Consider the following 115,343-nt stretch of genomic DNA (forward strand, 5'->3'; position numbering starts at 1 on the left):
CCCTGACCCGCGAGGTGCTCGCCGAGGTGGCAGAGGCTTTTCCCAGCAATCCCGGCGATCTGCAGCAGTTCAACTACGCCTGCACGGCCACAGAGGCCCGTAGCGAGTTCGACTGGTTTTTGCGGCACGCGTTGCCCGATTTCGGTAGGTATCAGGATGGGCTGACAGAGGCGTCGCCCTGGCTGTTTCACAGCAAGATTTCCATGTACCTGAATATCGGCCTGCTGGAGCCGCTGGAGCTGTGTCGCGATGTGGAACAGGCATGGCACGACGGCCACTGCAGCCTCTCTGCTGCAGAGGGCTTCATCCGCCAGATTCTCGGATGGCGCGAATATGTGCGAGGCGTGTACTGGCTGCTGATGCCGGACTACGCCGAAGGTAATGGCCTGGACGCCCGGATGCCGTTGCCGGCGTTTTTCTGGAATGCTGAAACCGACCTGCGTTGTCTGCAGCGCGCCGTGAGCCAGAGCCTTGATCTCGGCTATGCCCACCACATCCAGCGCCTGATGGTCATTGGCAACTTCGCCCTGCTGGCGGGCCTGGATGTGAAGGCGGTGTGCGAATGGTATCTGGCCGTGTATGTGGATGCCTTTGAATGGGTGGAGCTGCCCAATACCCTGGGTATGGCCCTGCATGCCGACGGGGGTGTCATGGCCAGCAAGCCCTATGCGGCCAGCGGCAAATACATCCAGCGCCAGGGCGACCATTGCAGGGAGTGTCGCTACTCACCGTCACGCATGACCGGAGAAGGCGCCTGCCCCTACAACGCGCTGTACTGGCGTTTTATCGACCGGCACCTGGAGGCATTGTCGGAGAACCCGCGCATGGGCCTGATCACCGCAAACTGGCGCAAGCGCAGCGCCGCCGATCGCGAGGCTATCGTCGTCTGGGCCGACCAGGCTCTGCAGCAGCTGGTGGGTCCACCCGGCTGACGCTGTTGCGCCGGCTTGCGCAGCGTCGGGAGCAGTAGCGGACCTGTTCCCAATTGAGACGCCAGCGCGCCCGCCACTGGAACGGCCTCGCACACACCGGGCACAGTTTGCTGGGGCGTTCAGTCCGGCCCACGGTCGGCCTCCGGGGTGTCTGGCATCAGCGGCCAGTCCGCGGCATCGGTCACGTACAGTGGCTGCTTTGGCCGCTGTCCGCCCCATTTGGTCGTAAACAGCCCCTCCGGGTCGTGTTCCGCCGCCTGCTTGGCCTGATTGAAGCGGCGCCCGCCGCGCGGGTCGCAGCCAACGCCGGCGATGTACTGCCAGTTGCCATAGTTGCTGCCCACATCGTAGTCGATGAGGTGTTTCTCAAAAAACGCGGCGCCGTAGCGCCAGTCCAGCCCCAGCTCGTGGATCAGGCAGCTGGCACTGATCTGCCGACCGCGGTTGCTCATCCAGCCGGTCGCCAGCAGCTGGCGCTGCAATGCGTTGACCAGCGGGAAGTCGGTATCTCCCTGACACCAGCGGGCAAAGGCTCTTGGATCGAAGGTGCAGAAGCGGTTGTTGCGCCCGGTTCCAAGCCCCTCGAAGCGAAACAGCCGATGTCGGTCTTGCAGGGCGCGCCAGTGAAAAAACTCACGCCAGAGCAGCTCAAACACGAGCCAGTGCGTGGACGCGTTGGCCCCCAGCTCGGCCTCGAAACGGTACACGGTGTGCGCGACTTCCCGCGGAGAGAGCGCGCCGCCGGCCAGCCAGGGGGAGAGAGTACTGGAACCGGTCAGTGGATCCAGGCAGTTGCGGGTCTCCTTGTAGTGCGCAAGCGCCTGCTCTCCGAACGTGAACTGCTGCAATCTGCGCTGTCCGGCACGGCTGCCACCGCGCAGCGGCAGGGCGGTGTGCGGCGCAATGGGTGCAGCAGGCAGCGGTGCGAAGGTCAGGCCCGCCGGTGGGGGCGGCAGGTGTCCGGGGGCTTCCAGAGGGTGATCAATGGCCAGCGACTCGACCGCCCTGCGAAACGGCGTGAACTGCAGGGGCAGGTCTTCCAGGGCAAAGGGCAGCTGCTGGCGCCGAAACAGGGTGTTGCCACTGTGCACCTGCAACGGAATCGACAGGCGCTGGCGTAGGCGCTCCAGCTGCTGTTCCTCATACACGCCGGCGCAACGGCTGGTCCCGACCCGGTCAATGCGCCACTGACGCACCAGCTCAGGCAGTAGGGTCTCCGGCTGGCCGCGGAGTACCAGTAAGTCCTGTCCGAGCAGTCCGAGCTGTTCCCGAAGGTCCTGCAGGTGCTCAAGGGTGACGCGCTGGCGCTGTTTGCCAAGGCCGCGCAGATTGCACCACGGCCGGGGCTCCTGCCAGATGTAGACCAGCAGGAGCTCTGAGGCTGCGGTGTGGGCCATGAGCCCCGGGTTATCCTGCAGGCGCAGGTCGTTCTGTAGCCAGTAGAGTTCGCGCATTGTTCCGCCGTCTGGGTCTGTGTTCTGTGTACGCAGGCGGGCTCTGCGCAGATTGACAGTCCCCTCGACAGGTCTTTTCCATGGCTTGCCGTGGAGCTTCGGGTTGCCGCGAGGGCCGCCATATTTGCTTTTTCGCGGCTGGTGTTGGGCAATCGGCTGGTATACGCTGCCGCGCAGGTTTTAATCCCCTCCGGAGCCCGTATGCCTGCGACCAACCCCCTTCTGCAACCCGTCAACCTTGGTGGGCTCGCGCTGCGTAACCGGGTCGTGATGGCACCGATGACCCGCAATTTTTCCCCGGGAAATGTCCCGGGGGACGCGGTGGTGGAGTACTACCGTCGTCGTGCCGAGGGCGGTACCGGCCTGATTATTACCGAGGGTACCTGTGTGGGCCATCTCGCGGCCAACGGCTACCCGGATGTGCCGTATTTCCACGGTGAGGCGTCCCTGGCGGGCTGGCGGCGGGTTGCCGAGGCCGTACACGCCGAGGGTGGGAAAGTCGCGCCGCAACTGTGGCACGTGGGTGGCATGCGCAGTGCCGGGGTGATGCCCGAGGGCGATGTGCCGGGCTACACGCCTTCAGGCATGAATGTCCCGGGCAGGGTGAACCGGCATGCGATGACGCAGCAGGACATCGACGATGTGGTTGCCGCGTTCGCACGGGCTGCCGCGGACGCCAGGGCCTGCGGTTTCGATGCCGTGGAACTGCACGGTGCTCACGGGTACCTGATCGACCAGTTCTTCTGGGAGGGTACCAATCAGCGCCAGGATGCCTACGGTGGCAGCCTGGCCAAGCGCTCCCGCTTTGCGGTAGATGTCATTCAGGCGGTGCGCCGTGCTGTCGGGGCCGGCTTCCCGATCATTTTCCGCTTCTCACAGTGGAAACAGCAGGATTTCAGCGCACGGCTGGTCGATAGCCCCGCCGAGCTCGATGAGTTCCTGGCGCCGTTGACCGCGGCAGGCGTGGATATCTTTCACTGTTCCACGCGCCGCTTCTGGGAGCCGGAGTTCGCAGGCTCCGCGCTCAACCTGGCCGGCTGGACCCGCAAGCTCACCGGCAAGCCGACGATTACCGTGGGCAGTGTCGGCCTCAACGCGGATTTCATACCCAAACCCGGTGAAACCACGTTCCGGGAAGCGGAACCCGCCAGCCTGGACGAGTTGTTGCGGCGGCTGGATGCGGGTGAGTTCGATTTGGTGGCGGTAGGCCGGGCGCTGATCGCCAACCCCGACTGGGTGCAGCACGTCGCCGCGGACAACCTGGCGCAGCTGCGCGCCTTTCGTAAAGAAGATCTTGCAAGCCTCGCATGAGGGGGATGGGCTATGTATAAAACCATTATTGTCGTCGATGAAGACGATTTCGCCCTGGCCTCGGATGAGCTGGAAGTGGTCTCCTTTGAGCGCTATCTGGTCGACTTCCCCAAGCGCAACGAACCCAAGACCCGTCTCATCAACCTGTGCGACACCGAGTACTACCTGAGCCGGGGATATTATTGTTCCCTGCTGGCGGAAGCGCGCCAGCACAAGGTGCTACCCAGCGTCAGCGCGATCAACGATTTGCGCGACCTGACACTGGGGCCGGATGACGACGTCAACCTGACCGCATTTGACGCGGCCTCCCTGCAGGAAGGCGAGACGCGGGAGTTTCTCGCCTATTTTGGCTGGACCGAGGACGAGCGCTGGCGCAAGTCCGTGCGCAATCTGTTTGAGCGCTACCCGGCACCGATACTGCGGTTTCGTCTGGCGCTGGAGAACGGCAGTCCCCGCCTGACGGTGCGCCGCCACGGGTACACACATCTTACCGACGTCGAGCGCGGCCTGTTCCAGCAGCGCCTGAAGACCTTTACCGAGCAGGTGTGGCGTACCTCTTCGAATCGCAAGCCTCTGCGCTGGGATCTGGCAATTCTGGTCAACCCGGAGGAGGCCATTCCGCCCAGCGATGCAGAGGCGATCAAGCGCTTTATCAAGGCCGCGGCAAAGCTGGGCATGCACGCGGAAACCATCACCGCACAACAGGCCGGGCAGATCGCGCAGTACGATGCGCTGTTTATCCGCGAGACGACGGCAATTGACCACCATACCTATCGCCTGGCGCGCAAGGCCGAGCGTGAGGGCCTGGTGGTGATCGATGACTCGGCATCGATTCTACGCTGCTGTAACAAGGTGTTCCTGCACGACGCATTCAGCTATCACCGGGTGCCCTCCCTGAAAACGCGCACGGTCATTGGCACGTCGGAAGCTGAGCTCGATGAGATCGAAGCCCAGTTCAGCTATCCCTGCATTCTGAAGTTGCCCGAGGGCGCCTTCTCCAAGGGCATATACAAGGTCGCGAACCGGGAGGAACTGGCCCACCGACTGCGGGAATTACTCAGTAATACCGCGCTGGTGCTGGTACAGGAGTACATGTACACCGATTTCGACTGGCGTGTGGGAGTGCTGGCGGGACGGGCCATCTACGCCTGCCGTTACCACATGGCGCGGGACCACTGGCAGATCTACAACCACGGCGCGAAACGCTTTTCCTCAGGCGGATTCGAAACCCTGCCCACCTTCGAGGTGCCCAAAGTGGTGCTGGACGCGGCGCTGAAGGCATCGCGTGTGGTCGGCAAGGGGCTGTACGGCGTAGATATCAAACAGAAGGGACAGCAGGTCTACGTCATGGAAGTGAATGATAACCCCAGCATTGAGCACGACGTTGAGGATGCCTATCTGGGCAAGGAACTGTACATGTTGATCATGGCGGAGTTTCAGCAGCGTCTGGAGCAGCGCGGCCGTTGAGCGCCCTGGCCACCCACAGTGCTGAGGACGCACCGCTTGTCGACCCGCAACTGTTCGCGCGGATTGCCGGAGACCTGCGTGACCGCGGCTACAGCGTCTCCCCGGGCGCCTTGCCGCTGACGCTGGCCGGCGGCCTGCTGGACCACCTGCACACAATGAGCGCTGCACGGTTCACCGCAGCCGGTGTTGGCCGCGAGAACGACCACACATTGAACAGCTTCGTGCGCACCGATGCGATCTGCTGGATCACCGGCGAGTCATCTGTCGGGCGGGCGTGGTTGGCGTGGGCAGAGGCTCTGCGTGAATTCCTGAACCGGGAGCTGTTACTCGGCCTGTTCTCCTTTGAAAGTCATTTTGCGCATTACCGCCCCGGGGATTTCTACCGCAAGCACGTGGACGCGTTTCGCGGAGAGGCCAACCGGGTGTTGTCCGTGGTCGCCTATTTGAATCCGGGGTGGCAGGGCGACAATGGGGGGGAGCTACGCCTGTTTACCGGCACCGACGACGACGCCGCGCTGCTGGTACAGCCGCTGCATGGCACTGTGGTGGTGTTTCTCAGCGAGGAGTTTCCCCACGAAGTGCTGCCGGCCAACCGCGACCGATATTCCATTGCCGGGTGGTTTCGGGTGAACGGGTCCACTGCGGCCCGGGTCGACCCGCCGCGATAACCGCCCGTGCACCGCACACAGGAGCCAATACAGTGAACGCACAGCACGCAGACGCATTACAGAGTTTCATGGAGGAAATCGAGCGCCGTAATCCGGGAGAGCCGGAATTCGCGCAGGCCGTACACGAAGTGGCCATGGACATTGTGCCCTATATTGCGGACAAGCCCGTTTATCAGGAGCTGAAAATCCTGGAGCGGATGGCGGAGCCGGACCGCATTGTCACCTTCCGCGTTGTCTGGGAGAACGATCACGGCGAAATCTGCGTCAACCGCGGCTTTCGCGTTCAGCAAAACAATGCCATCGGCCCCTACAAGGGCGGCATTCGCTTCCACCCCTCGGTCAACCAGTCGGTACTGAAGTTTCTTGCGTTCGAGCAGGTGTTCAAGAACAGCCTGACCGGCCTGCCCATGGGCGGCGGCAAGGGAGGCGCCGACTTCGATCCCAAGGGCAAGAGCGAGCGCGAGATCATGCGTTTCTGTCAGGCATTCATGACCGAGCTCTACAAGCATATCGGTCCCAACACCGATGTGCCCGCCGGAGACATCGGCGTGGGAGGGCGTGAGGTGGGCTACATGTTCGGCCAGTACAAGCGCATTGTGAACCGCTTCGAGGGCGTGCTGACCGGAAAATCACTGGAGTTTGGCGGCAGCCGGATTCGTGCGGAAGCGACCGGTTACGGCGCCGTGTACATGATGGAGGAAATGCTCTCCCACCATAAGGAAAGTATCGAGGGTAAAACCTGCCTGCTGTCCGGTGCCGGTAACGTCGCCACCTACTGTGCAGAAAAGTTGATAGGCATGGGTGGCAAGGTGGTCACCATGTCGGATTCGGGTGGCTTCATCCACGACCCGGAGGGGCTGACCCACGAGAAACTGCAGTGGATCATGGAGCTGAAGAACCGGCGTCGCGGACGCATCGAGGAGTACGCCAGAGAGTTCTCCGGTGCGACCTTTCACGCGGATGAGCGCCCCTGGAAAGTGCCCTGTGATCTGGCGTTCCCCTGCGCCACGCAGAATGAAATCACTGCGGATGATGCCAAGCAGCTGGTGGAAAATGGCTGCCGGGGCATCTCCGAGGGCGCCAACATGCCGGCAACGACGGAGGCTATTCGGGTGATTCAGGCGGCCAAGAATGTGCTGCACGCTCCGGGCAAGGCGGCTAACGCCGGGGGAGTGGCGGTGTCCGGCCTGGAGATGAGCCAGAACAGCCTGCGGCTTCAATGGAGCCGGGCCGAGGTCGACCAGCATCTGCGCACCATCATCCGCGGCATCCACGACCAGTGCGTTGAGTTTGGCACTGCGGCGGACGGCCACGTGGACTACTTCAAGGGCGCCAATATCGCCGGGTTCAACAAAGTGGCGGCCGCCATGATTGCCTACGGCGTGATGTAGGGCGCTGCGCCGCGGCAGCCCCTCAGATCCTTGGCACTGCGGCCAGCAGCGCCCGGGTGTAGGGGTGCTCGGGGGCGGTGAGAATCTGCTCTGCGGTACCCTGTTCTACCAGTTTGCCTCGCTGCATCACACCCACCTTGTGGGCAAGACCGGGAACGATGGAGAGGTCGTGTGTGATGAACAGGTAAGAGACACCGAATTCCCGCTGCAGCTCTGCCAGCAGGTCCAGCACCTCGGCGCGAATTGACACGTCCAGCGCGCTGGTCGGCTCGTCGCAGATGATCAACTCCGGATTCACCGCAAGGGCGCGGGCGATCGCGATGCGTTGCAACTGGCCGCCGGAAAATTCATGCGGGTAGCGATGGGCGTGCTCCGCAGCGAGCTGCACCCGCTCCAGTAGCCGCTGAATGCGTGCCTTCCGCTCTTCCGGTGAGAGCGCCAGTCCCAGGCTGATCATGCCCTCGGCAATGATGTCGCCTACGGTCATGCGCGGATTCATGGACGAAAACGGATTCTGGAAAATCACCTGTATCTGCTTCCGGTAAGGCAGCATGGCGCCGCGCCCCAGGCCGCCGATGGTCTCGCCCTGGAAGCGGATTTCACCCCCCGCGATCGGCTCCAGGTTGAGCACCGCACGCCCCAGCGTGGACTTGCCGCTGCCGGATTCACCGACCAGGGCATAGGTTTCACCGCGCCCGATGGCAAGGGAGACCCCGTCCACGGCGCGGGTGTGGTCGACCACCCGCTGCAGCAGTCCGCGGCGAATGGGAAACCAGACCTTCACATCCTCAAGCTCCAGCAGCGGCGAATCGGTCGCCGCCTCACGGAAATGCGTGAGATCCGGCAGGGCGTCGATCAGCCGCCGGCTGTAAGCCTGCTTCGGGTTGTGGAAAAAATCCTCCACGCTGGCGCGTTCAATCAGCTCTCCGCGATACATGACCGCGACGTCGTCGGCGGTGTTCTTGACTACACCCATGTCGTGGGTGATCAGCAGAACTGCGAGTTGCCTTGAGCGTGTGAGCTCGCGTATCAGGTTCAGCACCTGCAGCTGGATGGTGACGTCCAGAGCGGTCGTGGGCTCGTCGGCGATCAGTACATCGGGCTCACAGGCCAGGGCCATGGCGATCATGACGCGCTGCTGCTGGCCACCGGACAGTTGGTGAGGGAAGAAGTCGAAACGCTGCTCGGGGTCGGGAATGCCGACTTCCTGGAACAGCGACACCACGCGCTCGCGCAGCGCCGCACCCCGCAGGCGCGTGTGCAGCCGCAGGGTTTCGGCAACCTGCCTGCCGACGGTCTGCACCGGGTTCAGGGCACTCATGGCGTTCTGGAAGATCATCGCTACACGGCGCCCGCGGACTTCCTGCATACGCGCTTCGGACAAGCCAAACAGGTCCTGCCCCGACACCTCCACGCTGCCGCCGCTGATGCGCAGCGCATCCGGCAGCAGGCGCATCGCGGCCAGGGACGTGACCGACTTGCCGCTGCCGGATTCGCCGACCAGCGCAAACACCTTGCCGGCCTGCAGCTCAAAGCTGATGCCCTTGACGATCGCCTCGCCGGTCTCGGCCAGGGTGACCGTGAGGTCCTGGACCCGCAGGCAGACGGTGCCCGCTGTAGGCTGCGTTTGGTGTTCCCTGCTCATGCGCTTGCCCTCCGCAGGCTGGTGCGCGGGTCGAAGGCATCGCGTACCAGGTCGGAAAACAGGTTGGCGGCCAGCACCAGGACAAACATGAAAAAGAACGCGCCGGTGAGCGTCCACCAGATGGTGGGCTCCCGCGACAGCTCAGACCGCGCCCCGTTGATCATGTTGCCCCAGCTGCCCATGGAAGGGTCGACGCCGACGCCGATATAGGACAGCACGGCCTCCGCGAGGACCAGTGCACTGAAGTCGAGTACGAACGTGATAAGGATGATATGCACGACGTTGGGTAGCACGTGCCGGCCCAGGATTCGGGTGTGGCTGACGCCGAAGGCGTGCGCTGCCTGCACGTAGCCGAGCTGGCTGATCTTGAGGGTTTCCGCACGAATCAGCCGGCACAGCGTCGACCAGCTCGTTACCCCCAGGATAAAGCACAGGGCGATGAACTTGGCATCCGCCTTTTCCATGCCCACGGCAAAGAAATCCGGGTTCAGGTCAATGTAGACCTGAAACAGCAGCACGGAGGCGGCAATGAGCAGAATCCCGGGAATGGAGCTCAGGGTGGTGTAGAGGTACTGCACGACATCGTCAACCCAACCCTTGAAGTAACCGGCCATGACCCCCAGCGTGACCGCGATCGGCAGCATGACCAGCGTGGCCAGGGTGCCCAGCAGCACACCGGTGCGAATACCCTTGAGTGACTGGAACAGCACGTCCGCGCCGCCCTGGTCTGTGCCGAGAATATGGTAGTGGCGACTCAGGCTCACCATCCACACGGCGCTGCACAGAATGACCGCCTGTGTCGTCCACGACGCCAGCCAGGGGAAGCGACTGCCACGCAGCAGCAGCCACTGTGGCGTGATCACCAGCGCGCAGAGCAGCAGGCCCCAGAGTAGCGCGCGGACACTCTTGCCCAGTATGTCGGCGGCGCGTTCGTCGGGGTGACTGAGGTGCTGTCCCGCATGACGCAGGGGCGGGAAATCACGGATGTCGCGCCCGTCCGCGTCCTTGATATTTTCCTTCTCAAAGGACAGCAGTGCAAAAGGCGCGGAATAGGTGCGCTCGAAACGTTCCCCCATGCCGCCAGTGAGCACATCGAAGACGCTGGTGACCTTGTTGTCGTAGAACACCTCTTCGGTGGCGAGGCTCTCCGGGTTCTCCAGCGCGCGCCGGAAATGCAGAGAGTCGAGCAGGGCGACCATGATGTAGGCGGCGATTACGGTGAACGCCACCATGCCGAGGCGCGAGCTGAAGACTTCAGCCCAGCGCTCCCGGGTCTGTGGGTCACGTCGCAGGCGCCAGAAAAACAGGGCCAGTGAGATCACCAGCAGGAAGATCAGCGCATCGGACCAGAGGATAACGGGTTTCATCGTTGCCGGGCCCTCAGGACAGCCGTACCCGGGGATCGGCCCAGGTATAGGAGATATCGGTCAGCAGCAGGCCGATGATGTACAGGATTGAGCCGATAAACACCATGCTGCGCACGATGGCAAAATCCTGCGAGTTGATGGCATCCAGCATGTAGCTGCCGAGGCCGGGTATGCCAAAGAACGATTCAATCAACAGGCTGCCCATGAAGAGTGAGGGAATCAGTACCACCACACCGGTGAGAATGGGGATCAGCGCGTTGGGCAGGATATGCCGGAAGAGGATAGACAGCTCGCTGCAACCCTTGGCACGGGCGGTGCGCACGTAATCCTGGTTCGCCTCCTCCAGGAACAGTGTGCGGTACCAGCGTGCGCCGGCGCCGATGCCGGCCACCACACCTACCAGCACGGGGAGGATGAGGAACTTCCATACCTGGCCCTCCGTGTGAAACCCGGATATCGGCACCAGTCGCCAGGTTTTGGCCACCAGGAACTGCCCGCCGATAATGTAGAACAGGTAGGAAATCGACATCAGCGCGACAAAAACAAATACGGCGCCGCGGTCCAGCCGGGTGCCGCGGAACATGACCACCATCAGGGCCACGCAGATGTTGACCCCAATGCCGACCAGAAAGGTGGGCAGGGCGACGGCGAGGCTGGGCCACATCCGAGTGGCGACATCCGTGGTGATGTCCCGGCCGCTTTCCGAACGGCCAAAGTCAAAGGCGAACAGCCGCACGGACTTGTCGAAGAAAATGGTATCGGTAATCTGCGCCACGCCCGCCGCGTCCGGGTTCAGGAACAGGGGTTTGTCGTAGCCATTTTTCTGCTTCCAGTTCTCGATAGCCTCGGGGGTGACGTATTTGTCGCCGAGTTGGGACGCTGCCATGTCATCGGGCGAGTTGACCACGAAGAACAGGGTGAAGGTGAGCAAATTGACGCCCACCAGAATCGGAATGGCATAGATCAGGCGGCGCACGATATAGGCAAACATGGTCGCTCCTGTTACTGGCGGGCCGTCGCGCGCAGGCGACGGCGGTAGGCGATAATGCCGGGAAGCAGCAATGCCACCAGCAGCGCGCTCATGGCATACAGCGGCCAGATCACGGGCTGGTTCCACTCCTCGCGCTTGCGCTCGCGCAGGTCATCGTCAATGCGCACGTACTTGAGGGTGTTCTTGGAAATGCCGTGGCGTTTGTTGTTGTGTACCCAGGGGTTATTCAGGTAGATGTCCTTCGGGTAAAAGCCGTACAGCCAGACGGCGTCCTCGCGGTAGAGGTCGACCATGCGCGCGACCAGCGCATCCCTCTCCTCGCCGGCAGGAAGCACGCGCATCTGGCGGAACAGGTCGTCGTATTCTGGGCGCTCGTAACTCGCATTGTTGGCCCCATCGCAATTGCAGATCAGCGGACTTTCCGGCCCGTAGAGGAGAAACAGGAAGTTCTCCGGGTCCGGGTAGTCGGCCAGCCAGCCGTGGGAGAAAATCTGTGTGTTGCCCGTCAGCAGTTTTTCGCGGGTGCGGTTCCAGTCAGCCGGACGGTATTCGACCTGCACACCAATGCGGCCGAAAGCGCGGTCCATCCAGTTCATGCTGGTGCTGGAGATGGCCTGGCTCTGCACGTCAATGAAGATCTTCAGCGGCTCCCCGGTGCGCGCATCGCGGCCGTTCGGGTAGCCGGCCTCGGTCAGCAGCTGTTTTGCGTGCTCAATTGACTTGCGCTTGGGTGCGCCGTCTACCCAATCGTACACGTAGGGGTTGATGCCGGCCTCGCCTTCGACAAAACCCGGTATGCCTGGCGGTATCGGTGACTGGGCCGGGATGCCGTTGCCCTTGTAGAAGATCTTGAGGTATTCCTCGGTATCGAAGGCAATCTGCAATGCACGGCGCAGTTTCCGGCGCTCCTCGGTGTAGCCGCCGAGCACCGGGTCGCGCATGTTGAAACCGTAATAATAGATCGCCGGTTTGACATCCGGCGATACCGTGATGCCATGGCTGGCCAGTTCCGCGCCCAGCTCCACCCCATTCGGGCCGACCACGAAGGCCTGGTCGAACACCCGGTTGGTGTTGCCGTGGCTTTCACCCGAGCGGTCGTAGTAGCCCTGCAGGAACTTGGTCCACAGAGACAGCACCTCCTTCTCCAAGCGGAACACCGCCCGGTCAATCAGCGGCAGACGCTTGCCCGCATCCTCCAGCAGCCCCTGCTCGGCGTCTCCCGGCGCGCCCTCGGTGGGGAAGTAGTCCTCGCGGAAGTTCGGGTTGCGCTCCAGGACGATTTCACTGTTCGGGTCATTCTTCACCATCATGAACGGGCCGCTGCCCACCGGCCACCAGTCCAGGGTCAGGTTGCGGTCCAAAAAGCCCGGGTTGTGGAAAAAGCGGTCCACCTCTGGCGCGATCGGCGAGAAAAAGTGCATTGCCAGCCAGTAGCTGAACTGGGGGTAACGTCCCTTGATGGTGATGCGGAAGGTGCGGTCGTCAACCACTTCGAGGCCGTCCATCCTGTAGTCGTCCAGGTTGACCCAGCCGTCCCTCGGCACGTCTTTCAGGCGCGCCGAGAAGTCCTCCATGCCGACAATGTACTGGGCCATGAAGCCGAGCATGGGTGAGGCATTGAACGGGTCCGCGAGGCGTTTGATGGCGTAGACGTAGTCGTTGGCGGCCACCGGCCGCGAACCCAGCTCCGGAAAATCGCTGATCTGGCGATACGGGCGGCTTTCGCTGGCGTCCTTGAACAGGTAGCGCGGCGCGCCGCGGTCGTCCAGCGCAAAGGCCGGGTGCGGCTGGTAGCGGGCATCGGCGCGCACGGTCAACTCATAAACCGAGTAGGCGACGTCCTCCGCCTGCGGGTCAATAATCTCGCCCTCGGCGTTGATATAGGTAATCTCGGGGAAATCCTCGACGCCCAGGGGCAGCAGTTCATAGGGCCGCTTGAGGTAATGGTAGCCCATGGGGGGTTCATAGATCTGCATCAGGAACAGCGACTCATCGGCCGCGTAGGACAGTGCAGGGTCCAGGTGCTTGGGCGGCAGCGGCGTCATCACCGACTGGTAGGTAACAAGGCCCGGGGGGCTGTCCGGGTTGGGGTTGTTCCAGGGGCCGTCGGTACAGCCGGCCAGAAGCGTGGCGCCGATCAGCAGCAGTGCGGCGCGCGTGCGCGGTGCGGCGAGTCTGGAGAGCATACGGGAGGATCCCTGTGACAGGCAGCGGCCTATGTTAACAGCAAACACACCGGCGGTTAACTACAGGTCGCCCTGGAGGGTAGAATGGTCGACTGGAGGTACCATGTCAAAATTCTGTTTCACCATCTTCCTGGTCTCGTTCATGATCGCCTGTAGCCGCACTGCGGCACCGCCGGACCCCGTTCCGGTCGAGCCGGGGGTCTCACTGGCACTGGCAGAGGAGCGCGCGCAGCGCGTGTCCGACGTCAGCTACCTCGTCCATCTGGCTGTCCCCGAGGCTGCCTCGGAGGCGATTGCGGGGCGTATGGAGATACGCTTCAACCTGGCTGCTGTAGAGCAGCCCCTGGCGCTGGATTTCCGCGCCGCCAGTGAGGCACTGCACAGTCTGCAGGTCAACGGTGCTGCCCTGCCCACGGCCGTCGAGGCTGAACATGTGCTGCTACCGACCAGTACCTTGCACATCGGCGAGAATCACGTGACGCTGCAGTTCACCGCAGGGGACAGCGCCCTGAACCGCAATCCGGATTACCTCTATACCCTGTTTGTGCCGGACCGGGCGCGCACAGCATTGCCGGTGTTTGACCAGCCTGACCTGAAGGCCAGTTGGGAACTCAGCCTTGACCTGCCCGCCGCCTGGGAGGCGATTGCCAACACGCCAAGGCTGTCGGTCAGCGAAGCGGACGGCAGGCGGGTGCACCGCTTCGCGGCAAGCGAGCCCATCAGCTCCTATCTGTTCGGCTTTGTTGCGGGCCGCTTCCAGTCGGTCACCCGGGAGTGGCGTGGGCAGGGCATGACGATGCTGCATCGTGAAACCGACCCGGAAAAGCTGACCCGCAATCTCGACGATATCTTTCGCCAGCACCGCGAGGCCGTGGCCTGGCTGGAGAATTACACCGGTGTGGCGTTTCCCTTCGAAAAACTGGATTTTGCGCTGATCCCGGCTTTTCAGTATGGCGGCATGGAGCATGTCGGCGCGGTTCCCTACCGCGCTGAACTGCTCTTGCTGGATGAAAACCCGACGGATGACGAGCGCCTGCGTCGCGCCAGCCTGATTGCGCACGAGGTTGCCCACATGTGGTTCGGTAATCTGGTGACCATGCGCTGGTTCAACGATGTGTGGACCAAAGAGGTCTTTGCCAACTTTATGGCGGCCAAAATGGTGAACCCGCTGTTCCCTGAGATCGACCACGAACTGAACTTTCTGCTGCGCCATTACCCGGCCGCCTACGCAGTAGACCGCACGGCAGGGGCCAACCCGATCCGGCAGCAGCTCGGCAACCTCAACGAGGCCGGGCAGATGTATGGGCCCATCATCTACCACAAGGCGCCCATCATGATGCGCCAGCTCGAATCACTGCTGGGTGCCGAGGCGCTGCGCGAGGGCCTGGCGGAGTATCTGGAGCGCTTTGCCTATGCCAATGCCACCTGGCCGGCGCTGGTGGCAATCCTCGACCACAAAACCCCGCTGGATCTTGCGGCCTGGAGCGATACCTGGGTGCACAGTGCCGGCTTCCCCTCCGCCAGCCGGCAAGCAGAGGATGCTGACCTGTTTTATGGCCCGCAAGCGGCGCAGCTTGAGGACATGGCGCGCTGGCCGCAGTTGTCTCCCGTGGCGCGCGGGCGCCTGCTGCTCAACCTGTTTGAGGCGATGCTGCAGGGTGGCGCGGTTGCGCCCGAGGCCTATGCACGCGAACTGCTCGCGCGCGTAGTCGCCGAGCCGAACCAGCTGCTGTTGAACCAGATGCTGGATCAGCTCGCTGTGCTGCAGCAGGTGTTGCTGACCGACGCGGCGCGCGAGCGGATTCAACCCGACCTCGAAGCGATACTGTGGCAGGCGCTGGCGCAGTCAACGGATGCGGGTCGCACACGCCTGCTGTTCGACAGCCTCACGCAGCTGGCGCGGCAGCCGGAGACCCTGCAGCGTCTGCACGCCGTCTGGCGCGGAGAGGACTCGATCAGCGGTCTGGTGCTGGCAGAGCGGGACAGGATACGCCTTGCCGAACGCCTTGCCGTGGCCATGCCCGAACGCGCCAGCGCGCTCATTACCCAGCAACTGGCGCAGGTCGAAAACCCCGACAACCGCCGTCGGCTGGCGTTTCTGGCGCCCGCGCTGTCCGCCGATGCCGCGGAGCGCGATGCGTTTTTTGCCAGCCTTGCCGACCCAGCCAACCGGGCGACAGAGAGCTGGGTGCTGGACGCGCTGGGCTACCTGCACCATCCCCTGCGGACTGCGCATGCCGAGCGCTATATCGAGCCGAGCCTGGAATGGTTGCAGGACATCCAGGTGACCGGCGACATCTTCTTTCCATCCGCCTGGTTGAACACGACACTGCAGTACCACCATACGCCTGAGGCGATTGCCACGGTACAGGGTTTTCTGCAGGCCCGGCCAGCGTATAACGCCCAGTTGCGGATGAAGATCCTGCAGGCACTGGATGTGCCACAGCGGGCGATGCAACTGCGCCAATGAAAAGGCCGCCGGAGTCACCTCCAGCGGCCGGAACGACAGTGGGTCAGGACCCGACGATGCCGCCGTCCTTGCGGGTGATGACCAGCGTACAGTCGCGGGGAATGGCGCCGCTGCCCTGTGCAGCAGGGAAGTTTGTCACGGCAGGGTCGCCGTTGCCGGGGTGCTGCAGGTTGACGAACAGCGTGCGTCGGTTGGGTGTGACGGTTATGCCGGTGACTTCACAGTCGGTGACTCCAGTGAGCAGGCGCTTGATCTCGATGTCATCGCCGGACTGATTGCCGTTGGCGACCAGTAACTGGTCGTTGAGGCCATCCTTCTGTGCACCATCGGTCTGGATGAAAACACGGTTTTCGGGGTCAACCCAGAGCCCATCGGGCGAGGCCAGGCTGCGCTCGCCACCGTGTGTTGATGAGGCAAGCAGGAATATCTCCCAGGTGAAACGGCGCCCGACGTGGCGGTTGCTGTCCCGCCAGCGAATGATGTGACCGTCCGGATTCGGCGCCTGCGGGTTGGCGGCATCCGCTTCCTCGCGACGGCTATTGTTGGTCAGTGTGCAGTACACAGTGCCATCCCGACCGACCGAGGTCCACTCCGGGCGATCCATCGGCGTGGCGCCGGCGAGGTCAGCGGCAATTCTGGCGTAGGTCAGTACTTCTGCCTCAGAGCTGAAGCGCGCTGCGATGGCGGGGTTGCGCAGGCTCAGCTCCAGCCACTCGCCGCTGCCGTCGTCGTTGAACCTGGCGGCGTACAGTGTACCGCTGTCCAGCGGGCTCAGGCCCTGCGAACGCATGAAGCGCCAGTTGCCGGCAGAAACGAACTTGTAGATATAGTCGAAGCGCTCATCGTCACCCATGTAACCGACAACGCGGCCGCCCCGGCCCTCGACCAGAGCCACCCCTTCATGCTTGAAGCGCCCCATCGCCGTCCGTTTGACCGGCAGTGCGTCGGGGTTGAAAGGGTCGACCTCAACGATCCAGCCAAAGCGGTTCTCTTCGTTCGGATGGCTGCCACCGGCCAGGTCGAAGCGTTCGTCGAAGAGGTGCCAGCCGTAGCCGAAACCGTTGGCACTCAGGCCATAGCGCGCCTGTTCTTCGCTCGGTGCCCAGTTCGGGTCACTGGTTCCGAAGTAGCCGTTGAAATTTTCCTCACAGGTCAGGTACGTACCCCAGGGCGTGTAGCCGTTGGCGCAGTTGTTGAGCGTGCCCATCGCACCGGCTTCGGGGCCGATGTACTCGCTGCCTGCCACGGGGCCACTGAATTCCACCGGGGTGCGGCCATGCACACGACGGTTGTACATGCTGTCCTTCACCAGTTCCCAGCCGCGGCCGGTTTTGCGTATCTCCGCGACGGAGATGCCATGGGCATGTTGCGAGGTCATGACGTCAGCCAGGCTCTCGGGAGCTGCTTTGCCGAGTACCGTGCTGTTGGTGCCGAACTCGTGATTAATCGCCAACAGGCCACGCGTGCTGCTGCGGCGGAAGGGGAAGAACCACATGCCATCGTGGCCGATGCCGATTTGCTGAGCCTGTTCCGCGGCGCCGGGTCTTGCATCCGGAGCGCCGCTGTAGTCCGGCACGTTATGGGTCAGTGATGTGCCCCAGGGGATCAGCACCTGGTAGTCATAGTCGGCAGAAATAGCCGGCAGGGGGCCGTTGCCCTGGGCCAGCGGCACGGGCTGGAAGTCGATCAGCCGGCTGCCGATTTTACGGCTTGGCGCGGCCGGGGCACTGCTGGCGGCCGCCGACAGGGGCCCCGCCAGAAAGCTGCCTGCGGCCAGCGTAAGGCCGCCGCGCAGGACCTGCCGACGCGAGGCGTAGTCCTTGAGTACATCGCGAAAGGGACGGTTGTTTGACGGGTTGCTGGTGCCTTCATCGTGTTCCATGTTTGTCTCTACCTGCGCTGTGGGAAGTGAGCGGCACTCCGGCGACAACCGCCGGGGGCCTGTTGCCGGTGCAGGGGTGCATCGGCTATCCAGGCAGGAGGGTAGAGAGGCTGTGTTGCAGTGATGTGGCGCTTGCGTGGCGAAACCAAGAACTTTTTATTGCGGCATAAAAAAGGGCCGGTAGCGAATCGCTGCCGGCCCTCGGGAGGAAGAGAAACCGTTTAGAAGGAGTACACCGCGTCAAAACCGAAGGTGCGTGGCTGGCCCCAGGTGTTGCCGGCCCATCCCAGTGTACCGAAGTCGATGCCCCACTCCCGGTATTCCTCATCCGTCAGGTTGCGCACCCAGGCCGAAAGACGCAGGTCGCCGCTCTCGCCCATCGTCAGCTCGTCCAGCGTGACACGCGCATTCAGCAGCGTGCGGGCGTCCGAGGAATCAAACTGATTCTGGAAGGGGTGGAATACCATGCTGTCGGTGTAGGACACATCCAGGCGTGCGCTCAGCCGCCCCATCCCCGTGTTGGCGGTGGAGTACTGCAGGCCAAGCGATGCGGTGTTCTCCGGTGCTCGGGTGACAGTGACAACATCCTTTATGTTTTCGATCTGGTTGGTCACCGGATTGCGTGCGTTGTATTCATCGAATTCGGCATCCAGATACCCGTAGTTCAGGTCAACGGACACGTTCTCGCTGAGCAGCGCAATCACCTCCAGTTCAAGACCCATGTAGGTCGCCTCACCCGCGTTGGTGATGCGGCTGGATGCACCGCCGCTGCCCGCTTCGAATACGGCAATCTGCATGTCCTTGTAGTTGTTGTAGAACACCGCGCCGTTGACCCGCAGGCGGCGATCCAGCCAGTCGGACTTCATCCCCAACTCGTAGGAGTCGAGGGTTTCTTCCTCGTAGGGCTCTTCCCAGGCCGTGGCGCTGGACGCGCGGCTGTTGAAGCCTCCCCCGTTGTAACCGGTGGAGTACGTGGCATAGACATTCATGTCCGGGCTGAACGAGTAGTTGGCTGTCAGCAGGTAGCTGATGTTGTCCCAGGTGTCCTCGTTGGTAAACCGGTCGTCGAAGCTGACGTGGTTCAGGCCTTCATTGAACAGGAACGCCTCGCGATCATCCTCGGTGTAGCGCAGGCCAGCGGTGATATCCAGCTGCTCGGTGAGGGAGTAGGTCGCCTGGCCGTAAACCGCGGTCGACTCCGACTCCTGCCCGTAGATGAAATCCTGGAAGCCGTTCAGGTTCGGATCGGCGCCCGGGAACGGGAAAGGCAGGGGTAGCCGCTGGCTGCCCTGGCAGACCGGTCCGGTGCCGAAGTCGTTACAGAAGCCGGCGCCGATAAAGGCCGGCCCGATTGCGCTGTCTACCAGGAACTGGATGGGCAGCACAAAGCTCTGCGGGTTGTCCTGATACACTTCTTCGTCAAACAGGAATACGCCTACCGTGTACTGCAGGCGGTCGTTGAAGGCATCGCCGATCAGCTGGAATTCATGGCTTTCCATTTTGATCCAGCCTTCGGGAATGCCGGCCTGGAAGCCCTGAGTGGGAATCTCTGCGCCGCCGCCGTACAGCAGGTCGCGCATCGTGTAGGCCCCGCCGTCGAGGTCGGTGGAGTCATAGCCGGAGTCGGTGTCGCGGTTGGCGTAGATATATTTGAGGGTGAAGGGATCAAGTTCCCAGGCAACCGTCAGGTTGTGGCCCTGCACTTCCAGCCATTCTTCGCTGGACCCCTCGAGCATGAAGGTTTCCCGGCGCTTGGTGGGGTCGCCTACCGTGGCCGCCATCTGCTGGAAGATCTCACCGCCGAGGAAGGTGTAGGGGAAGGGGGTGGTGGTGAAACCGTCGTAGATGGAGTCCTTTACCTTGGTCACCTGGAACGGCGTGGGTACCCCGGTGTTGTCGGTGTCGTCGTAGGCGTAATCGATGGTCAACCCGTCGGTGGGTTCCAGGCGCAGCGCCACGCGGTAGGAGGAGTTGTCCTCACTCGCCAGGTCGGGGTTAACGCCGGGAAACTCGTTGGTCGCCCAGCCGTCGTATTCCATCTTGCTGCCGGAGATCTTGACCGACAGCATGTCGGCCATCTGCGGCAGGTCAACGGAACCCGTGAGGCGGCGATAACCATCGTTGCCGACACTCACTTCCACGCGCCCACCCAGTTCGCCGGTGGGTTTGCGTGTCGTGACGTTGACGGCGCCGCCGGTGCTGTTGCGACCGAAGAGCGTGCCCTGTGGGCCGCGCAGTACTTCGATGGACTGCAAGTCAACGATGTCGAAGATCGCGCCGACGGTCTTGCTCATGTACACGCCGTCGAGGTAGAAACTCGTTTTCGGGTCGGTCATCAGCGAGGTTTCACCGCTGCCCACACCCCGGATGTAAATCGACATGTTGGAGTTGGAGGAGGGCTGCTTCTGGACGTTGGTGTTCGGCACCAGTCCGTTCAGGTCCGTGACATTGTAAATACCGAGGTCGGCTATCTGCTCGGCATTGAAGGCGGTCACCGCGATGGGGGTTTCCTGCAGCAGCGTTTCCCGACGCTGTGCGGTGACCACGACTTCCTCCAGTGCCAGACCCTGAGCCTGAACTGCGGAAACAAAGGGGATCGACGTGGCCGCGATCAACGCGGCGGCGATGGGTGTGTGCATATATCTCGGCATGGTGAGGCTCCGTAATCGTTATTATCAGCGCTCCGGAGGGGCGCCGGGGTAACCTGCCAACACGGTGTGTTGGATTGCGCAGTGATTGTGTGTTTTCGAAAACCTGCAACCGCAGTTTAACGTTGTCGGTGCCTGCTGCGTCAAGTGCCGCGAGGAGAAATATTCACGCGTGTGTAGGGACTTGACCCGATTTTGCCCACCACCGACAACAGGCTACCGGTGACCGGCGAGGGAAATGCATGAATAACACCAAGAGTGATTGCGAGCCCATTTTCGTCATGCTTACATGGGCGGTATGAAGGTCGATACCGAGAGTCACGCTGCATTGCGGCAAAACACATGAGAGTTGCCAGAAAATACCGCTTTGCCAACCTGGTGCCAGCACTGCTATCCGTCTTCGTGTTGTTTCTGGGTATTGCGCTGACGATCGCCACCTGGCAACAGCACCAGCAGCGAGAGCAGGCGCTGCTGAATGCAGCCTTCAGTGCCGAGGCCCAACGCCTGATTGCCGTGGCCGAAAAGCAGCTGCACAGCTATTCGGTGGTAATGCGTGGACTGCAGGGCTTTTTCCAGGGTTCGGAGAGCGTTGAGTACCCCGAGTTCCTGGCTTACACGCGGGCCCTGAATGCCACCTCCGAGCTGGCCGGCCTGCAGGGAATCGCCTGGGTGCAACTGGTGCGGCGCAGCAATCTGGATAAACACCTGGAGGAGATGGCGGCTCAGCTGCCCGTCGACTACGCCATCCGACCGGAGGGCCCGGGTGAGGTGCTGGCGCCGATCATCTATATAGAGCCATTGGCGGGTGCCAACCTGCGCGCCATCGGCCTTGATATCTACCAGCTTCCGGTGGCCCGCGCCGCCGCAGAGAAAGCCCGGGACCTGGGCGATATCGTCATCACCCGCCCGCTGCAGCTGGTGCAGGACCAGGGTGATGCCCCGGCGACGGCCAGCCCCGAGTCCCCATCCTTTGTGATGTACCTGCCGGTGTACGGTGCCTCGGCCGTGCCGGATACGCTGGCTGAGCGCAGGGCGAGACTTACCGGGTATATCGACGTGCCCTTTCGCGTCAGGGACCTGATCGAGGGGATGGCGAGGGAAATCGACGCCGACCTGGATTTTGACATCTTCGACGGCGACCCGCGCGATCCGGCGAATCGGCTCTACGTGTCAGACACCGTGTCCCATACAGCGCGGGCTGCCGCGGGTGAAGCGCAGGCTGAGCACAGCGTGACGGTGGGTACCCGCAGCTGGACCTTCTACATCAGCTCCACCCCTGCCTTCCGCGCCGCATCGCTGGCGCCGGGAGGGTCCTCGGCGATGTTCGTGGCGGGGGGGGCGGCCAGCCTTGCCCTGGCGCTGCTGGTGCTGGTGATTGCCCGCGGTCGCGACCGCAGCGATCGGCGCGCGGAACGCCTGGCCAGCCTTTACCACGCACTCAGCGAGGTCAACCAGGCCATTGTCCGTATGGACAGCGAAGCGGAGCTGATGCCTCTGGTCTGCAAGGTGGCGGTCCGGTTTGGCGGCTTTACCCTGGCCTGGGTGGGTCGTATTGATACTGCAAGCGGTGCGATTGTCGGTGTGGCCGGAGCAGGGGAGGGGCGGGAATACTTCGACAGCAAGTCGCTCTCCATTGATGCCAACCATCCCGGCGGAGGCGGGTCCATGGCCACTGCCGCGCGAGAGAACCGGCCGGTAATCATCAACGACTACCTCGACTCGTCCTTGACCGAGCCCTGGCACGATCGGGCGCGCGAGTTCGGTTGGCGCTCATCGGCCGCATTTCCGATTCCCCGGGGCGGCAAGCCCTTCGCCGTGTTCAGTGTCTATCATGCCCACTGCGACGTGTTCGACGAGGAGGCAACGGCCCTGCTGCGTGAGATGAGCGCAGATATCAGTTTCGCCCTGGACAACTTTGACCGGGAGGAACAGCGCACGCGCTACGAGAAGGCGGTGCGGGAAAGCGAGTCGCTGCTGTCCACCATTCTTGAGAACGTGGGTGCCTGCATCTACCTGAAGGATCTCGAGGGCAAGTACCTGTTCGTGAATCGGCAGGTGCTTGCCACCTGGGGGGTGGAGCGCGAGGACATTATCGGTCAGGGTGACGAGCGCCTGTTTGAAGGCGACAGCGTCGCGCGGATTCGCGAGAACGACCGCAAGGTGCTCTCGACGGGTATCGTCGAGGAGCGTGAAGAGGTGGAGACCATCCGCAGCAGCGGCAAGACCTCTGTGTTCTGGTCGGTGAAAATCCCGCTGTACGATGCCGAAGGCAAGGTTTACGCCCTCTGTGGGATTTCCACCGATATCACAGAGCATCGCGACAATCGGGACCGGATCCGTTTCCTCAGCCATTACGACACGCTCACCGGCCTGCCCAACCGGGAGTTGCTGCACGAGCGGACGCGCCTGGCGGTGACTGCCGCAGCCGCGAGTGGTACGCCGCTGGCACTGCTCTATATCGATCTGGACCGTTTCCAGCTGATCAACGAATCGCTGGGGCTCGCGGTGGGGGATGCCGTGCTCACCGCGCTGTCCAGCCGCCTGAGCGCCGAGCTGAACCTGGAGTCCACCCTGAGCCGCATGGGGGGAGACGAGTTTTTCCTGCTGCTTCCCGGCGTTGGAGAGGCAGGCGCGGCCGAGGTGGCGGAACGCCTGCTCAGTCGTATCGCCGAGCCCCTGCAGCTGGAGGCGCAACGGCTCAGCGTTACGGCGAGCATTGGCATCGCCTGCTTCCCGGAGCACGGCCGTGACCTCGACCAGCTGACGCAGGCGGCAGACGCCGCGCTCTCGCGGGCCAAGCTCGCCGGGCGCAATGTGTTCTGCGTCTTCGAAGACGAGATGCGCGTGCATGCCAATGAAACGCTGCAGATCGAGAACCAGCTCAGGGAAGCCCTCGTCAGGGGCGACCTGAGCCTGCACTACCAGCCGCAGGTCAGCCTGTCGACCGGGGAGATCACCGGTGTTGAGGCCCTGATCCGCTGGCAGCACCCGGAGCTGGGTTTCGTGCCGCCGTCACGGTTTATTCCCATTGCCGAAGAGAGCGGGCTGATTCTGGATATCGGCAGCTGGGTGTTGCGTACCGCCATAGCCCAGCAGGCGCTGTGGCAGGCAGCGGGTTTGCCCGTTGGACCCGTCGCTGTGAACCTGTCCGCGATGCAGATCTACCGCGAGGACTTCGCGGAGATGGTGAGCCAGATGCTCGCCGACGCCGGCGTGCCGGCGCAACTGCTGGACCTCGAGCTCACCGAGCGTATTGCCATGGAAAGTTCCGGCAAGACACTGGCAACCCTGGGCGATCTGCATCGACGCGGCGTTGTGCTGTCGATCGATGATTTCGGCACCGGCTATTCCTCATTGAGTTATCTCAAGCGCTATCCGGTGCAGAAGCTGAAAATCGACAAGAGTTTTGTCGACGGGGTGGCCGAGGATGCCGAAGACCAGGCTATCGCGCTGGCCATTATCGGCGTAGCTCGCGGACTGGGATTTCGCACCATCGCCGAGGGCGTGGAAACGGAAGCGCAGTGGCAGTTCCTCAAGGACAACGGCTGTGACGAGTTTCAGGGCTATTACTTCAGCAAGCCGCTGCCGGCTGCGGATTTCGAGGCCCTGCTGCGCGAGCTCACCTCATGAGCCGCTGGTGACCAGCACCCAACTGGTATAGCCGACGAAGCACAGGATAAGCAGTGCGCCCTCCAGCCGGTTGATGCGGCCGGGTCCGCGGCGTCGATACCCCATCACACATAACAGCAGCGCCAGGGCCCCCATGCTCAGTACGTCCCGGCCCAGCACCTCCGGGGGCACGTCGATCTCGGCAATGCCGCCCGCGATGCCCACCACCGCCAGCGTGTTGAACAGGTTGGAACCGATCACGTTGCCCAGCGCGATGTCGCTCTCACCCTTGCGCGCGGCAATCACCGAGGACGCCAGCTCGGGAAGCGAGGTGCCGACCGCCACGATGGTGAGTCCGATGACCAGATCGCTGACCCCCAGGCCCTCCGCAATCAGCACCGCGCCCCACACCAGCAGGCGCGAGGCGGCAACCAGGAGCAGCAGGCCGGCGAGCAGCCAGAACAGCGCACGGCCCAGCGGCATGTGCTGCTGGGTGGACGCGTGCTCCGCAGTGACCTCAATGGCCAGCGTGTCGCGGTCGCCCCGCAGGCCCTGTTGGATAGACCAGCCCATCAGCAGAAGGAACACGCCAAGCAGCAGAAATGCCTCGAGGTGGGTGATGACACCATCGACCACCTGCCAGGCGGCCAGCGCCGTGACCGCGAGCAGTATCGGCAGCTCCTTGCGCAGGATCTGCGAGTGCACGGCCAGGGGGCTGAGCACGGCGGTGACGCCGATGATCAGTGCAATGTTGGTGATGTTGGAACCGTAGGCATTGCCCAGTGCCAGGCCCGGGTTGCCCTGGCTGGATGCGATGGCGGAGACCACCATCTCGGGTGCCGAGGTCCCGAAACCTATGATGACCATGCCGATCAGCAGGGGCGGTACGTTGAAATGCCACGCCGTTGCGGCTGCGCCCGACACAAAACGGTCGGCGCTCCAGACCAGCAACACCAGGCCCACAAGTACGGCTCCCAACGCGATCATGAGTCAGCTCCTGCAAAAACGGTTGTACCGGGCTTGCGCCGGTGGTCGTGAGCAAGATACTGATCTGCCGGGCCCCTCGCCAGTGCGCCGCGGCACCACTATTACCGTTTCGCCCCTGTCGCGGGCCCTGCGGCAGGTTTTCAGTGCTGTCGGTTTACATCCCTGGCACAGCCGTTAAACTGGAGGACTCGCGAGTTACTGCGCCAGGCATTGCGTAGTTTCCCTTCCCCTACGCAATCAGGAGCACAGCATGAGCGCAGCCAAAGCAGGCGACAACGTCAGCATTCATTACACCGGTACGCTGGACGACGGCACCGTATTCGACAGCAGTGATGGCCGCGACCCACTGCAGTTCGAAGTGGGGTCCGGGCAGATCATCCCCGGCCTGGACCGGGCCATCGAGGGTATGGCCGTCGGTGATAAAAAGCAGGTCAACGTGCCGGCAGACGAGGCCTACGGCCAGCCCGCCGCCGAGGCCCGGCAGGAAGTCGCCCGGTCGCAGATCCCCGAGCATATTCCGTTGGAACCGGGCCTGCAGTTGCAGATGCAAACCCCCGATGGTCAGGCGATCCCGGTGCGTGTCGCCGAGGTCAGTGACGAGGTGGTCGTGCTGGATGCCAATCATCCGCTGGCCGGAAAAGACCTCACCTTTGACATCGAACTGGTGGCGATCGCCTGAGGCGGCTTTGTGATTTATCCCGCCTGTGGTAAATAAGCAGGCGGAACCCCTCTTCTAAGGATAATAAACCGGGAGCATCATGAAGACACTCGCCAGAAACTCTGTTCTGTCCGCTGTGCTGTTGTTCGGGTTGGCGTCACTGACAGCCTGCTCGGATGGCGGTGATTCCGCCGCGCCGCCTCCACCTGATGTGACACCCGAGGAAGTGCCGGACCCCGACCTGGTCGTCATCGAGCCCGGCGAAGATTTTCAGCGGCGGTTGATAGAAGCCTTTATCAACGTTGAACCCGGGCAGACCATCGAATTGCCTGCGGGAGAATTCGCGCTGGATGCGCAGCTGTCGCTGGATGTCGACAATGTCACGGTCCGCGGCCAGGGCCACGGTGAAACCCTGCTCGATTTCGGCAGCCAGGTGTCGGGTGGCGAGAGTATCCTGGTCACCAGCAACAATGTGGTGTTGGAAGATTTCGCGGTGATCGACGCACCGTCGGATGGCATCAAGTTCAAATTCTCCAACGGTGTGACACTGCGTTCGGTGCGCGTGGAGTGGACCTGCGGTGCCTGCGAGAGCAACGGTGCCTACGGACTGTACCCGGTACAGACCAAGAACGTGCTGATAGAAGACTGTGTGGTCATCGGCGCCAGTGACGCAGGAATCTATGTCGGCCAGTCAGACAAGATCATCGTGCGCCGCAACAACGTCTCCCTGAACGTGGCGGGCATTGAGATCGAGAACTCCACGGACTCGGATGTGTACGACAACGTCGCGGAGAACAATACCGGTGGCATTCTGGTATTCGACCTGCCGAACCTGTCCGTCGACGGTGCGCGCGCGCGGATTTTCGACAATACCATTCGCGACAACAACACCCCCAATTTTGCGCCAGCGGGCAATATCGTGGGTGTGGTGCCGGCGGGCACCGGCATACTCGCCATGGCGTTTGACGATGTGGAGATTTTTGGTAACCGCATTGAAAACAATCAGTCCATGGCGGTGGCCATCGTCAGCTACGACATCAGCGGCCTGACCACCAACGATGTCCGCTACGACCCGGACCCGCGCCGCATACACGTGCACGACAACCTGTACTCCAACAATGCCTACGCCCCTGCAGACCTGGCGGCGGATGTTGCCGGGCTGTTCGCAGCCTTTGATGGGCTACCCGAGGTGGTCTATGACGGGCTGGGTGAAGCGGAGGGTGCGTTCGCGGATGCCGACCGTATCTGTGTTTCCGAAAAAGCCTCGGTCCGTCTTGGCGTTGTGTTCCAGCCCGGCGGCGGTGGCCCCAGCGTGGATCCCGCCTTCTTTGATTGCGCGCATGCGTCACTGACCGCGGTAGTACTGGACACGCCGGAAGAGATTGCAGAGGGCGAGCGCCCACTCACCGAGGAAGAGATTGCGGCCCTGTGCACCCCCGAGGGTAGCGACCCCAATTTCGATGCGGCGGAGGTCAGCTGCCGGGAGCTTGCCGGTTACAACCTGTTTGCGGACGCGCTGGAACCACGCTCAGCCGCCAACGACGGTATCGGCTACGAGCTGACCAGCGCACTGTTTACCGACTATGCCAGCAAGTACCGCTTTATCTACGTGCCAGACGGCCTGCAAGCCGCCTACAACAGTCAGAACGTATTCGATTTTCCGGTGGGCACTATCATCGCCAAGACCTTCGCCATGCCCAACGACTTTCTGAATCCTGCGGCGGGGGAGGAGGTTATCGAAACCCGTCTGCTGATCCATCGTCGGGATGGCTGGGCAACACTGCCCTATATCTGGCGCGAGGATGGCAGTGGCGCAGACCTGGCGGTGGCAGGAGGCCGCCGTTCGCTGGAGTGGATTCACAGTGACGGCAGCACGCGCAGTACCGAGTACGTGATTCCCGATGCCAACAGCTGCAAGACCTGCCACGGCGTGACCCGGGCGGAGACCGGCAGTGGCGTGAATACGGAGACCGTCAACCTGCCTATCGGCCCCAAGGCACGGTTCCTCAACCGCGAGCGTCTGTACGATGGCGCACTGAAGAACCAGTTATCGCATATGGCGGATGCAGGGGTGCTGGTTGGTTTGCCAGCTGACCTGGCGACGATCGACACGGCGCCTGACTGGGAAGACGTCAGCAAGCCCCTGGAGTCGCGGGTGAAGGCCTATCTGGACATCAACTGCGCCCATTGCCACAGCCCCGGTGGTTTTGCCAGCAACTCTGGCATGTTCACCGAGTTCTGGCGTGAAGTGAATGCCACCTACGGTGTCTGCAAGCCACCCGTTGCTGCCGGGGCAGGCTCAGGTGGCCTGCAGTACGCGCTTGTGCCGGGCGATGCCGATGCGTCCATCACCGTGTTTCGCATGAATTCCAATGAGCCCAATGTGCGCATGCCGGAAATCGGCCGCAGCATCATCCATGACGAGGCCGTGGGACTGGTGCGTGACTGGCTGAACAGCCTGAGCGGCGGCTGCGACTGAGTGCGCAGCGCGCGGTAGCGCGGGCCCGCCCCAGAGAATGGGGCGGGCTTTTTCGTTCTAGATCATGGATTGCTGGTAGTTCTGTATGCCGACGCGCTCGATCAGCTCGAGTTGCGTCTCCAGCCAGTCGACGTGCTCCTCTTCGCTCCTCAGGATCTCCGAGAACAGGTCGCGGGTACCAAAATCGGAAACCGATTCACAGTGCACGATGGCCTCGCGCAACAGCGGAATGGCCAGTTCTTCCTGCTTCATGTCGCATTGCAGGATTTCTGCAACGTTTTCACCGATGTACAGTTTGCCAAGGTCCTGCAGGTTGGGCAGCCCCTCGAGGAACAGAATACGCTTGATCAGCAGATCCGCGTGCTTCATTTCATCGATGGATTCCTCGTATTCTTTCTCGTTGAGCTTGTTCAGCCCCCAGTTCTCGAACATTCTGGCGTGCAGGAAATACTGATTGATGGCCGTGAGTTCGTTTTTCAGTGCCTGGTTCAGGAAGGCAATGACCTGCTTGTCACCTTTCACGCTCTGCTCCTTGTGTGGTGGTGTTCTCCCACAGTGTAGTCAATTGGGCGCCGGGAGACCACGGATACCGGCCGTCAAGCGCGGTGAGCGATTTCTGTGTTCGAGACTGACAATTAATACCACACGCAATTGACAATGATTCGCATTCGTCTACACTGGGTGCAGTCAGGAGGTTATTGCATGTTTATTTGTCTCTGTCGCGGAGTGACCGACTCCGCCATCCGTGCCGAGGTCCAGCAGGGCGCTGTCCGCTATGAAGACATTCAGGCGCGCCTGGAGGTGGGTACATGCTGCGGCACCTGCAAAGACAGCGCTGAAGAAGTGATAGCCGAGACGGTCGCTGAATCCCTTTTCTTTGAACTCAAGCCCACATCGGAAACCGCCTGGGCCTGATCCTGGAGTAACCTATGAATACCATGCCCTCGCGCCCACCGAAACGGGTGCTCGCCCTTGCTGTTGCCGCCATTTTGCTGCCATCCAGCCTTGCCGCGCAGGAGGGGGGTGAGTTCCCCATGCCGGTGATCGAGGTTATCGGCAAAAGCGACGATGCCGTGTCGCGGCAGACGGGTTCGGTAGTGCTGATCGACCGGGAGGCTCTGGAACTGATCCAGCCATTGTCCACGGATGACGCATTGCGCCGTGTCGCCGGCATCAACACGGCAACAGAAGACGAAACGGCAATCGTTGCCAATCTGGGAATTCGCGGGTTGTCGGCCAGCGAGTCAAAATCGCTGATTCTTGAGGACGGCGTGCCTGTGGCCCCCGGTCTGTTTATCGGCAACGAGCGGTATTTCAACCCCCGTATCCAGCGTGTCGAGCGCATCGAAGTGCTGAAAGGGTCTGCGTCCCTGCGCTATGGCCCCTCCACCATCGGTGGCGTGGTGAACTACCAGACGAAGACGCCGGACGACGGTGTCCTGCTGTCGGGCCGACTTGGTTCCTTCGACACCCGCGAAGCCTCTCTGGAGGCGGGTGGCCGCAGCGCCTCTGGCGATGCCTTCGCCGGGCTTGTGGCGACCCGCGCAGAGAGCGACGGCTTCATGGACAAGGACTATGAAATGACGGACATTCTCGTCAAGTCCGGCATGGCGCTCAGCGACAGCCAGGAAGTGGGTGTGAAGTTCTCCTGGTACGAGAATGACGCCAACATCTCCTACCGCGGCCTGTTGCTCGGTGACTACGAGGCCGGTGCGACCTACAACCCGGCGCCGGATGACTACTTCCTGACCGATCGTGTGGCCTTCGACCTAAATCATGCCTGGCGCATCAACGATAACGCCAGGCTGCAAACCGTCGCCTACTGGAGCGAGGTGTCGCGGGATTACTGGCGCTACAACGTCGACGACGAGGCCTCCAACGAGGCGGGTCGCTGGGTTTATACCGACACCCTCACCGGCAACAACCGGTCCTTTGAACGGCTTGGGCTGGAAACACGCCTGCAGCTGGATCACCAGCTTTTCGGCCTGGAAAATGCCGCCGAAATCGGTTTCCGGGTGATGAGCGAGGAGTCGGACGACACGCGCATACGCGCCACTCGGGACGCCGACCGCACCGGCATCAATGACCGGCATCGTGTGGACAGCGCGGACAGCATCGCAGCGCATGTGCAGAATCGCATGGAGCTGACTGATCGGCTGGCGGTCACCCCGGGGCTGCGAATCGAGTCCTATGAGCAGAAGCGCCGGGTGCTCACCGAAAACAACGCCTCGGCAAAAACTTCCAACACTGAGCTCCTGCCCGGGATCGGCGCAACCTTCGAACTGACCCCCACGGCCCAGCTCTACGGTGGCCTCTACCGCGCGTTCTCACCGGCGGCAAATGGCGTGGCGCTGGACGGCCTCACGGACCAGAATCTGGACGGCGAACGCTCGAACAACTATGAGGTCGGCATTCGTGGCTTGCGGGGCAAGCTGAGCTATGAAGTCGCAGCGTTCTATATGGATTTCGACAACCAGGTGGTCACCGGCAACAGCGATCCCAACCTGTCCCAGTCCAATGCCGGCGAAACCTTGCATAAAGGCATGGAACTGATCCTCGGCTATGAGTTGGGCGCGGGCTTCAGCGTGGATGCCAACGCGACCTGGGTGCCTGAGTCGGATTTCCAGACCGGGGAATTTGAGGGCAACAGGCTGCCCTATGCGCCAGAGCACCTGGCCAATCTGGCGCTCAGCTACCACGAGGGCCAGTGGAACGCCGCGCTGACCGCCCACTACCGCGGCTCGCAGTTCGGTGATGCAAGCAACCAGGTTGCTATCCCCGACGACGCTGCCGGCGGTATCTGGGGTGGCAAGATGCCCTCCTATACGCTGCTGGATTTCTTGGCTGAGTATGAGTTCAGCAGCAGCCTGACGGTGTTCGGTGCGGTGAAAAACCTGACAGATGAACGCTATATCACCGGGCTGCGCCAGGGTATCTACGTGGGTCCAGAGCGCTCCTTTGAAATTGGCGCGCGCTTCCGCCTCTGATACCAGGTCCCCCGGCCGGGGTGCAGGCTCTGTCCGGTGGTACTTGCCACCTTCACTGTTGTAACCTCTCCGCTGTAGCATGGCCAGGCATGACACAGCGGGGAGGATGGCGTGGCGCGAACAACCGGGAAAGCCGTTGCACTCCTGCTCCTGCTGATGTCAGTGAGCCTGAGGCCATTGGCGCAGGAGCTTTCTCCCCGCGCCTACTGGCCCGCACCACAGGGCACGCAGATCGGTGCCCTCGGGTTTGCGCATACCCGGGGCGACACCATTCCCGATCCTTCGCTGCCGATTGCCGGCCTCAACTCGTCTATCACCACGGCACAGCTCAGTGTTCGCCAGACCTTCTCCCTCGCGGGGCGCACCGCGACCTTTGTGGTGGATGCGCCCTACGCCAGCGGCCGCTCCTCGGCAGATGTCGACGGGTTGGGCAAGGTGTCTCGCGACTATGATGGCCTCGGAGACGTCGCGGCAACGCTGTCGCTCAACTTTGTCGGTGCGCCCGCCATGGATCGTGAGGCCTTTGCCGAGATGCTGCGAGCGCCACGCCCCCTGCTGGGCGGCAGCCTGCGCATTGTGGCACCCACGGGCCGCTACGACCCCGAGCGGCTGCTGAATGTGGGCGCCAACCGCTGGGCAACCAAGCTGGAGCTGGGTTACATCCTGCCTCTCGGAAACCAGTGGATATGGGAGATTGAGGCGGGCGGCTGGTGGTTTCAGGACAACGACAACTTTCTGGGCTTGCGGCGGGAGCAGGCCGCGCTGTACTCGGTCGAGACGCATCTCGTGCGCCAGATCCATCCGGGACTTTGGGTATCGCTGGATGCGAACTTCTATCGCGGAGGACGTAGCACGCTGGGCGGCCGGCGCCTGGATAACCTGCAGCGCGACAGTAAAGCGGGATTTACCCTGGTGTTCCCCTTCAACCGGCGCAATGCGTTCAAACTGGCCTACGAGCAGGGCTCCCTCAACGACAGCGATGAAAGCTTTCGCGCCTACTCGCTCAGCTATCTGCGCACCTTCTAGCCGGTGCGCTCCGAAAGTCGGCCCGTATCAGATGGGGTAGGTGAATCCGGTACAGTCTTCCGTATACGCCCACAGCTTAGCCGCGGCCGCGTCGTCCCTGGCCCAGGGACGCGGACGCACCCGTTTGCAGTTGGCAAAATACTCACCGCTGGTGTCTGCGACGTCATCGCTTGTGCACAGATACACAGATGTCTCGGCACCCTTGTCCGGGGAGCGGAAAAATATCTTCATGATCGCGGGCGCAATGTTCTTCAGGAAGCCGTCGTTCTGCTGACCCAGTGAGGTGGCTACCGCGCCGGGGTGCAGGGCGTTGACCGTGATCGGCTGCCCCTCGAGACGCTGTGCCAGGGTTCGGGTGAACAGAATGTTCGCCAGCTTGGAGCGGCCATACTCGCGAAACGCCTTGTAGTTCTTCTCCGCCTGCATGTCATCGAAATTCATACCGCGGACAAACGCGTGCGCGGCAGACGCAACGTTGACGATGCGTGCGCTGGGCGCTTCCGCCAATGCGGGCAGCAGCAGGCCCGTGAGCAGGAAGGGCGCAAAGTGGTTCACCGCCAGCGTCTCTTCGTAGCCGTCCACCGTCGTCTTGCGGCTGGTATTCATCAGGCCCGCGTTGTTGAGCAGAATGTCTATTGGTCGCCCCTGGGACAGGCAGGTTTCGCTCGCGGCGCGCACGCTGGCCAGGCTTGCCATGTCAATCTGTACCACGCTGGGCTCAGCCCCGCCCGCTGCGACGATCTCCCGGCTGAGCGCCGCACCCTTTTCCAGATTGCGGCACAGCAGCGTAAGTACCGCTCCCTTGCCGGCGAGGGTGAGAGCGGCGCTGCGGCCTATGCCCGCCGTGGGGCCGGTGATGGCGATGTGCTTATTATTGATATCCATGGTGTGCTCTTCCCTCGTTGAGTGGCGTAGCCGGATGCAGCGCGCTGCTAGCTTTCTGCGGACCATACCAGGGCCAGCAGCTTGCCCTCGGCGAGCTCTCCCACGGGGGCGTCGTCGTTGATGACGCGCAGCTTGCCGTCAGTGGTCAGCGTGAACAGCGGGATCATGCTGGTGCCGTTCTTGTCTTTGTAAGCCGCCAGGTCAAACTCTTCATTGAGGTTGATGGCCCGTATCTCTGCGCCACGCGCCAGCAGGCTGGCCAGTTTCTGGTAGGTGACTTCGCTGCCAAAGAGACGCGGCGCGCGGAACTCATCCGCGGGGCGTTCTCGCTCGCTGACCTCACGCTCTTCCGCGTTGCGCAGGCTGAACACCTTCTTCGGGCCGAATTCACCGCGGTATTTCAGGCAGGCGAGCGTATTCCAGCGTGCGCGCCGCGACATGGCGAAGAGTCGCCCGATGCCCACGAGTTCCAGATACTGGTCGGCGTGCGAAGAAATCGGGTCGCCGTAATAGGTTTCCAGCCCTGCCATACGCGCGCTGCGGATCTCTTCATAGGAGGTATCTGCGAGTTTGACCCGGAAACCCTGCCGCACCAGCGCCTGAGCCACAGCCCGGGCCACGGCATTTGCGCCGACGATGAGCACGCCGTTCGGCTCCGCTTCGGCGAGGCCCAGCGCGCGGGTCGCGGCGCCGGCGGTGAGGCTCTGCAGCACCACCGTGGCGATGATCACCAGGAAGGTGTAGGCCACCAGATCCGAGGCGCCCGGGTAGTCGATACCCTCGAGCCGCAGCGCAAACAGTGAGGAGACAGCGGCGGCAACGATGCCGCGCGGTGCCACCCAGCTCAGCAACGCCTTCTGGCGCCAGCTGTAGTTGCCGCCGAGCGCGGACGCCCACACCACAACCGGCCGCGCCAGCAGCACTACCAGCAGGACGATCACGCCGTTCCAGCCGGTGGCGAGAATATCCTGGGGATCGACCCGCGCGCCCAGCACAATGAACAGCACCGAGATAATCAGCACCGACAGGCTTTCCTTGAAGCTGAGTATTTCACTCACGCCCACGTCTTTCATATTGCCCAGCCAGATGCCCATCACGGTCACTGTCAGCAGCCCGGATTCGTGGGCGATGAAGTCACTGCCGGCGAACATCATGATCACCCAGGCCAGGGTGACGACGTTGATGAGGTATTCCGGAACCCAGTGTTTCCGCAGCACGAAACCCAGGCTGAGGGCGCCGATCAAACCCGCCACCAGGCCGACACCGATGCTCTGGGCGAACACGACCCACGAATCCGCGCCGGTAAGGATGTACTGAAAGACCAGAACGGCAAGCAGCGCGCCCACCGGGTCAATCAGAATGCCCTCCCAGCGCAGCACCTGGCTCACCTCTGGTTTTGCGCGCATGGTGCGCAACAGCGGGTTGATCACAGTCGGGCCGGTGACCACGACGAGCGCCGCAAACAGCAGCGCAACAGGGAGGGAGAAGTCGGCCAGCATCCAGCAGCCGGCCGCCATCAGCCCCCAGTTCAACAGGGCACCCCAGCTCACCAGGTTGGTGACTACGCGTCCGTGGCCCCTGAGGTCACGGAACTTCAGCGTCATGCCACCTTCGAACAGCACCAGTGCGACCCCGAGGGACACCATGGGGAAGAGCAGGTCGCCGAACTGTTCATCGGGTCGCAGCAGGCCGGTGACGGGACCGGCGATGATGCCCAGCACCAGCAGGGCGAGGATCGAGGGCTGCTTCAGTCGCCAGGACAGCCACTGGGCCCCCACGCCCAGCACCAGCACGGCGGCGATGATATACAGCAGATTCTGATCCACGCGAGACTCCCTTCGGTATGCGATGTTGGCCCAGCATACCGCACTTGGTGGGGTCCGCGCGCTAGTCCATCACGCCGGGCTGGCTGTAGTCGCAGACGCCATCGGGGAAGATGGCCTGCAGCTTCGCAAACTCCTCGGTAGACGGTACCCAACTGCCGTAGAGCCCCGCCTCAATTGCGTCGTCCAGTGGTTGCAGTGCGCAGCGGAATACGTCGCCTGTGATCGGCGCACCAGCGACGATGCGCGATGTGCTGTACGGTGGAAAGCGCTCGGTGCAGCTACCGACGGGTCGGTCATTCAGGATTCCGTCCCAAACCGTCTCTCCGCTGGCGATCAGTTCACCATCGCTGGCAAAGCAACTGTCCACCGCAGCGGCCGGACGGTTGGCGCCCACCGGGCTATCCGGGTTGGCGCGTATGTTGGCCATCCACTCGTCGAGAACGGCAAAGGCCTGCATGGTGTTGTCGTGGTCGCTGCCGTCCGGGTTTCTGTCGATGAACCAGATCACCTGGTTGGAGGCGTCGCCGTCGTGGTTCAGGAGGCGTTGACGGGTGACGAAGGACTGGATGGTGTTGTGCATGTCCAGTTCGTCTTCCAGATAGTGGCGCAGGTCGATAAACGGAATTTCGGCTTCCCCGCGCTGCACCATGCCCGAGTCGAAAGCGGCCCGGATCGCGCCCGGGTCCGCGCGTTTGCGCGCCGCCGGTGTGTCATCGGTTGCGGTGGTGGCATTGCGCCAACTCCAGGGGTCGATCTGGTTCGGGTATAGCGGCTCATCGTCGTCCAAGGCAAAGCACAGGTCGATGATGAAGGGGCAGCCCTCCTGCACCATGTCCGGTTCATTCTTCCAGCTGCCGATGTTCCAGTTCAGATCGATGAATTCGTCAGGGGTGATGTTGCCGTCAAGCAGTGCCTGCAGACCGTATTGCACGCCGACGTTGTCCCAGGTGGTGGCGGCAAAGCCGTCTTCGGCGCGACCGTAGATGTTGATCACGTCAGCGAAGTGCGTCCACTCCACCTCGGCCTGCTGCTCGGGCGTAATGCCGGGAGCCTCGCCGAAGTGAGGGTTCAGCGCCAGCGGTGAGAGGCCACGCCAGGAGGCCGTGCACTCACTGGAACCCTGGGGCACCCAGGGCGTGAGCCCGAAACTGACGACGTCGTTCGGTACCTCGTTATTCGCGTTCAGGCCTATCAGCCAGCTGCGGTTGTTCCAGTCCGCCCACTTGCCGCCCGGGTCATCGCGCAGTTGCAGGTCGATCCAGCGTTCAATCAGCTCGCAGTCCCCGATGTGTATGGTTTGCGTCACCATGTCTGAATAGGAGTACTGGGGAACCCCGGCGTCTATCAGCCCGGGGTGATTCTGGGCATAGACGTATTGCTGGATGCCGCCGCCGGAGCCGCCGACGCCAACGGTGTAGTCGGGCGCGCCGTAGGCCGAAACGAAGCGGCTTTTGACCATGATGGCGGTCTCGCCGCCGAGTTCGAGGTTGTAGTGCGTTCCTGTTTTGGTGCCCGTGGAATAGGCCACCGCGTAGCCGGCGGCCAGGCCGTCCGTGTACAGAGCCCGGCTGCGGCTGGGGCTGCCCTGGTAATGGCCAATGGCGACGCCACCTTGAAAGTAGTAGATAAGCCGCTGGTTCCAGACGCTCAGGTCGGGTCCGTCTTCCTCCCCGGGCGCCGGGGAGAGCACCGCAATCGAGTAGAGGAAGCGATTCAGGCTGCCGCGTTCCCAGCGCACGATAAAGTCGACATCGCGGTCATCAATGGTGGTGGTTGTGGCGATGTCGGCGGGACGTTCACCGTTTTCCGGGTAGTCCATCCAGGCGCCACCCTCGCTCAGGTATTTGTAGCTGACCACCGTCTCCACGCTGCAGTTTTCATCGATCACCGGACCCAGTTCCAGATCCGCCAGATGGCGGTCAATGGCACAGAAAAAAGGCGTCTGTTGCGGCCCGGAGAATATCGGCCCGCTCGCGGGATGATTGACCAGGGTGACACTGGCAGCGGTGACATTGCCTGCGCTGCTGCTGACCTCCAGTGCGTTGTCACCCACCACCAGGCCGGCAACCCGGCCCTCCAGGCCGTGCCCGTTGCTGCGGGCTGAAAACTGCTCACTGATATCCTCGCCTTCCAGCATCACCACGACGCTCTCCAGTGGCAGTGCTTCAGGTACCTCGATACCGACCCGCGCCTCTCCGCCGCTGACCATCTCGGGTGGGCTGGACAGCACCGAGACGGCGAACGCGCCCAGCAGTTCAGGTTCTCCGCCGTTCCCGTGGTCGGTGCCATCGCTGCAGCCTGTCAGCAGCAATGCCAGCGTGAAAAAGAGGGTGTACAGAGCGCCGCGTTGGCGCGGCGCTGAAACCGGGAGCTGCATCATATTCTCCTTATTTTGCCTGTGCAGACTTAACAGACTAGCTGCTCCCGCTGCGGCTGCCAGCGGCTTGGTCCAACTATCTGGACGACCCCTTCGGAAATGCCGCAAGTCTGCTAGACTCCGCATTCACGAAAAAGCCTGCTGCCATGTGGCGCCAACTGACCGGGCCCCAACCCGCAACCACTCTGGGAGTGCCAGATACATGAAGCAGACAATCGCTCGCTGGTTATTGCGTGCAGCGGGCTGGAGCCTGGAGGGCGCTCGCCCGGCGCATGCGCGCTATGTCCTGATCGCGGCGCCCCACACCTCCAACTGGGACTTTCCGCTGATGCTGCTGTACGCCGCTGCATTCGACATCAAGGTGCGCTGGATGGGCAAGCACAGCCTCTTTGCCTGGCCCGTTGGGTGGCTCATGCGCCGCCTCGGCGGCATGCCCATTGTCAGGCATCGCGCCGGGAATCTGGTGGCTGCCATGGTTGCGGCCTTCGAACAGGCAGACCAGCTGGTGCTGGTGGTGCCGACGGAGGGCACGCGTGACCGCACCGACTACTGGAAATCGGGTTTCTACCACATCGCTCGCCAGGCCAAGGTACCCATCGTGCCCTCCTTTCTGGATTTCTCCCGCAAACGGGGAGGGTTTGGGGCCGGGCTGTCGACCACCGGCAGCGTGGTAGCCGACATGCAGTATTTCCGCGACTTCTATGCCGGTATGGCCGGCAAGTTCCCGGCCAATTCAGGGCCGATACGGCTGCGGGAAGAAGCAGGCGAATGACGCCGGCCATCGGGTCTTCTCCCTGGCGCTATGCGATCGGGGCGCGGCACTACGACATGCTGGCTGACGGTGTTAATGTCGCCCTTGAGCAGTTGGGCAAGGCCGTTGCCCTGAACCCGGAGCGGTCCTGCCTGTCAGGGCGACATCCCAATACGGGCGTGGAACCGCTGCCTGGCCCGCGGGTAGACACCGACTGCGTTGAGAGCATGATTCTGACGATAGAGGTCTCACAATGAGTTCACTGAAACTGGGTCTGCAACTGGGCTACTGGGGCGCGCAGCCGCCGCCGGATTTTGTCGGTATGGCACAGGAGGCGGAGCGCCTCGGTTTTGATTCCGTGTGGACGGCGGAGTCCTGGGGTAATGACTGCTTTACACCGCTGGCCTGGGTGGGCGCACACACCTCCCGCATCCGCCTCGGAACCGCGATCGCGCAGCTCTCTGCGCGTACGCCGGCGTCCTGCGCGATGGCGGCGCTGGCGCTGGATCACATGTCCGGTGGACGCATGATGCTTGGCCTCGGTGTGTCCGGGCCGCAGGTGGTTGAGGGGTGGTATGGGCAGCCTTATAGCAAGCCTTTGGCCCGCACCCGCGAATACGTCAGCATCATCCGCAAGATCCTGCGTCGCGAGGAGCCCGTGTCCAACGATGGCGAGCATTATCCGCTGCCCTATCACGGCCCCAATGCCTGGGGGCAGGGCAAGCCGCTGAAGTCGATCACCCACCCCCTGCGTGCCGACCTGCCTATTTTCATCGGCGCCGAGGGGCCCAAGAACGTGACGCAGACCGCGGAAATCGCCGATGGCTGGTTGCCGCTGTACTACTCACCCTGGCGCCATGAGGTCTACGAAAGCCAGCTGGTAGCGGCGAAGCCTGGCTTCGAAATTGCCCCCATGGTGATGGTCAATATCAACGATGACCTGCAAGCGGCCTTGCGCCCGGTCAAGGCGATGCTCGGTTTCTACGTGGGCGGCATGGGCTCCAAGACCAACAATTTCCACAAGGACCTGATGGCGCGACTCGGCTTTCCGGATGAGGCGGACCAGATTCAGGAGCTGTTCTTTGCCGGTGAGCGTGAGAAGGCGATCGATATGGTGCCGGACACCTTTGCCGACGAGATCGCGCTGTGCGGCCCGCTGGACCGCATACGTGAACGGCTGCAGGACTGGAAGCGCTCACCGGTAACCACCATGCTGGTCAATGGTGACCGCGAGTTCCTGCGCCAGATGGCTGAACTGGTGCTTTGATTGGGAGGCCAGAGAGGCACTGGCTGCAGGCTGGGTGGCCAGGGCGCCGCCTTACCTTCACAACACCATATAGCCGCCGTCAGTTACCAGAGTATGCCCGGTGGTGAAGCTCGACAGGTCGCTGGCGAGGTAGAGCACGGGCCCGACGATTTCCTCGGTTTCAGCCACCCGTTTCTGCAATGATGCCGCAATAGCCCCGTCCAGATAGCCGGGGATATTCGCTGCACTGTCGAACAGGTCGGAGTGGTAGCTGCCGGGCGCCAGGCTGTTGACCCGTATGCCCTTGCCGGCCCATTCCGCAGCCATCACTTTGGTCAGTGCGTCGAGCGCCGCCTTCGTGGCGGCGTAAAAGCCCTGCAATGCGGAGGGCTTCAGGCCGCCGACGGAGATCACGTTGATCACCGAGCCGCCGCCGTGCTCTGCCATTCTGGGAGCCATTCTTGATGCCAGGTACCAGGGTCCCTTGGTGTTGACATCAAACAGCTTCTGGAACAGGTCCGGCTGCAGGTCGGAAAGCTCGCCAATCATCGGGTTCATACCGGCGTTGTTGATCAGAATATCCACGCGACCGAAGGTTTCGTAGGCGGCCTCAATGACCCTGTCGAGGTCCTCAGTGCGACCCATGTGTGCCGACAGCGCCAGCGCCTTGCGCCCCTTGGCGCGCAGTTCATCGGCAACGGTCTCACAGTTTTCCAGTCGCCGGCTGACAACGATGATGTCGGCACCGGCGTCGGCGAGGCCATGGCACATGGCCTTGCCGAGGCCGCGACTGCCGCCGGTTACGAGTGCGACCTTGCCGGTCAGATCAATCTTCTGCATGGTTCGAAGTCCTCGTTGCAAACCAGGGGAGCAACTCCCTCGTTGAGCCGTATCGGTCCTGAGCGGTCTCGCAATGTTACCCGCCGGCACCCCAGCGCCAGTCGCGGATCTCGGGTTTGTCGACACCGTGTTCATAGGCGTAGGCCTGGCAGTCGAGCTGTAGCTCGCGCATCTTCTGCCGCACATGGGCGCCCGCCACCAGCAGGCCGGGCACGCGGTTGATCACGTCGATCACCAGGCTGAATCGATCAATTTCATTCTTGATGGCGAGGTCCAGCGGTGTGTTGATGCTGCCCTTTTCCTTGTAGCCGCGCACATGGAGGTGGGCGTGATTACTGCGCTTGTAGGCCAGCCGGTGGATCAGCCACGGGTAGCCGTGGAAATTGAAGATGATCGGCTTGTCCACCGTGAACAGGCTGTCGAAGTCGCGGTCCGAGAGGCCGTGGGGGTGTTCCTGGGGCGACGTCAGGGTGAACAGGTCCACCACATTGATGAAGCGGATTTTCAATGCGGGGAAATGTTCCCGCAACAGTTCAACGGCCGCCAGCGCCTCCTGCGTTGTCACATCCCCGCAACCGGCCAGCACCACATCGGGCTCCCCGCCCTGGTCGTTACTGGCCCAGTCCCAGATGCCAATGCCTTGGGTGCAGTGGCGAATTGCCGCAGGCATGTCCAGATACTGCAGGTGCTGCTGTTTGTCGGCCACAATCACGTTGATGTCGTTGCGGCTGCGCAGGCAGTGGTCGGCCACGCTGAGCAGGGTGTTGGCGTCCGGCGGCAGGTACACGCGCACAACGCTGGGGCTCTTGTTCACCACGAGATCGAGGAAGCCGGGGTCCTGGTGGGTGAAGCCATTGTGATCCTGGCGCCAGACGGTCGAGGTGATCAACAGGTTCAGGGATGAGATGGGCGCCCGCCAATCGATATCCTCCGCGCCGTCCAGCCACTTCGCGTGCTGGTTGAACATGGAGTCGATTACGTGCACGAAAGCCTCGTAGGTTGACAGGAAACCATGCCGTCCGGTCAACAGGTAGCCTTCCAGCCAGCCCTCCAGCGTGTGTTCGGACAGCAGTTCCATAACGCGGCCATCGGCGGCCAGCTCGCCGCCGTCCTCATCCCCGGGCAGACGGTCTGCCATCCAGGTTTTCTTGCTGGCTTCATACACCGCGTGCAGCTTGTTGGATGAGGTTTCATCCGGCCCGAACACGCGGAAATTCTCCGGGTTGGCGCGCAGGATATCGCGCAGCAGCTCGCCCAGCGGGAACGTGTTGCCGGCAACGTTTGCGCCGGGCTGCGGTACCGCAACGGCGTAGTCGCGGAAGTCGGGCAGCTGCAGGGCCTTGCGCAACAGCCCGCCGTTGGCGTGGGGGTTGGCGCTCATGCGGCGGTTCCCCTGCGGCGCGAGCGCCCGCAGCTCGCTGTTCAGCCGACCCTCGGCGTCAAACAGCTCATCGGGCCGGTAGCTGCGCAGCCAGTCTTCCAGCTTTTGTAGTTGCCCGGCATCCTCGCGCACTTTCGCCAGGGGTACCTGATGCGAGCGCCAGCTGCCTTCAATGGCGTGGCCATCGACGGTTTTCGGGCCGGTCCACCCTTTCGGGCTGCGCAGTACAATCATCGGCCAGCGCGGGCGTTCGGGGGCAGACGTTGTCGAGCCCCGCGCCTCCGCCTGAATGCGGTGTATGTCCATCACGCAGTGCTCCAGCGCCGCGGCCATCGCCCGGTGCATCAGCTCGGGGTCGTCGCCCTCCACAAACAGCGGGGACCAGCCATACCCCCGGAACAGTGCATCGAGTTCCTCGTGCGATATGCGCGCCAGCACGGTGGGGTTGTTGATCTTGTATCCATTCAGGTGCAGCACGGGAAGCACCGCGCCATCGCGGCGCGGGTTGAGAAACTTGTTGGAGTGCCAGGCGGCGGCCAGTGGGCCGGTTTCGGCCTCGCCGTCACCCACCATCACCGCAACCAGCAGGTCGGGGTTGTCGAAAGCCGCACCGAAGGCATGCGAGAGGCTGTAGCCCAGCTCGCCGCCCTCGTGAATCGATCCCGGGGTCTCTGGCGTGCAATGGCTGCCGATGCCGCCGGGGAAGGAGAAATCGCGGAAGAACTGCAGCAGGCCGGCGCTGTTTTCTCCCTTGTGCGGGTAGACTTCCGAGTAGGTGCCCTCCAGGTACACCGGTGCCAGCACACCGGGTGCGCCGTGGCCCGGCCCTGCCAGGTAAATGGCGTTGAGATCGTGTTTGCCGATGAGCCGGTTCAGGTGCACGTACAGGAAACTCAAGCCCGGGCTGCTACCCCAGTGCCCGAGCAGGCGCTCCTTGATGTGCTCAGGCTGGAGTGGCTCGCGCAGCAGCGGGTTATCGCGCAGGTAGATCATGCCTGCCGCGAGGTAGTTGCAGGCGCGCCAGTAGGCGTCTATCCGGCGCAGTTCGTCGGCCTCCAGAGGCGATGGGTTCGCGGGCCTGTCCATAAGTCGCATCTCCTGTCGGTGTTTGCTGGGTCGGTTGCCGCCGGTCAGTGCGTTGCCTGTGCTGCCAGCAGGGTGGCGGCCTGCCTGGCCATCAGCGCCTGCTCGTCTGCCTTCAGCACCCAGACGCTGACCGCGCTCTGCGCGGGGCTGATGCGGCGTTCATGACCCATCGCCGCGCTGTTCGCCGCCGGGTCGATGTGCACGCCTGCCCAGTGCATATCGTCGAGGATGCGCGCGCGTATCTCCGGGGCGTTTTCGCCTACACCGCCGCCGAACACGATGCTGTCTGCGCCACCGAGTACCGCGAGGTAGGCGCCAACGTATTTCCGCACGCGATAGCAGTATAGCCCCACCGCCAGTTTTGCCGCTGCACTGTCAGATGCCAGCAGCACGCGCATGTCGGCGCTCAGGCCCGATACACCCAGCAGTCCACTCTGGCGGTTGAGCAGGTCGTCCACTTCACCGGTGCTCCAGCCGTGCTGCTGTTGCAGGTACAGCAGCAGGCCCGGATCAATGTCGCCACTGCGGGTGGCCATCATCAGGCCCTCGAGCGGGGTGAACCCCATGGAGGTGTCCACCGGCCTGCCATCGCGGGTGGCGGTGATGGAGCAGCCCGAGCCCAGTTGCAGCGTCAGGATGCGCCCCGTGCTCGCCCCCCGCGCTGCGACCGCGGACCAGCGCCGCCACAGCGCCTCGTGGGCCAGCCCGTGGAAGCCGTAGCGCCGCAGACCAAGGCGCGTCGTCAGTTCTGCCGGCAAGGCGTAGTGGCGTGCGAACTGCGGCAGACCTGAGTAGAACGCGGTGTCAAAGCTGGCTATTTGCGCTGTGCCGGCGTTGAACAGCGCCCGGGCGGCGCGGATCAGTGACAGCGACCGCCCGGTGTGCAGGGGTGCCAGCGGTGCGAGCTGCGCCAGCTGCTGCTCCGCCGCTGTGTCAATCAGGCTGGGCCCCGAAAAATGTGGCCCGCCGTGGACGATGCGATGCACCACGGCGGTGATCTGCCCCGGTTGGTATTGCGCCAGGAAGTCGCTCAGGAGTTCGGCTACTGATTCACCCTCCAATTCGTAACGCGCGCTGGCAATCGCTTCCGGTTCGCCGCCGCTTACGCTGTACGCGGCGAGGCGCAGGGAGGAGCTGCCCGCATTGACGGTGAGTAGCATCATAGTGTCGAGTATGGCGTTTTCCTCGATGGCCGACCAGACCACGGCCCGCGCAACGTCGCCTGAGGCGCCCTCTGGCCTGCTGGCCAAGAGCAATCCGTGGTAGATTTGGCCCAATGCTTAGGCTAACAGTGAGTACACAGGATGAAACGTTTTCAAGGGAAAGTGGCGTTTGTGACGGGAGCAGCCTCGGGCATCGGCCTGGCAACCATGGCGCGTCTGGGCCGCGAGGGCGCGCAGGTGTACGCTGTCGACATCAACGCTGAACAGCTGGCGCGCGAAGCCGCGAGCCTCGCCGGGGAAGGGTTGGCTATTCGCAATCTCGCCCTCGACGTCACTGACGAGGCGGCCTGTCGCGCGGCCATTGCAGCGTGCGTGGCCGAGCTCGGCAAGCTGGATGTGCTGTGCAACATCGCGGGTATGGCGCTGACCAAAAACTTTGCCGACGTGAGCGCAGCGGACTGGGACCGCGTGATGACGGTAAACACCCGCTCCGTTTTTGTGCTGTGCCAGGCCGCCATGCCGCACCTGCTGGAAACCGGCGGCAACATTGTCAATATTTCCTCTGCGGCGGGCCTGCAGGGCCTGCCCTATAACAGTGCCTACTGCGCCAGTAAGGGCGCGGTGTTGCTGCTGTCGAAGTCCCTCGCTGCGGAGTTCGCGGGCCGCGGTGTGCGGGTCAATGCCGTATGTCCGGGTGCGGTGGATACACCGCTGGTCAAGGACATCCAGATACCCGAGGGTGCCGATATGTCGCTCTATGGCCGGATGTTCCCGCTGACCCCCTACTTCGCGCAGGCGGAGGAAATCGCCGGCGCTGTGGCTTACCTGGCCTCGGATGAGGCGAGGTTTATCACCGGGTCAGCGCTGGTGATTGATGGCGGGCAGACCGCCATTTGAGGAGGTGCTAGAAATACGCCGCCGGGCCAGCAGGTCGTTCTGGTTGTCAGTCCTCGCCCGCCCGGCCTTGGGAGGTAAATGCGCATGTCGAACGTAATAAAGGCTTCGCAAGACGACTGGCACAGCCGCGAATGCGCCGATGTCCTTGCCGACCTTCGTAGCGACGTTCAGGGTCTTTCCCGGCAAACGGCGGCGGAGCGATTGCGCGACCACGGCTTGAATACCCTGCCACAACCGCCCCGGCAGGGTTTGATGGTGCGTTTCCTGCTGCACTTCCACAATGTCCTGATCTATGTGCTGCTTGCATCGGCCGCCGTCACGGCGCTGCTGGGACATTGGGTGGATACCGTGGTGATCCTCGCGGTGGTGCTGCTGAATGCGGTGATTGGCCTGGTGCAGGAGGGGAAGGCCGAGAAGGCCATGGACGCGATCCGTCACATGTTGGCGCCGACGGCCGCGGTCATCCGCGACGGCAAGCGCCAGAGCGTGCCTGCGGAGTCCCTGGTGCCGGGCGATGTTGTTCTGCTGGAGTCTGGCGACAGGGTGCCCGCTGACCTGCGTTTGTTCAAGGCGCGTGGTCTCTCTATCCAGGAGGCGATTCTCACCGGCGAATCGGTGCCTGTGGAGAAAGGCGTGGCAGCTGTCGCGCCGGGCGCAGTGCTGGGAGACCGGTCCTGTATGGCTTTCAGTGGCACTCTGGTGACGGCGGGCCAGGGGCAGGGCGTGGTAGTTGTGAGCGGCGCCAATACCGAGATCGGCCGTATCAGCAGCATGCTCACCAGGGTGGAGGCGCTCACTACGCCGCTGGTCCGACAGATGTCGGTGTTTTCCCGTTGGCTTACGGTGTTCATTCTGACTCTCGCCGGCCTGATCCTCGCGTTTGGCCACTTTGTACAGGGTCAGGATTTCAGCCAGCTGTTCACGGCTGTGGTAGGACTATCCGTCGCCGCCATTCCCGAAGGCCTGCCCGCGGTGTTGACCGTAACCCTTGCCATCGGCGTCCAGGCCATGGCCCGCCAGCACGCTATTGTGCGTCGCCTCCCGGCCATCGAAACGCTGGGTTCGGTCTCGGTGATCTGCAGTGACAAGACCGGGACCCTGACGCGGAATGAAATGATGGTCGCGGCGGCGAGCGTTACCGGTGCAGATTTTATGGTGGAGGGCTCAGGCTATGAGCCGGCTGGTGAGATTCGCGGCGGCGCTGGCGGGGTGGATCGCGAACGCCTCGCAATACTCGCCAGGGTGGCCGCGCTATGCAACGATGCGGCGCTGCACCGGCGAGACGGTGTCTGGGAGGCTGAGGGTGACCCGATGGAGGCAGCGTTGCTCGCCTTTGCGGGTAAACTGGGCCTCAATCAGGACGAGGCTCATGTCAGTTGGGTCCGTGCAGACCTGATCCCCTTTGATACTCGCCACCGGTTCATGGCGACGCTTAACCACGACCATGAGCACCATGCCTGTGTGCACGTGAAGGGCGCCCCGGAAACCATTTTCGATTTCTGTCACGCGCAGCGCACTCCAGACGGAGCCACCGTGCGCTTTGACCGCAACGCCTGGCACGCCAAGGCCGAGGCGCTGGCGCAACAGGGCCAGCGCGTACTGGCTCTCGCGACGATGACCGTGGCGGAGGAGAAAAACGCACTGGACTTTGATGATGTTGAAAATGGCCTGGTATTGGAAGGTCTGGTGGGGCTTATCGATCCACCGCGGCCTGAGGCGATCGCAGCGGTCAGAGCCTGTGCCGGTGCCGGCATTAGTGTGAAGATGATTACTGGCGACCATGCTGGAACTGCCGCCGCCATTGGCCGCCAGATTGGCCTGGAGAAAGCGGACAGTGTGCTGACCGGTGCCGATCTCGACCAGTTGGATGACACCGAGCTGGCAGCGCGTGTGCTGAACACCGATATCTTCGCCCGCACCAGCCCGGAACACAAGCTGCGCCTGGTCAAGGCCCTGCAGAGCCACGGCAAGGTGGTGGCGATGACTGGTGATGGTGTCAACGACGCGCCGGCCCTGAAGCGCGCCGATGCTGGCATTGCCATGGGCAGGGGTGGCAGCGAGGCGGCGAAAGAAGCCGCGGAGCTGGTGCTTCTGGATGACAATTTCGCCACGATAGTTGGTGCGGTCCGTGCGGGCCGTACAGTGTATGACAATCTGAAAAAGGTGATTGCCTTCCTGCTGCCGGTAAATGGGGGCGAATCCCTTAGCCTGTTGCTGGCGATCCTGTTCGGCCTCACCCTGCCAATTACCGCGGCTCAGATCCTGTGGGTCAACATGGTCAGTTCGGTAGCGCTGGCCATGGCCCTCGCATTTGAACCCACCGAACCCAATACGCTCAGACGGCCGCCACGGAATCCCTCGAGTTCGATACTCTCCCGCGGTCTGGTGTTGCGGATTGTTCTGGTATCACTGCTGTTCTGTACCGGTGTTTTCGGTCAGTTCTGGTTGGCGCTGGGCCAGGGCCTGCCTTTGGAGACGGCCCGGACCATGGCCGTAAATACGCTGGTCGTCATGGAGATTTTCTACCTCTTCAGCGTCCGCTATGCCTATGGCAGCTCCCTCAGCCTCGAAGGGCTCAAGGGCACCAGGGCCGTATGGGTGGCGCTGTTGGTGGTGACCAGTTTGCAGCTTGCCTTCACTTATCTGCCGTGGCTGGCAACATGGTTTGAGGCACAACCGTTGAGACCGGCGCAGGCGATGCAGGTGCTCGCCATGGGAGTGCTCATGTTGCTGCTGATGGAGGCCGGCAAGTCGGTGCAGGCGCGGTTGGCCGGCGCGCAGTGAACACGTTTGTCGTTACCGGTTCGTGTTGCTGCAGTACCGTGCCAATCGAGGTTTGGCCTTTGGCCTTGCCGCTAAATGGTACGACAGGCCAATGGAGCCGGCTCGCACAGCGCGGATGTCAGGTTGCAGGCCCGGGCATGGGGGGACTGGTTGAGTGAAGGCACTTGACGCAGCTATTCGCACAGCGTGGTTGTTTGTGGCATGGTGGGCGCTGGCGGAAGGCGAAGCGGCCGCGGTGGCCTTCGGGTTGGGGGCGGTTCCCTTAATAGCGCTGTTGTCATGGCGTCTCTTTCCGCCGGGGGCACGTCGTCCTCGGGTGCTGGCCACGTTTGCGTTTGGCGGATATTTTCTTGTTGGCTCCGTAGCTGCGGGAGTGGATGTGGCTCGACGGCTTCTGTCACCACGGCTGCCGATTAGCCCGGGCTATATGTCCTACAAGACATCGCTGCCCGCCGGGAGCCCGCGCTGGTTGTTGGCCAATACTCTGTCGTTGCTGCCGGGAACACTCAGCGTGACTCTGCGGGGCCCCGAGATTGAACTGCACTGCCTGGATACGACCGCGGAGGTTCATGATGCTGTAGCCCGTGCGGAAGAGCACATCGCCCGGATGTTTCCACTATGACGATACTGATAGACACTGTGGCCCTTGTGCTGTTGCTCCTGTTGTCGGTGGGGCTGCTGCGTATCTGGCTGGGACCTGAGCCCGCAGATCGAATGTTGGCTTCACAGCTCTTTGGTACCACCGGCGTTGCGCTACTGCTGGTATTGGCGGAATCGCAGGGGGAGCCAGCGCTGCGCGATGTGGCGCTGGTGCTGGCATTGCTCGCGGTTCTGGCCACTGTGGCTTTTGTGACCCGGGTTATGCAGGTTGCCCGCGCTGACAGCGCAGGAGAGCGCCGAGATGCCTGACAGCCTCGTGACACTGTTGCAGGCCCTTCTGCTGACACTCGGTTGTCTGTTTTTTCTTGTGGGTACGCTAGGCCTGTTTCGGCTGCCGGACACCCTGGCCCGCATCCATGCTCTGACCAAGGCCGATAATCTCGGTCTCGGCCTGATAGTGCTGGGGTTGTTGCCGTCGGTGCCAGGGCCTGCTACTGCCGCAAAGATTCTTTTCATCTGGCTGGTGGCGCTGGCGGCGAGCGCGACCGCCGCCCATTTGGTGGCAAGAACTGTGCGCGCCTCGGATAGCAGGAGTGACCGTGAGGACGGCGCATGAGCTGGTGGCTGGATGGCCTGCTCCTGGTGTCCCTGCTGGTGACTGCAGTGGCCGTGCTGATGTCCCGTGACCTGTTTCGGGCGGTGGTGATGTTCATGGCTTTTGGTTTGCTGATGGCCCTGGCCTGGGTGCGTTTGCAGGCGCCGGACATTGCCCTGGCTGAGGTGGCCATTGGTGCCGGTCTCACCGGAGTTCTGTTGCTTGATGCGGTCAGTCATTTCCGGCGCGGCCGCTCTCAGCCAGCCTCCCGGATGAGGGAGTAAGCCTGTTGCGGCGCGTGCGATTGTTTGTGACCTTGCTGGCCTGCGCGGGCTTGATCGTTGCACTTGCCGCTGCGGTGCTGGATGTCGCCGGTGCCGCAGTGTCATCGGAACTGCCCGAGCAGTTGCGGGCCAGCCTGGAACGCAGTGGTGTGGAGCATCCGGTCACGGCGGTTTTGCTGAATTTTCGCAGCTACGATACGTTGCTTGAGATCGGTGTGCTGGTAATAGCCGGCATGGCGGGAATTTCCCTCGCCAGCACCAACTCTCTGGAGGACCCTGCTCTGCGCAGCGCGGACTCGCTGCTGTATGCACTGCAGCGCTGGTTTGTACCGGTGATGCTGTTGCTGGCCGCCTACCTCCTCTGGGCTGGTGCGTACCGGCCCGGCGGTGCGTTTCAGGCCGGTGCCGTACTTGCCGCGACGGGTGTGCTCATGCGCCTGGGCGGCTTGCCCATGGCGTTTATTCGTCCCGGGATACTGCTGCGGCTTGGTCTGGTGATCGGTTTTGCAGTGTTTCTCCTGGTGGCGGTTGTGGGCGCTCTGATGGGCGAAGCCTTTCTCGCCTATCCAGCTACCATGGCAGGCCTCCTGATCCTGACCATCGAGGTTGCGCTAACCCTGTCCATCGGAATGATTCTGCTGGCCCTGTTTGTAGCGGCTCCAGTGACCGATGAGCACGAACCGGAGGAGGGCGCCGGGTCGTGAGCTCCGCTCTGTTATATGCCCTTGCCGGTGTCGCCCTTTGTGGTATCGGCCTCGCGGGCTTCCTGCTTCTGAATCACCTCCTACGGCGCTTGCTGGCCTTCAACCTGATAGGCTCGGGGGTGTTCTTGGTGTTGGTAGGCCTGGCGCAACACCGCGGTGGCCCCGATCCGGTGCCCCAGGCGCTTGTGCTCACCGGCATTGTCGTCGCGATTGCCGCCACTGCCCTGGCTGTTGTTCTGATACGCCGTTACTTTCACCTGACCGGTCGCACCTCCTTCAAAGCTGAAAGCGAAGGGGATGGCGGCGGAGCCGGATCTTGAGCCAGTGGTTGATGGCAGGACTGCTGTTCACGCCCCTCGCGTGGGCCTCGCTGTCCCTGCTACTGGATTTCCGCAAGGGTCGCTGTGTGAGTTGGCTGGGCATGGTCATTCAAGTGCTGGTATCCCTCGCCCTCTGGTATGCGGTGATGGAACGCGGCGGTTTTTCCTATGCCCTCGGAGGTTGGGAGGCGCCGCTGGGTATCGCCCTGCGGGTTGACGGGTTGGCCGTTACTTTCGTTTTGCTCACCGCGGCTGTAGCCACGGCCTGCGGCCTGCATGCCGGCTTCTATCTTGATGCATGCAAACCCTGGCAGCGCTATTTCTGGCCCCTTTTCTGGTTTCTGTGGGCGGGCCTCAATGGTGTCTGGCTGGGTGCCGATCTGTTCAACCTCTATGTCAGCCTGGAACTGATCAGCCTCGCCGCTGTGGGCCTGGTGGCACTGGGGGGCGAAGCGGCGGCCCTGCGCGCGGCATTGCGCTACCTTTTTGCAGCGCTTCTCGGATCGTTGGCCTACCTGTTGGGGGTGGCACTGCTGTATGGACGGTTCGGCACCCTGTCGTTGGCGCTCATCGATGAGCAACTGGCGAGCTGCGAGCCGGCCTTGATTGTGGCCCTGTTGTTGATGTTGGCCGGCCTGGCCCTTAAGACGGCATTGTTTCCGCTGCACGGCTGGCTGCCGCCGGCTCATGGCATCGCCCGGTCCCCGGTCAGTGCGCTGTTGTCCGGCCTTGTGGTCAAGGCGTCGTTCTATATCGCCGCCCGTCTTTGGTTGGAACTGGGGGATCGCCTGGGGTCCCCTTGGCTGGCACAGAGCATCGGTGCGCTGGGTGCGGCAGCGGTTGTCTGGGGTAGTTGGCTCGCTTTTCGCCAGCCCCATCTGAAGCAGGTGGTTGCCTATTCTTCCGTGGCCCAGATTGGCTACCTCTTCCTGCTGTTTCCGCTGACCTTTGCGGTCGCGGAGCCAGTATCCCTGCTGGCACAGCAGGGCATTACCCTGCAGGTTATCAGCCACGCATTGGCCAAGGCCGCGATGTTCCTAGCTGCAGGCAACCTGATCCTGTCGATCCGCAGCAAACGGGTGGATGCGCTGGCGGGTGTGAGCCACTTCCTGCCGTTTTCCCTGTTCTCGTTCGGTCTCGCAGGGGTGTCCCTGATGGGCTTGCCGCCCTCCGGCGGCTTTGCAGCCAAGTGGTTGCTGCTGCAGGCCAGCCTTGCCAGCGGTCAGTGGTGGTGGGTTGGGGTGCTGCTGCTGGGCGGTGTGCTGGCGGCCGCCTACGTGTTCCGTATCTACCGCGCGTCATTTCTTGAGGTCGGCGACAGCGATGACTTCTACCATCCGCCGCAGAGCCTGGAGGCGATCCCGATGATCCTCGCTCTGTTGGCACTTGGTCTGGGGCTGGTGGCAGAACCGGTGCTCTCGGTACTGTCGTTGCCTTTCGAGGTGACTGCCGACGTAAATGAGGCACAGCTGTGACCGCGACCGCGCTGTTGCCGCTGCTGGCCCTGTTGACCTCGCTGCTGGCGGCGGTGGTGATCTTTGTCCTGCCCGAAAGCAGCCACCGCGTACGCATCCTGGTCAACCTGATGGCCGCGTTGCTGAAGTTGGTCATCGTCGCGCTGATGACCTGGGGCGTATTTCATGGCGTCGATTTCAGCGTCAGTTTCACCATGCTCCCCGGGGTGAGCTTCATGCTGCGGGCCGATGCTCTGGCGATGCTGTTTGCCGGCCTGTCGGCGGTGCTTTGGCTGTTTACCACCATTTACGCGATTGGGTATCTGGAGGACTCGCCCAATCGCAGTCGTTTCTTTGGTTTCTTCAGCCTCTGCGTTGCCAGCACCATGGGTATTGCCCTGGCGGGAAACATGTTCACTTTCTTTCTGTTCTACGAAATGCTCACCCTTTCGACCTATCCGCTGGTGGTGCATCGGGGCACTGAAAAGGCCCTGCGTGCCGGTCGCAATTACATTAGCTATACTCTCGGTGGCGGCGTGGTGCTGTTGCTGGGGATTGCCTGGTTGCACGGCCTGGCCGGGGATCTGGCGTTCCGTGAGACGGGCCATTTCCAGGGGGCAGATCCGGCTCTGCACGGGCAGTTGACGCTGATCTTTATCCTGCTGATTGCCGGCCTGGGGGTTAAGGCAGGCATGTTTCCGGTGCATGGCTGGCTGCCGCAGGCTATGGTGGCGCCGGCACCCGTCAGCGCGCTGCTGCACGCAGTGGCCGTAGTCAAAGCGGGAGCCTTCGGTATCGTGCGCGTGGTGTACGACGTCTACGGTATCGACTTCGCCTTTATGCTGGGCCTGCTCCAGCCCCTCGCCTGGCTGGCGGCCTTTACCATCCTCTACGGTTCGGTGCGCGCCATGGCACAGATCGACCTCAAGCGTCGTCTGGCGTTCTCCACCATCAGCCAGGTGTCCTACATTATCCTGGGGGTGGCCCTGTTCGGCCCCATCGGCACGGTGGGTGGCCTGGTCCACCTGCTGCATCAGGGCATCATGAAAATCACTCTCTTTTTCTGCGCGGGTAATTATGCCGAAACTCTGGGTGTGCATCGGGTGGATGAGCTGGATGGCGCTGGCGCACGAATGCCCGCGACTTCGACGGCCTTTACCTTGGCGGCCCTTGGCATGATCGGGGTGCCGCCACTGGCCGGTTTTGTCACAAAGTGGATGCTGGGCACGGGTGCCCTGGCCACCGGGGTGGAGTGGGCCGTTGTGGTCCTGCTCTTGAGCAGCCTGCTCAATGCTGCCTATTTCCTGCCAATTGTCTATCGACTCTGGTTCTGTCCGGTTGCCGCACCGTGGCCGGGGGAGCGCCGCTGGGGCCGCCTGGAAACCAGTGCCTGGCTATTCTGGCCGCCGCTGATTACCACGCTTATGCTGGTGCTGGTTGGCTTGCTGGCGGCGACGGCTTTCAGTCCTCTGTCCTGGGCCCAGCTCATTGTGGTCAGGATGTATCTGCCGTGAACGGATCGCCGCCGCTGGTGTTGATTGCTGCCAGTATCCTGCTGCCGCTGCTGTACCCGTTGCTGGCTGCGCGCCCCGGCTGGCACAGCATATCGCGCGGAGCGTTGCCCCTGCTGCCACTACCGGCCCTTTTGCTTGCGCTCCTGTCGACAACGCCCTGGACACTGGAGCTCCCCTGGTTGTTGCTGGGGAGCACGTGGATGCTCGATGAACTGCGGCGCAGTTTCCTGTTGCTGACTGCTCTGTTGTGGGGCACAGCGGGTTTGTACGCGGTCGGCTATCTTGGCGGTAAACATCTGCGCCGGTTTGGCGTGTTCTGGGGCCTCTCTCTCGCCGGAAACCTCGGCCTGGTGCTGGCCGCGGACATCGTCAGCTTCTACATGTTCTTTGCCCTGATGACGTTCGCTGCGTATGGCCTGGTGGTGCATGTCGGCGGTAACCATGCACGCTTCGCCGGCCGCGTCTACATTGTGATGGCCCTGTTGGGCGAGATGGCCATGTTGGCAGGCTTCCTGCTGGCGGCCCGGGACGGAGGCAGCTTGCTACTGGCGGAACTGGCCGCGGGCATCGCTGCCAGCACTAATGGCTGGCTCATGACAACTCTGTTCATCATTGGCTTCGGAGTGAAGGCGGGCCTGCCCCTTCTGCATTTTTGGCTGCCCTTGGCGCACCCTGTGGCGCCGACACCCGCGAGCGCGGTTCTCAGTGGGGCGATGGTCAAGGCGGGGTTGCTGGGATGGCTGCTGACATTACCCATCGGCGAGGTCGGCTGGCAGTCATGGGGGCAGGGGCTGATCCTGATGGGCTTTGCGGGCTCCCTGGGGGCGGCCGTTTTCGGGGTGATCCAGCGGGACCCCAAGACGGTGCTGGCCTGGTCCAGTATCAGTCAGATGGGGTTAATGGCGGTACTGGTGGGTGCAGCGCTGATGGCGCCAGGGCAGGTGTCTGCACTGTTGCCGGTAATTGCCCTGTTTGCACTGCATCATGGCCTTGCAAAGGGTTGCCTGTTTCTCGCAGTGGGTCTGGTGATTCCTGCCGGCCGCCTGCTGCAAAGTTTTCTTTGGGTTTTGCTTGCACTGCCCGGACTGTCCCTCGTTGGAATGCCGTTCACCAGTGGTCAATTGGCGAAGGCGGCGATGAAGGGTGCCCTTATGGTATTACCCAACGTACCCTTGGCGGGACTGCTGCCACTGTTACTGCAGGCGGCTACGCTGGCGACGGTGGCGCTGGTCGTCCGTTACGGCTGGCTTCTATGGCAACAGCTGGAGAGAGGCACCATCCCGGCGTCGCGCTGGCTGGGTTGGGGACTGGCATTGTTCTGCAGTGCCGTTGTATTCTGGAGTTTGCCCACAGTGGCGTTGGTCATGTCAGACTGATCTTGAGCCAGCCCCCTGGAGGCATGATACGAAACGCGCCGCCGCGGCGCGTCTGGCAGCGGGGGGGTCAGCCCTCCACCGAGACCGGCGTTGCAAAGCCTTCAGGTTTGATGGCGAGCACCGAACAGTCGATCTGCTCCAATATCGTTTCGGCCGTATTTCCCATGAAGAACCCGCGAATCCCGGTGCGGGCTACGGTACCCATGACGATACAATCCGCTTCGAGTTGCCGGGCGAGCAGGGGGACTTCCTGCCTGGGAGAACCCTTTACAAGATGAGTGCGAGGAGCGAGATAGTTCAGGGCGTCTCGCGCTGCGGTATTCTGCGCGGCGACGTCACTCAGCAGTCTTTCCAGTTGCTGACGGTGTTGCAGTCGCTCTTGTTCAATGCCCGAGGCCAACCGCTCCTTGGGGATGGTGCGCGAGACGGCTAGATCCTGAGCCAGCTCGCTCATCGCTTCCCAAGCGTGGACAACATGCAACTCTGCAGATTCCGACAATGCGAGGCTGGCCGCCATTTCCACCACTTGTACGTTCAATAGCCTACGTTTTTCCAGTTCCTCGGGCGCGTGGAACTGGGATACATCGACGGCCGCCAGAATGCATTTGTAGGCGCCCGTGGTGTGCGCTTTGACAAACCACACCGGGCAGGGACATTGCCGTAGCAACTGCATATCATCTCCGGCTAGAAACCGGTCCAGCCAGTCGGGTGATTCAGGGCACTTGATGATCAGGTCATGGTCACCACGCAGCACTTCGCGGATGATTTCCAGAAATGGAGTTCCTGTAAGAACCTTGTGTGGTATCCGCATGCTGTCCTGATGGGCTGCGGTCAGTGAGGTCAGTCGCTCTTCGCTTTCCTTACGCAGTGCTTTCTGGAGATCGACAGGGTCCGGCCCGGCATAGGGCATGCCTGCCAGTGCGGGCACATGCGGAATGACTGTCGCAACCGTGAGCTCTGCCTGATTGCTTTCTGCAAGTGCAACCGCGCGTTCCAATGCCAGTTCGCTGGAGGCATCGGCTTCCAAAATGCATAGAATGTGTTTGAAACGCTTCATTGCTGACCAACTCCTTCCCGTTCGCCGACGTGACCGGCGTTATTTCAAATGTGGCTCTGTGATTCGATCGGATGCCTCGTTCGCTGCATCGGAGAACGGCGACAGAATGATATCAGCACCGGCCTGCTCGAGCTCGGCGACTTCATCGTCGGATTGGGCGGTGATGGCCGTTCGGCCACGGTATCCAAGGTGGTGCAGCGTGTTCAGAAGAGAGACGTTGGCGTGCCGTTCACGCGCTGTGCTTATCACCCAGTCAGTGCTGGCAAGAGGTAGTGTAGCCGCGAATTCCGGATCTTCAGCGTCGCCAAATATTACGGGATAGCCCGCGGGATCCCCGGTTCTTACCAGATCAGGATTAATGTCGACCGTCAGTACTCTCCAGCCTCTTTCTCGCAGGCAACGTGCAATCCCGAAACCGTATCTTCCGAGCCCAAAAAGCAGGGCTTGTGGTACAGCATCATCAGGGATGTCCGCGGTTGGGTTTTCTCTGTGTGGTCTGCCACGCTCAAACAGTTTCAGCCATGGTGCCAGCAACTCGTAAAGCGCTTGCGAGTAGAGAATCATGTAAGTGGAGACGCTGATAGTAATCAGTCCCACGAGCGTGATCAGCCCCACGGTTTCGGGACTTATATGCCCCAGTGTAAGTCCGAGGGCGCCAAGGATCAGCGAGAACTCACTGATCTGCGCCACGGTGAGGCCGGCGAAGAAAGCGGTGCGGCTTCGGTAGCCCAGAAACCCCATGATTATCATGACGATCAATGGATTGCCGATCAGCACGAACAGGGAAAAGACGGCAGACCCAAGCAACTGCGCCCCAAGCATGCCGAGGTCGAGATGTGCGCCGAGGTCGATGAAGAAAAACAGTAGCAGGAAATCCCGCAGGCTGGTCAGGCGTGCACCCAGCGCGTCACGGTAGGGGGTTGAGGCAAGGGACACGCCGGCGATGAAGGCGCCCACCTCTTTACTGAAGCCGAGGGAAACTCCAAGAGCGCCAAGCGCCAGTCCCCAGGCAATGCCGAACAGAACGAGCAATTCTTGCGAATGCGAGAGCATAGGCATGAGCCTTGGCAGCACATAGCGCATTGCAACGGCGACAAACAGCAGGAACCCGGCGCCTTTCAATAGCACGGCCAAGGCTGCGGCCGGCACGGATACCTCCTCCGCCGCTCGCATTGCATTCAGGCCAATCATGACCAGTACGACCACCAGATCCTGCACGATCAGGAAACCCAGCGCTATGCGCCCGTGCAGTGTATCTACCTCGCGCTTGTCTGACAGCAGTTTGACGATGATGATGGTGCTTGAGAATGTCAGTGCCACTGCGACGTACAGGGCAGTAACGGTTGCCATGCCAAAGGCCACGGCAATCAGGTACCCGATAATACTGGTGAAAGCTACCTGCCCGAGCCCCGTGGCCAGGGCAACAGGCCCCATGGTCTTGATAATGTGTAAGTCCAGTTTCAGCCCGACAACGAAAAGCAGCAGGGCGATGCCGAACTGGGCCAACAAATCGATCTGGTCGTCTGCACTGACCCAGCCAAGCATTGATGGACCAACGAAGATGCCGACGGCAATAAAGGCAACGATCAGAGGTTGGCGCAAACGAACTGCCACTCCGCCTGCGAATGCAGCGATTAGCAGGAGAACGGCGATCTCGGTGAATACGTCCGGGAACAGTCCCATCTGCTTGTCTCTCGGATGACTGGAGGGAAGTCGTATGGTGGTAGCTATATTTCCATACAGGCACATTGAAGACAACATGCCCGGGAGCCGACGCTTCGTGACCGGCGTAATGTGCCAAATTGTAGCGTCCTTACGATGTACGTTCTGTTGAAGTTCAATAGCCAGCCATAGCGCCACTTACAGATACTGGCGCAGCGTCAGCCTGTCCCCGCGCTGGGTGAACTCGATGTGTTTAAGGAAGCTCATGCCGAGCAACACTTCATCGGTTTGTAGCCCGGGCACAATACCGGCACGCACATCGGGAAGCCGTATTTCGGCCACCGCCACCTCGTCGAGGGTTGTGGCATAGCTTATCGCGGTACCGTTGGCGGTTTGCGTGCGATAGGCGCGTCCTCGCTGCAGTCCGAGGCGATTCGCCAGTGATTCCGGAATTGCCACCCCGGTGGCTCCGGTATCCAGCAGGAAGGTGACCGGCTGGCCGTTGATTTCGCCGCTGGTGACGTAGTGGCCGAACCTGTTCCGCTGCAGGGTGATTTCGCGCACGCCGTCTTCGGTGTACAGGGTCTCCAGCTGCCGGTTGGGATTTACCTGCCTCTCCAGAACATCACTGAAATAGAACACCCCCAGCCCCAGCAGCACGACCCACGCGAGGGCCTGCATCGTAATGCCCATGCGCTTCTGCTCCCGGATGTCGTGTTCTTCGTTCATTTGGTCGCTCAAGTGCCCGCAGCGTAGTCCACCGTAGGCCTGCATTGTAACGCACTTGAACGGCAACCTTTGTTGGCAGGGGGATTGACGCTTGCCGTTCCGGCGTGGGCATAATGCCTGCACTCACCTCAGAATGAGATCCTCTGCATGCCCGTGCATCAGCCCCGCCTGTTGGCGATCCTCCTGACTTCTTTGCTGTTAACCGGCTGCGGCAGTGACAAACCGCCGGAGTCGGAAGCGGCGGCTCCGGGAAACGAGCTGACAGCGCCTGAAGCCTCTGCGACCGCACAGGCGACCAGCGACGCAGAGGTGCTCGTGTTTGCATCCGTGCAGGACTTGATCGCACTGCTTGAGGAACAGGACTGGTGGGGTGAACCCAGGGCTGATGAGCCGCTGCAGGCGCCTCGCCTGCTGATTACCGCGATCGGGCCCAGCTGGCAGGAAGCGTCGAAGAGTATCCCGGTGAAAGACAAGAAGGGCCTGTTCTATCGCCTGATGCTGCCGCAGGTGATGCACGCCAATTATATGGTGATGGAATTTCGCGCGGGGTTGGAACAGGCACAGCGGGAACTGGACAGCGACGGTCGGGTATCCGAGCAGAGCCTGGCTCTGCTGCGGCGACTGGCGCTGCTCTTGCCCGGTGATGCCGAGGAGCACGTCACTGCATTGCAGGAGAATGCCCCGGAACTGAAGGACATGATCAGCAGCTTGCTCTACCGTGTTGATGTCGTTCCTGCGGGCCTTGCACTGGGGCAGGCGGCCTACGAGAGTGGCTATGGCACCTCGCGTTTCGCGGTGGAGGGCAATTCGCTGTTCGGCCAGTGGACGTATCAGGGTGATGGCATCAAGGCGAAGGAGCACCGCGCCTACAAGGGCGACTACTCCATCAAGGCGTTCGACTGGCCCTTCGACAGCGTGCGTGGCTATTTTATCAACCTGATGTCCCACCCCGCCTATGAGGATTTCCGGCAACTGCGCGCCGACATGCGCGCGCGTGGTGAGCCGCTCTCCTCATTGCCGCTGGCCGACGGCCTGCTGCGCTACTCCGAGCGGGGCCAGGATTATGTGGATTCCCTGAAAGGCATGATCCGCCACAACAAGCTCGATCGCGCTGATAATGCGGTGCTGCGCGATGAGCCGGTACGCTTTCTGTTGGGAGCCGAGAGCCCGGAGGCCGCGGCAGACCTGCGTGCAGAAATCGAGGCCATGCGCGCGAACGGCAAGTTGCAGGAGTTGATCGACAGCATGCGCCTTGAGTAAAGCAGGGCTTCTTGTCACTGAGGTTTAGGTGATATTGGTGCCCGGCATAGCCGTCTAATCCGGCTGGTGGGGCGGGTCGATATCCGGCGCTGGCGGCGCGGTGTCGCCCTCTCGCTGCAGCGTCGTCAGCCTTGCCTGCAAGAGTCTCGCGTGCTCGCGCTCCTCTGCCGCAAACTCCGCGGCATATTTCACGATCTCCGGGTCTGCTGAGCGGGCCGCAACGTCGGCGTAAAAATCCGCCGCTGCGGTTTCCTGCCTGATCATCAGGCCCAGTGCCGTCTCCGGCTGCATTTCGTAGCGCAGGCTTGCATACGCGCCGGTCTCCGGCGGCTCCTCGTCGGGCCAGGTGAACTCCCAGGGTTTGAGGTGCGGCAGCTCGTGGCTGGCACAGATGGCGGCGACCTCCTGCGCGTGCAGGTCGCTGTAGGTCGCCAACTCGTCGAACAGCGCTGCCAGGGCCTGTTGCCGGTGGTGACGCATCGTGTCGGCAAATTCGCGCAAACGCTGGGCAGACTCCTGTTCCAGTTCCAGACTGTGGGCGAGGAACAGTGGCAAATCCGTGTTCAGGTCATTTTTCACAGTGCAAACCCCGCTCGTGGATCTTCCCCCCCACCGGCCTGTGGATGCAACCGCGGCCATACCGGCCGCGGATTGCGGTACAGGATACCTTTGCCGAAACCGTCGTCCGCGTGAATCAGCGCTGCAGCCTCCGCGGCGGTTGCAGGCGTGCCTTCCACAGGGTGCACGCGCTGTTTCCAGGCCGTTTGCTCTGGCACAAAGGTCACACACTGGCTGAGCACGTGAATGAAGGCAAAGCCGGGAAAGGCCATGGCCTCAAAGATGAGCTGTGCCAGGCCGTTGGGATCCCCGCTGTAGCCACGGGCGATAAAGCCGGCACCACTGGCCAGGGCGATGGCGCAGGGCTGGAAGGCGCGCACCTCGGTGCCATAAGGGGTCAGTTTGCCATCCAGCCAGGTTTCCGGGCTGGTGGGAGATGCCTGCCCCTTGGTCATGCCGTAGACCTCGTTGTCCATTGCAATGTAGACGATATTCACGTTGCGGCGGCAGGCGTGGAGGAAGTGGTTGCCGCCAATTGAAAAGCCGTCGCCATCGCCGCCCACTGCGACGACCTCGAGATCGGGGCGCGCCACTTTCAGGCCGGTGGCCAGTGGGAGTGCCCGCCCGTGCACACCGTGGAAGCCGTAGCTGCTGACGTAGGCGGGCAGGCGCGAGGAGCAGCCGATGCCGGAGACGATCGCCGTATTGTGGCTGGCAACCTCGCGTGCAGCCATGGCCTTGGTGATCGCGTTGAGTACACTGTAGTGGCCACAACCCGGGCACCAGATAGGCTTGATCCCGGAGTTGTAGTCTCTCGCTTTAAGTGGCATTGGCCGCCTCCAGTGCTGTGTCGATGTCCCGGGGTTGGATCGCTGCAGGCCCGGGCAGCGCCAGGCTCTCGAAGACGAGTTGCGGCAGCAGGGAGCGCAGGTAGTGCCAAAGCTGCGCCCCATGGTTGTGCTCTACCACCAGAAGTCGGGTGGCGGACGCAAGCAGGGTTGCCAGCTGTTTCGTGGGCAGCGGCGCCAGCAGGCGCAGACTGAGCACTGCGACCTCGCGCCCAGCGGCTGCCATGGCCGCCTGTGCCTCCAGCGCGGTGGCGGTGACCGACCCCATACAAATAATCACGGGGTGCTGGTCCACCTGGCCGACGAGCTCGGCCCAGTGCCCACCGAAGTCCCAGTCGGCGAGCTTGCGCCAGCGTTTATCCAGCTGCATGCGGTGGTCCCGGGCGCGCGGTGACGGGATGGCATTCTCGCCGTGTTCGAGGCCGTCGGCGGTATACATGTGGCCCGGCTCACCGGGCAGAGCCAGCGGCGACACACCCGAGTTCGTGTCGCGATAGCGCAAGTAGGGTTCTGCCTCTTGCGAGCTGTCGAAAGCGGCCCGTGGACAGTCGCTCCCGGGCGCATCAAACACCTGAATGGACTGGCCAAGGGTCTGGTCGCTGAGCACGATTACCAGCGTTTGCAGCCGGGTTGCCAGGTGCACCGCCCACGCGGCCGTGAAGTGGCAGTCGGCGATCGACTGCGCGGCCAGCACAATATGCGGGGCGTCACCGTGCATGCCGTAGAGCGCCAGGTTGAGATCGCTCTGTTCGCTCTTGGTAGGAATACCCGTGGAGGGGCCGCCGCGCATGACATCGACCACCACTGCCGCGGTCTCACTGGCTACCGCGAGTCCCATGGCCTCGCTCATCAGCGCCATTCCCGGGCCAGAGGTGGCGGTCATGGCCGGCACGCCACCAAACCCTGCGCCAATCACCATGTTGATGGCCGCGAGTTCATCTTCGGCCTGTACCAGGTGGCCCCCGTAGTGCTCGATATGGTGGGCCAGCCACTCCAGCAAGTCGGAGGCGGGTGTGATGGGGTAGGCCGCGACAAAGCGTACCCCGGCCTCAAGCGCGCCCAGCGCCGCCATCTGGTTGCCGCTGGCCAGCCAGCGTTGGGGGTGCCCGGGGGCAGTCGCCGCGGGCACCGGGAACCTGGCGAGGAGTTCCCGTAACGGATCTGGCAGTGCCTGGGCAAACCCTGCCCGCAGTGCCCGGCAGGCTGCAACCAGGACTGCATCGTCATGTTTTTCGAGGCGTGCGCGCAGTAGCGCCTCCGCCGCGGTGCCTGTGCAACCCAGGCCGCTGGCGAGCATCCCGAAAAATACCATGTTCTGCCACCCCGAGTCCGCGGCGGCAGCAATCCCGGCGGCGTCAACGGTCAGGAGATTATCGAGGTTGACGCCGGGGGGAGGGACGTCGGTGCCGGTATGCAGGACCAGGGTGCTGGCGCTGATCGGCAACTCATCGGCAAAGCGTGCAAAGTTCTGCCAGTCCAGTGCAATCAGCAGGTCGATGTCAGCCGGTATCGTCGATACTGGCGCGTCGCCCAGGCGCAGGATGGCGGCCGATTCGCCCCCGCGGATCTGTGGGCTGAAGGTCTTTTTCAGCATGCCGTGGCCGCCGACCTCCGCATACAGCCGCAGGACCAGTTCACCGGTCGAGATTGCGCCGGCGCCGCCACTCCCGCTGATCGCCAGGGTGAGAGCCGTCATGATTGCTTCGTTCCGGAGTCATTGGGTTGTGGTGTCATGCGGGCCAACCCTGATTCCACATCCAGAACCAGCTGCGTCATTTTCAGAATACTGTCTGGATTCAGCGCGATGGATTCAATGTCCTGTTCCACGAGCCAGCGAGTGATCTCGGGGAAATCAGACGGCGCCTGCCCACAGATACCGATGTACTTCCCCGTCTTCTTGCAGGCCCGAATGGCCATCCCCATCAGTGTCGCAACGGCTTCGTTGCGCTCATCGAACTCGGCCAGGAGTTCTGAATCCCGGTCCACCCCAAGCGCCAGTTGTGTCAGGTCATTGGAGCCAATGGAAAAACCATCGCAATGCTCCAGAAAGCGCTCAGCCAGTAATGCATTGGCCGGAATCTCGCACATGAGATGAATGCGCAGGACATTTTCTCCCCGGTTTAGACCCTGTTCGGCCATCAGTTCCATGACGTTGATTTCCTCTTCCACGCTGCGGACGAAGGGAATCATCAACTCGAGGTTGGCAAGCCCCATGATATCGCGGACTCGCTTTACCGCATCGCACTCCATGGCGAAGCAGTCCGCGAAACGTGGCGAGTGGTAGCGGGATGCCCCCCTGAAGCCCAGCATCGGGTTGTCCTCCTCTGGTTCATAGTCCGCACCGCCAAGCAACTGCGCATATTCGTTGGACTTGAAGTCACTCATGCGCACGATCACGGGCTTCGGATAAAAGGCTGCAGCGATGGTGCCAATCCCTTCGGCGAGGCGACTGACATAGAACTCCCGCGGATTGCCATAGCCTGCGATACGCTCGCGTATCTTTGACACTAGCGACGGCTCAAGCTTGTCGATATCCAGCAGGGCCCGGGGATGCACGCCGATGTGATCGTTGATGATGAACTCGATTCGGACCAGACCGACGCCGTCATTCGGCAGCCGACTGAACTCGAGGGCACGTCCGGGATTGCCCACGATCATCATGATTTTTGTACGTGGGCGTATTCCCGCCTCAAGATTGAACTCCACAGTCTCGAAGGATAGCCGTCCGTCATAGACCTTTCCGGTTTCGCCCTCGGCACAGCACACCGTTACCGCCCGCCCGTCGCTCAGTCTGGCCGTTGCATCGACAGTCCCGACGATGGCCGGAATGCCCAGTTCGCGGGCAATGATAGCCGCGTGGCAGACGCGTCCGCCGCGATTGGTGACAATCGCGCTGGCACGTTTCATGATGGGCTCCCAGTCAGGGTCGGTCATGTCAGTAACCAGTACATCGCCGTCTTCGATATCGGCTATGTGCGAGGCATCGAGTATCGTTTTCACCGTGCCGCTGCCAATGCGCGCGCCCACGCTTTTGCCGGTGAGCAGGACCTTGCCCGTTTCCGTAAGTCGGTAGCTCTGCTGTTTGCTGGCGTCCAGGTTTGAGTGCACAGTCTCCGGGCGAGCCTGAACAATGAACAGTTCGCCACTCCGGCCATCTTTGGCCCACTCAATGTCCATGGGCCGCCCGTAGTGGCGCTCGATGCTGATTGCCAGCCGGGCCAGCTGCAGCACTTCGTCGTCGGTGATCGCAAAGCGCTCGCGGTCCTCACGACGCACCTCGACGTTGCGGGTAGCCGCTCCGGTAATGCCGTCTTTGCTGTACACCATCTTCAGGGCCTTCGAACCCAGCTGCCTGCGAAGGATGGGCCGAAAACCCTCCGCCAGAGTGTTCTTGTAGACCAGAAATTCGTCTGGCGTAACCGCGCCCTGAACCACGTTCTCGCCCAGGCCGTAGGCGGCGGTGACCATGACCACGTCGGTAAAGCCACTCTCCGTATCGATGCTGAACATGACGCCGGATGAGGCAAGGTCGGAACGCACCATGTTCTGCACGCCGATGGAGAGCGCCACTGCCATATGGTCGAAGCCCTTGTGCACGCGGTAGGCGATGGCGCGGTCTGTGAACAGTGATGCGAGCACCCGTTTGCAGCTGCGTTGCAGGTGCTCTTCGCCCTGTATGTTGAGGTAGGTTTCCTGTTGCCCTGCGAATGAGGCATCCGGCAAGTCCTCGGCAGTCGCCGATGATCGCACGGCGACCTCGGGGTCCTTGCCGCCGTTTTTCTGCCTGAGGGTGCCGTAGGCGGCGTTGATCTCTGCGGCGACTTCAGGAGGCATCTCACCATCGACAATCCAGCCGCGGATGTTGGCACCGACGGTGGCCAGCGCGCGGACATCCGCGATATCCAGCTGCGCGAGTGCCTCGGTGATCCTGCCGCGAAGGTCGTTGTGATCAAGGAATGCGTAGTAGGCTGCAGCCAGAGTAGCAAAGCCATCCGGCACCTGTATTGCCTGGCCGGACAGTGTGCGGTACATCTCGCCCAACGAGGCATTCTTGCCACCCACCAATGGCACATCGCCGATGCCGAGTTCAGAGAAGAGTCGAACGTAACTGAAGTTACTCATGACATTGCCTCCCACGTCCTGATTTCAGTGTGTTCGCAACACGGGGCAGGATTATTGACCTGCCTCAAGGTTCGGTGGGATTCCGCCGGCTTCACCCGTATTTTTGCCGTTCGGGGTGTCGTCCACACAAATTCTTCTACAGAATAGACGGGGCGATAAGAATACGGGTTCAGCTGCGCAGCAAGTCGCAGCGCAGGCGTGTTGACCCGATACTGGAAGGCCATGCTTATGCAACGCTGGACTCCAAGGGATGTACAGGCGCTGATCAACGGCTTGCGTACCGAGGGTGTTCGCGTGCTCGGCCCCCGGGTGGGCGATGCGGCCATACTCTACGATGAGATTGAAACGCTGCCCATCGGATACGGTGACGAGCAGGCCCCCGGGCATTATCGTCTGACTGCGAGAGAAGATCAGAGTCGCTTCGGTTACAACCTGGGCCCGTCGACCTGGAAACAATTCCTGTTCCCGCCAGAGGAAGCGATATTTCGCGTACAGGACGGGGAGTTCATCAGCTGCCGTGAGCAGCCCGAAAGAATGGCTTTTCTCGGTGTCCGAGCCTGCGAGCTGGCCGCGATTTCGATTCAGGACCAGGTATTCATGGGTGACTTTACTGACCCTGGCTACGCCTCGCGCCGTGAAAACCTGCTGCTGATTGCGGTCAACTGCTCTCAGGCTTCGGGTAACTGTTTTTGCGCATCTACCGGCGATGGCCCGGCAGTGGGTGTCGGCGCCGACCTGATACTGACTGAGCTGCGGCCGGAGGATCCCTATTACCTGGTGGAGGCTCAAACCGAAGCTGGGCAATCGATGATCTCGGCTGTCGGTGGCCCTGCGGCGGCACCGGGGGAAATCGACGCTCGGGATGAAGCACTGGCCGCGACCCGACTGCAGATGCAGCGCGAGTTTGCCACCGAGGGCATTGCCGAGGCACTGTACGCCGCCCTTGATCATCCGCACTGGGATGCGGTCGCCGAGCGCTGTCTGGCCTGCGGCAACTGCACCCAGGTCTGCCCGACCTGTTTTTGTAGCTCAACCCGGGAGCAGGTAAACCCTGTCAGTCTCGAGGTGACGCACATGCGCCGCTGGGAATCCTGCTTTACTGCCGATCACTCTTATCTTTCCGGTGGTGTGGTGCGCCCGAGTGTGAAGTCGCGCTATCGCCAGTGGTTGACGCACAAGCTGGCAGGCTGGGAGCAACAATTCGGCGTGTCCGGCTGCACGGGATGCGGGCGCTGCGTCAGTTGGTGTCCGGTTGGCATTGATTTGACGGAGGAAGTTGCCGAAATCAGGCGGTCAGTATGAGAACGCTAGCCGACGAGTTGCGGGCCCATCCGTTCTTCACGGGACTGAGTGAGGACTGCATGCGGTTGATCGCTGGTTGTGGCGAACGTGTAATGTTCCGGTCAGGTATGACGCTAGCCAGCGAAGGCAGTGCAGCCAATGAGTTCTATGTCATTGAGCGAGGGCGGGTCGCGTTGCAGCTACACACGTCGGAACGGGCGCTCTGCTCATACAAACGCTCGATGCCGGCGATATTCTGGGCTGGTCCTGGCTGTTTCCGCCGTTTCGCTGGTCGGTTGAGGCAAGAGCGATGCAGGATGTGCATGCCATTCGACTCGACGGTAAATGTCTGCGCGCCAAGTGTGACTCTGATCCTGTGATGGGTTATGCCCTGATGCAGCGTTTTTCCTACATCATGAGTCAGCGGGTAGAGGCCACGCGCCTGCAGGTATTGGATCTGTACGGTAGAGCGAGCCGCTCATGAAGGACCCGCTGCTGCCGCACCTTGTCGAGATGCAATCCTGGCAGCAGGAAAGCGAGCTTGTGTTTACGTTTCAGGTCGCACCGCCGGAAGGGTACGGGAGCTTTCGTGCCGGTCAGTTCAATATGCTCTATTTACCCGGCATGGGGGAGTCGGCGATCTCTATCAGCGGTGACCCGGCTGACAGGAATCACCTGACACACACAGTCAGGGCAGTGGGTAACGTCACGCGGGCGCTGCACACTCTCAGGCCGTTTGCCCGTGTCGGTTTGCGTGGTCCTTTTGGTCGAGGTTGGCCTCTGGCCGCTGCCGAAGGTCGGGAGCTGCTGCTCATGGCGGGTGGGATCGGACTGGCGCCGCTGCGACCGGTGCTGTTCCAGGCGCTGGCTGCGCCGGAGCGCTACCAACGGGTTACTCTGCTGCTGGGTGCCCGTTCCCCGGAGGAGCTTCTGTATTCTGAACAGCTGTTGCGCTGGAAATCAGATGCCGGCCTGCAGTTGCTGGCAACCGTTGACGTGGCCTCCGCTGCATGGCGCGGCGATGTCGGTGTTATCACGGATCTGGTGCAGAGGGCTGCCATAAACCCCCAGCAAACAGTGGCGATGGTCTGCGGGCCGGAAATCATGCTGCGCTTCTGCGCGAGGCGGTTGCGGGAGATCGGCGTCGCCAGCGACGCGATTCATGTCTCCCTGGAACGGCACATGCAGTGTGGCACCGGCTTCTGCGGTCACTGTCAGCTCGGCCCGTATTTTCTCTGCAAAGACGGGCCGGTGTTTGCCTATCCTGATGTGGAGCCCTACCTCATGACGCAGGAATTCTGATGGCCAGGTCTGATCGGCCGCGACTGGCCGTCTTCAAGTTTGCCTCCTGCGATGGCTGCCAGTTGAGCCTGCTTGATTGCGAGGATGAATTGCTGAGCATTGCTGAGCGGCTCGATATCGTGCATTTTCCTGAGGCATCCAGGCGGATGCTCACTGGTCCCTACGACATCGCACTGGTCGAAGGTTCAATCACTACCGCGCACGATCGTGAACGTCTCACGGAGATTCGCGAGCAGAGTGGCTTCCTGGTCTCTATCGGTGCCTGTGCCACCGCGGGTGGCCTGCAGGCTATGCGCAACTTCGCCGACGTCAGTGACTATGCCCGGACGGTTTATCCCCATCCGGAGTACCTTTCAACGCTGGAGACCTCTACGCCGATCGCTGACTATGTCGCCGTCGATTACGAACTGCATGGCTGCCCCGTCGACAAGTATCAATTGCTGGAAGTGGTGCTGGCTTTTGCCAGCGGGCGCCGCCCCCAGATCGCCCGCGAAAGCGTTTGTATGGAGTGCAAGGCGCGGGGCAATGTCTGCGTACTCGTCGCCCAGGGCCAGCACTGTCTGGGCCCGATTACCCAGGCTGGCTGCGGTGCCTTGTGCCCTGCCTATAGCCGCGGTTGTTATGGTTGCTTCGGGGTGAAAGAGCAGGCTCAGGTGGGTCCGCTGATTGACCACTTGCGAGCGCACCATGGTATGACCCTGAGCCAGGCCAGACGCAGCCTACGAGCCTACAACCCTGCAGCTGAACCGCTGCAGATCATCGCCCTGCAGTGCGACAAGGACGATGTCTCCGGTAGCAAAAAAGGGAGCGGTGGCCATGACGGGTAAAGACATTCCGATCAGGGCCGGGTTGAAGACCCGGCGTATCGATGTGGATTATCTCGCCCGGGTGGAGGGCGAGGGCGCCCTGATGGTGGATGTGGTCGACGGTGAGCTCAGGGACGTCCAGTTAAAGATTTTTGAACCGCCACGCTTCTTCGAGGCATTCTTGCAGGGCCGGGCACTGACGGAAGCGCCGGACATCACCGCGCGCATTTGCGGAATATGCCCCGTGGCCTACATGATGACCGCCGTGCATGCGTTGGAGGCGATGCTCGGTATCCGACCCGACGAGGGCATTCGTCGATTACGCCGGCTGCTGTACTGCGGTGAATGGATTGAAAGTCACGTGTTGCATATCTATATGCTTCACGCACCGGATTTCCTCGGCTTCGACGATGCAATCACGCTGGCCCGGGAGCATCCGGACGTGGTGAAACGCGGCCTGCGCATGAAAAAGGCGGGTAACGATATCGTCAAGTTGCTGGGTGGTCGGGAAATTCATCCCATCAATGTCCGTGTGGGCGGGTTTTACAAGATTCCCGCCGTCGCGACATTTACCGCGCTGCTTGATGAACTGAAGTGGGCACGCGACGCGGCCGCAGAGACGGTGTTCTGGGCAGCCGGCCTCGATATTCCGGATATGCATCGCGACTATGAGTTCGTCGCACTGCGCCACGATAGCGACTATCCCTTCAGCGAGGGGCGCATTGTGTCCAGCCGCGGGCTTGATGTTGAGATGGCACAGTACCCAAACCATTTCGCAGAGCATCAGGTGCCCCACAGCAATGCACTGCACTCAGTGCGCAAGCCCGACAATACGCCTTACTTCGTCGGCCCCATGGCTCGATACAACCTGAATCGCGACCGTCTTTCGAGCGCGACGCGGAAGCTCGCATGCGAGGTCGGTTTTGATCGCACGGTTGATAATCCCTTTGAGAGCATCGTGGTGCGCGCGCTGGAAGTGTTCCAGGCATTTGATGAAGCCATTGGGCTGATAGACAACTTTTTCGTTCCAGCACGGGCGGCAGAGGTGGTTCCTGCGGGTGGCGGCGTGGGGGTGGCGGCCACAGAGGCGCCGCGTGGACTGCTTTTCCACCGCTATGAAGTCGGTGAGGACGGGCTTATCACCCTGGCCAATATTGTGCCGCCCACTTCACAGAACCAACTGACGATCGAGGAGGACCTGCGCGACCTGGTGGCCTCAAATCTTCGCCTCAGTGAGCGTGAGCTGACGATGCGCTGTGAGCAGGCGATTCGAAACTACGATCCCTGTATTTCCTGTGCGACCCACTTCCTTAGGCTACAGTTACGTCATGGCTAGAGGCGGCAGAATTGTGACTGTGGGCAACGCCTACCGCGGCGATGACGGTGTCGGGCCGTACGTCTTCACCAGATTGTCAGAGACCCTTCCCGGGGTGGATTTGGTGGCATCAGACGGCGAGGTCAGTGGACTTATTGCCGCGTTCGAGGGCTGTGATGAATTGCTGCTCATCGATGCCGTGGATGCGGTTGGCGCGGGGTTATGCCCGGGCAGCGTGATCTGGTTGGACGCAAATGACCCGGCGCTTGCTGACGTCGGGCTGCGCGCCAGCACACACGCCATGGGCGTGGCCGAGGCTATCGCGTTGGCTCGATCACTCGGTTCCCTGCCTGACCGTTTCACCGTGATTGCGATTGCCGGCGCGTGCTTTGGCCAGGGGCAGGGCCTTTCCGCTGACGTGACGGCAGCCGCGGACCGTGTTGTCGCAGAACTCAGCGGACGGTATGGCCATGCATGAGGCTGGATTGATCAGGAATTTGCTCCAGAAAATCAACGAGTTGGCCAGTCGTGAAGCGGCGACGTCGGTGACACGGGTAACGGTCTGGCTGGGTGCCCTGAGTCATATTTCGCCGGAACATTTTGCCGAGCATTTCCGCAACGAAACTGTCGGCAGCCTGGCGGAGGGTGCCGAGCTCACAGTCGAAACATCGTCAGATATCAACCATCCTCAGGCCCAGGCTATTCTCTTGAGGAGTATCGACATTGCCGAAGCCTGATTGCCGCCATATTCAGGTTACCGGCCTGGTCCAGGGGGTGGGTTTTCGTCCGTATGTATACCGGCTGGCGCAGCGCTTGGGCCTGCAGGGTGAAATACGCAATCGTTCCTCAGGGGTGAGCATTACAGTACAGGGCCAGATGGCGGTGCTGGACCAGTTTTTGACTGAGCTTCGCCGGAATGCGCCCGGACAGCGGCATGAGTTTTCGGTGAATGTGGCCGCCGCAACAGCGCACAGCGACTTTGTGATTGCTCCGAGTCAGTCTGACGCCGGTATCGCCGGCACGCTGCTTGCGGATCAGGCAATCTGCGAGGACTGTCGTCGCGAGTTTCACGATCAGAGCGATCGGCGTTACCACTATCCGTTTATCAGCTGCACGTCCTGTGGGCCGCGCTTTTCCATTTGTAGGCGGCTCCCCTGGGATCGGATCAATACCAGCTGGAGCCGGTTTTCCCTCTGCGCAGCGTGTCGACAGGAGTACGAGTCGCCTCTGGACCGTCGCTTCCACGCGGTGGGTATTTCCTGTCCGGACTGTGGCCCGGTGTTGTTCACTGCTGACGGTCTGCAGGGCGAGGCGGCAGTGCGCCAGGCCTGTGCTGTGCTGGAGCGCGGTGGTGTGGTTGCCGTCAAAGGTGGTGCCGGATTCCACTTGCTGGTGGATGCGCAGAATCCGGCGGCTGTTGCGCGCCTGCGGGAGCGCAAGCGACGCAGTAAACCACTCGCAGTGCTGGCCCCGACGTTTGAATGGGTGCTTGAAAACGCCCATACCGAGGCTGCAGAGCGCGCTGCACTTAAGGGATCTGCAGCACCTATCGTGTTGCTCAAGGCGTGTGGCGGGATACACGAATCATTGGCGCCTGGTTTGGGTACACTGGGCGTCATGTTGCCCAGCAGCGGGATTCAGCTCTCCATCCTGCGAATGCTGCAGCGCCCGCTGGTCGCTACGAGTGCCAATCTTTCCGGTGCGCCGCTGATTCACGAAAATGACACCGCACTGTCTGCGCTGGCGGGCATTGCCGATGCGTTCCTGTTACACGATCTGGATCTGGTACAGGGCCTGGATGATGCCGTACTGCGGGTGATGGCTGGCCAGCCGGTCAGTCTTCGACTTGGGCGAGGCTTTGCGCCCCAGATACACACTGTTCCGGTAGCCCACTCATCGCTGGGTTGTGGCGCGCATTTGAAGGTTAACCTCGCCATGCAGGAGAGGCATACGTTGATCGTTGGCCCGTACATCGGCGATCTTCAGGGAGCTGGCAACAGGCAGCGTTATCTCCAGCAGAAGTCCACAATGCCCGCCTTTTTCCAGATTGATGCAGGGACTGAAGTCACTGATCTGCACCCTGATTATGGTTCCAGCGTGGAGGCGGATGATCACGCGCTCACGGTTCCGCACCACGTAGCCCACGCCATGGCTGTCTGGCTGGAGCATCAGCCGGAACCCCCTTTTCAGGCGCTCACCTGGGATGGTGTTGGCCTGGGTCCCGACGGCACTGTCTGGGGGGGAGAGTGCCTGCAGTTTGACGCGGGAATGGAGTGGCAACGTCTTGGAAGCATTCGACCGTTTCAGTTGCCAGCGGGACACGACATCGCCCGGTTTCCCGGCAGGATCGCCAGAGTCCTGAGCGGCGAGACGTATCCCGGCAGGTCGATTGCCTGCTCCAGCATGGGCCGATTAATCGAGGGTCTCGCCGCACTGGCCGGACTCCGGGAGGAGAACCTGTTCGAGGCGCAGGTCGCCATGGAGTGGGAGGCGCTCGGTCACCGGGCAAGCCAGGCGTTACACATGGACTTCAGCTGGGTTGGCGCTGATCTGGATTGGCGTCCGCTGCTGCCGCTGGTTGCTGACCGTAGCGTCAGTCTTTCGGCCCGTGCCCTGGGCTTTCATCAGGCATTGGCCAGAGCGGCGCTGCGCCAGTGCCGTCTGGGGCGTGGGGATAGCGTGCTGCTGTCCGGCGGAGTGTTCCAGAATCGCCTGCTGGTAGAGCTGATGGTTGCCGGCGCCAGGGAACTTGGATTGAAGCTGTTGCTGCCTGGGCGACTCCCGCCCAACGATGGAAGTATTGCCGCCGGGCAGTGTGTGGCCCTCGCCATGGGGGCAAAACAGATCGGAGTTGCCCAGCAATGTGCCTAGCGATACCCGGAAGAGTCATTCGCATCAGCGGCGACGGCCTTGAGCGACAGGCCCTGGTTCGCTTCGGCGATGTTGAGCGTGTCGTTAACCTGTGCCTGACGCCAGAGGCCGCAACAGACGATTACGTCATTGTGCACGTGGGTTGCGCGATCCGGGTACTGGATCAGGAGGAGGCGCAGCGCGCCTTGTCCCTGCTGCATGAGCTGGCCTCAATGGAGCGCGGTCATGCGCTTTCTTGAGGAGTTTCGGGACCCTGTGCTGGCCGAGGCGATCGTTGCCCGAATCGCTGGCCTGGTAACTCGGCCGTGGGTCCTGATGGAGGTCTGCGGTGGTCAGACTCACGCCATTATCCGGCATGGCATCGATCAATTGCTGCCTGATTCAGTAGAGCTGATTCACGGTCCCGGATGTCCCGTCTGCGTCACGCCAGTCGCCTGCATTGATGAGGCGCTCGAGTTGGCTCGAAGGCAAGACGTGATTTTCGCCACCTTTGCCGACATGTTGCGCGTGCCCGGCAGCGATACGGATTTACTGGCCTGCAAGGCCATGGGTGGCGACGTCCGCACGGTTTACTCCCCCCTGGACGCGGTGCAGTTGGCGCGTGAGAATCCCGGGCGCGAGGTCGTTTTCTTTGCGGTTGGCTTTGAAACCACGGCACCCGTAAATGCGCTCAGTGTTGTGCAAGCCAGGGCATCCAGCGTCGACAACTTTTCCCTGTTGGTCAGTCAGGTTCGGGTGCCACCGGCTATTGAAGCAATAGCCGGCTCGCCCGGTAACCGGGTACAGGCCTTTCTTGCTGCGGGACATGTGTGTGCGGTGATGGGCTATCGGGAGTACGAGGCGGTTGCACGTCGTCTGGGCGTGCCAGTGGTTGTGACGGGCTTCGAACCACTGGATGTTCTGCTCGGTATTGAGGCTGCGCTGGCGCAACTCGAGCGTGGTGAAGCCCGGGTAGAAAATCAATATGCCCGCGGTGTGGACCGGGATGGGAACCGCGAGGCACAGCACCTGATGAAGCAGGTCTTTCGCGAGACCGGACAGTCCTGGCGGGGTTTGGGCAGGCTTGAGGCCTCCGGGCTCCAGTTGCAGGGTCATTACGCCAACTTCGATGCGAGGGAAAAGTTCGCCTTGCCTGCTGTGCCGTCCAGGGAGGCAGGTGAGTGCCTCGCCGGAGATGTCCTCACTGGACGCATCCGCCCTTATGAGTGTCCACGTTTCGGCAGGGAGTGCACCCCCGATTCGCCACTGGGCGCTACGATGGTGTCCGGTGAGGGCGCTTGCGCTGCGTACTATCGCTACCGCCGAAACGCAGGCGCACACCGTGCCTGAGTGTCGTTTCCCCTTCTCCAGATATCCCGTCGTGACGCTTGCTCATGGTGCTGGTGGTCGTTTCACCCAGCAACTGATACGGGATATTTTCTCTGCTGCCATGACCGATGTGCAGGCGGATCAGGATGGCGCTGATCTCGTCTTTCAGGACCCGCCCGACAGTCGCCTGGTATTCACCACGGATTCCTACGTTGTCAGCCCGCTGGTATTTCCGGGTGGGGATATTGGCAAGCTTTCGGTGATCGGCACCTGCAACGATCTCGCCGTGTGTGGCGCCGAGCCTGCGTATCTGAGCTGTGGCTGGATTATCGAAGAGGGTTTTCCCACCGAGTCATTATTCGCGCTGGCTCAGTCCATGGCCCTGGCTGCCGCTGAGGTCGGCGCCAGAATCGTCACCGGCGATACGAAAGTGGTGGAGCGCGGCCACGGTGACGGGGTGTTCCTGAACGTGTCCGGCGTCGGTGTACGTCGGCTTTTCTGTCATCCCCGGCTTATTCAGCCCGGCGACGTGGTGATTGTCTCTGGAGACCTGGGCCGGCACGGTGCCTGCATCCTCGCCCAAAGAGAGGATTTGCAGATTCAGACGCCAATAGAAAGTGACTGTGCCCATCTGTGGCCTGCCGTCTCTCGTTTATCGCCTTTGGCTGAGTCTGTTCACTGTATCCGCGATCTCACGCGCGGTGGCCTGGCGACGGTCCTGGCCGAGCTCAGTGAAACGGCATCCCTGCAGATCACTATCGAGCGCGACCGGGTGCCTGTCAGCAAGAAAGTGGCTTCGGTCTGCGAATTGTTCGGTATGGACCCTCTGTATATGGCCAATGAGGGTCGGATGGTGGTGTTTGCCGAGCCGCGGCGTGAAGAGGATATCCTGGAGAGCCTGGGTGCCGGCGCCCGGAGGATTGGCGTCGTCTCTGAAGGTCGCGGCGTCATCGCCAGCAGTCAGTTGGGGGGAAGCCAGATGCTGGACATGCTCAGTGGTGAGCAGTTGCCGCGGATCTGCTAGCGCCGGTGCCATCTCCAACGCGGCAAACCGACGGAGTCGAACCGGTTCAGTTCGACGGTGCGGCGGCGCCTTCGCCGAGCCCCAGTTCGGATGCCGGCGCCCCGGCCGGAGCGTTCACGAATTCGCTATCCTGCATGGAAGCCGGACCGCCAGTTACGTCTTCGACACTGAGGTGGGGGTTGTTGGCTTCGTATTCCTGTGAACCGATTGGAGGCGCCTCGGAGGGATCATTCGGGTAGTCCTCGACCGCCTCGCCCTGGGCGAGTGTTGCAGCGGTGAAAACGGGAGCCAGCAGAAACGCCAGAGTCAGCGCGGCGGGTTTAGGTAGTCGCATACGGGTTGCCTTTCATCTGATCACGCGGGAAGTGGTGGAAGCTTACACCATATCGCAAGTCATGGTGCATTGCCCGCGGCGAGCGCCCAGAACGCAGTCTATACTTTGTGTGCGTTCGCGCCTTCAGGCGCTTGCTGACGTGTGTCGGCTCTGCGTAGAGAGCTGCCGTTCTCAGCGTAGATATGTCGAATGCGCTACCGGGGGGAGGAATGATGCATTTCAACGGGTTGCTGTGTTTCAGTCTCGGTCTGATGCTCTGCGTTGCCATGGTGCCTCCGGCCCGTGCGCAGTCCGACGGCTGGCCGACGAAGGAGTTCCTGATCGTCCAGTCAGATCCCTACGGCATGCTGCCTGACAGCCTGCAGTCGCATCAGCAACTGACCGATGATGAGCAGACGGCGCTGACGGACATGGAGGTGTTTCTTACTGAAGTCGCTGAGCGCTATGAGGCAATGGGTTTTCGCGCGCCGGAGCTCGAGCGCGTGGAGGGTGTCTCGGGTGGGGAGGCCTACAAGGTCCATTTTTTCGATTACGACGATCATGGCACCTCACCGTTTCGCGTACGCCGCAAATCGGCCTCCACCACAGAAATGCAGATCGATACTTCGCGACCGTTTCAGAAGGACGGTATTCCTCTGGATCGAACCTACGAGCACCTCGCCCATGAGCTGTTCCATCTCGTGCAGCGCGCCTATCAGCCGAGCGAAGATGTCATCCAGAACGACTGGATTATCGAAGGGCAGGCGCAGGCCATGGGCATGTATATGCTCCAGAAAATCCTGCGCAAGGACCCCTATGCAGGGAGTCAGGACGGATACCGGTTGGGGGCTCGTCCCTACTACACGCCGCTTCAGGACATCCCGGCCACCGGGGTGCCGAAAGCCGATTACCTGACAGCCTCGTTCTGGCGCTACGTGGGGGAGGTCTTCGCCGCGTCGAAGAAGAATGGCCGGGCGGGAGTCCAGCCCATCGAACCCGACTACCGCTATCTCGTTGACATGTTCCGACACCCGTACCCATCGAGTGCTTCGCTGCATGCGGACCTGCTGTGGACCGATCAGGGCCTTCGGAATACCCTGGGTTATGGCCTCGATCGTGTATATGCGAATTTTGTGTCCACCTTCGCGGCCTATGTGCCCACGCGCCTCACCAAGGAGCCCGAGCACAGCGCAGAAGTTGCCGAGATCAACTGGCGTAACTTTGTGTTCAACGGGTGTGAACGTACCGCGAATCTCACTGCGACGTCGGTTTCGGCCAATGTGGAATTGGTTGTCGATGCTAATGCGGCAAGCTGCTTCGCCGTAAACGTTTGGGGCGAAGGTCAGGCCGGGCTCTCGCTGCAGATTCGCTCGGGTGATGCGGACGCCTTGGCGGCATTACGCATAGGCACCCTGGGCGGTGCCAAAGTCGGCAGCCCCGTGCTCGTGGCACCGCTACCGGGTGGTGGTTACCTCGGTCACTGGCGCTTTCAGGTGCCGGCCGGTGAACCGGCCGTGTTTGTCATTTCCAACGTCGCCGCTGATCCCACCACAACACGGAAGGTGCTGCTTTCGCTCAATGCATCATCTGACTACTGGGAGAGCAACATGACGCAGCCTCGGCAGGCGGTTTCTGCGACGCAGGACGCCACGACCGCGCCTGCAGCGTCGATGCCTCCCGTGCGCGACGGCACGCGGGAGCAGGCCGCGAAGGAGTTCGCTGCCGGGCTGGATTCCCTGAGTAACAGAAGCGCAAACAGTGTCGGCGTTTCCCACAACTACGAGGTGCGCGGCTGTGTCGGCCAGGCCTTCGCCGAGTCAGGCTGCGGGCCAACGACAGCCATCCACCTCACGCTGATGCCGGGCGCATTTGCCGATGGATTCCAGACCACCGGAACCGGCGGCGGGCTGGCACAGGTGATGTCGCAGTTCATCGCCATGGCGGACAACGGCCCGTTCGCAACAGACAAGGGATTACGCAACGCGTTTGGCGAGGCCGCCGAAACGGAAGGGTCGTATGTGCATATCCTAATCCCGGCCATCGACTACGGGTTCACTGGCACCTTCACGGAAGCCCGGATTGGCGTGAATGGTGGAAAGGGGCACGGTGAATTCGAGGCACGAGGGCCCGAGGATCTGGTGCCCGGTCGTGGGCGTCTTTTCCCCTACACAGGGTCGGTGACGATAGAGGAGTTCACGCCATTCTTGTTGCGTGGCAGCTTCTCCGGTCAACTCACCGATTTGTCGAGCGTCGATTTTTCAGTCTTTGGTGACGACCATGCGCTGCCGGTTCAGCGCCAGATTCGCGGCCGCTTCGCGATAACAGCGCCGTGGGAGGGCGATAAGCGAGTCACGGTGTATCCGGTGTCGGGAGGAGAAGACAGCGCGATGGCGGACCTCTACGAGGTGTTCCCAGCGGCACGGAATTTCGATATCGAAGGGCTCTCTGGCATCGACCCGACGACGAGGGATGCTTCAGGCAGTGGCTATACGGTGGGCATGCTACCCCTCACGGAAGTTACTGAGATGCCGGTCTGCAACTGCGAATGCCAGATTGACAGAAGCCAGCCGCGCACGTGCCTGAAGATTTGCAAACCGAAAGTACTGGCCTGCGGACAGGCCAAACAACTCGCCTCCCGTCTGGCTGTGAGTGCGATGGGGCAGGATACGCAGATCAGTGGTGCTCCGCTATCCACGCCAGGCAACCCGGAGCGTCCCACCAGGGAGGAATACATCCAGGGTCTGATGAAGCACGGTTATCCACCGGATAGGATCGATTTTTTGGTCAGGGAAATGGACGCCTTCATGGCAGAAAACGGGGGTTGGGCAGAGCGTTGATGAACCTGCAGCGCTCAGCGGCCCACCCGCGGCTCCGCCTTGCTCCGTCGGGCGCCAGCCGAAATTTGGTTCTCGCTCCTTGAAAAACACCGAAATCGACACTATCTGTAGCGGTGAGGCACAACCAATCACACGCAAAGGAGGTGTCGTATGTCTCTAATACCGCGTAGCAGTATGTTTGATATCGATCGCTTTTTTGGTGACAACTGGCCGCGCTCCGCTGATCGTGAGATGGGCGAGTTCTTTGCCCCGAGAGTGGATATCAGGGAAGCGAGTGATCACTTTGAAATAACCGCCGAGTTGCCGGGTATCGACCGGGACAACATTCACGTCCACGTGAATGACGGCATCCTGACGCTGGAGGCTGAGAGCTCGCAGGAAGACAAGGAAGAGAAAGACGGTACGGTGATTCGCCAGGAGCGTCGCTATGGCAAGTTCATGCGGAGCTTCAATCTTGGCGGTGACGTTCAGGAAGAGGACATCAAGGCCATGTTCAAGGATGGGGTGTTGACGCTCAAGGCGCCGAAAGTGGCGGAGAAAATACCGCAGAAAAGGCGTATAGAGATCGAGTGACGTCCTTCGCCTGGCCCTTTCCGGGGCCAGGCAATTTCAACCGCGTTGGTGGGTAGCGGAAATATTCTTCCGCACTTTTTTGGCGGTGTCCTTCAAGCTGTCTGTTGAGTTTCCAGGTCCTGTTGCCAGTCGTCGTCGATCTCTTGCTCTCAGCGTAGCTCCAGCAACGCCTCGGCATCAAACGCTATCTGCCGAAGCTGCTGCGGCGCGCGACCGAGTTCCACCAGCATGTGCTGCCAGCGCGGGTCTTCGCGCAGGTTGTCGAACAGGGGGTCCGGCAGGTTGGTCAGCAGCAGCATCTGGTTGCGCTCGCGCAGGCGCGCCAGCCATCGGAAGGCCGCATCCGCGTCACCACCAACGGCGTGAAGCTGCGCGATACGCATCGCCTCGGATTCACCGTTCTCGGCCTCGAAACGCTCGAGCAGTGAACGGAAGCACGCGATCTCGCCCTGCGCGTGACACAGCAACGCCTGGTAGAATTCCTGGAACTTTCTCGCCTTTGCCGGCACCGTCTGATCGATAATCTGCTGTGCCCCCGCGAAATCGCCCTGCATGATCTTGGTCAGACCGAGGGTCAGGTGGCCGCCGCGCGAACGTTCCACAACCTGCCGGACGGCGGCCTCGGCCTGGCGCGGCTGACCGGCGGCGATGTAGGCCTGTGCCTGGTTTATGTAGCAGGCGGTGCAGAAGGGATCGAGATCGAGCGCTCCCTGGTGCAGGGCCACCGCCGAGGAAAAGCCTTCCAGTGCGTAGGCAAGTTCGCCGGCAAGTTCCAGGTGTCGGGGATTCCCCGGCTCCTGCGTCAGGGCCTCGGTCACGTGCTCCGCCGCTGCCGGCAGGTCGTTCTCTACCTTAAGGGCCAGTGCGGCCAGGGCCCCGTGGGCGCCAGCGCTGCCGGAGGGTATGGCAAGCATCTCCTCGGCCAGCGTGCGAACCCGTTGCGCCACGTCGGTCCCGGACAATTCGCCCCGATAGACCTGCAGCAGGTAGCTCCGGGTCAGAAGATCCCGCACCGGGATAAAACGCGGACTCCTGCGCGCGACGCCCTCCAGTGTCGTGATCGCGCTGCCCAGTTCGGCGAACTCACCGCTTCGCAGCACGTGTAGGGCGCGCAGGTACAGGGTGTAATCTTCCGGGGCTATCACCGTGTCAGATTCGGCCGGCTCCATCACCGTCAGCTGGAACAGGCCCGCAACAGCGCTGGCGACCTGGCTCTGTACGCGCAGGATATCGCCGTACCTGCGGTCGATCGTCTCGGACCAGACATGGTGCCCACTGTTCGTTTCGATCAGCTGTATCGTGATCCGCAGGAGCCCGTCGTGTTCGCGAATACTGCCCTCGAGGAGGTGCGTGGCGCCCAGCTGAGCACCGATCTCCCTTGCGGTCATCTGCTGACCCAGCTGCGGCAGGAATGACGAGGTGCGGGAAATAACCCGCAGGCCATGCACCCGGGTCAGGCTGTTGATGATTTCTTCCGGCAGGCCAAGGGCCAGATAGTCCCTGTCACCCGCCGCCGTGAAGTCGGCGAAGGGCAGCACCGCAACGACGGGGGGAGACGCCGCGGGTCTTTCTACTGAATCGGACTCGGGCCTCAGGAGCAGCCACCAAGCCAGTAGCAATGTACCCAATCCCAGTATCGCCGCCGTGAACCAGGCTCCACGGATCGTGCCGGACAAGGCTGCGGACGCCGGTGGCTGTGTGGCGGCCGGCGTATCCACGGTCCGGGCATTGAACAGGTACCCTCGACGGGGCAGCGTCCTGACCGCGTGCCGGCCCTCATCGCCAAGGGCCCGGCGGATGTCCACGAGACACTGCGCCAGGCTGTCGTCGGTGACCACCGCTTCACCCCAGATCCTGTCGAAGAGCTCTTCTTTGCTAATCAGGCGGCCGGGGTTGGCCACCAGGTACTGCAGAACGCGGAACGACTGCGGCCGCAGCGTGATCGTCTCGCCGTCCCGCAGGACCGCGCCCCGACTTGCGTCGATCGCAAAATGCTCAAATTGCCTAAGCGCTCCTGAGGCCACTGCAGAAGTCATTCACATACCGCCCTTAATGCCTTTTTCCGCGAATTTCGTGTTGATTTCGTGAACTTTCGTCCGGTTTTCGTCACTTCACTTGTCTCAGGTCCTATCGTGCGAGTGCAAATTGCGAATGCTGTCCTGACAGCGAATCCGAGGGAGTATCCATAATGAAGCAGTCGATTCTGATAGTCATCACCTTGTCCACCCTTCTGCTGGGTGGCTGTAAGATCCGCATCGAGGTGCCGGAAGGTGGCCGTGTCACCACCGAGTCTGGTAGCTACGACTGCGAGACTGGCGCGGTTTGCGAAATCGATGTCGTGGACCTGTTTTTTGATGAAACCTTCCGCGGCGAACCGGCGACCGGCTACCGCTTCGACAGCTGGCTGAAACGCCAGCGCGGCCTGTGTGGCGGCTCCGATGGGTCCTGCCGGCTCTTCACGTCGGGCTTCGAGGGCAATGACATCCTGATGGGCTTCCTCGAGCGACAGGAGGAAGTGTTTTTCCTCGTACCCCAGTTTGTGCAGATTCCCACGGATGCATTTGACCCGGCGCTCATCCAGTCGACGGCGTTCCTGGTGCGCGAGTCTGGCCTCTCGGTGACCTATCGCTTTTCTGAGAACGGCAACTACAGCAAGCGCGCCGGGCCGCTCTTCGCTACCGGAAAGTACACCTTCGAACTCAACGACACGGTCATCAACTATACGCAACTCGCGGACACGGATAGGAACGACCTGACGGGCTACGCCGTCTTCGAGAGCTTCGATGCCGAGAACGGCCTGTACAGGGTCTGCTACACGGACGATCAGGACGTGCGGTCCGCGAGCACGGCGGTGGACATCTGCGCAAACGGTGGGCGCGGTAACCTGTCAGAGCCCACGCGGCTGCGTTTCGTTATCCAGGAGTAGTGACCGCCACCGGGCATTCAACAGCGGCCTTCCGGGATTTCTTTTGACTTGCTTGCATGGGTGTTTGGTGGAGGCGGCGGGAGTTGAACCCGCGTCCGCCAGTACTCTGCCTTCGGCTCTACATGCTTAGTTTCCGTTAATTAATTTAGCCTCATACAGCCCAACGGGCAGGACGTAATTGGCGAGCCTGAATAAGTTTTAGCAGTTCCACCTCAGGCGGGCTTCACAGCGATCCAGTTCTATATGACAGTCAGTAGTGCGGTACTGGCACCTTACTAAAGACCGCTAGGGCCGAAGCCACTAGTTGGTGCTTTCACGGGCTGCTTACGCAGCCAGTTGGGCACCGTAGTTGTCGTCGTTGGCAACTAATAGTTTGCAGCTTTGGATTTACGTGATTCGCTACCATCACGGCATGCACCTCAGGGTTCGTTACCGTCGTCGAATCCGTATCGCCCCCAGTGTGACTCGCAATTGTACCTCAATTGCACAGTGTTAGACTGTGAAATCTGCAATAGTTCCCTCGGGGCCGCTTTCCTGCCAGTGGAAGGTTTGCCTGCCATACCTCTCGAAGAAGGAGCCTGACATGTCTGTGCGTTACGCTCATACCGACCTCCACGCTTTCAGCCAGCGCCTGTTCGAGGCCGCGGGCTTGCCCGCTGAACGTGCCGCGGTGATGGCCGAGGTGCTGTTGGAGGCCGACCTGATGGGCTTTACTACGCACGGTATGCAGCGCGTGGCGCACAATGTGCGCTGGCTGATGGAGGGCGCAAGCCGCTGTAATGGCGAGCCTGTGGTGCTGGTGGACAAGGGCCCGCTGTTCAACTGGGACGCCGCCTTTCTGCCCGGCCCCTGGGTCGTCAGCCAGGCGGTTGATACCGCGCTGGCCCGGGTTCCGGAGTACGGCGTGGTCACCGCCACGTTGCGTCGCAGCCAGCACATTGCCTGCCTGGCAGCCTATCTGCCCCGGGTGATTGAGGCCGGTTATCTCGGGATCCTGACCTGCTCGACGCCCGCGGAGCACACGGTGAGTCCCTTTGGCGGCCTGACGCCGGTATTTTCCGCCAACCCGCTGGCCATGGGTGCTCCGGGGAAGGAGTACCCACTGTTGTTCGATATCAGTATGTCGATCACCGCAGGCGGCTACGTGGCGCGCGCGGCGCGTGAGGGCGCACGGCTGCCCGAACCCTGCCTGAAGGATGCGGAGGGCGTCATCACGGATGACCCGTCCGCGCTCGCTGGACCGCCCCGGGGCAGCATCATGCCCATCGGTGGTGCCCAGCATGGTTACAAGGGCTCCGCGCTGTCGGCCGCAACCGAAGTGCTGAGCATGGCGCTGGGCAACTATGGCCGGGCCGATGCGGAAGCAGCGGGGGACGGCGAAGCCAATTCTGTGTTCCTGCAGATTATCGATCCTGCGGCCTTTGGCTCGCTCGCCGTGTTCAAGGAGCAGCTGCATGCACTGCAGTATCTGGTCACCGCAAGCGAAGTATCCGAGGGGGCACCGCCGGCACGTTTCCCCGGGCAGAGAGCGTGGCAGCAGCGCCGTGAGCAACTGGCGGGTGGCGTGGCGCTGTACCCCGGCATCATGAAGGATCTGGCGCCGCTGGCGCGCCAGCTGCAAGTGCCGCAGCCTGCGCCGCTGGGCTGATGTTCAGGGGTTCAGCGGCGGCAGGGCGTGCGCCGCCGGTTTGCGACGGGCCTTGAGGTAGCGTTGTCGAGCGGTCTGCAGTTTTTTCCCAAGTGCGCTGCCCACCGGAGCTTCCTCGCCCCGGCTGAACAGCGCAATACGCCAGCTGTCGAGTGCGCGGCTGAGGGCTTCGTCGCCATAGCGTTGCGCGAATTCCCGGCTGTCCATGGTCGGGGTCAGGTGCGCGCTCCAGGCCAGCAGGGCGCGGTAGGCCGCAGCGCGGTCCTGGGCCCGTAACCGCTGCTGCAATACCTTGAAGGCATGGGCTTCGCTATTGAGGTGACGCTGCCGGTAGGCTTGCCAGCGCGGGCGCAGCGACTGCTGCCAGCTGCGCCAGCATGCCCAGGCGAGCAGGAAGGCCGCTGCGACGGCGCCCAGCAGTGGCCAGCGCAGGGCGTTGACACGGGTATCGGCGGCGTCGTCCTGCACGGGCGCTGCACCGCTGACTTGCAGTGTCACACCGTCGGCAGTTGCCTGTTCAACCCTGTCGGTGTCGGTGTTCCAGTAGCTCAGGGTTACCGGCGGCACGCTGAACGCGCCACCCGCCTCAAACACCAGTGTGAGTTTTTCACTGCGGGTCGCGGGCGGGCCGTCCGCCGTGGTGGGTCGGTCGGCGTAGACGGAGGCGCCCGCATAGTCCAGCTTGGGCGCGAGCGGCGGCAGGAAGATCGCGGGCAGTCCCTCCAGCTCGGCCCGGTATACCAGGGTAACGGCGTCCCCCGGCTGCAAACTGCCTGTATCGCCACCGACCTCCAGAGAAAGGCGCAGCGCGTTGCCGGCCAGGTAGGGGGTCAGTGATTCTGCGCCGGGCGGCACCACCGCGCTGAAGCGAATCTCGGGAAGCGCCACCTGCAGGCGTGTGGGGGCACTGCCCGGGTTGGCGTAGCTGACCCCGAGTTCGGCGTCGTCAATGCGATACTGGCCGGCCTGCAGCGGATAAATGCGGAAACTGCGCACGATCCCCGACCAGGTTTCGCCGTCGATCGCGCGACTGGTGGGGAAAGAGCTGTCCGGGGGCCGCTGTGTGATCGCGTTGGCCAGTTCGAAGTCGGGGTAGTTGGGCGGCTGCGCGAACCAGGTGGGTACGAGTACCGTAACCTGCAGCTCCAGAGGCTCGCCCACCCTGACCTGTTGCGGCGTTATCGTCACTTCCACTACGGGCTGCACCTGGGCCAGGCTGCGTGCGCTCAGCAGGACAAGCAGGCACAGGGCGATCCAGCGCTTCATGGCGCCTCCTCCCGGCTTTGTTCCAGGGCGAAACGCGTGCGCAGGAATTCGGCGGTGTCGGTGTCCACCGAGCGCATCCACTTCTCGGCGGACTCCAGGCCGATGGTGCTCTCCCGGGTGATTTCCATTTCCCGGCCGCGTTCGTCCTCGTTGTCGAACACGTAGTCATCCGCGCTGAGTTCGGATTCGTCTTCGGTGTCACTGTCCTCGCGCAGCTGCTCGATGTACTCAGTGATATGCCGTGCCAGGTCCAGGTTTTCCACGGCCTGCTGCCAGCCCGGCTCGGCGGCGACGGCCAGCTCGAAGGCGCGGATGGCGTTGCGGTAGTCGCGTGCCTTGATCAGGGCGTTGCCCCGGTTATAGAAGCCCACGGCGTCCGGAATGCGGGCGAACAGGTCGGCGGATTGCTCGTACTGGCCCGCATAGTAGGCCGCGGTGGCTTTCTGTGCCGGGTCCTCGAAGCGAGCCAGTGCCGTTTTCCAGTCGCGCTGGTTCATCGCGCGCTGGCCCTGCTGGTCGCGGGTCAGCCACAGGTCGGCGAGGGTAGCCTCCCGGCTCGCCAGCCATACCAAAGCCAGCAGGGCCACCAGGGTGACCGCGGCAAACTGCAGCGGCGCGCGCTGCCAGAGTGGCCTCTGGTTCCGGCGCTTCATCGCAGCACCCAGCCCCGGCGGAAGCCGTAGAGCACCAGCAACAGGGCGGGCCAGAGCAGCAGCCAGCCCTCGTCATGCCACTCGGCGTCCGGGTCATCCGCCTGCAGCAGATTGGATTCAATCAGTCGCAGCAGCTTGCGTATATCCGCATCGCCTGTTTCGCTGCGTATCAGGGTGACGTCGGTTTCGCTCGCCACACGGCGCAGCAGGTCGGTATCAATTGCCGTTTGCAGGGGGCCGCCCCCGGGGCCAACCACCGGTTTGCCGTCGGGCAACAGGGCGACACCGCCGGCTTCGGTGCCCACGACCAATGCCGTCACCGCCGGGGCCGAGGTGTCGGCGCTGAACGCGGCGAGCGCAGGGATGTCGGCGCTGTCGAAGCCGTCGGTGATGAACAGCAGTGTGCCGATGCTGGCGCTCTCGCCCAGCAGGTCCAGTGCCAGCGGCAGTGCGGCTGCGCTGTTATTGCCGCCGCGCGGCATGATGGCCGGGTCCAGGCTCTCGAGAAATCCGGCGAGAACCGCGCTGTCGGTAGTCGGGGGGACCACAATGTGCGCAGAGCCCGCGTAGGCTATCAACGCGGTGCGCGCGCCAGTGCGTGCGGCGACCAGGTCCAGTGCCTTGAAGCGTGCCCGGTCCAGGCGGGTGGGTGCGAGGTCGTTGCTGCGCATGGAGTCGGTGACCTCCATTGCGATCACCAGCGGTGCCGTTTCCTCAAACCACGGCGCCACCTGTTGGCGCCAGGCGGGACCGGCGGCGGCCAGTGTCAGGGCCAGCAGGGCGATGGTAAAGCTGTCGAGCGCGCTGAAGCCCGCGCGCGTGTCGTGCTGGATGGTCAGGGCGCGGCGCAGGTGCGGCGCAACCAGGTTGCCCAGGGTGTTCTCTGGGCTGCGCTGGGTGCGCAGTAGCCACCAGAGGCCAATAACCGCGGGCAGGGCAAGCAGCCATAGCGGGCGCAGAAAATGCAGCTGCTCAATCATGCGCCGTTTCTCCGTCCGCCGAACCGCATGCCCGCCAGTGTCGCGAGCCCGATCAGCAGCGCAGCCCCCGCGGGCCACACCACCAGTGATTGCCGTGGCCGCCAGGATTCGGTGTTGACCTCGGCGGCGGTCGCCTCATCGATACGCTGGTAGACCGCGGCCAGTGCATTTTCATCCTCGGCATTGAAGAATTCGCCGCCGGTGCGCCCGGCGATATCGGCCAGCAGGCTGAAGTCCACCCGGTCTTCCCCCGTGGCCTGCGGGTCGCCAATGCCGATGGTGTAGATTTCCACGCCATTGCGCTCGGCGATGGCCGCTGCGTTGATCGGCGTCATGCGGCTGGCTGTGTCGTTGCCATCGGTGAGCAGAATCAGAATACGTTCTTCGATACTGCTCGATTCAAAGGCGTGAATGGACAGGCCGATGGCATCGCCCAGCGCTGTTTGAGGCCCCGCCATGGCGACGGCCATCAGGTCCACCAGGGTGCTTGCGGTGGCGAGATCCCGGGTGAACGGCAGCTGTATATAGGCTTTGTCACCAAACACGATCAGGCCCACGCGGTCGGACTCGCGCTCGGCGATGAACGCCTTGACTACCTGCTGCACGGCCCGGTGACGGGAAATGGGCTGGCCGTCGCGCCCGGGGAAATCCCGGTAGTCCATGGAGCCCGAGAGGTCAATGGCGAGCATGATGTCGCGCGCGACTTCGGTGCGCACAATCGGTTCACCGACCCAGTTCGGCCGCATCAGCGCGACCACCAGCAAAAGCCAGATGAACCAGAGGAGTGCGGCCTGCGTGCGGCGCCGACGACGCACCACCGCACCGGTCCCCGGTTGCACGCCGGACGCGGCCACGATGTCGGCAAAGAAGGGCACGCGCAGGGCGCTGGCGCGCTCCCGGTGTGGCGGCAAACCCCACCACAGCAGCAGCGGCAGCGGCAGGGCGAGCACAGCCCAGGCAAAGGCAAACTCAAGCACGGTGCACCTGTACCCAGCGCCGGGCCGCCGCCAGTAACTGCGGGTCGTTCACGGGCGCGAGATAGGCTGCGCGGGCCAGAGCAGGTGCCGCGGCCGTGACCACGGGGTCGTCGCCACTGCTTGTACACAGGAACGCGGCCCAGGCCTCGCCCTGCAGGGCGGCAACCTCCCGACGGGGGTAGGCGCCCAGCGCCGTACGCTTCAGCAGCACGGCGATAGCCTGGCTGGCTGCCGGTTCCTGCTGTGCCAGCGCATCCAGTGCACGCAGCGCCTCCCGGCGATAGCGGTTGCGCCGGTAGGCGGCGACCCGATGACCGAGTGCGATCAGTATCACCGTCAGGAGCCAACCTCCGAGCACCCACCAGCCTGTGGTGGCAGGCACCATCGATACCGGTTCCGGCGTCACGATAGGGTGCAGCAGATCGATCAGCTGGGAGAGCGAAAGCCCGTCGTAGCGGCTCATGCGCGGGAGCGTCCGGGGCGCGTCTGGCCCAGCAGCTGCCGGATCTGCGGCAGCGTCTCCTGCGCTGCGTTGAGAGGCAACACGGACAGGTTGATCTCGCGTTGCCAGTCCCTGATGGTTTGCAGTCGCTGGCGGGTGAAGCCGCCTACCGCTTCCAGGGTGCTGCTGTGGCTGAGATCGATTTCCGCCTGCAGGTGGCCGTCGCCGAGCACCGTGGGTTCGCCCTGGCTCAGGCCCTGCTCCGCCAACGGGTCGTGCACCAGCATCAACAGCACATCATTGTGCGCGGCGATGGTAGACAGGCGCTTGCGCGTGATTTCATTGGCTCCCGCGAAGTCGCTGAGGATGACGACCAGGTGATCGTGGCGCGCCAGGCGCGCCACCGGCCGCAGCACGTCGTTCAGGCGATCAGCGCCCTCGTCTACCCGCTTTGCTGCGTGCAGGGCGCCGTTGAAGTCAGCCATTGACTGCAGCAGGGCAAACAGGGTCCGCCGGCTGCGGCGCGGCGCAAACTCCACCTGGGTACTGTCGTCGAACACAATGCCGCCGATGCGATCGCCCGCGCCGAGCACGCCAAAGGCGGCGATGGCCGCGGCCTCTGCCGCTGTGACGGACTTCATGTTCAGGGTGGAGCCGAAAAACATCGACATACGCTGGTCAACAACCAGCAGTGCGGGTCGGTCGCGCTCCTCGGTGTAGACACGCACGTGCGGACTGCCGGTGCGCGCGGTGGCTTTCCAGTCGATTGAGCGTACGTCGTCGCCGGGCAGGTAGTCGCGCATCTCCTCAAAATTGAGTCCCCGGCCGCGCAGGCGGGAGGCGTGCTGGCCGTTGAGTACACTGCGTGCAGGCTGGCGCGGCAGAAAGCTGAGCTGTTCCGCAGCGCCCTGCAGGTTGCGCAGGTGCTCGAGAGAGACGTGGATGCGGGGGTCGTCGTGCATGGCCAGGCGCCGCTAGGGCAATGCCACCTCCGCCAACAGCGCGTCGATGACCTTGTCGGCGTTCATGCCTTCACCGTGGGCCTCGTAGGACAGCATCAGCCGGTGTCGCAGGCAATCGTGGACGATGGCGCGCACATCCTCGGGGTCCACATAGTCCCGCCCCTGCAGCCAGGCGTGGGTGCGACCGCACTTGTCCAGTGCGATGGATGCCCGTGGGCTGCCGCCCACCTCGATCCAGCGGGCGACGTCGGCCGAGTACTTTTCCGGCGTGCGCGTGGCGTACACAAGATCCGCCATGTAGCGCTTCATGGGCTCCGACACATGCACCTGGGCGATTTCCCGCCGTGCATCAAATACCGCCTGCTGCGGGATTCGCGCGGGCCTTTCGGGTTTTTCGCCGGCATCATCCTCGCGCGTCTGCGTCTGCGCCTGCTGCTCCTCTGAACGTACCAGATCCACAATGCGCATTTCATCCTCGACGGGCGGGTAAACAATGTTCACATGCATCAGGAAGCGGTCCATCTGTGCTTCGGGCAGGGGGTAGGTGCCTTCCTGTTCAACCGGGTTCTGGGTTGCCATCACCATGAACAGCGGTGGCATACGGTGCGTTTTGCCGGCGACCGTGACCTGGCGCTCTTCCATGGCCTCGAGCATGGCGGCCTGGACCTTGGCGGGTGCGCGGTTGATCTCATCGCCGAGCACGATATTGGCGAAGATCGGGCCGGGCTCGAAGCGGAAGTCGCCCCGATTGCCGTCCTGGTAGTACACCTCGGTACCGGTGACGTCGGAGGGCAGCAGGTCAGGTGTGAACTGGATGCGGCTGAAGTCCGCCTCCAGATGCTGTGCCAGCGCCTTGATAGCCCGGGTTTTTGCCAGGCCGGGGAGGCCCTCGACCAGCAGGTTGCCATTGGCCAGCAGCCCGATCAGCAGCCGCTCGATGACGGCTTCCTGGCCGACGATGGACCGCTGCATGCGCGCGCGCAGTTCGTTGATACGTTCTTTCGACATGCCAGATAACCCGGGTGCAGTAGAAGGACCGGGTTATGGTGCCAGCCTCGGCGAAGCTGGACAATGTTTTCCGGGCGGTGCGGGGGGCTTACTGCTTGACGTTGTCGCGGATGATGCGCTGCTTCTGCCGGTTCCAGTCGCGCTCTTTTTCGGTATCGCGTTTGTCGTGGCCCTTCTTGCCCTCGGCCAGGGCGATCCGGGCTTTCACCAGATGCCCTTTCCAGTAGAGCTGGGTGCAGACGCAGGTCAGTCCCTTCTGACTGGTGGCCGCAAGTATCTTTGCCAGTTCCTTGCGGTGCAGCAGTAGCCTGCGTGTACGGGTTGGGTCGCTGACATAGTGCGTGGACACGGTCTCCAGCGGCGTGATCTGGGTACCCAGCAGCCAGGCTTCACCGTCCTTCATCAGGACGTAGGAGTCGGTGAGCTGGCACTTGCCCATGCGCAGGCTTTTGACTTCCCACCCCTGCAGCTCAACCCCCGCCTCGTAGCTGTCGAGCAGGTGATAGTCGAAGGTCGCGCGCTTGTTGCGAGCGATCACATTGTCGTTTTTTGCTGGCTTCTTGTTACCCATGGCGCGCATTATACGGACAAGCCTGCGCACTGGAACGTGAATTTGGCTCTTTTCATCGCCTGCCGTGTGGGGCAGTCTAAGCCTATGATTAGAAGGAAGTTTTCCCGGTGAACTCGGCTGCGGGAAATCCCCTGGGGGAGTGGCGTTCTCGGATGACGTTCGTGCTGTCGCTGGCGTGTGCCACGGTCGGCATGGGCAGTGTCTGGCGTTTTTCCTACCTTAGCGGGGAGTATGGTGGCGGTCCGTTTGTGGTCGCCTATGTCGTTTTCCTGCTGTTGCTGGGCGTGCCGCTGCTGATCGCCGAACTCGTGCTCGGGCGGCAGGGTATGGGCAGCGTGGTGGAGTCGGTCAACCGCGCGGTCGAACGCTCCCGTCTGCGGCCTGCCTGGCTGGCACTCCCCTGGCTCGCCTGCGTGACCGGTGTGTTGCTGCTCGCCCTGTATGCGGTCGTCGCCGGGTGGGCACTGGTTTATGTCGGCGCCATGTATGCCGGGAGCTTCAATGCCGCGAGCATGTTCAACGCCGGGCAGTATTTCGAGGCGCTGCTGGCAGATGGTGACCGCATGCTGTTGGGGCAGACGCTCTTTCTGGCCAGTGCAGTGGTCGTGGTTGGCGCTGGCGTGCGCCGTGGCATCGGCCTTTTCGCCTGGCTGGTGGTGCCGACGCTGCTCGCAGGGCTGGCGCTACTGGTGCAATACAGCCTGGCGAACGGCAATGCATCAGCTGCGGGAAAGTTCCTGTTCTCGGTGCAGTGGCTGGACTTCAACCGCGAAGCGGTGCTGATGGCGCTGGGACAGGCCTTTTTCACCCTGGGCATCGGTGTGGGAACGGGGATCAGCTATGGCAGTTATGCGCCCGTCCGCGCGCCCATCGGGCGCTCGGTGCTGGCGGTGGCATTGTTCGATACGCTGGTGGCCATCGCCATGGGCCTGGCAATATTCCCGCTGGTGTTTGCCAGTCATCTGCTTCCCTCGATGGGCCCCGGCCTGATGTTCATCAGCATGCCCTACGCCTTCGGCAACATGCTGAACGGCGAGGTGTTCGGGGCGCTGTTCTTTGCCCTGGTTGCGCTGGTGGCACTGGGGTCGTCCATCGCCATACTGGAGCCGGTGACCGGGGCCATCAAGCAGCGCTTCGGTCTGCGCCGGGTCACCGCGGCGGTGATTGTCGGCGCCGTTGTCTGGGCGCTGGCCTACGCAGCAGCAGCGACGCTGGCCCCGGACAGCCGCGGTACGGCGCCGGACCTGTTTCGGCTCATGGACCAGCTTGCCGGTGGCGTGTTGCTGCCTCTGGTGGCCCTGGGCACCGCCCTGCTGGTGGGATGGCGGTTGGGGCGCCCGCTCCTGCGGGCACAGCTGTACCGTGAAAGCACGCAGTTTTTTTCGCTGTGGTACTTCCTGTTAAGGTATATTGCGCCGCTGGGCATCGTGCTGGTCATGGCAGCTGCCCTGGTAACGGAGTAAACCCGAGGTGGCGCCGGTCGCCACCCCTGACAGAGATCGCGATGACCCGAATCTACCGCCACGCCCTGCTGCCCTACGAAGACCGGCAGCTGTTCGAACTGGTGAATGACATCGAGGCCTATCCGGAGTTCATGGAGGGCTGTGTCGGCTCCCGGGTGCTGCGCCGTGAGGCGGATATCGTTGAAGCGCGCCTGGATCTGTCGCGGGGCGGCATCACACAGAGTTTCAGCACGCGTAACCGCCTGCAGGCCCCGCAATCCATCAGCCTGGAATTGCTGGATGGGCCCTTCGACTACTTCCAGGGCAACTGGGAGTTTCGCGGCCTGGGCAGCAGTGCCTGCAAGGTGACCCTGGACCTCGAGTTCAGTACCAGCAGCCTGCTGGTGGGGGCGGCAGTCAGTCGCCTGTTCGACAGCGTCACCAACAGCCTGGTCGACGCCATTGGTCGCCGCGCGCGGCAGCTTTACGGTTAGGTAGCGATGAGCGAGACAGACATGATTCAGGTCGAGGTGGCCTATGCGCTGCCCGACCGACAGGCAATTATCCCGGTCAACGTGGCAGCGGGTACCACCGCGCTGGAGGCTGCCCGGCGTTCCGGGGTGGCGCAGCGTTTTGAAGGCCTCAACCTCGAGGATTCGCGACTGGGTATTTTCGGCAAGCTGGTAGCGCCGGACCAGGTGCTGCAGGCGGGTGACCGGGTTGAAATCTACCGGCCGCTCAAGGCCGACCCGAAAGAGGTGCGCAAGGCGCGCGCGGCGCGGGTGAAAGAGCGCCGCCAGGACAGCGACGACTGAAGCCGGCCTACTGGGGGGGCTCGTTTGCGGGCGCCGGTGTTGACACCGCCCAGGCCGGCAGGTAGTCCCCGCTCACACCCGTGAGGGCATCGCCGTCGAAATACACGCTGACGGAGGCTTCCCGGATCACGTCATTGCCGTTGCGCAGCAGGTAGGGGTAGTCCCAGCGATCGGCGTTGAAGCTGTCTTCCACAAGCGGAGTGCCGAGAATAAAGCGCACCTGGCGCTGGCTCATGCCGGGCTGCAGTTGGTCGATCATGTCCTGGGTGACGATGTTCCCCTGCTCAACGTCAATACGGTAGACACCGGGAAACCCGAAGTTGCCGCAGGCGGTGAGCGAGACCAGTGCCAGTGCCAGGAAAATACTGCGCATGGGCTTTAACTTCCACTTGTCATGATGGGGTGGCATCATACCCGTCCAGACCTGTACAGAGAACCCCCGATCCCATGCCGACTGACAATCAGGAACTGCGCAATGCGGGCCTCAAGGTCACGCTGCCGCGCGTCAAGATTCTGCAGATTCTGGAATCGACCAGCGAGACCAGTGAGCACCTCAGCGCGGAGGATGTCTACCAGAAGCTGCGCGATGCCGGTGAAGATGTGGGGCTGGCAACCGTGTATCGCGTGCTGACCCAGTTCGAGAGCGCGGGGCTGGTGAATCGTCACAATTTTGAAACCGGGCACTCGGTGTTTGAGCTGGACACCGGTGAGCACCATGACCACATGGTCTGCATGACCACGGGCGATGTGATCGAATTCACCGACCCTGTGATTGAACGCCGCCAGCAGGAAATCGCCGCCGAACACGGTTTCGAGCTCGTTGATCACTCGCTGGTGCTCTACGTGCGGGAAAAACGCCGCTAGCCATCCTCCCTGCGCGGCTTTTGTCGCGCTTTTTGCATGACATTTCCTCGGCGTGACGTGGAATTAATAAAAATACACTTGTGTGTAGTTTTATGCGAACGTATATTCTTGCGTCAGCCTATTGGCAGAGGAGGCAAGTATGCAGGCCGTCAGCGAAACCCAAGAGCCCATTGAGGCCCTGTTCAACCCGGCATCGCCGGAATATCTGGAAAATGCGCCGGAGCAGTACCTGGCGCTGGCGCGGCGTGGGCGCCTCGTGTGGTACGCGCCCTGGCAGGCGTGGATCATGACCCGCATGCCCGACATCATGGAGTGTTGGCGCAACGAATACCTGTCTTCCGACTTCTACGACTGGGAGTTTGCGCCGCCGCGCCCGCCGGAGGACCAGTGGAGCAACTACGAGCGCGCGATGATCGGCCACAGCCTGCTCGCTGACCACGACCACCACCGCCTTGTGCGTCGCGTGGTGTCGCCTGCCTTCTCCCGCAACGTGGTCGACGAGATACAGCGCCGCATCAAACCCGATGTCGAGCGGCTGATCGCCGAGCTGGCGGATCTGGAGAGCTTTGACTACATCGAGAAAGTGGCCAACCATATTCCGTTCATTTCCATCAGCCGCATGGTCGGGCTGCCGGAGAAATACTGGCCCGAAATCAAACAGGTGGTGCTGACCTTCACCGAGGCATGGAACCCCACGCTGAGTGACGAGCGCCGCGAGGCTGCCCGCCAGGACAGCAACCGCGCCATCGAGATCCTGCAGCGGGTGATTGCCGAGCGTCGCGCCAACCCCGGCGATGACGACTTCCTGAGTGTGCTGCTGAAAATTGAGGCGGAAAACGAGAATTTCGGTGAGTGGGACATCATCACCCTGATCCTCGCGCTGATTGGCGCGGGTGCGGATACCACGCTGGTCGCCCAGCAGTGGACGCTGTACTCCCTGCTCAAGCACCGCGACCAGATTCCGGCCGCGCTGGAATCCCCCGACGCGTTCTCCAATACCTTCAGCGAGGTGATGCGCTGGTCCATTTCATCGAAGATGGGCTTTGCCCGCTACGCGCCGGCGGACATGGAAATTCTCGGCCAGAAAGTGACCAAGGGGCAGATGGTGCTGATGATGCCGCACCTCAAGGATCACGATCCCGAGTATTACACCGATCCGGAGCGCTTTGACGTCAAGCGCGAGTTCAACCCCGATGTGTTGTTCGGCTACGGGCCGCGCTACTGCATCGGTGCCGCCATGGCCAAGCGTCAGCTGTACCTGACCATGGTCGAGCTGTTCAAGCAGTTCCCGGATCTGGAGCTGGATGGAGAACCGGAGAAAGACAATTCTGACCACAACGCGGTGGTGTTTCGCGAGCTGCGCGTGCGCACCAACATCCGCAAATAAGAGAGGAAATGACGATGAGCAAACGTTACGAAAAGCCCATTCCGTTTGGCTGGTACGCAATTGACTACAGCGACGGCCTGAAACCCGGTGATGTCCGCCCCGTGGAGTATTTCGGCCGTGAACTGGTGCTGTTTCGCACCGAGTCCGGCGTGGCCTCACTGCTGAGTGCACACTGCCCGCACCTGGGCGCGCACCTGGGCTATGGTGGCATCGTCAACGGTGAATCCATCAGCTGTCCGTTCCACGCCTGGGAATTCAACAACGAGGGTTACTGTACGGCCGTGCCCTACGCGAAGCGCATCCCGCCGAAAGTGGAGGGCAAGCAGTGTGTGCCCAGCTACCCGGTCATTGAGCGCAACCAGATGATCTGGGCCTGGTACCACCCTGAAGGCGCGGCGCCGATGTTCGATATTGACGAGATCCCGGAGCTGGCCTCAGGTGAGTGGACGCCGCTGGATACCTATGACTGGAAGATCAACACGATCATCCAGGAAACCGGCGAGAACGCCGCAGACCTCGCGCACTTCATCACCGTACACGGCAGCCCGGCAATGCCCCAGGGCACGGTCGAGATGGATGGCCCGCGTCGCGTGACCGAGTTCGACTCGCGTGCGCACGCGATCGACGAGCAGGGCAACGTGGACCTGAGCGGCGAAAACCACGACGCGATCCACCTGCGCTCCGAGGGTGTCGGCCCCGGTTTTACCTTCCAGCGTTTCTCACGCATGTTCGACGTGGTGATGATGGGTACGGTGACGCCGATTGACGACCAGAACGTCCACCTGCGTTTCAATTTCTCGGTGCCGCGCAAACAGTCGGAAGACAACGCGATGATGGCCACCGGCACCGTGCACGAGATCGTGCGCCAGGTAGAGCAGGATATCCCGATCTGGGAGCACAAGGTCTATCTGGATGATCCGGCGCTGTGCGACGGAGATGGCCCCATTGCCAAGTATCGCAAGTGGTTCCAGCAGTTTTATGCCTGAGCCCCTCCGGGCTCGGGAAGCAAGGTTACAGAGAGCACCCATAACAGAGGATAAAGCGTATGAATGAAAAACTAGCCACAACGCCGGGCGATCACTACAACTGGCCGATGTTGAAAATCCGCTACCTGACGGACCCGGCCAAGCTGGCGGCGGTGCTGCCCCCCGGTTTCGAGCCCGGCAGCCGCCCGGAAGTGACCCTGACCGTGTACAACGTGCCGGTAAACGGTGAACCGGAGCAGGGTTTGCTGACGACGGTGCTGTGTAACTACAAAGGCCAGGAAGGCCAGTTTGCACTCGGCTACGGCATCGACAAGGAAGCGGAAATCTTCATCAGCCAGGAAAAGTTTGGCCAGCCCAAATACCCGGCGGAGATCAAGTACTACCGTCTCGGCGAGGAGGTTGGCGCCCGCGTGACGCACCAGAACTACACGTTCCTGGAGTTCTACGGCAAAGTGACCGACACGCTGGACAACGGCCCCAAGTTCGACGAGCACGAGTTCTGGGTGAAGTATTCCCGCGCGGCATCCTACGTGAAAACCGGTTTCGATTTTCCGCCGCATGTGGTCAACGTCGTGTCCAACTACGGCACAGCGCAGAAGCTCAAGGTTGAGGGTGAGCTGATTCTTCGGGACAGCCCCTGGGACCCCCTGACCGAGCGTCTGCCGCCGGTATCCAAGCCGGAGACCTACCTGTGGACGCCCGAATTCCTGGGCCGCAGTGTGGATCTGGGCGATCCGCTGGATGCCGATGCGTTTGAGCCCTGGGCCAACACCATCGGCAACTCGCGCTGGCGCGGCGTTAACGGTGGCCCGCTGAAGGGCTGAGAACGCCCCCTGGGCACACCTGGCCGCTGGCGTTTGCCCGCGGCCTTTTGACGTTTTATAGCAGAGGATTTTCCCACTATGCAGGATTTCAATAATAAGGTCGTGGTCATAACCGGTGGCGCGAGCGGTATCGGTAAGGCCCTGGGCCGGGCGTTTTTGGCCGCGGGCGCGAAAGTCGTGCTTTCGGATGTGGAGCGCGCTGCGCTGGACGCGACCCGCGACGAACTGGCGGCGAACGGTGGCACGGTGCGCGCCATCGTCACTGATGTGTCCAAGCCCGAATCCGTCAATGCGCTGGCAGATGCAGTCTTTGATGAGTTCGGTCACTGCCACGTGCTGTGCAACAACGCCGGGGTGAGCGTTACCAACACCAATGTCTGGGACACCACGCCGAACGACTGGCAGTGGGTTCTGGGTGTGAACCTGCGGGGTATCGCGCACGGTGTGCAGGCCTTCGTGCCGCGCATGCTGGCATCGGGTGAAGAAGGCGTCGTCATGAACACCTCATCAGGTGACGGCGGCATTTCGCCGCTGGCGGACCAATCGGTGTACGCCTCCAGCAAGGCGGGGGTGTCCATCATGACGGAGTGCCTGAACGCCCAGCTGGTGGGCCAGGAAACAAAGCTGCGCGCCTGCATCTTCTACCCCTCGGGCGGCATCCTGCCTACCGGCATCTGGACCACTCGGCGCAATCGCCCGGCAGAACTGGCGCGTGAGAAGCCGGTGCCCGAGGGTGGTGAAATGACCTTCGACGAGTTCATGCAGGGTATGAAGGAGATCGGCGTTGATCTGCCGGTGCAGGACCTGGACGAGCTCGCCGAGTTTGCGCTCGATGGTCTGCGCAAGCAGGACTTCGTGATCATGATTGGCCGCGAGACCATGGAAGCGACCCTGGTGGAGCGGGCACGCAAGCTGGCGCGTGGCGAATGCCCTATCAGCCACGGCTTGCACGGCTAGGTCTGTTCGACGGGCCGGTGTGCATCGCGCGCTCCGGCCTTTTTAACGCCAGCGCTTACGCCTGGGCGGCGCCGCTGACCCTCAACCGGGCGCGTTCGCGCACCAGGCTGCGGCAGAGAAAGTCTATCAGCTCGTCATAACGCTGCCCCGCATCATAATCGGGGTTGTGCAGGTGGTTGAGAATCACCGTGTCTATCATACCAACGGTCATTTCCGCGCAGAATTCTGCTGACAGGCTGTCCTTGAGGTCGCCCGTGCTGGCGCTGTACAGGCGCAGGAAATTCTCGTTCATGACCGACAACAGGGTCGCGCCGCTGGCGAGGCTGTTGCCGATACTGGCGATGGAATAGCGCGCCAGTTCGTGTTCCAGGTCGGAGGCCTGGCAGAGCTGCTGCTTTTGCACGCCCAGCACGTGCGAGATGCGTTCGTCCAGATGATCGAAGCGCTCCAGAGCCTCGTCCACCGAGCCCCTGACCAGTTCCAGCGTGCGACTGACGCAGATATCAAAGAGCAGATCGTGGCGCGTGCCGTAGTAGTTGTAAAAGGTTTTACGGGAAATGCCGGCACGGTCGCAAATGGCGTCAATGGTCATATCCGCGATGCCGCTCTGGCCGATCAGCGTCAGCGCTTCCTCAATGATGCGCGAGCGCTGCGCCTGCTTCTTGCGCTCCCGGAGACTCTTGCGGGGTGGTGGGTTGCTCAAAATAGGTGTCTTTTTGTGGCGGCAGGAGGCTGTCTATGACCGTCCACCATACACCAGAAGCCGCGCCCGCTGCCAGTCTCAGGCGCCCTCTGCGTCACGCAGCATCTCCCGGGCGTGGGCCAGCGACTGCTCGGTGAGCTTGACGCCGCCCAGCATGCGGGCGATTTCCTGCGCCCGCTGGTCGTCCTCCAGTACCGACATGCGCGTCCACGCGGCGGTTTTGTCCGACGTCTTGCTGACCAGCAGGTGTCGGTGCCCCTGCGAGGCCACCTGGGGCAGGTGAGTGACGCAGAGCACCTGCGCCTCGGCTGACAGCCCGCGCAGCAGGCGGCCTACCACCTCGGCCACGGCGCCGCCGATGCCGACGTCCACCTCGTCAAAAACCATGCTGGGCAGGGTGCCACCCTTGGCGGTGACCACCTGGATGGCGAGGCTGATGCGTGACAGCTCGCCGCCGGAAGCGATTTTGCCCAGGGGCTGTGGCGCCGAGCCGGGATTGGTGCTGATCAGGAACTCGATATCTTCCGCGCCGTGCGGGTGGGGCGCGCGCGTCTCGCGTGGACTCAGGGCGATTTCAAAGCGGCAGTCTGCCATGGCCAGCGTGTGCAGCACCTCGGTGGCCCGGGCGACCAGATTCCCGGCCGCCTTGGCGCGCTCTTTGCTGAGCCGTGTTGCGTCCTTGCGGTAGCTTTCCGCGAGGGCGTCCAGCTCCGATTGCAGTTCTTCGATACGCTGGCCGCCCTGGGCAAGACCGGCGAGCTCTTCCTGCAGACCCGCCTGCAGCTCGAGCAGCTGCGGCGGCTTGATGCGGTGCTTGCGCGCTACATCGTGCAGCTGCTCCAGGCGTTTCTCAACCTCAGCCAGCCGCTCCGGGTCGATTTCGATGGAGTCGATGTAGCGCTGTATTTCCCGGCGCGCCTCCTCCAGCTGTATCGCTGCAGAATCCAGCAGACCGCGCGCGTTATCGGCAGTCTTGCTGCCGCTGGCGACACGCATCAGCTGCAGGGCATGGCGGGCGCCGCCGGCCTGCTCCTCGCAGATCTCCAGTGCCTGGTGCGCGCCCTGGAGGATATCTTCGGCATTGGCCAGAAGGCTCTGGTCGCGCTCCAGTTCCTCCAGTTCACCCTCGCGCAGGCCCAGTTGCTCCAGTTCATCTACCTGGTAGGCGAGCAGTTGTGCCCGTGCGGTAGCCTCGTCCCGATTGCCGGTGAGCATGCCCAGCTCGCGCTGGCCTCGCAGCCAGTCGGATGCGGCCTGCTCGACGCGGCGCGCCAGCGCCTGCTGGCCGGCGAAGGCGTCAAGCATGGCCCGCTGTACCGGTTTGCGCAGCAGCGACTGGTGTGCGTGCTGGCTGTGGATATCGATCAGCAGTTCACCGAGCTCAGCGCAGTCCTGCAGCGTGGAGGCGCTGCCGTTGATGTAGGCGCGCGAGCGCCCCTCGGCCGTCACTACCCGGCGCAACAGGCACTCATCACCGTGGTCCAGGTCGCGAGCCCGCAGCCAGGCGGTGGCGGCAGCGTTGTCAGCAACGGCGAAAGTGGCGGTGACCTCGGCGCGCTCGCTGCCGCTGCGCACTGCCTTGGGGTCCGCGCGGTCGCCCAGGCACAGGCCCAATGCGTCCAGCATGATGGACTTGCCGGCACCGGTTTCCCCGGTGATGACGGTCATGCCGTCGTGGAACTCCATGTCGAGTGCGTCGACAATGGTGTAATCGCTGATGTGGATGTGGGTGAGCATGGTGAGCCGCTTGGGTGTTTGGCCTGTTATACCGCAGATCCCTCGCGGCATAAACATCCGCAGCGCTCATCGCTTTGTATTCCGGGGGGGCTGTGATACAACCTGAGTCGAAGTGACACAGGGTGGAGTATGAGCTCAGCGGATTTATCGGAACGGGCACGGACCATTCTCAAAGCGCTGGTTGAGCGCCACATTCGCGATGGGCAGCCGGTCGGGTCGCGCAGCCTGCTGGAAGAGGCTGGCCTCTCGGTGAGTGCCGCCACGGTGCGCAATGTGATGTCCGACCTTGAGGAACGGGGCCTGCTGCACTCACCGCATACCTCGGCGGGCAGGGTGCCCACCGCCCAGGGGTACCGGTTGTTCGTGGACCGCCTGTTGCAGGTACAGCCCCTGGATGAGCGGGCGGTAAGCGCCCTGCGCGAGCAGCTGCATCCGGACAGATCCACGACAGAGCTGGTGCAGTCGGCGTCGTCACTGCTGTCCGCGATCACCGCCCAGGCTGGCCTGGTGACGGTGCCCCGTCCAGAGACCCATCAACTGCGCCAGGTCGAGTTCCTGCCGCTGTCCGGGGACCGGGTGCTGGTGATTCTCGTCGTCAATGAGCGCGAGGTACAGAACCGGATTATCCACACCCAGCGCGCCTTCACCGAGGCCGAGTTGCGGGATGCCGCCGCGCTGGTCAATCAGCGCTTTGCCGGTCGTCCCCTGAACGAGGTGCAGAGCCGTATTCTGGCCGAAATGGAGGATGCCCGCAGCCGTATCGACAGTTACCTGCAGGCGGCGCTGGACCTGGCCAGCAAGGCGCTGGACCAGGAGGCCCCGGAAGACGAATACCTGATGGCCGGCGAGTCGCGTTTGCTGGGCCACGTCAGTCCGGAAGATGTGGGGCGCCTGCGTGAGTTGTTCGATGCCTTCGAGCGCAAGAAAGATCTCCTGCATCTGCTGGAGCGCTGCACCCGCGCCAACGGCGTGCAGATCTTCATCGGCAATGAGGCGGGCTTCGAGGTATTCGGCGACTACAGTGTGATTACGGCCCCCTACACAGACGGTGCACGCACGCTGGGTGTGCTCGGCGTGATCGGGCCCACGCGGATGCCCTACGAGCGGGTGATACCGGTCGTGGACATTACCGCGCGCATGCTGAGCTCCGCGCTGTCCAACTGAGCAGGGCCGCCAGGAGCCCGGCGGCCTTGAAATTTACCCGAGGCGTCCCAACATCTTCCCCAACCACAGCGGGGCGGCGCAGCAGCGCCGTGCCTGTGTCATTCACAAGTGCCAGTGATGGAGTCCAGACGTGGCTGAGAACGAGCAAAATACACCCGAATCCGAGCCCGGTGAGGGCGGCAACCAGCGGCAGGCTGCGGAAGCGGCTGCCTACGCGGACACGGCTGCATCCACGCAGCCTGAGGCAGCGGAAGGTAGCGAGGAGCCGACACCGGAAGCGCTGATGGCAGCCCTGGAGGAGGATCTCAATGCCGCTCGGGATGCTGCCCTGCGGGCCCAGGCGGATGCCCAGAACATCAAGCGCCGCGCCGAGCAGGACGTGGAGAAGGCGCGCAAGTTCGCCCTGGAGTCGTTCTGCAAGGAGCTCCTGCCCGTGGTCGACAATATGGAGCGCGCATTGGCGGTCACGGCGGGTCACGACGAGTCGGTGAAACCCATCATCGACGGCCTGGAGCTGACCCTGAAGAGCTTCGTCGATGCCCTGCGCAAGTTTCACATCGAACCGGTCGACCCCGAAGGCCAGCCCTTCGATCCGCAGCTGCACCAGGCCATGAGCCTGGTTGAAAACGCGGAAGTGGAGCCGAATACGGTCATCGCGGTCATGCAGAAGGGCTACACACTGAATTCGCGCCTGGTGCGCCCGGCGATGGTCATGGTCAGCAAGGCGCCAACCGGCGAGTAAAAACCGTTTCGGCCCCTTGAAATTGCCGACCCAGCGCCAATATAGACAACAAGTGAATACTGCAGCCGGCTGAGCCGGCGCAAATGAGGAGATGAACACATGGGCAAGATTATCGGTATCGACCTGGGTACCACCAACTCCTGCGTCGCGGTGCTCGAAGGGGGCAAGGCGCGCGTTATCGAGAATTCCGAGGGCGATCGCACGACGCCGTCGATTGTGGCTTACACCCAGGACGGCGAAATCCTGGTGGGGCAGAGCGCAAAGCGCCAGTCCGTCACCAACCCGAACAACACCCTGTACGCGGTGAAGCGCCTGATCGGACGCAAGTTCAAGGACGATGTTGTACAGAAGGACATCAAGATGGTGCCCTACAAAATCGTCGAGGCCGACAACGGCGATGCCTGGGTGCAGGCCAAGGGCGAGAAAATGGCGCCGCCCCAGGTTTCCGCTGAGGTGCTGCGTAAAATGAAACGCACCGCGGAAGAGTATCTGGGCGAGACCGTCACCGAGGCGGTCATTACGGTGCCTGCCTACTTCAACGACTCCCAGCGTCAGGCTACCAAGGACGCCGGTCGTATTGCCGGCCTCGAGGTCAAGCGCATTATCAACGAGCCGACGGCGGCCGCGCTGGCCTATGGCATGGACAAGGCGAAGGGCGACCGCACGATTGCGGTGTACGACCTGGGTGGGGGTACATTCGATATCTCCATCATTGAGATTGCCGAGGTGGATGGCGAGCACCAGTTTGAAGTGCTGTCGACCAACGGCGACACCTTCCTGGGCGGTGAGGACTTCGACCTGCGGTTGATCGAATACCTGGCGGCGGAGTTCAAGAAGGAAAGCGGCATCGATCTGCACAACGATCCGCTTGCGCTGCAGCGTCTCAAGGAAGCGGCAGAGAAGGCGAAAATCGAACTGTCTTCCAGCCAGCAGACCGAAGTGAACCTGCCCTATATCACTGCTGACGCAACAGGCCCCAAGCACCTGGTCGTGAAGCTGTCGCGCTCCAAGCTGGAATCGCTGGTGGAGGAACTGGTCAAGCGCTCCATGGAGCCGGTCAAGGTAGCACTGCAGGATGCGGGCCTGAGCCCCAGTGAAATCAACGATGTGATCCTGGTGGGCGGCCAGACCCGCATGCCGATGGTGCAGAAGGCCGTGGCGGATTTCTTCGGCAAGGAGCCGCGCAAGGACGTCAACCCCGACGAAGCGGTTGCCATGGGGGCGGCTATCCAGGGTGCAGTGCTCTCCGGCGACGTCAAGGACGTGCTGCTGCTGGACGTCACCCCGCTGACGCTGGGCATTGAAACCATGGGTGGTGTAGCGACACCCCTGATTGAGAAGAACACCACGATTCCGACCAAGAAATCGCAGGTGTTCTCAACGGCGGACGACAACCAGACGGCTGTGACCATCCACGTGGTCCAGGGCGAGCGCAAGCAGGCGTCGCAGAACAAGTCGCTGGGTCGCTTTGACCTGGCGGACATTCCGCCGGCGCCGCGCGGCATGCCGCAGATCGAGGTGACCTTCGACCTGGATGCCAACGGTATCCTGAATGTGTCCGCGAAGGACAAGGCTACGGGTAAGGAGCAGTCGATCCGCATCACCGCTTCTGGTGGCCTGAGCGAGGAGGACATCGAAAGGATGGTGGCGGATGCCGAGGCCAATGCGGATGCGGATGCGCGGTTCGAGGAGCTGATCGCGGCACGCAACAGCTGTGACGGCCTGGTGCACGCGGCCCGCAAGACGCTGGAAGAGGCGGGCGATAACGCCACTGCCGATGAGAAGGCTGCAATCGAGACGGCGATCAGCGAAGCTGAGGAGGCTCTCAAGGCGAACGAGAAAGACGCCATTGAGGCGGCAGCGGCCAAGCTGACCGAGGCGACCGGCCCCGTGGCCCAGAAAATGTACCAGGCGCAGGCAGAGGCGGCGCAGGGTGCCGAGGCAGGGGGCGCGGAACAGTCCGCGGCGGGCGACGATGCGGTTGACGCTGAGTTCGAAGAAGTGAAGGACGACAAGAAGTAGGCGTTAGCGCTTCCTGTCACCGGGGCGCGGATGTGCTCCGTCGGTAAACTTGACCACGCGGGACCTGAGAGCCCGCGTCGTCATTTGCGAGAATGCGGTTTAACGCCAGGCTGACTATGTCAAAACGCGATTATTACGAAGTGCTCGGGGTCGAGAAAGCGGCCGACGAGAAGGACATCAAAAAGGCCTATCGACGGGTCGCCATGAAGTATCACCCGGATCGCAACCCTGACGACCCGGATGCGGACGAGAAATTCAAGGAGGCGACCGAGGCCTACGACGTTCTGATGAACGCGGAGAAGCGCGCGGCTTATGACCGCTTCGGCCACTCGGGAGTCGATCCCAGCATGGGTGGCGGCGGCTTTGGCGCAGGCGGCGGCAGCTTCAGTGATATCTTCGGGGATGTGTTCGGCGACATCTTTGGTGGCGGCGGGGGCCGTGGACGCGGAGGGCCACAACGCGGCTCAGACCTGCGCTACACGCTGGATATTTCGCTGGAAGACGCCGTAAAGGGCACTACCGTGGAAATCAGGGTGCCCACGCTGGCCACCTGTGACGAGTGTGACGGCTCCGGTGCGCGAAAAGGCAGCTCACCGGTGAATTGCACTACCTGTGGCGGCATTGGCCAGGTGCGCATGCAGCAGGGCTTTTTCCAGGTGCAGCAGACCTGCCCGACGTGCCGCGGCCGCGGCAAGATGATTTCCGACCCCTGCGGCAAGTGCCACGGTCAGGGGCGCGTAGAGAAGCGCAAGACACTGTCGGTGAAAGTGCCCCCGGGTGTGGATACCGGCGATCGTATTCGCCTGTCCGGTGAGGGCGAGGCCGGTCCCGACGGGGGGCCGCCCGGCGATCTTTTTGTGCAGATGTCGGTACGACAGCACCCCATTTTCGAGCGCGATGGCAAGAATCTGTACTGCGAAGTGCCCATTACCTTTGTGGACGCTGCGCTGGGAGGAGAGCTGGAGGTGCCTACCCTGGATGGTCGGGTAAAGCTGAAAATTCCCGCCGAAACACAGACCGGCAAGCTGTTCCGACTGCGCGGCAAGGGCGTAAAGCCGGTGCGTGGTGGGGCGGTCGGCGACCTCCTGTGCCGTGCCGTGGTGGAAACCCCGGTCAACCTGAACAAGAAACAGAAGGAACTGCTGCGGGAGTTCCAGGATAGCCTCGGCCAGGGCGGTGATGCGCAGTCGCCGCGCCAGACCAGCTGGTTCGAGGGTGTGAAGGCCTTTTTCGACGATATGAAGCCATGACGACACGAGTGGGAATCACCGGTGCGGGTGGGCGTATGGGCCGCACCCTGATCGAAACCATCGCCCAGCAGCCGGGACTGCAGCTGGCCGCTGCGGTAGAGCAGCCGGACAGCAGCCTGATCGGTGCAGACGCCGGCGAACTGGCCGGCCTCGGCAAGCTGGGTGTGCCGGTCTCTGCCGCACTTGCCGATGTCATAGAGGACATCGACGTACTGATCGACTTTACGGTGCCTGCGGCCACGCTGGCCAATCTGGAGACCTGTGCCCGGGCAGGCAAGGCCATGGTGATCGGCACCACGGGCTTCACGGCGGATCAGGATCAGCTGATCAAGCAGGCTGCGGGTAAGATTCCGGTCTGCAAAGCTTCCAATTTCAGCACCGGCGTGAACCTGTGCTTCAAGCTGCTGGATATGGCTGCGCGTGTTCTGGGTGATGATGTCGATATCGAGATTGTTGAGGCCCATCACCGGCACAAAATCGACGCGCCCTCGGGTACGGCACTGTCCATGGGCGGTGTCGTAGCCAATGCCCTGGGTCGCGACCTTGCCGAAGTGGCGGTGTATGGCCGGGAGGGCCAGACGGGCGCGCGCAAGCGCGACACGATCGGCTTCGCCACCGTACGCGCCGGCGACATTGTGGGGGACCACACCGTAATTTTTGCCGCCGATGGTGAACGGGTTGAAATAACCCACAAGGCCTCCAGCCGCATGTCTTTTGCCCGCGGCGCGGTACGCGCGGCGGGATGGCTGGTGGGCCGGGAGCCGCGGCTGTATGACATGCAGGACGTTTTGGGGTTGTAAGCCGGCCCCCTCACCCCATGCACGAGAGGAAAGCGTGTGACAGAGTGTATTGTCAACATTGATGAGAGCAACGCAGCGGCCCTGCTGATCGAGGAATCCCATCGGCGGCCGGTGGTCGTCGACTTCTGGGCCGACTGGTGCGGACCCTGCAAGAGCCTGATGCCGGTGCTGGAAAAACTGGCCAATGAGTACGCGGGCGCGTTCCTGCTGGCCAAGGTAAATGCCGATGAGCAGCCCATGATCTCCCAGCAATTCGGGGTGCGCAGCCTGCCAACCGTGATGGTGATGCAGGGCGGTCAACCGGTGGACGGATTTGTCGGTGCGCAGTCCGAGGCGCAGGTGCGCGAGCTGCTGGAAAAGTACCTGCCCAAGCCCTGGGACGGCCTGCTGGAACAGGGTCAGGCGTTTATGGCGCAGGGCGATTTCAGCTCCGCCCTGGGGCCGCTGCGGCAGGCTTTCGAGGATTCCGGGCAGCGCCATGACATTACCCTTGCGTACGCCCATGCCCTGCTTGAGTGCAACCGGCTGGATGATGCACAGGCGGTGCTCGACACCGTGCGCATGGCTGACCAGGACCCCGCGTGGGAGCAGCTGGTTGCCCAGTTGAAGCTCAAGCGTGAGGCCGCTGTCACACCCGAGATGGCCGCGCTCGAGGAGCGCCTGGAGGCGGAACCGGGCAACCATTACGTGCGCCACCAGTTGGCCGTGCAGTACACCAATGCCGGTTACTTCCGCGAGGCGCTGGAACACCTGATCACTATCCTGCGCCAGGACCTCAACCATGCCGACGGGGCGACCAAAAAGGCGCTGATCGATACCATCGCAAGCCTGGGCAAGAGCGACCCGCTGGCGGCGGAGTATCAACGCAAGCTCTATAGCCTGCTGTACTGAGCCGCCCCGCTGCGGGCACCGGGCGCGCTCAGGTGCTTGTGTTGCGGTGCGGTAATCGTTAAGGTGCATGCCCTGGCGATGAAAAACATACTCCAAGGTCAAACCCGTTATGGCGCGTACCCATAATATGGCCCCGATGCAGCGTCTGCGCCACTTGCGCAGCAGTCTCGTTGCGGTTGCGTTACTTGCCTTGCTGGCTTGTTCGGAGCCGCCAGCACCCGCGGAAGTGCCAGTGGCCGGCAGTGCCGAGCTTGAGGCCCACTCTGCGGAGTTTCGCCGGGATATCATCGAAGTGGTGCCGGGTATTCATGTCGCCATCGGGTACGCGTTGGCCAACGTCATCCTGATTGAAGGCGATGACGGCGTCATCATTGTCGATACCACGGAATCCCTACAGGCCGCGCGCGCGGTCAAAGCTGAATTCGACCGGATCACCGACAAGCCGGTGAGCGCGATTATCTACACCCACAACCACACCGACCATATTTTTGGCGCTGAGGCGTTTGCCGAGGGGCGCGATGTCCCTGTCTATGCCCACAAGACCACCTGGAGTCATATCGAGCGCATCATGAATGTGTTGCGCCCGGTCATCGAGACCCGCTCCTTCCACATGTTCGGGAACTATCTGGCGGCGGGTGGAGAGCGTATCGTCAACGATGGCATCGGACCGGCACTGGCGCACAGCACAAGCGGTGAGGGTGATATTTATGGGTTGCTGCCGCCTACCCACACGGTTGATGAGCGCCTGGAGATCACCATCGCGGGCCGGCGCCTGGTACTGATGCACGCCCCCGGCGAGACCGACGACCAGCTGCTGGTCTGGCTCCCCGAGGAGCGTGTGCTGCTGCCCGGCGACAACGTCTACAAGGCCTTTCCCAATCTCTATACCATTCGCGGTACGCGCTACCGCGATGTCATGCAGTGGGCCGACAGCGTGCGTCTCATACGTTCGCTGGGGGCTGAACATCTGGTCCCCAGCCATACCCGTCCCGTGTCCGGGGCCGCAGAGATCGATGACATCCTCGAGGCTTATGGCGATGCGATCCAGTTTGTGCACGACCAGACCGTGCGCGGTATGAATCAGGGGCTGGATGCGGACGCGCTTGCGCGGCGGGTTGCACTGCCGGCGGAATTGGCGGCACACCCCTGGCTGCAACCGTTTTATGGCACCGTAGCCTGGTCGGTGCGGGCGATCTACAGCGGCTACCTGGGTTGGTACCAGGGCGATAGCAGCACACTCTTTCCCACGGCGGCGGGTACGCGCGCGCAGCGCCTGCTGGCGCTTGCCGGAGGGGCGTCTGCGGTGCTGGCCGAAGCCCAGGCGCAGCTGTCGGTTGATCCGCAGTGGGCGGCAGAGCTCGCCGATCTGGTGCTGGAGGGCAGTCCCGATTCTGTACCGGTTGCCGCTGAGCTGAAGGCGCGTGCGCTGCGTATGCTGGCAGTGAACACACCCAACCCCAACGCTCGCAACTGGTATCTCACCGACGCGTTGGAGCTCGAGGGGCGCATCACGACCGGGCCTTCCCCCATCAGTGCGGAGCGTGTCGCGTTCGCCGGGGCTTTCCCGGTGGCGGGGGTGCTGCGCAGCATGGCGGTAAACCTGGATCCAGAGCGCAGTGCAGGCGTGGATGAGCGCGTCGTGTTTGTTTTCCCTGATCAGGACGCTCGCTATGCCGTGCACGTGCGTCACCAGATTGCGGTCATTGAGCCGCTGGAGGCAGTACCCGAAGACGAGAGTCTGGTGGTGACAGTGGCAGCCACGGAGTGGTTGGGGTTGCTGGCCGGTCAGCGGAGTTTTCCGGTCGCGTTGGCCGACGGCACGATCAAGGTGTCCGGCGGACTGGCGGACACTGTCCGTTTATTGCGTTTCCTGGCGCTGTTTCGCCAGGAGTAAATTTATCGAGACCCACCGGGTCTCCCTAGATCAAACAAGAGGTAGCCACGTGGATACAAGTTTTGCTCCCGAAGATCTCGCGTTTCGCGACGAAGTGCGTGCATTTTTCGCTGAAGCCTACGACAGCGAACTGCAGGCACGACTGAACAACCTGGAAACGTTCAAGGAAGCGGTTATTGACTGGCAAAAGCGCCTGTACAAAAAAGGCTGGATTGCTCCAGGTTGGCCCAAGGAGTACGGCGGTACAGGTTGGAACGCCACACAGAAATTCATTTACGAAACCGAGCGCAGCGCCGCCGGCATCCGCGACGTGATTCCCTTTGGCCTCAACATGGTTGGCCCGGTGATCTACGCCTTCGGCAACGAGGAGCAGAAGGCGCGCTTCCTCCCCGGCATTCTGCAAAGCGACGACTGGTGGTGCCAGGGATACTCAGAGCCGGGTGCCGGCTCCGACCTCGCCTCGCTGAAAACACGGGCGGTTCGTGAGGGTGACGAGTACGTGGTCACCGGGGCCAAGATCTGGACCAGCTACGCGCAATACGCCGACTGGATATTCTGCCTGGTGCGCACCAGCAATGAAGGCAAGAAGCAGAATGGCATCAGCTTCCTGCTGATCGACATGAAGTCGCCGGGCATCAAGGTTAACCCCATTGTATCCATTGATAATCACCACAGCCTGAACGAGGTGGAGTTCAACGAGGTCCGGGTGCCCGTTGCCAACCTGATTGGCGAGCAGGATAAGGGCTGGACCTACGCCAAGGCCCTGCTGGCCCACGAGCGTACGGCCATCGCAGGCGTTGCCGACAGCAAGCGCAGCCTGGCCGAGACCCGCGCATTTGCCGAGCGTGAAGTGAATGGCGGCAAATCCCTGCTGAGTGATCCGCTGTTCCAGAAGCGCCTGTCCGACATTGAAATTGAGCTGATGGCCCTGGAGTTCACCGAACTGCGCGTACTGGCCACCGTGGCGGCCGGCGGCGCGCCCGGCGCGGAATCCTCAATGCTGAAAATCAAGGGCACGGAAATGCAGCAGGCAGTGCAGGAGCTGCGCATGGAAGTGGCGGCCTACTACCAGGGCGTACTGCCCAACGACCTCACTCCGGAGCAGTTGGGGCATGACTTCGGCTCCCAGGCTCGCCAGACCTACATGTATGGTCGTGCATCGACCATCTACGGCGGCTCGAACGAGGTGCAAAAGAACATCATCGCCAAGGCCGTACTCGGTCTTTAAACCCGGATTGTTGGAGAGGACAGAGCAATGAATTTCGAGTTTACAGAAGAACAGGGCATGCTCCGGGACAGCGTGGCGCGCTTTGTGCAGGACAGTTACGACTTTGATACGCGGTGCAAAATTGCCGCCAGCGATGAGGGCATGAGCCGCGAAAACTGGCAGACCTTCGCCGAGCTGGGCTGGCTGTCAGTACCCTTCGCCGAATCCCACGGCGGTTTTGGCGGTGGACCGGTGGACACCATGGTGATGATGGAGGAGTTCGGCAAGGGCATTGTGCTGGAACCCTACCTGGCTACCGTGCTCCTGTTCGGTGGTTTGTTGCAGCGCGGTGGCAGCGTGGAGCAACAGGCAGAGCTGATCCCGCGCATCATTGAAGGTAGCTGCCTGGGTGCATTCGCCTATCTGGAGCGCCAGAGCCGCCACGCGATCACGGACATCAAGACCACGGCAGCCGTCGAGGGTGACCAGCTGGTGCTCAACGGTGAGAAAGTTGTGGTCTTCAACGGCGCCAGCGCTGACCAGCTTATCGTTGCGGCTCGCAGCAGCGGGGAGCAGAGCGACGAGGACGGCATTACCCTGGTGCTGGTGCCCGCAGATGCTGCAGGGGTGGAGCGCACGGCCTACCGGATGATGGACGGTCAGGTGGTGGCCAATATCACTTTCACGGACGTACGCGTGCCAGTGGCGGATATCGTCGGTGAAGCGGGTGAAGGGTATGCCGTGATGAGTCCGGTGATCACCCGGGCCAACGTGGCGCTGGCTGCCGAAGCGTTGGGTATCATGGGGCAGTTGAACGCCAAGACGCTGGAGTACACGAAAACGCGCAAGCAGTTCGACGTTCCTATCGGCAGTTTTCAGGCCCTGCAGCATCGCATGGTGGACACGTTCATGGCCTACGAGCAGGTCAAGTCGCTGCTGTACCGTGCGGTTTGCGAGCTGGATGGCGAGGGTGACGATACCGCTGCCTGTGTACACGCACTGAAGGTGCTGGTCGATCGCAACGGCAAGAAGATATTCGGTGAGGCGATACAGTTGCACGGCGGCATGGGGATCACCGATGAGCTGGATATTGGTCACTACGCCAAGCGCTTGATGATGATCAACACCACCTTTGGCAATGGTGACTATCATCAGGCAAAGTTCAACGAACTGCGCTACAGTGCCTGAAGCCAAATAGAACGGTGCCCGGGGCGCCGCACGGTATGAGTGCGGTGTCCGGGCGGCAGCCGTTTCGATCATGAACCGGGAGAACACATCATGAAACTGGGTATATTGCTGGGCTACTCTGGCAAACAGATCAACATCCCGCTGGACCTGATTCACCGTGCGGAAGCCATGGGTTACGACTCTGTATGGACCGCCGAGGCCTATGGCAACGATGCCGTGACGGCCGCTACCTGGGTGTTGGCACAGACCAGCAAGATCCGCGTGGGTACTGCCATCATGCAGATGCCCGCAAGAACACCTGCGATGTGCGCGATGACGGCCATGTCGCTCGACCAGTTGTCGGGTGGCCGCTTTATTGTCGGCCTGGGCGCTTCCGGTCCCCAGGTGGTGGAAGGCTGGCACGGCGTACCTTACGGCAAGCCAGTGACCCGCACCCGTGAGTACATCCAGATCATGCGCAAGATCATGGCGCGTGAAGGCCCCGTGGAGTTTGACGGGGATATGTATCAGCTGCCCAATACGGGCCCGGGCACAACGGGCTTGGGCAAGCCCCTGAAATCGATTCTTGAGGGCAATCCCAACATCCCCATCTACACGGCATCAATTACACCGGCAGGCCTGCGCTGTGCGGGCGAAGTGGCGGACGGCGTGTTCCCGGTGTGGATGGACCCCGACAAATTCAGCATCCTCGGCGACCACATCCAGAAGGGTTTTGACATTGCGGGCAACGGCAAGAGTCTCGCCGACTTCGATATCGCGCCGTTTGTCTCGGTGGCGGTGAACGATGACCTCAAGGCCGCCTATGATTCGCTGCGCCCCTGGCTTGCGCTGTACATTGGTGGCATGGGGGCGAAGGGCAAGAACTTCTACACGGATTACGCGACTCGCGCTGGTTACGGAGAGGTGGCCGAACGTATTCAGGATCTCTATCTTTCGGGCAAGAAGGCCGAGGCAGAGGCATTGGTGCCAGACCAGTTGCTCGATGAGGTCGCCCTGGTCGGGCCCCGGGAGCGCATTGTTGAACGCCTGTCGAGCTGGAAGGCGGCGGCGTCCCGCGGCGAAGTGGGCACCATGCTGCTGGGTGTGCACGACCCGGACGTGCTCGAGTTTTTCGCCAAGGAGCTGCTGTAGTGCAGGTGAGCGGTGGCGTCGTCATCGTCACGGGCGGTGGCAACGGCATCGGCAAGGCCCTGTGCACACGCTTCCATCGTGAAGGCACTCGGAAGGTGGTGGTCGCGGATCTGCACGCAGCTGATGCCAAGGCAGTCGCCGCGCTGGTGGACGGCGATGCCTATGCACTTGATGTGCGCGATGAAGCCGCGTTGAAGTCCATGGTCGACGAGGTTACAGACAAGTACGGCCATATCGACCTGTTCTGCAGTAATGCGGGCATCATCGCCGGTGACGGTGAGCCCTGGTGGGCGACCTCGGCGCCGAACGAGACCTGGCAAGCCATGTGGGAGATCCACGTTATGGCCCATGTGTACGCCGCGCGCGCCTGCCTGCCCGGAATGTTGGCCCGCGGGCAGGGCTACCTGCTGAATACCGTGTCCGCTGCTGGCTTGCTGAACCAGGTGGGCGACGCAGCCTATTCGACGACCAAACACGCGGCCATCGGATTTGCCGAGGCCCTTGCAATCACCCACGGCGACGATGGCATCAAGGTGTCTGCGCTTTGCCCACAGGCCGTGGCCACACAGATGATCGGCAGCGTGGAGGAGGGCGGTACCGCAGGTGTCGACGGCATTCTGACGCCGGATGAAGTGGCGGAAGCGGTTGTCGAAGGCCTGGCCGCAGAGCGCTTCCTGATTCTCCCTCATCCCCAGGTGGCCGATTACCGGGCTCACAAGGCAGCCGATTACGACCGTTGGTTGGGCGGTATGCGCAAGCTGCGCCGGCGCTTCGGCAACCCCAACCTGTAGGTGGCGACGGCGAAATGCAGCGGAAAGAGCAACAGGCACGGTTTGCGCGCACCATTCTGAATGGCTTTGAAGCCTACTTTGCCGAGTTCCAGAATATCACCCTCGCAGCGCGTTCGCGCTTTGAAGCCCAGGACTGGCTGGGCATGCATGCCGCCTCCATCCGTCGCATAGACCTCTACAAGGAAGCCACCACCCGGGTGCTGGAATACGTCGAGTTGATTGCCGGTGAACAGCTGCACTCGCTTCAGTTCTGGCAGGAAGCGCGTCTGGTTTACGCTGACCTGGTGCGTGGGCATAACAATTTCGAGATTGCCGAGACGTTTTTCAACTCGGTCTACTGCGGCGTATTCAAACACCGCAAGATCCGCGACGAATACGCCTTCGTTTTCTCGCCTCAGGGGGACATGCCGGCTCCGGACGTGAGCAAGGTGTACCGGAGCTACCCGTTTGGCGATGACCTCAAGCGGATGCTGGCTACGCTGCTTGGAGATTACAGCTTCAGGCTGCCCTGGGAAGACCTCGAGCGAGATATCAACAACCTTGCGGCAGCGATCAATGGCTGCTTGTCCGGGCGCCTGGATCTCTCCCGGGAAGGTGTCGAGTTGCAGACGCTCGAACCTCATTTCTTTCGCAACAAGGGCGCTTACATCGTCGGCAGAATTGTTTCCGGGCCGGATTCGATGCCCATCGTCATCCCCATTCTGCACTCCGGTAACGGCGAGGTTTACGTCGACACCATCCTGTTTGGTGCGGATAAAATGAGTGTGGTGTTCAGTTTTACCCGCGCCTATTTCATGGTCGACGCCAGTATTCCCTCGCAGTATGTGCTGTTCCTGCAGCAGCTGATGCCGGCCAAGCCGATTTCCGAACTCTACAGCTCCATGGGCTACAACAAGCACGGCAAAACCTACTACTACCGCTGTGCCTATCGGCACATGCAGAAGACCACCGACCAGTTCATCATCGCGCCCGGCATCAAGGGGATGGTGATGAGCGTGTTTACACTGCCGTCCTACGACTTTGTGTTCAAGATCATCAAGGACCGGTTTACGCCCCCCAAGGAAATGACGCGTGAACAGGTGAAGGAGAAATACCGGCTGGTGAAGCGCTGGGATCGTGCTGGCCGCATGGCGGATACCCAGGAGTTCACCAACCTGGCCTTTGCGCGGGAACGCTTCTCCGACGAGCTGATGGATGAGCTGCACAAAGTCGCCCCGTCCATGATCGAGGAACATGGCAAGGCGCTGGTGATCCGGCACGTCTACGTTGAACGCCGCATGACGCCCTTGAATCTGTACCTGCAGAACGCGACCGATGAGCAGGTAGTGGCCGTGATGGACGAGTACGGCAACGCCATCAAGCAGCTGGCCGCCGCGAATATCTTTCCCGGTGATATGTTGCTGAAGAACTTCGGCGTCACCCGACATGGGCGCGTGGTGTTTTACGACTACGACGAAATTGTGCCCTTGATGGACTGCAATTTCCGCGAGATTCCCACGCCGCGCAGCGAGGCCGAAGAGCTGGCCAGCCAGCCCTGGTACAACGTGGGCCCCAACGATATCTTCCCCGAGGAGTTTCGCCTGTTCTTTTCCGGCAACCAGCGCGCGCGCCGGGTGTTCGATGAAATGCACAGTGATATCTATGAGGCAAGCTTCTGGCGAGGTCTGCAGGAACGCATCCGCGAGGGGCATGTCGAGGACTTCTTTCCCTACCGGCGCAAGCTGCGCTTTAACCGCAATCCTGAACAACAGGCAAACATCGCATAATGGCTACACTGTATCTTTTCCGGCACGGGCAGGCGTCTTTCGGTGCCGACGATTACGACAAACTTTCCCCATTGGGGAGTCGCCAGGCAGAGGTGCTGGGTCACTATCTGCGGGATCAGGGTATCCAGCTGGACGCGGCCTACAGCGGTGCGCTGCTGCGCCAACGTGAGACCACAGCCCTGGCGCTGGCCAGCCAGCCGGTTGCAGTGCAGCATCACATCGACCCGCGGTTTGATGAAGTGCGCAATGACGAGCAGATCCGTTACCTGGTGCCCGTTGTGGCCAAAGCGAATCCGGCTATCCAGGCCCTGGTGGACAAGGGCCTGTCGTCGAGCAAGGATTACCAGAAGGTGATCGAGGCGGTATTCACCCACTGGACCTCAGGGGATTGTGATGAACCGCGTATCCAGAGCTGGGCGGAGTATTCAGGCGCAGTCGGCGCTGCACTGAAAGCGGTGATGGCCGCCCAGGGTGCGGGGAAAACCGTCGGCATCTTCACCTCCGGCGGCACGATTGCGACCATCGTCAGTCAGGTTCTGGGTTTGTCTGGCGAACACGCCTATAAATTCTACGAGCCCATCTTCAACTGCTCAGTCACGCAACTGTTCTACAGCGGGGACAAGGTGTCCCTGTCGTATTTCAACGACAGGTCCTTCCTGCAGGTGCTGGGTGCGCAGCAGGGCGAGCAGCTCGTCACGTATCGCTGACAGGCCGCTTGCGCCGCAACAGTGACTCCTGGGCGGTTGACGCCACCAGCTCCCCCTGACGGTTATAGAAGCTGCCTCGACTCAGGCCCCGCCCGCCGTGCGCGGTGGGACTGTCAATCGCGTAGAGCAGATACTCGTCAACCCGCAGAGGACGATGTATCCACAGTGCGTGGTCCAGACTGGCGGTTTGCATCTGTGGGTCCATGACCGTCGCCGGATGCGGCAGGAGGGCAGCGCCCAGCAGGGCGAAATCCGAGATGAAGGCGAGGATGGTCTGGTGTCGAACCGGGTCGTCACCGATGACCTGCTCCGGATCCAGGACCCGGAACCAGGTGTATTGCTCGGGTTCTTGTGGCTGTGGGTTCAGATAATCCCGCCGCTTCACGGGTCGACGCTCCAGCGCCTGCATCATCGGCGGTCCAAAGCGCTCCGGATGGCGCTTGGCCATCTGGCTCCAGAACTCGAAATCGGTTTCCAGCTCTTCGGGCGGCGTGACGCTGGGCATATCGAACTGGTGGCTGAATCCTTCCTCCTC

General features: G+C 62.3%; 100 protein-coding genes and 1 other RNA gene (2 of these 101 cut by a window edge). 63 read left to right on the plus strand and 38 right to left on the minus strand.

Annotated elements, in window-relative coordinates:
• Positions 1-932: the 3' portion of a cryptochrome/photolyase family protein gene (locus AACZ17_RS06680; RefSeq protein WP_290742762.1), read on the plus strand. It extends 607 nt beyond the left edge of the window; only the last 932 of its 1,539 coding nucleotides appear in the window; its start codon lies off the left edge, out of view; the stop codon is at positions 930-932.
• On the opposite strand, the gene AACZ17_RS06685 is transcribed toward AACZ17_RS06680, so the two are convergent.
• Positions 877-1,065 carry a DUF2256 domain-containing protein gene (locus AACZ17_RS06685; RefSeq protein ID WP_339637987.1) on the minus strand — a complete coding sequence of 63 codons (189 nt, stop codon included), beginning with the start codon at positions 1,063-1,065 and terminating at the stop codon, positions 877-879. The two genes, AACZ17_RS06680 and AACZ17_RS06685, sit on opposite strands and share 56 nt — an antisense overlap.
• Positions 1,052-2,386, minus strand: a complete 1,335-nt coding sequence (locus AACZ17_RS06690) for a DASH family cryptochrome (protein WP_290742765.1) — start codon at positions 2,384-2,386, stop codon at positions 1,052-1,054. Before AACZ17_RS06690 ends, AACZ17_RS06685 begins: the two co-directional genes overlap by 14 nt.
• 201 nt (positions 2,387-2,587) lie before the next feature.
• Here AACZ17_RS06690 and AACZ17_RS06695 point away from each other — a divergent pair, with 201 nt between their 5' ends.
• From AACZ17_RS06695 to gdhA, 4 genes are read left to right on the plus strand one after another with little or no spacing between them, the layout of a single operon-like run.
• On the plus strand, positions 2,588-3,697 hold the full coding sequence (locus AACZ17_RS06695) for an NADH:flavin oxidoreductase (RefSeq protein WP_290742768.1): 1,110 nt from the start codon (positions 2,588-2,590) through the stop codon (positions 3,695-3,697).
• Positions 3,698-3,709: 12 nt separating this feature from the next.
• Complete coding sequence (locus AACZ17_RS06700) at positions 3,710-5,164, plus strand: RimK family protein (protein WP_290742771.1); 1,455 nt, start codon at positions 3,710-3,712, stop codon at positions 5,162-5,164.
• Complete coding sequence (locus AACZ17_RS06705) at positions 5,161-5,832, plus strand: 2OG-Fe(II) oxygenase (RefSeq protein ID WP_290742773.1); 672 nt, start codon at positions 5,161-5,163, stop codon at positions 5,830-5,832. Before AACZ17_RS06700 ends, AACZ17_RS06705 begins: the two co-directional genes overlap by 4 nt.
• A gap of 32 nt (positions 5,833-5,864) precedes the next feature.
• A complete protein-coding gene (gdhA, locus tag AACZ17_RS06710) occupies positions 5,865-7,223 on the plus strand; it encodes an NADP-specific glutamate dehydrogenase (RefSeq protein WP_290742775.1) in 1,359 nt (452 codons plus the stop codon).
• Positions 7,224-7,245: 22 nt separating this feature from the next.
• Here gdhA and AACZ17_RS06715 read toward each other — a convergent pair whose 3' ends face one another.
• Genes AACZ17_RS06715 through AACZ17_RS06730 form a run of 4 tightly spaced genes read right to left on the minus strand, consistent with a single transcriptional unit; the run spans position 7,246 to position 13,412 of the window.
• Positions 7,246-8,868 carry a dipeptide ABC transporter ATP-binding protein gene (locus AACZ17_RS06715; protein WP_290742777.1) on the minus strand — a complete coding sequence of 541 codons (1,623 nt, stop codon included), beginning with the start codon at positions 8,866-8,868 and terminating at the stop codon, positions 7,246-7,248.
• The gene (locus tag AACZ17_RS06720; protein ID WP_290742780.1) at positions 8,865-10,235 is read right to left on the minus strand and encodes an ABC transporter permease; all 1,371 of its coding nucleotides are present in this window, start codon (positions 10,233-10,235) and stop codon (positions 8,865-8,867) included. Before AACZ17_RS06720 ends, AACZ17_RS06715 begins: the two co-directional genes overlap by 4 nt.
• 13 nt (positions 10,236-10,248) lie before the next feature.
• Positions 10,249-11,226, minus strand: coding sequence for an ABC transporter permease (locus AACZ17_RS06725; protein ID WP_290742783.1), 978 nt, complete (start codon positions 11,224-11,226; stop codon positions 10,249-10,251).
• Between the two features lie 11 nt (positions 11,227-11,237).
• Entirely contained in the window at positions 11,238-13,412 is a 2,175-nt protein-coding gene (locus tag AACZ17_RS06730) for an ABC transporter substrate-binding protein (protein ID WP_290742786.1), read from the minus strand.
• Between the two features lie 103 nt (positions 13,413-13,515).
• Here AACZ17_RS06730 and AACZ17_RS06735 point away from each other — a divergent pair, with 103 nt between their 5' ends.
• Positions 13,516-15,882: a M1 family aminopeptidase gene (locus tag AACZ17_RS06735; protein ID WP_290742789.1), complete on the plus strand. Its 2,367-nt coding sequence runs from the start codon at positions 13,516-13,518 to the stop codon at positions 15,880-15,882.
• Positions 15,883-15,925: 43 nt separating this feature from the next.
• Here AACZ17_RS06735 and AACZ17_RS06740 read toward each other — a convergent pair whose 3' ends face one another.
• Both AACZ17_RS06740 and AACZ17_RS06745 read right to left on the minus strand, forming a co-directional pair.
• On the minus strand, positions 15,926-17,764 hold the full coding sequence (locus AACZ17_RS06740) for a PhoX family phosphatase (RefSeq protein WP_290742792.1): 1,839 nt from the start codon (positions 17,762-17,764) through the stop codon (positions 15,926-15,928).
• A 221-nt stretch (positions 17,765-17,985) separates the two neighbouring features.
• Entirely contained in the window at positions 17,986-20,415 is a 2,430-nt protein-coding gene (locus tag AACZ17_RS06745; RefSeq protein WP_290742795.1) for a TonB-dependent receptor, read from the minus strand.
• A 339-nt stretch (positions 20,416-20,754) separates the two neighbouring features.
• Between AACZ17_RS06745 and AACZ17_RS06750 the strand changes: the two genes are divergently transcribed.
• The gene (locus AACZ17_RS06750; RefSeq protein ID WP_339637991.1) at positions 20,755-24,042 is read left to right on the plus strand and encodes an EAL domain-containing protein; all 3,288 of its coding nucleotides are present in this window, start codon (positions 20,755-20,757) and stop codon (positions 24,040-24,042) included.
• Here AACZ17_RS06750 and AACZ17_RS06755 read toward each other — a convergent pair.
• Positions 24,037-25,008, minus strand: coding sequence for a calcium/sodium antiporter (locus AACZ17_RS06755; protein ID WP_290742801.1), 972 nt, complete (start codon positions 25,006-25,008; stop codon positions 24,037-24,039). The genes AACZ17_RS06750 and AACZ17_RS06755 overlap by 6 nt on opposite strands.
• A 250-nt stretch (positions 25,009-25,258) precedes the next feature.
• Between AACZ17_RS06755 and AACZ17_RS06760 the strand changes: the two genes are divergently transcribed.
• Entirely contained in the window at positions 25,259-25,687 is a 429-nt protein-coding gene (locus tag AACZ17_RS06760) for a peptidylprolyl isomerase (RefSeq protein ID WP_290742804.1), read from the plus strand.
• A gap of 79 nt (positions 25,688-25,766) precedes the next feature.
• Complete coding sequence (locus AACZ17_RS06765) at positions 25,767-28,145, plus strand: parallel beta-helix domain-containing protein (protein WP_290742807.1); 2,379 nt, start codon at positions 25,767-25,769, stop codon at positions 28,143-28,145.
• A gap of 57 nt (positions 28,146-28,202) precedes the next feature.
• Here the strand turns inward: AACZ17_RS06765 and bfr are convergent, their stop codons facing one another.
• A complete protein-coding gene (gene bfr / locus AACZ17_RS06770) occupies positions 28,203-28,667 on the minus strand; it encodes a bacterioferritin (protein WP_290742810.1) in 465 nt (154 codons plus the stop codon).
• 180 nt (positions 28,668-28,847) lie between these two features.
• Between bfr and AACZ17_RS06775 the strand changes: the two genes are divergently transcribed.
• The 3 genes from AACZ17_RS06775 to AACZ17_RS06785 all read left to right on the plus strand — a co-directional run bounded on the left by AACZ17_RS06775 (position 28,848) and on the right by AACZ17_RS06785 (position 32,158).
• Positions 28,848-29,060, plus strand: coding sequence for a (2Fe-2S)-binding protein (locus AACZ17_RS06775; RefSeq protein WP_290742813.1), 213 nt, complete (start codon positions 28,848-28,850; stop codon positions 29,058-29,060).
• Between the two features lie 14 nt (positions 29,061-29,074).
• Positions 29,075-31,132, plus strand: a complete 2,058-nt coding sequence (locus tag AACZ17_RS06780; RefSeq protein WP_290742816.1) for a TonB-dependent receptor — start codon at positions 29,075-29,077, stop codon at positions 31,130-31,132.
• Positions 31,133-31,243: 111 nt separating this feature from the next.
• Positions 31,244-32,158 carry a transporter gene (locus AACZ17_RS06785; protein ID WP_290742820.1) on the plus strand — a complete coding sequence of 305 codons (915 nt, stop codon included), beginning with the start codon at positions 31,244-31,246 and terminating at the stop codon, positions 32,156-32,158.
• A 27-nt stretch (positions 32,159-32,185) separates the two neighbouring features.
• On the opposite strand, the gene AACZ17_RS06790 is transcribed toward AACZ17_RS06785, so the two are convergent.
• The 3 genes from AACZ17_RS06790 to AACZ17_RS06800 form a co-directional block, all read right to left on the minus strand.
• A complete protein-coding gene (locus AACZ17_RS06790; protein ID WP_290742823.1) occupies positions 32,186-33,043 on the minus strand; it encodes an SDR family oxidoreductase in 858 nt (285 codons plus the stop codon).
• A 47-nt stretch (positions 33,044-33,090) separates the two neighbouring features.
• Positions 33,091-34,869, minus strand: coding sequence for a sodium:proton antiporter (locus tag AACZ17_RS06795; RefSeq protein WP_290742826.1), 1,779 nt, complete (start codon positions 34,867-34,869; stop codon positions 33,091-33,093).
• Between the two features lie 61 nt (positions 34,870-34,930).
• A complete protein-coding gene (locus tag AACZ17_RS06800) occupies positions 34,931-37,246 on the minus strand; it encodes a DUF6351 family protein (RefSeq protein ID WP_290742829.1) in 2,316 nt (771 codons plus the stop codon).
• A 202-nt stretch (positions 37,247-37,448) separates the two neighbouring features.
• On the opposite strand from AACZ17_RS06800, the gene AACZ17_RS06805 reads away from it, so the two are divergent.
• From AACZ17_RS06805 to AACZ17_RS06815, 3 genes are read left to right on the plus strand one after another with little or no spacing between them, the layout of a single operon-like run.
• On the plus strand, positions 37,449-38,018 hold the full coding sequence (locus AACZ17_RS06805; RefSeq protein WP_290742832.1) for a lysophospholipid acyltransferase family protein: 570 nt from the start codon (positions 37,449-37,451) through the stop codon (positions 38,016-38,018).
• The gene (locus tag AACZ17_RS06810) at positions 38,015-38,254 is read left to right on the plus strand and encodes a hypothetical protein (protein WP_290742835.1); all 240 of its coding nucleotides are present in this window, start codon (positions 38,015-38,017) and stop codon (positions 38,252-38,254) included. Before AACZ17_RS06805 ends, AACZ17_RS06810 begins: the two co-directional genes overlap by 4 nt.
• Entirely contained in the window at positions 38,251-39,264 is a 1,014-nt protein-coding gene (locus AACZ17_RS06815; protein WP_290742839.1) for an LLM class F420-dependent oxidoreductase, read from the plus strand. The genes AACZ17_RS06810 and AACZ17_RS06815 overlap by 4 nt, the downstream gene beginning before the upstream one ends.
• 57 nt (positions 39,265-39,321) lie before the next feature.
• Here the strand turns inward: AACZ17_RS06815 and AACZ17_RS06820 are convergent, their stop codons facing one another.
• The 3 genes from AACZ17_RS06820 to AACZ17_RS06830 all read right to left on the minus strand — a co-directional run bounded on the left by AACZ17_RS06820 (position 39,322) and on the right by AACZ17_RS06830 (position 43,800).
• Entirely contained in the window at positions 39,322-40,083 is a 762-nt protein-coding gene (locus AACZ17_RS06820; RefSeq protein WP_290742842.1) for a glucose 1-dehydrogenase, read from the minus strand.
• 76 nt (positions 40,084-40,159) lie between these two features.
• Positions 40,160-42,550 carry a phosphoketolase family protein gene (locus AACZ17_RS06825; RefSeq protein WP_290742845.1) on the minus strand — a complete coding sequence of 797 codons (2,391 nt, stop codon included), beginning with the start codon at positions 42,548-42,550 and terminating at the stop codon, positions 40,160-40,162.
• 44 nt (positions 42,551-42,594) lie between these two features.
• Complete coding sequence (locus AACZ17_RS06830) at positions 42,595-43,800, minus strand: acetate/propionate family kinase (protein ID WP_290742848.1); 1,206 nt, start codon at positions 43,798-43,800, stop codon at positions 42,595-42,597.
• Between the two features lie 54 nt (positions 43,801-43,854).
• On the opposite strand from AACZ17_RS06830, the gene AACZ17_RS06835 reads away from it, so the two are divergent.
• The 11 genes from AACZ17_RS06835 (at position 43,855) to AACZ17_RS06885 (ending at position 54,241) form a co-directional block, all read left to right on the plus strand.
• A complete protein-coding gene (locus AACZ17_RS06835) occupies positions 43,855-44,610 on the plus strand; it encodes an SDR family oxidoreductase (protein WP_290742851.1) in 756 nt (251 codons plus the stop codon).
• A gap of 84 nt (positions 44,611-44,694) precedes the next feature.
• Positions 44,695-47,394: a cation-transporting P-type ATPase gene (locus tag AACZ17_RS06840; protein WP_339637996.1), complete on the plus strand. Its 2,700-nt coding sequence runs from the start codon at positions 44,695-44,697 to the stop codon at positions 47,392-47,394.
• Positions 47,395-47,548: 154 nt separating this feature from the next.
• Positions 47,549-48,016: a Na+/H+ antiporter subunit E gene (locus tag AACZ17_RS06845; RefSeq protein ID WP_290742857.1), complete on the plus strand. Its 468-nt coding sequence runs from the start codon at positions 47,549-47,551 to the stop codon at positions 48,014-48,016.
• Positions 48,013-48,303, plus strand: coding sequence for a monovalent cation/H+ antiporter complex subunit F (locus AACZ17_RS06850; RefSeq protein WP_290742860.1), 291 nt, complete (start codon positions 48,013-48,015; stop codon positions 48,301-48,303). The genes AACZ17_RS06845 and AACZ17_RS06850 overlap by 4 nt, the downstream gene beginning before the upstream one ends.
• Positions 48,296-48,610, plus strand: coding sequence for a monovalent cation/H(+) antiporter subunit G (locus tag AACZ17_RS06855; protein WP_290742863.1), 315 nt, complete (start codon positions 48,296-48,298; stop codon positions 48,608-48,610). Before AACZ17_RS06850 ends, AACZ17_RS06855 begins: the two co-directional genes overlap by 8 nt.
• The gene (locus tag AACZ17_RS06860) at positions 48,607-48,873 is read left to right on the plus strand and encodes a hydrogenase subunit MbhD domain-containing protein (protein WP_290742866.1); all 267 of its coding nucleotides are present in this window, start codon (positions 48,607-48,609) and stop codon (positions 48,871-48,873) included. The genes AACZ17_RS06855 and AACZ17_RS06860 overlap by 4 nt, the downstream gene beginning before the upstream one ends.
• A gap of 14 nt (positions 48,874-48,887) precedes the next feature.
• Positions 48,888-49,577 (plus strand): MnhB domain-containing protein, encoded by a 690-nt coding sequence (locus AACZ17_RS06865; RefSeq protein WP_290743306.1) that lies wholly within the window; start codon positions 48,888-48,890, stop codon positions 49,575-49,577.
• The gene (locus AACZ17_RS06870; RefSeq protein ID WP_290742869.1) at positions 49,574-49,897 is read left to right on the plus strand and encodes an NADH-quinone oxidoreductase subunit K; all 324 of its coding nucleotides are present in this window, start codon (positions 49,574-49,576) and stop codon (positions 49,895-49,897) included. The genes AACZ17_RS06865 and AACZ17_RS06870 overlap by 4 nt, the downstream gene beginning before the upstream one ends.
• Positions 49,894-51,372 (plus strand): proton-conducting transporter membrane subunit, encoded by a 1,479-nt coding sequence (locus AACZ17_RS06875; protein ID WP_290742871.1) that lies wholly within the window; start codon positions 49,894-49,896, stop codon positions 51,370-51,372. The genes AACZ17_RS06870 and AACZ17_RS06875 overlap by 4 nt, the downstream gene beginning before the upstream one ends.
• The gene (locus AACZ17_RS06880) at positions 51,369-52,865 is read left to right on the plus strand and encodes a proton-conducting transporter membrane subunit (protein ID WP_290742873.1); all 1,497 of its coding nucleotides are present in this window, start codon (positions 51,369-51,371) and stop codon (positions 52,863-52,865) included. The genes AACZ17_RS06875 and AACZ17_RS06880 overlap by 4 nt, the downstream gene beginning before the upstream one ends.
• Entirely contained in the window at positions 52,862-54,241 is a 1,380-nt protein-coding gene (locus AACZ17_RS06885) for a complex I subunit 5 family protein (protein WP_290742877.1), read from the plus strand. The genes AACZ17_RS06880 and AACZ17_RS06885 overlap by 4 nt, the downstream gene beginning before the upstream one ends.
• A 67-nt stretch (positions 54,242-54,308) precedes the next feature.
• Here AACZ17_RS06885 and AACZ17_RS06890 read toward each other — a convergent pair whose 3' ends face one another.
• The 3 genes from AACZ17_RS06890 to AACZ17_RS06900 form a co-directional block, all read right to left on the minus strand.
• The gene (locus AACZ17_RS06890) at positions 54,309-55,298 is read right to left on the minus strand and encodes a universal stress protein (RefSeq protein ID WP_290742880.1); all 990 of its coding nucleotides are present in this window, start codon (positions 55,296-55,298) and stop codon (positions 54,309-54,311) included.
• A 39-nt stretch (positions 55,299-55,337) separates the two neighbouring features.
• Positions 55,338-56,981, minus strand: coding sequence for a cation:proton antiporter family protein (locus AACZ17_RS06895; RefSeq protein ID WP_290742883.1), 1,644 nt, complete (start codon positions 56,979-56,981; stop codon positions 55,338-55,340).
• Between the two features lie 177 nt (positions 56,982-57,158).
• Positions 57,159-57,689, minus strand: coding sequence for a TIGR02281 family clan AA aspartic protease (locus AACZ17_RS06900; protein WP_290742886.1), 531 nt, complete (start codon positions 57,687-57,689; stop codon positions 57,159-57,161).
• A gap of 147 nt (positions 57,690-57,836) precedes the next feature.
• Between AACZ17_RS06900 and AACZ17_RS06905 the strand changes: the two genes are divergently transcribed.
• Entirely contained in the window at positions 57,837-58,949 is a 1,113-nt protein-coding gene (locus AACZ17_RS06905) for a glucosaminidase domain-containing protein (RefSeq protein ID WP_290742888.1), read from the plus strand.
• Positions 58,950-59,003: 54 nt separating this feature from the next.
• Here AACZ17_RS06905 and AACZ17_RS06910 read toward each other — a convergent pair whose 3' ends face one another.
• Genes AACZ17_RS06910 through ppsA form a run of 4 tightly spaced genes read right to left on the minus strand, consistent with a single transcriptional unit; the run spans position 59,004 to position 64,477 of the window.
• Positions 59,004-59,528: a ferritin family protein gene (locus AACZ17_RS06910; protein ID WP_290742891.1), complete on the minus strand. Its 525-nt coding sequence runs from the start codon at positions 59,526-59,528 to the stop codon at positions 59,004-59,006.
• Positions 59,525-60,337: a 2-oxoacid:ferredoxin oxidoreductase subunit beta gene (locus AACZ17_RS06915; protein ID WP_290742894.1), complete on the minus strand. Its 813-nt coding sequence runs from the start codon at positions 60,335-60,337 to the stop codon at positions 59,525-59,527. The genes AACZ17_RS06910 and AACZ17_RS06915 overlap by 4 nt, the downstream gene beginning before the upstream one ends.
• Positions 60,327-62,051, minus strand: a complete 1,725-nt coding sequence (locus AACZ17_RS06920) for a 2-oxoacid:acceptor oxidoreductase subunit alpha (RefSeq protein WP_290742897.1) — start codon at positions 62,049-62,051, stop codon at positions 60,327-60,329. The genes AACZ17_RS06915 and AACZ17_RS06920 overlap by 11 nt, the downstream gene beginning before the upstream one ends.
• Positions 62,048-64,477 (minus strand): phosphoenolpyruvate synthase, encoded by a 2,430-nt coding sequence (gene ppsA, locus AACZ17_RS06925; protein ID WP_290742900.1) that lies wholly within the window; start codon positions 64,475-64,477, stop codon positions 62,048-62,050. Before ppsA ends, AACZ17_RS06920 begins: the two co-directional genes overlap by 4 nt.
• 228 nt (positions 64,478-64,705) lie before the next feature.
• On the opposite strand from ppsA, the gene AACZ17_RS06930 reads away from it, so the two are divergent.
• The 11 genes from AACZ17_RS06930 (at position 64,706) to hypE (ending at position 74,384) form a co-directional block, all read left to right on the plus strand.
• The gene (locus tag AACZ17_RS06930; protein WP_290742904.1) at positions 64,706-65,779 is read left to right on the plus strand and encodes a 4Fe-4S dicluster domain-containing protein; all 1,074 of its coding nucleotides are present in this window, start codon (positions 64,706-64,708) and stop codon (positions 65,777-65,779) included.
• Positions 65,780-66,068: 289 nt separating this feature from the next.
• Positions 66,069-66,242 carry a hypothetical protein gene (locus AACZ17_RS06935; RefSeq protein ID WP_290742907.1) on the plus strand — a complete coding sequence of 58 codons (174 nt, stop codon included), beginning with the start codon at positions 66,069-66,071 and terminating at the stop codon, positions 66,240-66,242.
• Positions 66,239-67,060 (plus strand): FAD/NAD(P)-binding protein, encoded by an 822-nt coding sequence (locus AACZ17_RS06940; RefSeq protein WP_290742910.1) that lies wholly within the window; start codon positions 66,239-66,241, stop codon positions 67,058-67,060. The genes AACZ17_RS06935 and AACZ17_RS06940 overlap by 4 nt, the downstream gene beginning before the upstream one ends.
• Positions 67,060-67,887, plus strand: a complete 828-nt coding sequence (locus tag AACZ17_RS06945) for an oxidoreductase (RefSeq protein ID WP_290742913.1) — start codon at positions 67,060-67,062, stop codon at positions 67,885-67,887. Before AACZ17_RS06940 ends, AACZ17_RS06945 begins: the two co-directional genes overlap by 1 nt.
• The gene (locus tag AACZ17_RS06950) at positions 67,877-69,202 is read left to right on the plus strand and encodes a Ni/Fe hydrogenase subunit alpha (protein WP_290742917.1); all 1,326 of its coding nucleotides are present in this window, start codon (positions 67,877-67,879) and stop codon (positions 69,200-69,202) included. Before AACZ17_RS06945 ends, AACZ17_RS06950 begins: the two co-directional genes overlap by 11 nt.
• A gap of 13 nt (positions 69,203-69,215) precedes the next feature.
• Positions 69,216-69,659: a hydrogenase maturation protease gene (locus tag AACZ17_RS06955; protein WP_290742920.1), complete on the plus strand. Its 444-nt coding sequence runs from the start codon at positions 69,216-69,218 to the stop codon at positions 69,657-69,659.
• Positions 69,652-69,918, plus strand: coding sequence for a hydrogenase maturation nickel metallochaperone HypA (locus AACZ17_RS06960; protein WP_290742922.1), 267 nt, complete (start codon positions 69,652-69,654; stop codon positions 69,916-69,918). The genes AACZ17_RS06955 and AACZ17_RS06960 overlap by 8 nt, the downstream gene beginning before the upstream one ends.
• The gene (hypF, locus tag AACZ17_RS06965; protein WP_290742925.1) at positions 69,905-72,052 is read left to right on the plus strand and encodes a carbamoyltransferase HypF; all 2,148 of its coding nucleotides are present in this window, start codon (positions 69,905-69,907) and stop codon (positions 72,050-72,052) included. The genes AACZ17_RS06960 and hypF overlap by 14 nt, the downstream gene beginning before the upstream one ends.
• Positions 72,043-72,291 (plus strand): HypC/HybG/HupF family hydrogenase formation chaperone, encoded by a 249-nt coding sequence (locus AACZ17_RS06970; RefSeq protein WP_290742928.1) that lies wholly within the window; start codon positions 72,043-72,045, stop codon positions 72,289-72,291. Before hypF ends, AACZ17_RS06970 begins: the two co-directional genes overlap by 10 nt.
• Positions 72,278-73,381 carry a hydrogenase formation protein HypD gene (gene hypD, locus AACZ17_RS06975; protein WP_290742931.1) on the plus strand — a complete coding sequence of 368 codons (1,104 nt, stop codon included), beginning with the start codon at positions 72,278-72,280 and terminating at the stop codon, positions 73,379-73,381. The genes AACZ17_RS06970 and hypD overlap by 14 nt, the downstream gene beginning before the upstream one ends.
• Before the next feature lie 31 nt (positions 73,382-73,412).
• Positions 73,413-74,384 carry a hydrogenase expression/formation protein HypE gene (gene hypE, locus AACZ17_RS06980; protein WP_290742934.1) on the plus strand — a complete coding sequence of 324 codons (972 nt, stop codon included), beginning with the start codon at positions 73,413-73,415 and terminating at the stop codon, positions 74,382-74,384.
• Between the two features lie 46 nt (positions 74,385-74,430).
• On the opposite strand, the gene AACZ17_RS06985 is transcribed toward hypE, so the two are convergent.
• Entirely contained in the window at positions 74,431-74,718 is a 288-nt protein-coding gene (locus AACZ17_RS06985) for a hypothetical protein (RefSeq protein ID WP_290742937.1), read from the minus strand.
• A gap of 209 nt (positions 74,719-74,927) precedes the next feature.
• Between AACZ17_RS06985 and AACZ17_RS06990 the strand changes: the two genes are divergently transcribed.
• Together AACZ17_RS06990 and AACZ17_RS06995 are read left to right on the plus strand one after the other, a co-directional pair.
• Complete coding sequence (locus AACZ17_RS06990) at positions 74,928-77,534, plus strand: hypothetical protein (RefSeq protein ID WP_290742940.1); 2,607 nt, start codon at positions 74,928-74,930, stop codon at positions 77,532-77,534.
• Between the two features lie 150 nt (positions 77,535-77,684).
• Positions 77,685-78,107, plus strand: a complete 423-nt coding sequence (locus AACZ17_RS06995) for an Hsp20/alpha crystallin family protein (protein ID WP_290742943.1) — start codon at positions 77,685-77,687, stop codon at positions 78,105-78,107.
• Between the two features lie 149 nt (positions 78,108-78,256).
• Here AACZ17_RS06995 and AACZ17_RS07000 read toward each other — a convergent pair whose 3' ends face one another.
• Complete coding sequence (locus AACZ17_RS07000) at positions 78,257-80,143, minus strand: winged helix-turn-helix domain-containing protein (protein WP_290742945.1); 1,887 nt, start codon at positions 80,141-80,143, stop codon at positions 78,257-78,259.
• 152 nt (positions 80,144-80,295) lie between these two features.
• Between AACZ17_RS07000 and AACZ17_RS07005 the strand changes: the two genes are divergently transcribed.
• Positions 80,296-81,033 carry a hypothetical protein gene (locus AACZ17_RS07005; RefSeq protein ID WP_290742948.1) on the plus strand — a complete coding sequence of 246 codons (738 nt, stop codon included), beginning with the start codon at positions 80,296-80,298 and terminating at the stop codon, positions 81,031-81,033.
• A gap of 65 nt (positions 81,034-81,098) precedes the next feature.
• Here the strand turns inward: AACZ17_RS07005 and ssrA are convergent.
• Positions 81,099-81,490, minus strand: a transfer-messenger RNA (tmRNA) gene (gene ssrA, locus AACZ17_RS07010).
• Between the two features lie 126 nt (positions 81,491-81,616).
• Between ssrA and AACZ17_RS07015 the strand changes: the two genes are divergently transcribed.
• Complete coding sequence (locus AACZ17_RS07015) at positions 81,617-82,681, plus strand: Ldh family oxidoreductase (protein ID WP_290742951.1); 1,065 nt, start codon at positions 81,617-81,619, stop codon at positions 82,679-82,681.
• A gap of 3 nt (positions 82,682-82,684) precedes the next feature.
• Here AACZ17_RS07015 and AACZ17_RS07020 read toward each other — a convergent pair whose 3' ends face one another.
• The 8 genes from AACZ17_RS07020 to smpB form a co-directional block, all read right to left on the minus strand.
• Positions 82,685-83,947 carry a BatD family protein gene (locus tag AACZ17_RS07020; RefSeq protein ID WP_290742954.1) on the minus strand — a complete coding sequence of 421 codons (1,263 nt, stop codon included), beginning with the start codon at positions 83,945-83,947 and terminating at the stop codon, positions 82,685-82,687.
• Positions 83,944-84,600 carry a hypothetical protein gene (locus AACZ17_RS07025; protein WP_290742957.1) on the minus strand — a complete coding sequence of 219 codons (657 nt, stop codon included), beginning with the start codon at positions 84,598-84,600 and terminating at the stop codon, positions 83,944-83,946. Before AACZ17_RS07025 ends, AACZ17_RS07020 begins: the two co-directional genes overlap by 4 nt.
• On the minus strand, positions 84,597-85,580 hold the full coding sequence (locus tag AACZ17_RS07030; RefSeq protein ID WP_290742960.1) for a VWA domain-containing protein: 984 nt from the start codon (positions 85,578-85,580) through the stop codon (positions 84,597-84,599). The genes AACZ17_RS07025 and AACZ17_RS07030 overlap by 4 nt, the downstream gene beginning before the upstream one ends.
• A complete protein-coding gene (locus AACZ17_RS07035) occupies positions 85,577-86,557 on the minus strand; it encodes a VWA domain-containing protein (protein WP_290742962.1) in 981 nt (326 codons plus the stop codon). The genes AACZ17_RS07030 and AACZ17_RS07035 overlap by 4 nt, the downstream gene beginning before the upstream one ends.
• Positions 86,550-87,020 (minus strand): DUF4381 domain-containing protein, encoded by a 471-nt coding sequence (locus AACZ17_RS07040; protein ID WP_290742964.1) that lies wholly within the window; start codon positions 87,018-87,020, stop codon positions 86,550-86,552. The genes AACZ17_RS07035 and AACZ17_RS07040 overlap by 8 nt, the downstream gene beginning before the upstream one ends.
• Positions 87,017-87,961, minus strand: a complete 945-nt coding sequence (locus tag AACZ17_RS07045) for a DUF58 domain-containing protein (RefSeq protein ID WP_290742967.1) — start codon at positions 87,959-87,961, stop codon at positions 87,017-87,019. Before AACZ17_RS07045 ends, AACZ17_RS07040 begins: the two co-directional genes overlap by 4 nt.
• Positions 87,962-87,973: 12 nt before the next feature.
• Entirely contained in the window at positions 87,974-88,969 is a 996-nt protein-coding gene (locus tag AACZ17_RS07050) for a MoxR family ATPase (protein ID WP_290742970.1), read from the minus strand.
• An 88-nt stretch (positions 88,970-89,057) separates the two neighbouring features.
• On the minus strand, positions 89,058-89,540 hold the full coding sequence (gene smpB, locus AACZ17_RS07055) for an SsrA-binding protein SmpB (RefSeq protein ID WP_290743308.1): 483 nt from the start codon (positions 89,538-89,540) through the stop codon (positions 89,058-89,060).
• A gap of 107 nt (positions 89,541-89,647) precedes the next feature.
• On the opposite strand from smpB, the gene AACZ17_RS07060 reads away from it, so the two are divergent.
• The 3 genes from AACZ17_RS07060 to AACZ17_RS07070 are packed head-to-tail and all read left to right on the plus strand — an operon-like array spanning position 89,648 to position 91,797.
• The gene (locus AACZ17_RS07060) at positions 89,648-91,003 is read left to right on the plus strand and encodes a sodium-dependent transporter (protein WP_290742973.1); all 1,356 of its coding nucleotides are present in this window, start codon (positions 89,648-89,650) and stop codon (positions 91,001-91,003) included.
• 41 nt (positions 91,004-91,044) lie between these two features.
• Positions 91,045-91,476: a type II toxin-antitoxin system RatA family toxin gene (locus tag AACZ17_RS07065; protein ID WP_290742975.1), complete on the plus strand. Its 432-nt coding sequence runs from the start codon at positions 91,045-91,047 to the stop codon at positions 91,474-91,476.
• A 6-nt stretch (positions 91,477-91,482) separates the two neighbouring features.
• Positions 91,483-91,797: an RnfH family protein gene (locus AACZ17_RS07070; protein WP_290742977.1), complete on the plus strand. Its 315-nt coding sequence runs from the start codon at positions 91,483-91,485 to the stop codon at positions 91,795-91,797.
• Between the two features lie 7 nt (positions 91,798-91,804).
• Here AACZ17_RS07070 and bamE read toward each other — a convergent pair whose 3' ends face one another.
• The gene (bamE, locus tag AACZ17_RS07075) at positions 91,805-92,170 is read right to left on the minus strand and encodes an outer membrane protein assembly factor BamE (protein ID WP_290742981.1); all 366 of its coding nucleotides are present in this window, start codon (positions 92,168-92,170) and stop codon (positions 91,805-91,807) included.
• A gap of 74 nt (positions 92,171-92,244) precedes the next feature.
• Between bamE and fur the strand changes: the two genes are divergently transcribed.
• From fur to AACZ17_RS07100, 5 genes are all read left to right on the plus strand, one after another.
• Positions 92,245-92,661 carry a ferric iron uptake transcriptional regulator gene (gene fur, locus AACZ17_RS07080; RefSeq protein ID WP_290742984.1) on the plus strand — a complete coding sequence of 139 codons (417 nt, stop codon included), beginning with the start codon at positions 92,245-92,247 and terminating at the stop codon, positions 92,659-92,661.
• 139 nt (positions 92,662-92,800) lie between these two features.
• On the plus strand, positions 92,801-94,048 hold the full coding sequence (locus tag AACZ17_RS07085) for a cytochrome P450 (RefSeq protein WP_290742987.1): 1,248 nt from the start codon (positions 92,801-92,803) through the stop codon (positions 94,046-94,048).
• Between the two features lie 14 nt (positions 94,049-94,062).
• The gene (locus tag AACZ17_RS07090; protein ID WP_290742990.1) at positions 94,063-95,034 is read left to right on the plus strand and encodes a Rieske 2Fe-2S domain-containing protein; all 972 of its coding nucleotides are present in this window, start codon (positions 94,063-94,065) and stop codon (positions 95,032-95,034) included.
• Between the two features lie 59 nt (positions 95,035-95,093).
• A complete protein-coding gene (locus tag AACZ17_RS07095) occupies positions 95,094-95,858 on the plus strand; it encodes an acetoacetate decarboxylase family protein (protein WP_290742993.1) in 765 nt (254 codons plus the stop codon).
• Positions 95,859-95,936: 78 nt separating this feature from the next.
• Complete coding sequence (locus tag AACZ17_RS07100; RefSeq protein ID WP_290742996.1) at positions 95,937-96,815, plus strand: SDR family NAD(P)-dependent oxidoreductase; 879 nt, start codon at positions 95,937-95,939, stop codon at positions 96,813-96,815.
• A gap of 55 nt (positions 96,816-96,870) precedes the next feature.
• Here the strand turns inward: AACZ17_RS07100 and AACZ17_RS07105 are convergent, their stop codons facing one another.
• Both AACZ17_RS07105 and recN read right to left on the minus strand, forming a co-directional pair.
• A complete protein-coding gene (locus AACZ17_RS07105; RefSeq protein WP_290742999.1) occupies positions 96,871-97,518 on the minus strand; it encodes a TetR/AcrR family transcriptional regulator in 648 nt (215 codons plus the stop codon).
• 78 nt (positions 97,519-97,596) lie between these two features.
• Positions 97,597-99,255, minus strand: a complete 1,659-nt coding sequence (recN, locus tag AACZ17_RS07110; RefSeq protein ID WP_290743001.1) for a DNA repair protein RecN — start codon at positions 99,253-99,255, stop codon at positions 97,597-97,599.
• A gap of 129 nt (positions 99,256-99,384) precedes the next feature.
• Between recN and hrcA the strand changes: the two genes are divergently transcribed.
• The 13 genes from hrcA (at position 99,385) to AACZ17_RS07175 (ending at position 114,808) form a co-directional block, all read left to right on the plus strand.
• The gene (hrcA, locus tag AACZ17_RS07115; RefSeq protein ID WP_290743004.1) at positions 99,385-100,419 is read left to right on the plus strand and encodes a heat-inducible transcriptional repressor HrcA; all 1,035 of its coding nucleotides are present in this window, start codon (positions 99,385-99,387) and stop codon (positions 100,417-100,419) included.
• 130 nt (positions 100,420-100,549) lie between these two features.
• Positions 100,550-101,161 (plus strand): nucleotide exchange factor GrpE, encoded by a 612-nt coding sequence (gene grpE / locus AACZ17_RS07120; protein ID WP_290743007.1) that lies wholly within the window; start codon positions 100,550-100,552, stop codon positions 101,159-101,161.
• 99 nt (positions 101,162-101,260) lie between these two features.
• Positions 101,261-103,183: a molecular chaperone DnaK gene (gene dnaK, locus AACZ17_RS07125; RefSeq protein ID WP_290743010.1), complete on the plus strand. Its 1,923-nt coding sequence runs from the start codon at positions 101,261-101,263 to the stop codon at positions 103,181-103,183.
• Positions 103,184-103,299: 116 nt separating this feature from the next.
• Positions 103,300-104,433 (plus strand): molecular chaperone DnaJ, encoded by a 1,134-nt coding sequence (dnaJ, locus tag AACZ17_RS07130; protein ID WP_290743013.1) that lies wholly within the window; start codon positions 103,300-103,302, stop codon positions 104,431-104,433.
• A complete protein-coding gene (gene dapB, locus AACZ17_RS07135; protein ID WP_290743016.1) occupies positions 104,430-105,233 on the plus strand; it encodes a 4-hydroxy-tetrahydrodipicolinate reductase in 804 nt (267 codons plus the stop codon). Before dnaJ ends, dapB begins: the two co-directional genes overlap by 4 nt.
• A gap of 36 nt (positions 105,234-105,269) precedes the next feature.
• A complete protein-coding gene (trxA, locus tag AACZ17_RS07140; protein WP_290743019.1) occupies positions 105,270-106,124 on the plus strand; it encodes a thioredoxin in 855 nt (284 codons plus the stop codon).
• Positions 106,125-106,233: 109 nt separating this feature from the next.
• Positions 106,234-108,018, plus strand: coding sequence for an alkyl sulfatase dimerization domain-containing protein (locus AACZ17_RS07145; protein ID WP_290743022.1), 1,785 nt, complete (start codon positions 106,234-106,236; stop codon positions 108,016-108,018).
• 49 nt (positions 108,019-108,067) lie between these two features.
• Entirely contained in the window at positions 108,068-109,246 is a 1,179-nt protein-coding gene (locus AACZ17_RS07150) for an acyl-CoA dehydrogenase family protein (protein WP_290743025.1), read from the plus strand.
• A 27-nt stretch (positions 109,247-109,273) separates the two neighbouring features.
• Complete coding sequence (locus AACZ17_RS07155) at positions 109,274-110,413, plus strand: acyl-CoA dehydrogenase family protein (RefSeq protein WP_290743027.1); 1,140 nt, start codon at positions 109,274-109,276, stop codon at positions 110,411-110,413.
• A 90-nt stretch (positions 110,414-110,503) separates the two neighbouring features.
• Positions 110,504-111,544: an LLM class F420-dependent oxidoreductase gene (locus AACZ17_RS07160; RefSeq protein WP_290743030.1), complete on the plus strand. Its 1,041-nt coding sequence runs from the start codon at positions 110,504-110,506 to the stop codon at positions 111,542-111,544.
• The gene (locus AACZ17_RS07165) at positions 111,544-112,335 is read left to right on the plus strand and encodes an SDR family oxidoreductase (protein ID WP_290743033.1); all 792 of its coding nucleotides are present in this window, start codon (positions 111,544-111,546) and stop codon (positions 112,333-112,335) included. Before AACZ17_RS07160 ends, AACZ17_RS07165 begins: the two co-directional genes overlap by 1 nt.
• 14 nt (positions 112,336-112,349) lie before the next feature.
• The gene (aceK, locus tag AACZ17_RS07170; RefSeq protein WP_290743036.1) at positions 112,350-114,101 is read left to right on the plus strand and encodes a bifunctional isocitrate dehydrogenase kinase/phosphatase; all 1,752 of its coding nucleotides are present in this window, start codon (positions 112,350-112,352) and stop codon (positions 114,099-114,101) included.
• On the plus strand, positions 114,101-114,808 hold the full coding sequence (locus tag AACZ17_RS07175; RefSeq protein ID WP_290743038.1) for a histidine phosphatase family protein: 708 nt from the start codon (positions 114,101-114,103) through the stop codon (positions 114,806-114,808). Before aceK ends, AACZ17_RS07175 begins: the two co-directional genes overlap by 1 nt.
• Here the strand turns inward: AACZ17_RS07175 and AACZ17_RS07180 are convergent.
• A protein-coding gene (locus AACZ17_RS07180) for an acyl-CoA thioesterase II (protein ID WP_290743042.1) crosses the window boundary here: on the minus strand, positions 114,795-115,343 show its 3' portion. 327 nt of this gene lie beyond the right edge of the window; 549 of the gene's 876 nt are visible here — the last part of the coding sequence; its start codon lies off the right edge, out of view; it ends in the stop codon at positions 114,795-114,797. The genes AACZ17_RS07175 and AACZ17_RS07180 overlap by 14 nt on opposite strands.

Origin of the sequence: uncultured Haliea sp., assembly GCF_963973825.1 — a bacterium.
In the GTDB taxonomy this organism is placed as follows: domain Bacteria; phylum Pseudomonadota; class Gammaproteobacteria; order Pseudomonadales; family Halieaceae; genus Haliea.

Excerpts from the sequence above, each read along its gene's own strand:
- ppsA (WP_290742900.1), bottom strand. The coding sequence starts at position 64,477 with ATGAGTAACTTCAGTTACGTTCGACTCTTCTCTGAACTCGGCATCGGC.
- AACZ17_RS06940 (WP_290742910.1), top strand. The coding sequence starts at position 66,239 with ATGAAGGACCCGCTGCTGCCGCACCTTGTCGAGATGCAATCCTGGCAG.
- hypD (WP_290742931.1), top strand. The coding sequence starts at position 72,278 with ATGCGCTTTCTTGAGGAGTTTCGGGACCCTGTGCTGGCCGAGGCGATC.
- AACZ17_RS06765 (WP_290742807.1), top strand. The coding sequence starts at position 25,767 with ATGAAGACACTCGCCAGAAACTCTGTTCTGTCCGCTGTGCTGTTGTTC.
- AACZ17_RS07030 (WP_290742960.1), bottom strand. The coding sequence starts at position 85,580 with ATGATTGAGCAGCTGCATTTTCTGCGCCCGCTATGGCTGCTTGCCCTG.
- AACZ17_RS07050 (WP_290742970.1), bottom strand. The coding sequence starts at position 88,969 with ATGTCGAAAGAACGTATCAACGAACTGCGCGCGCGCATGCAGCGGTCC.
- AACZ17_RS06780 (WP_290742816.1), top strand. The coding sequence starts at position 29,075 with ATGAATACCATGCCCTCGCGCCCACCGAAACGGGTGCTCGCCCTTGCT.
- AACZ17_RS06805 (WP_290742832.1), top strand. The coding sequence starts at position 37,449 with ATGAAGCAGACAATCGCTCGCTGGTTATTGCGTGCAGCGGGCTGGAGC.
- AACZ17_RS06695 (WP_290742768.1), top strand. The coding sequence starts at position 2,588 with ATGCCTGCGACCAACCCCCTTCTGCAACCCGTCAACCTTGGTGGGCTC.
- AACZ17_RS06935 (WP_290742907.1), top strand. The coding sequence starts at position 66,069 with ATGCAGGATGTGCATGCCATTCGACTCGACGGTAAATGTCTGCGCGCC.
- AACZ17_RS06855 (WP_290742863.1), top strand. The coding sequence starts at position 48,296 with ATGCCTGACAGCCTCGTGACACTGTTGCAGGCCCTTCTGCTGACACTC.
- AACZ17_RS06985 (WP_290742937.1), bottom strand. The coding sequence starts at position 74,718 with ATGCGACTACCTAAACCCGCCGCGCTGACTCTGGCGTTTCTGCTGGCT.
- AACZ17_RS06890 (WP_290742880.1), bottom strand. The coding sequence starts at position 55,298 with ATGAAGCGTTTCAAACACATTCTATGCATTTTGGAAGCCGATGCCTCC.
- AACZ17_RS06850 (WP_290742860.1), top strand. The coding sequence starts at position 48,013 with ATGACGATACTGATAGACACTGTGGCCCTTGTGCTGTTGCTCCTGTTG.
- AACZ17_RS06690 (WP_290742765.1), bottom strand. The coding sequence starts at position 2,386 with ATGCGCGAACTCTACTGGCTACAGAACGACCTGCGCCTGCAGGATAAC.
- AACZ17_RS06970 (WP_290742928.1), top strand. The coding sequence starts at position 72,043 with ATGTGCCTAGCGATACCCGGAAGAGTCATTCGCATCAGCGGCGACGGC.
- AACZ17_RS06930 (WP_290742904.1), top strand. The coding sequence starts at position 64,706 with ATGCAACGCTGGACTCCAAGGGATGTACAGGCGCTGATCAACGGCTTG.
- AACZ17_RS07005 (WP_290742948.1), top strand. The coding sequence starts at position 80,296 with ATGAAGCAGTCGATTCTGATAGTCATCACCTTGTCCACCCTTCTGCTG.
- dapB (WP_290743016.1), top strand. The coding sequence starts at position 104,430 with ATGACGACACGAGTGGGAATCACCGGTGCGGGTGGGCGTATGGGCCGC.
- AACZ17_RS06815 (WP_290742839.1), top strand. The coding sequence starts at position 38,251 with ATGAGTTCACTGAAACTGGGTCTGCAACTGGGCTACTGGGGCGCGCAG.
- AACZ17_RS06715 (WP_290742777.1), bottom strand. The coding sequence starts at position 8,868 with ATGAGCAGGGAACACCAAACGCAGCCTACAGCGGGCACCGTCTGCCTG.
- bamE (WP_290742981.1), bottom strand. The coding sequence starts at position 92,170 with ATGCGCAGTATTTTCCTGGCACTGGCACTGGTCTCGCTCACCGCCTGC.
- AACZ17_RS06895 (WP_290742883.1), bottom strand. The coding sequence starts at position 56,981 with ATGGGACTGTTCCCGGACGTATTCACCGAGATCGCCGTTCTCCTGCTA.
- smpB (WP_290743308.1), bottom strand. The coding sequence starts at position 89,540 with ATGGGTAACAAGAAGCCAGCAAAAAACGACAATGTGATCGCTCGCAAC.
- AACZ17_RS06945 (WP_290742913.1), top strand. The coding sequence starts at position 67,060 with ATGGCCAGGTCTGATCGGCCGCGACTGGCCGTCTTCAAGTTTGCCTCC.
- AACZ17_RS07160 (WP_290743030.1), top strand. The coding sequence starts at position 110,504 with ATGAAACTGGGTATATTGCTGGGCTACTCTGGCAAACAGATCAACATC.
- AACZ17_RS06700 (WP_290742771.1), top strand. The coding sequence starts at position 3,710 with ATGTATAAAACCATTATTGTCGTCGATGAAGACGATTTCGCCCTGGCC.
- AACZ17_RS07085 (WP_290742987.1), top strand. The coding sequence starts at position 92,801 with ATGCAGGCCGTCAGCGAAACCCAAGAGCCCATTGAGGCCCTGTTCAAC.
- hrcA (WP_290743004.1), top strand. The coding sequence starts at position 99,385 with ATGAGCTCAGCGGATTTATCGGAACGGGCACGGACCATTCTCAAAGCG.
- AACZ17_RS06915 (WP_290742894.1), bottom strand. The coding sequence starts at position 60,337 with ATGCCACTTAAAGCGAGAGACTACAACTCCGGGATCAAGCCTATCTGG.
- AACZ17_RS06775 (WP_290742813.1), top strand. The coding sequence starts at position 28,848 with ATGTTTATTTGTCTCTGTCGCGGAGTGACCGACTCCGCCATCCGTGCC.
- AACZ17_RS06750 (WP_339637991.1), top strand. The coding sequence starts at position 20,755 with ATGAGAGTTGCCAGAAAATACCGCTTTGCCAACCTGGTGCCAGCACTG.
- AACZ17_RS06990 (WP_290742940.1), top strand. The coding sequence starts at position 74,928 with ATGATGCATTTCAACGGGTTGCTGTGTTTCAGTCTCGGTCTGATGCTC.
- AACZ17_RS07065 (WP_290742975.1), top strand. The coding sequence starts at position 91,045 with ATGACCCGAATCTACCGCCACGCCCTGCTGCCCTACGAAGACCGGCAG.
- fur (WP_290742984.1), top strand. The coding sequence starts at position 92,245 with ATGCCGACTGACAATCAGGAACTGCGCAATGCGGGCCTCAAGGTCACG.
- AACZ17_RS06735 (WP_290742789.1), top strand. The coding sequence starts at position 13,516 with ATGTCAAAATTCTGTTTCACCATCTTCCTGGTCTCGTTCATGATCGCC.
- AACZ17_RS06900 (WP_290742886.1), bottom strand. The coding sequence starts at position 57,689 with ATGAACGAAGAACACGACATCCGGGAGCAGAAGCGCATGGGCATTACG.
- dnaK (WP_290743010.1), top strand. The coding sequence starts at position 101,261 with ATGGGCAAGATTATCGGTATCGACCTGGGTACCACCAACTCCTGCGTC.
- AACZ17_RS06825 (WP_290742845.1), bottom strand. The coding sequence starts at position 42,550 with ATGGACAGGCCCGCGAACCCATCGCCTCTGGAGGCCGACGAACTGCGC.
- AACZ17_RS06810 (WP_290742835.1), top strand. The coding sequence starts at position 38,015 with ATGACGCCGGCCATCGGGTCTTCTCCCTGGCGCTATGCGATCGGGGCG.
- AACZ17_RS06835 (WP_290742851.1), top strand. The coding sequence starts at position 43,855 with ATGAAACGTTTTCAAGGGAAAGTGGCGTTTGTGACGGGAGCAGCCTCG.
- AACZ17_RS07155 (WP_290743027.1), top strand. The coding sequence starts at position 109,274 with ATGAATTTCGAGTTTACAGAAGAACAGGGCATGCTCCGGGACAGCGTG.
- AACZ17_RS07015 (WP_290742951.1), top strand. The coding sequence starts at position 81,617 with ATGTCTGTGCGTTACGCTCATACCGACCTCCACGCTTTCAGCCAGCGC.
- recN (WP_290743001.1), bottom strand. The coding sequence starts at position 99,255 with ATGCTCACCCACATCCACATCAGCGATTACACCATTGTCGACGCACTC.
- AACZ17_RS06800 (WP_290742829.1), bottom strand. The coding sequence starts at position 37,246 with ATGCAGCTCCCGGTTTCAGCGCCGCGCCAACGCGGCGCTCTGTACACC.
- AACZ17_RS07000 (WP_290742945.1), bottom strand. The coding sequence starts at position 80,143 with ATGACTTCTGCAGTGGCCTCAGGAGCGCTTAGGCAATTTGAGCATTTT.
- AACZ17_RS06790 (WP_290742823.1), bottom strand. The coding sequence starts at position 33,043 with ATGGATATCAATAATAAGCACATCGCCATCACCGGCCCCACGGCGGGC.
- AACZ17_RS06730 (WP_290742786.1), bottom strand. The coding sequence starts at position 13,412 with ATGCTCTCCAGACTCGCCGCACCGCGCACGCGCGCCGCACTGCTGCTG.
- AACZ17_RS06760 (WP_290742804.1), top strand. The coding sequence starts at position 25,259 with ATGAGCGCAGCCAAAGCAGGCGACAACGTCAGCATTCATTACACCGGT.
- AACZ17_RS07090 (WP_290742990.1), top strand. The coding sequence starts at position 94,063 with ATGAGCAAACGTTACGAAAAGCCCATTCCGTTTGGCTGGTACGCAATT.
- AACZ17_RS06905 (WP_290742888.1), top strand. The coding sequence starts at position 57,837 with ATGCCCGTGCATCAGCCCCGCCTGTTGGCGATCCTCCTGACTTCTTTG.
- AACZ17_RS07175 (WP_290743038.1), top strand. The coding sequence starts at position 114,101 with ATGGCTACACTGTATCTTTTCCGGCACGGGCAGGCGTCTTTCGGTGCC.
- AACZ17_RS06745 (WP_290742795.1), bottom strand. The coding sequence starts at position 20,415 with ATGCCGAGATATATGCACACACCCATCGCCGCCGCGTTGATCGCGGCC.
- AACZ17_RS06720 (WP_290742780.1), bottom strand. The coding sequence starts at position 10,235 with ATGAAACCCGTTATCCTCTGGTCCGATGCGCTGATCTTCCTGCTGGTG.
- AACZ17_RS06995 (WP_290742943.1), top strand. The coding sequence starts at position 77,685 with ATGTCTCTAATACCGCGTAGCAGTATGTTTGATATCGATCGCTTTTTT.
- AACZ17_RS07045 (WP_290742967.1), bottom strand. The coding sequence starts at position 87,961 with ATGCACGACGACCCCCGCATCCACGTCTCTCTCGAGCACCTGCGCAAC.
- AACZ17_RS06755 (WP_290742801.1), bottom strand. The coding sequence starts at position 25,008 with ATGATCGCGTTGGGAGCCGTACTTGTGGGCCTGGTGTTGCTGGTCTGG.
- AACZ17_RS06920 (WP_290742897.1), bottom strand. The coding sequence starts at position 62,051 with ATGACGGCTCTCACCCTGGCGATCAGCGGGAGTGGCGGCGCCGGCGCA.
- AACZ17_RS07070 (WP_290742977.1), top strand. The coding sequence starts at position 91,483 with ATGAGCGAGACAGACATGATTCAGGTCGAGGTGGCCTATGCGCTGCCC.
- AACZ17_RS06820 (WP_290742842.1), bottom strand. The coding sequence starts at position 40,083 with ATGCAGAAGATTGATCTGACCGGCAAGGTCGCACTCGTAACCGGCGGC.
- AACZ17_RS07025 (WP_290742957.1), bottom strand. The coding sequence starts at position 84,600 with ATGAAGCGCCGGAACCAGAGGCCACTCTGGCAGCGCGCGCCGCTGCAG.
- AACZ17_RS06740 (WP_290742792.1), bottom strand. The coding sequence starts at position 17,764 with ATGGAACACGATGAAGGCACCAGCAACCCGTCAAACAACCGTCCCTTT.
- AACZ17_RS07020 (WP_290742954.1), bottom strand. The coding sequence starts at position 83,947 with ATGAAGCGCTGGATCGCCCTGTGCCTGCTTGTCCTGCTGAGCGCACGC.
- AACZ17_RS06950 (WP_290742917.1), top strand. The coding sequence starts at position 67,877 with ATGACGGGTAAAGACATTCCGATCAGGGCCGGGTTGAAGACCCGGCGT.
- AACZ17_RS06860 (WP_290742866.1), top strand. The coding sequence starts at position 48,607 with ATGAGCTGGTGGCTGGATGGCCTGCTCCTGGTGTCCCTGCTGGTGACT.
- aceK (WP_290743036.1), top strand. The coding sequence starts at position 112,350 with ATGCAGCGGAAAGAGCAACAGGCACGGTTTGCGCGCACCATTCTGAAT.
- AACZ17_RS06725 (WP_290742783.1), bottom strand. The coding sequence starts at position 11,226 with ATGTTTGCCTATATCGTGCGCCGCCTGATCTATGCCATTCCGATTCTG.
- AACZ17_RS07100 (WP_290742996.1), top strand. The coding sequence starts at position 95,937 with ATGCAGGATTTCAATAATAAGGTCGTGGTCATAACCGGTGGCGCGAGC.
- AACZ17_RS06840 (WP_339637996.1), top strand. The coding sequence starts at position 44,695 with ATGTCGAACGTAATAAAGGCTTCGCAAGACGACTGGCACAGCCGCGAA.
- AACZ17_RS07040 (WP_290742964.1), bottom strand. The coding sequence starts at position 87,020 with ATGAGCCGCTACGACGGGCTTTCGCTCTCCCAGCTGATCGATCTGCTG.
- AACZ17_RS07095 (WP_290742993.1), top strand. The coding sequence starts at position 95,094 with ATGAATGAAAAACTAGCCACAACGCCGGGCGATCACTACAACTGGCCG.
- AACZ17_RS06960 (WP_290742922.1), top strand. The coding sequence starts at position 69,652 with ATGCATGAGGCTGGATTGATCAGGAATTTGCTCCAGAAAATCAACGAG.
- AACZ17_RS07145 (WP_290743022.1), top strand. The coding sequence starts at position 106,234 with ATGGCGCGTACCCATAATATGGCCCCGATGCAGCGTCTGCGCCACTTG.
- dnaJ (WP_290743013.1), top strand. The coding sequence starts at position 103,300 with ATGTCAAAACGCGATTATTACGAAGTGCTCGGGGTCGAGAAAGCGGCC.